The 114,571-nt window shown below is 48.7% G+C and carries 112 protein-coding genes (2 of these 112 cut by a window edge); 36 read left to right on the top strand and 76 right to left on the bottom strand.

The genetic code is table 11. From position 1 onward, the window contains the following. The 3 genes from gatA to ACTJJJ_RS12500 form a co-directional block, all read right to left on the bottom strand. Positions 1–614 carry the 5' portion of an Asp-tRNA(Asn)/Glu-tRNA(Gln) amidotransferase subunit GatA gene (gatA, locus tag ACTJJJ_RS12510; RefSeq protein ID WP_426292827.1) on the bottom strand. The gene continues 811 nt to the left of window position 1, outside the view, so 614 of the gene's 1,425 nt are visible here — the first part of the coding sequence; it begins with the start codon at positions 612–614; its stop codon lies off the left edge, out of view. 92 nt (positions 615–706) lie between these two features. Continuing rightward, positions 707–907: a Sec-independent protein translocase subunit TatA/TatB gene (locus ACTJJJ_RS12505; protein WP_015813903.1), complete on the bottom strand. Its 201-nt coding sequence runs from the start codon at positions 905–907 to the stop codon at positions 707–709. 70 nt (positions 908–977) lie between these two features. Next, entirely contained in the window at positions 978–1,394 is a 417-nt protein-coding gene (locus ACTJJJ_RS12500; protein WP_440702648.1) for a YkvA family protein, read from the bottom strand. Between the two features lie 208 nt (positions 1,395–1,602). On the opposite strand from ACTJJJ_RS12500, the gene mdh reads away from it, so the two are divergent. Both mdh and ACTJJJ_RS12490 read left to right on the top strand, forming a co-directional pair. After that, positions 1,603–2,529: a malate dehydrogenase gene (gene mdh, locus ACTJJJ_RS12495; protein ID WP_188934731.1), complete on the top strand. Its 927-nt coding sequence runs from the start codon at positions 1,603–1,605 to the stop codon at positions 2,527–2,529. A 172-nt stretch (positions 2,530–2,701) separates the two neighbouring features. Next, positions 2,702–5,494, top strand: a complete 2,793-nt coding sequence (locus ACTJJJ_RS12490; protein WP_440701945.1) for a TonB-dependent receptor — start codon at positions 2,702–2,704, stop codon at positions 5,492–5,494. Between the two features lie 40 nt (positions 5,495–5,534). Here the strand turns inward: ACTJJJ_RS12490 and ACTJJJ_RS12485 are convergent, their stop codons facing one another. Beyond that, a complete protein-coding gene (locus ACTJJJ_RS12485) occupies positions 5,535–6,911 on the bottom strand; it encodes a hypothetical protein (protein ID WP_440701944.1) in 1,377 nt (458 codons plus the stop codon). An 84-nt stretch (positions 6,912–6,995) separates the two neighbouring features. Between ACTJJJ_RS12485 and ACTJJJ_RS12480 the strand changes: the two genes are divergently transcribed. The 8 genes from ACTJJJ_RS12480 (at position 6,996) to ACTJJJ_RS12445 (ending at position 21,314) form a co-directional block, all read left to right on the top strand. Further along, positions 6,996–9,896 carry a triple tyrosine motif-containing protein gene (locus ACTJJJ_RS12480; RefSeq protein ID WP_440701943.1) on the top strand — a complete coding sequence of 967 codons (2,901 nt, stop codon included), beginning with the start codon at positions 6,996–6,998 and terminating at the stop codon, positions 9,894–9,896. A gap of 166 nt (positions 9,897–10,062) precedes the next feature. Continuing rightward, positions 10,063–13,095, top strand: a complete 3,033-nt coding sequence (locus ACTJJJ_RS12475) for a SusC/RagA family TonB-linked outer membrane protein (protein ID WP_426292823.1) — start codon at positions 10,063–10,065, stop codon at positions 13,093–13,095. 13 nt (positions 13,096–13,108) lie between these two features. Beyond that, positions 13,109–14,602, top strand: coding sequence for a RagB/SusD family nutrient uptake outer membrane protein (locus ACTJJJ_RS12470; RefSeq protein WP_426292822.1), 1,494 nt, complete (start codon positions 13,109–13,111; stop codon positions 14,600–14,602). 20 nt (positions 14,603–14,622) lie between these two features. After that, a complete protein-coding gene (locus ACTJJJ_RS12465; RefSeq protein WP_188934743.1) occupies positions 14,623–15,465 on the top strand; it encodes a LamG domain-containing protein in 843 nt (280 codons plus the stop codon). Next, positions 15,465–17,135 carry a glucoamylase family protein gene (locus ACTJJJ_RS12460; protein WP_440701942.1) on the top strand — a complete coding sequence of 557 codons (1,671 nt, stop codon included), beginning with the start codon at positions 15,465–15,467 and terminating at the stop codon, positions 17,133–17,135. The genes ACTJJJ_RS12465 and ACTJJJ_RS12460 overlap by 1 nt, the downstream gene beginning before the upstream one ends. A 28-nt stretch (positions 17,136–17,163) precedes the next feature. After that, positions 17,164–18,543, top strand: a complete 1,380-nt coding sequence (locus ACTJJJ_RS12455; protein ID WP_440701941.1) for a glucoamylase family protein — start codon at positions 17,164–17,166, stop codon at positions 18,541–18,543. Between the two features lie 125 nt (positions 18,544–18,668). Continuing rightward, on the top strand, positions 18,669–19,649 hold the full coding sequence (locus tag ACTJJJ_RS12450) for a Kelch repeat-containing protein (RefSeq protein ID WP_188934750.1): 981 nt from the start codon (positions 18,669–18,671) through the stop codon (positions 19,647–19,649). 21 nt (positions 19,650–19,670) lie between these two features. Then, on the top strand, positions 19,671–21,314 hold the full coding sequence (locus ACTJJJ_RS12445; protein WP_440701940.1) for a M1 family metallopeptidase: 1,644 nt from the start codon (positions 19,671–19,673) through the stop codon (positions 21,312–21,314). Here ACTJJJ_RS12445 and ACTJJJ_RS12440 read toward each other — a convergent pair. The 4 genes from ACTJJJ_RS12440 to ACTJJJ_RS12425 all read right to left on the bottom strand — a co-directional run bounded on the left by ACTJJJ_RS12440 (position 21,309) and on the right by ACTJJJ_RS12425 (position 23,725). Then, positions 21,309–21,974, bottom strand: coding sequence for a thiamine diphosphokinase (locus ACTJJJ_RS12440; protein ID WP_426292817.1), 666 nt, complete (start codon positions 21,972–21,974; stop codon positions 21,309–21,311). The genes ACTJJJ_RS12445 and ACTJJJ_RS12440 overlap by 6 nt on opposite strands. A 3-nt stretch (positions 21,975–21,977) precedes the next feature. Next, positions 21,978–22,277, bottom strand: a complete 300-nt coding sequence (locus ACTJJJ_RS12435) for a hypothetical protein (protein WP_440701939.1) — start codon at positions 22,275–22,277, stop codon at positions 21,978–21,980. A 107-nt stretch (positions 22,278–22,384) separates the two neighbouring features. Beyond that, entirely contained in the window at positions 22,385–23,218 is an 834-nt protein-coding gene (gene mazG, locus ACTJJJ_RS12430) for a nucleoside triphosphate pyrophosphohydrolase (RefSeq protein ID WP_440701938.1), read from the bottom strand. Between the two features lie 24 nt (positions 23,219–23,242). After that, positions 23,243–23,725: a PaaI family thioesterase gene (locus ACTJJJ_RS12425; RefSeq protein ID WP_188934760.1), complete on the bottom strand. Its 483-nt coding sequence runs from the start codon at positions 23,723–23,725 to the stop codon at positions 23,243–23,245. A 167-nt stretch (positions 23,726–23,892) separates the two neighbouring features. Here ACTJJJ_RS12425 and ACTJJJ_RS12420 point away from each other — a divergent pair, with 167 nt between their 5' ends. Together ACTJJJ_RS12420 and ACTJJJ_RS12415 are read left to right on the top strand one after the other, a co-directional pair. Next, positions 23,893–24,687, top strand: coding sequence for a phosphosulfolactate synthase (locus ACTJJJ_RS12420; RefSeq protein WP_188934762.1), 795 nt, complete (start codon positions 23,893–23,895; stop codon positions 24,685–24,687). 41 nt (positions 24,688–24,728) lie between these two features. Continuing rightward, positions 24,729–25,385, top strand: a complete 657-nt coding sequence (locus ACTJJJ_RS12415) for a DedA family protein (RefSeq protein ID WP_188934764.1) — start codon at positions 24,729–24,731, stop codon at positions 25,383–25,385. A 160-nt stretch (positions 25,386–25,545) separates the two neighbouring features. On the opposite strand, the gene guaB is transcribed toward ACTJJJ_RS12415, so the two are convergent. The 6 genes from guaB to mutY form a co-directional block, all read right to left on the bottom strand. Continuing rightward, the gene (guaB, locus tag ACTJJJ_RS12410) at positions 25,546–27,018 is read right to left on the bottom strand and encodes an IMP dehydrogenase (RefSeq protein ID WP_188934766.1); all 1,473 of its coding nucleotides are present in this window, start codon (positions 27,016–27,018) and stop codon (positions 25,546–25,548) included. 76 nt (positions 27,019–27,094) lie between these two features. Continuing rightward, positions 27,095–28,408 carry a transporter associated domain-containing protein gene (locus ACTJJJ_RS12405; RefSeq protein ID WP_188934768.1) on the bottom strand — a complete coding sequence of 438 codons (1,314 nt, stop codon included), beginning with the start codon at positions 28,406–28,408 and terminating at the stop codon, positions 27,095–27,097. Positions 28,409–28,533: 125 nt separating this feature from the next. Beyond that, a complete protein-coding gene (locus ACTJJJ_RS12400; protein WP_426292813.1) occupies positions 28,534–29,043 on the bottom strand; it encodes a single-stranded DNA-binding protein in 510 nt (169 codons plus the stop codon). A 66-nt stretch (positions 29,044–29,109) separates the two neighbouring features. Further along, positions 29,110–30,315 (bottom strand): Gfo/Idh/MocA family protein, encoded by a 1,206-nt coding sequence (locus ACTJJJ_RS12395; RefSeq protein WP_426292812.1) that lies wholly within the window; start codon positions 30,313–30,315, stop codon positions 29,110–29,112. Between the two features lie 110 nt (positions 30,316–30,425). Further along, the gene (locus tag ACTJJJ_RS12390; protein WP_188934772.1) at positions 30,426–31,283 is read right to left on the bottom strand and encodes a phytanoyl-CoA dioxygenase family protein; all 858 of its coding nucleotides are present in this window, start codon (positions 31,281–31,283) and stop codon (positions 30,426–30,428) included. Positions 31,284–31,391: 108 nt separating this feature from the next. Next, positions 31,392–32,474, bottom strand: coding sequence for an A/G-specific adenine glycosylase (gene mutY, locus ACTJJJ_RS12385; RefSeq protein WP_188934773.1), 1,083 nt, complete (start codon positions 32,472–32,474; stop codon positions 31,392–31,394). A gap of 159 nt (positions 32,475–32,633) precedes the next feature. Between mutY and ACTJJJ_RS12380 the strand changes: the two genes are divergently transcribed. The 3 genes from ACTJJJ_RS12380 to ACTJJJ_RS12370 all read left to right on the top strand — a co-directional run bounded on the left by ACTJJJ_RS12380 (position 32,634) and on the right by ACTJJJ_RS12370 (position 35,651). After that, positions 32,634–32,939, top strand: coding sequence for an HU family DNA-binding protein (locus ACTJJJ_RS12380; RefSeq protein WP_015813879.1), 306 nt, complete (start codon positions 32,634–32,636; stop codon positions 32,937–32,939). 29 nt (positions 32,940–32,968) lie between these two features. Beyond that, a complete protein-coding gene (locus tag ACTJJJ_RS12375; RefSeq protein ID WP_426292810.1) occupies positions 32,969–33,820 on the top strand; it encodes a tetratricopeptide repeat protein in 852 nt (283 codons plus the stop codon). A gap of 268 nt (positions 33,821–34,088) precedes the next feature. Next, a complete protein-coding gene (locus ACTJJJ_RS12370; RefSeq protein ID WP_188934778.1) occupies positions 34,089–35,651 on the top strand; it encodes an Rne/Rng family ribonuclease in 1,563 nt (520 codons plus the stop codon). A 38-nt stretch (positions 35,652–35,689) separates the two neighbouring features. Here the strand turns inward: ACTJJJ_RS12370 and ACTJJJ_RS12365 are convergent, their stop codons facing one another. The 5 genes from ACTJJJ_RS12365 to aat form a co-directional block, all read right to left on the bottom strand. Beyond that, positions 35,690–36,517, bottom strand: a complete 828-nt coding sequence (locus ACTJJJ_RS12365) for an enoyl-CoA hydratase/isomerase family protein (protein ID WP_188934780.1) — start codon at positions 36,515–36,517, stop codon at positions 35,690–35,692. 39 nt (positions 36,518–36,556) lie between these two features. After that, positions 36,557–37,639, bottom strand: a complete 1,083-nt coding sequence (locus ACTJJJ_RS12360; RefSeq protein WP_188934781.1) for a M20 family metallo-hydrolase — start codon at positions 37,637–37,639, stop codon at positions 36,557–36,559. Continuing rightward, positions 37,633–38,883 (bottom strand): glutamate-5-semialdehyde dehydrogenase, encoded by a 1,251-nt coding sequence (locus ACTJJJ_RS12355; protein WP_440701937.1) that lies wholly within the window; start codon positions 38,881–38,883, stop codon positions 37,633–37,635. The genes ACTJJJ_RS12360 and ACTJJJ_RS12355 overlap by 7 nt, the downstream gene beginning before the upstream one ends. Continuing rightward, positions 38,883–39,914 carry a glutamate 5-kinase gene (gene proB / locus ACTJJJ_RS12350; RefSeq protein ID WP_440701936.1) on the bottom strand — a complete coding sequence of 344 codons (1,032 nt, stop codon included), beginning with the start codon at positions 39,912–39,914 and terminating at the stop codon, positions 38,883–38,885. Before proB ends, ACTJJJ_RS12355 begins: the two co-directional genes overlap by 1 nt. 126 nt (positions 39,915–40,040) lie before the next feature. Beyond that, positions 40,041–40,649, bottom strand: coding sequence for a leucyl/phenylalanyl-tRNA--protein transferase (gene aat / locus ACTJJJ_RS12345; protein WP_188934787.1), 609 nt, complete (start codon positions 40,647–40,649; stop codon positions 40,041–40,043). A 383-nt stretch (positions 40,650–41,032) separates the two neighbouring features. On the opposite strand from aat, the gene ACTJJJ_RS12340 reads away from it, so the two are divergent. The 6 genes from ACTJJJ_RS12340 to hemH all read left to right on the top strand — a co-directional run bounded on the left by ACTJJJ_RS12340 (position 41,033) and on the right by hemH (position 47,439). Then, positions 41,033–41,764, top strand: coding sequence for a GNAT family N-acetyltransferase (locus tag ACTJJJ_RS12340; protein WP_188934789.1), 732 nt, complete (start codon positions 41,033–41,035; stop codon positions 41,762–41,764). A 136-nt stretch (positions 41,765–41,900) separates the two neighbouring features. Continuing rightward, complete coding sequence (locus tag ACTJJJ_RS12335) at positions 41,901–43,103, top strand: argininosuccinate synthase (protein WP_188934791.1); 1,203 nt, start codon at positions 41,901–41,903, stop codon at positions 43,101–43,103. A 5-nt stretch (positions 43,104–43,108) separates the two neighbouring features. Then, a complete protein-coding gene (gene argC / locus ACTJJJ_RS12330; RefSeq protein ID WP_440701935.1) occupies positions 43,109–44,101 on the top strand; it encodes an N-acetyl-gamma-glutamyl-phosphate reductase in 993 nt (330 codons plus the stop codon). A gap of 31 nt (positions 44,102–44,132) precedes the next feature. Then, the gene (locus tag ACTJJJ_RS12325) at positions 44,133–45,269 is read left to right on the top strand and encodes an aspartate aminotransferase family protein (RefSeq protein WP_440701934.1); all 1,137 of its coding nucleotides are present in this window, start codon (positions 44,133–44,135) and stop codon (positions 45,267–45,269) included. Between the two features lie 70 nt (positions 45,270–45,339). Beyond that, positions 45,340–46,287: an N-acetylornithine carbamoyltransferase gene (locus tag ACTJJJ_RS12320; RefSeq protein ID WP_188934797.1), complete on the top strand. Its 948-nt coding sequence runs from the start codon at positions 45,340–45,342 to the stop codon at positions 46,285–46,287. Between the two features lie 78 nt (positions 46,288–46,365). Next, positions 46,366–47,439: a ferrochelatase gene (gene hemH, locus ACTJJJ_RS12315; RefSeq protein ID WP_188934799.1), complete on the top strand. Its 1,074-nt coding sequence runs from the start codon at positions 46,366–46,368 to the stop codon at positions 47,437–47,439. 40 nt (positions 47,440–47,479) lie between these two features. Here the strand turns inward: hemH and ACTJJJ_RS12310 are convergent, their stop codons facing one another. The 4 genes from ACTJJJ_RS12310 to ACTJJJ_RS12295 all read right to left on the bottom strand — a co-directional run bounded on the left by ACTJJJ_RS12310 (position 47,480) and on the right by ACTJJJ_RS12295 (position 52,085). After that, positions 47,480–48,628, bottom strand: a complete 1,149-nt coding sequence (locus tag ACTJJJ_RS12310) for a cysteine desulfurase family protein (protein ID WP_440701933.1) — start codon at positions 48,626–48,628, stop codon at positions 47,480–47,482. 77 nt (positions 48,629–48,705) lie between these two features. Further along, positions 48,706–50,109: a phosphoglucosamine mutase gene (gene glmM, locus ACTJJJ_RS12305; RefSeq protein ID WP_188934802.1), complete on the bottom strand. Its 1,404-nt coding sequence runs from the start codon at positions 50,107–50,109 to the stop codon at positions 48,706–48,708. A 181-nt stretch (positions 50,110–50,290) separates the two neighbouring features. After that, positions 50,291–51,031 carry a peptidase gene (locus ACTJJJ_RS12300; protein WP_188934805.1) on the bottom strand — a complete coding sequence of 247 codons (741 nt, stop codon included), beginning with the start codon at positions 51,029–51,031 and terminating at the stop codon, positions 50,291–50,293. A 49-nt stretch (positions 51,032–51,080) separates the two neighbouring features. Further along, positions 51,081–52,085, bottom strand: a complete 1,005-nt coding sequence (locus ACTJJJ_RS12295; RefSeq protein WP_426292802.1) for an alpha-E domain-containing protein — start codon at positions 52,083–52,085, stop codon at positions 51,081–51,083. 221 nt (positions 52,086–52,306) lie between these two features. Here ACTJJJ_RS12295 and ACTJJJ_RS12290 point away from each other — a divergent pair, with 221 nt between their 5' ends. Then, complete coding sequence (locus ACTJJJ_RS12290; protein WP_440701932.1) at positions 52,307–53,872, top strand: helicase HerA-like domain-containing protein; 1,566 nt, start codon at positions 52,307–52,309, stop codon at positions 53,870–53,872. Between the two features lie 191 nt (positions 53,873–54,063). On the opposite strand, the gene ACTJJJ_RS12285 is transcribed toward ACTJJJ_RS12290, so the two are convergent. The 4 genes from ACTJJJ_RS12285 to ACTJJJ_RS12270 form a co-directional block, all read right to left on the bottom strand. Further along, entirely contained in the window at positions 54,064–54,621 is a 558-nt protein-coding gene (locus tag ACTJJJ_RS12285; protein ID WP_440701931.1) for an acyl-CoA thioesterase, read from the bottom strand. 9 nt (positions 54,622–54,630) lie between these two features. After that, positions 54,631–55,716, bottom strand: a complete 1,086-nt coding sequence (locus ACTJJJ_RS12280; RefSeq protein WP_440701930.1) for a Gfo/Idh/MocA family protein — start codon at positions 55,714–55,716, stop codon at positions 54,631–54,633. A 13-nt stretch (positions 55,717–55,729) separates the two neighbouring features. Then, positions 55,730–57,082, bottom strand: a complete 1,353-nt coding sequence (locus tag ACTJJJ_RS12275) for a neutral/alkaline non-lysosomal ceramidase N-terminal domain-containing protein (protein WP_440701929.1) — start codon at positions 57,080–57,082, stop codon at positions 55,730–55,732. 129 nt (positions 57,083–57,211) lie between these two features. Beyond that, a complete protein-coding gene (locus ACTJJJ_RS12270) occupies positions 57,212–57,745 on the bottom strand; it encodes a YceI family protein (RefSeq protein WP_440701928.1) in 534 nt (177 codons plus the stop codon). A 184-nt stretch (positions 57,746–57,929) separates the two neighbouring features. Here ACTJJJ_RS12270 and ACTJJJ_RS12265 point away from each other — a divergent pair, with 184 nt between their 5' ends. Then, positions 57,930–58,730: a transglutaminase-like domain-containing protein gene (locus ACTJJJ_RS12265; protein WP_426292798.1), complete on the top strand. Its 801-nt coding sequence runs from the start codon at positions 57,930–57,932 to the stop codon at positions 58,728–58,730. Between the two features lie 67 nt (positions 58,731–58,797). Here ACTJJJ_RS12265 and kbl read toward each other — a convergent pair whose 3' ends face one another. Next, complete coding sequence (kbl, locus tag ACTJJJ_RS12260; RefSeq protein WP_440701927.1) at positions 58,798–59,985, bottom strand: glycine C-acetyltransferase; 1,188 nt, start codon at positions 59,983–59,985, stop codon at positions 58,798–58,800. 114 nt (positions 59,986–60,099) lie between these two features. Beyond that, positions 60,100–61,050 (bottom strand): NAD-dependent epimerase/dehydratase family protein, encoded by a 951-nt coding sequence (locus tag ACTJJJ_RS12255; protein ID WP_440701926.1) that lies wholly within the window; start codon positions 61,048–61,050, stop codon positions 60,100–60,102. A gap of 172 nt (positions 61,051–61,222) precedes the next feature. On the opposite strand from ACTJJJ_RS12255, the gene ACTJJJ_RS12250 reads away from it, so the two are divergent. Beyond that, a complete protein-coding gene (locus ACTJJJ_RS12250; RefSeq protein ID WP_019941792.1) occupies positions 61,223–61,684 on the top strand; it encodes an Lrp/AsnC family transcriptional regulator in 462 nt (153 codons plus the stop codon). On the opposite strand, the gene ACTJJJ_RS12245 is transcribed toward ACTJJJ_RS12250, so the two are convergent. Genes ACTJJJ_RS12245 through ACTJJJ_RS12225 form a run of 5 tightly spaced genes read right to left on the bottom strand, consistent with a single transcriptional unit; the run spans position 61,681 to position 69,935 of the window. Further along, positions 61,681–64,083 carry a hypothetical protein gene (locus ACTJJJ_RS12245; RefSeq protein ID WP_440701925.1) on the bottom strand — a complete coding sequence of 801 codons (2,403 nt, stop codon included), beginning with the start codon at positions 64,081–64,083 and terminating at the stop codon, positions 61,681–61,683. The two genes, ACTJJJ_RS12250 and ACTJJJ_RS12245, sit on opposite strands and share 4 nt — an antisense overlap. Positions 64,084–64,108: 25 nt before the next feature. Beyond that, positions 64,109–65,287 carry a DUF4249 domain-containing protein gene (locus ACTJJJ_RS12240; RefSeq protein ID WP_440701924.1) on the bottom strand — a complete coding sequence of 393 codons (1,179 nt, stop codon included), beginning with the start codon at positions 65,285–65,287 and terminating at the stop codon, positions 64,109–64,111. Between the two features lie 14 nt (positions 65,288–65,301). Further along, the gene (locus ACTJJJ_RS12235) at positions 65,302–66,432 is read right to left on the bottom strand and encodes a DUF4249 domain-containing protein (protein WP_188934829.1); all 1,131 of its coding nucleotides are present in this window, start codon (positions 66,430–66,432) and stop codon (positions 65,302–65,304) included. Positions 66,433–66,438: 6 nt separating this feature from the next. Beyond that, positions 66,439–69,210, bottom strand: a complete 2,772-nt coding sequence (locus tag ACTJJJ_RS12230; RefSeq protein WP_440701923.1) for a TonB-dependent receptor domain-containing protein — start codon at positions 69,208–69,210, stop codon at positions 66,439–66,441. Next, positions 69,207–69,935: a hypothetical protein gene (locus tag ACTJJJ_RS12225; protein WP_440701922.1), complete on the bottom strand. Its 729-nt coding sequence runs from the start codon at positions 69,933–69,935 to the stop codon at positions 69,207–69,209. The genes ACTJJJ_RS12230 and ACTJJJ_RS12225 overlap by 4 nt, the downstream gene beginning before the upstream one ends. Before the next feature lie 231 nt (positions 69,936–70,166). Between ACTJJJ_RS12225 and ACTJJJ_RS12220 the strand changes: the two genes are divergently transcribed. Both ACTJJJ_RS12220 and ACTJJJ_RS12215 read left to right on the top strand, forming a co-directional pair. Continuing rightward, positions 70,167–71,228 carry an NAD-dependent epimerase/dehydratase family protein gene (locus tag ACTJJJ_RS12220; protein ID WP_426292791.1) on the top strand — a complete coding sequence of 354 codons (1,062 nt, stop codon included), beginning with the start codon at positions 70,167–70,169 and terminating at the stop codon, positions 71,226–71,228. Positions 71,229–71,422: 194 nt separating this feature from the next. After that, on the top strand, positions 71,423–72,268 hold the full coding sequence (locus tag ACTJJJ_RS12215; protein WP_440701921.1) for a hydroxymethylglutaryl-CoA lyase: 846 nt from the start codon (positions 71,423–71,425) through the stop codon (positions 72,266–72,268). A gap of 59 nt (positions 72,269–72,327) precedes the next feature. On the opposite strand, the gene ACTJJJ_RS12210 is transcribed toward ACTJJJ_RS12215, so the two are convergent. Next, positions 72,328–73,443 carry a hypothetical protein gene (locus ACTJJJ_RS12210; protein WP_440701920.1) on the bottom strand — a complete coding sequence of 372 codons (1,116 nt, stop codon included), beginning with the start codon at positions 73,441–73,443 and terminating at the stop codon, positions 72,328–72,330. A gap of 103 nt (positions 73,444–73,546) precedes the next feature. Here ACTJJJ_RS12210 and ACTJJJ_RS12205 point away from each other — a divergent pair, with 103 nt between their 5' ends. After that, a complete protein-coding gene (locus tag ACTJJJ_RS12205) occupies positions 73,547–74,152 on the top strand; it encodes a thymidine kinase (RefSeq protein ID WP_426292788.1) in 606 nt (201 codons plus the stop codon). Continuing rightward, complete coding sequence (locus ACTJJJ_RS12200) at positions 74,149–74,790, top strand: SGNH/GDSL hydrolase family protein (RefSeq protein WP_440701919.1); 642 nt, start codon at positions 74,149–74,151, stop codon at positions 74,788–74,790. Before ACTJJJ_RS12205 ends, ACTJJJ_RS12200 begins: the two co-directional genes overlap by 4 nt. 70 nt (positions 74,791–74,860) lie before the next feature. On the opposite strand, the gene ACTJJJ_RS12195 is transcribed toward ACTJJJ_RS12200, so the two are convergent. Then, positions 74,861–75,955 carry a chorismate mutase gene (locus tag ACTJJJ_RS12195; RefSeq protein ID WP_188934845.1) on the bottom strand — a complete coding sequence of 365 codons (1,095 nt, stop codon included), beginning with the start codon at positions 75,953–75,955 and terminating at the stop codon, positions 74,861–74,863. A 188-nt stretch (positions 75,956–76,143) separates the two neighbouring features. Here ACTJJJ_RS12195 and ACTJJJ_RS12190 point away from each other — a divergent pair, with 188 nt between their 5' ends. Both ACTJJJ_RS12190 and ACTJJJ_RS12185 read left to right on the top strand, forming a co-directional pair. Then, on the top strand, positions 76,144–77,346 hold the full coding sequence (locus ACTJJJ_RS12190) for a proline dehydrogenase family protein (RefSeq protein ID WP_188934847.1): 1,203 nt from the start codon (positions 76,144–76,146) through the stop codon (positions 77,344–77,346). Between the two features lie 51 nt (positions 77,347–77,397). Further along, the gene (locus tag ACTJJJ_RS12185) at positions 77,398–78,162 is read left to right on the top strand and encodes a lipoprotein signal peptidase (protein ID WP_440701918.1); all 765 of its coding nucleotides are present in this window, start codon (positions 77,398–77,400) and stop codon (positions 78,160–78,162) included. A 29-nt stretch (positions 78,163–78,191) separates the two neighbouring features. Here the strand turns inward: ACTJJJ_RS12185 and ACTJJJ_RS12180 are convergent, their stop codons facing one another. From ACTJJJ_RS12180 to ACTJJJ_RS12135, 10 genes are all read right to left on the bottom strand, one after another. Then, complete coding sequence (locus tag ACTJJJ_RS12180) at positions 78,192–79,793, bottom strand: hypothetical protein (protein ID WP_188934851.1); 1,602 nt, start codon at positions 79,791–79,793, stop codon at positions 78,192–78,194. Positions 79,794–80,071: 278 nt separating this feature from the next. Continuing rightward, a complete protein-coding gene (locus ACTJJJ_RS12175) occupies positions 80,072–80,716 on the bottom strand; it encodes an OmpH family outer membrane protein (RefSeq protein WP_188934853.1) in 645 nt (214 codons plus the stop codon). An 11-nt stretch (positions 80,717–80,727) separates the two neighbouring features. Next, complete coding sequence (locus ACTJJJ_RS12170; RefSeq protein WP_188934855.1) at positions 80,728–81,381, bottom strand: OmpH family outer membrane protein; 654 nt, start codon at positions 81,379–81,381, stop codon at positions 80,728–80,730. A gap of 54 nt (positions 81,382–81,435) precedes the next feature. Further along, positions 81,436–84,033, bottom strand: coding sequence for an outer membrane protein assembly factor BamA (gene bamA / locus ACTJJJ_RS12165; RefSeq protein ID WP_440701917.1), 2,598 nt, complete (start codon positions 84,031–84,033; stop codon positions 81,436–81,438). 6 nt (positions 84,034–84,039) lie between these two features. Further along, entirely contained in the window at positions 84,040–84,792 is a 753-nt protein-coding gene (locus ACTJJJ_RS12160; RefSeq protein WP_188934859.1) for an isoprenyl transferase, read from the bottom strand. A 317-nt stretch (positions 84,793–85,109) separates the two neighbouring features. Continuing rightward, complete coding sequence (locus tag ACTJJJ_RS12155) at positions 85,110–85,892, bottom strand: LytR/AlgR family response regulator transcription factor (protein ID WP_188934861.1); 783 nt, start codon at positions 85,890–85,892, stop codon at positions 85,110–85,112. Beyond that, positions 85,876–87,324, bottom strand: coding sequence for a histidine kinase (locus ACTJJJ_RS12150; RefSeq protein ID WP_188934862.1), 1,449 nt, complete (start codon positions 87,322–87,324; stop codon positions 85,876–85,878). Before ACTJJJ_RS12150 ends, ACTJJJ_RS12155 begins: the two co-directional genes overlap by 17 nt. 24 nt (positions 87,325–87,348) lie before the next feature. Further along, entirely contained in the window at positions 87,349–88,005 is a 657-nt protein-coding gene (locus tag ACTJJJ_RS12145; protein ID WP_188934864.1) for a hypothetical protein, read from the bottom strand. A gap of 35 nt (positions 88,006–88,040) precedes the next feature. After that, a complete protein-coding gene (locus tag ACTJJJ_RS12140) occupies positions 88,041–90,200 on the bottom strand; it encodes a TonB-dependent receptor (RefSeq protein WP_440701916.1) in 2,160 nt (719 codons plus the stop codon). A 130-nt stretch (positions 90,201–90,330) separates the two neighbouring features. Continuing rightward, a complete protein-coding gene (locus ACTJJJ_RS12135; protein WP_188934868.1) occupies positions 90,331–90,966 on the bottom strand; it encodes a 3-keto-disaccharide hydrolase in 636 nt (211 codons plus the stop codon). Between the two features lie 95 nt (positions 90,967–91,061). Here ACTJJJ_RS12135 and ACTJJJ_RS12130 point away from each other — a divergent pair, with 95 nt between their 5' ends. Continuing rightward, positions 91,062–91,580, top strand: coding sequence for a fasciclin domain-containing protein (locus ACTJJJ_RS12130; RefSeq protein ID WP_440701915.1), 519 nt, complete (start codon positions 91,062–91,064; stop codon positions 91,578–91,580). A 77-nt stretch (positions 91,581–91,657) separates the two neighbouring features. Here ACTJJJ_RS12130 and ACTJJJ_RS12125 read toward each other — a convergent pair whose 3' ends face one another. Next, complete coding sequence (locus tag ACTJJJ_RS12125; RefSeq protein WP_188934872.1) at positions 91,658–92,077, bottom strand: nucleoside-diphosphate kinase; 420 nt, start codon at positions 92,075–92,077, stop codon at positions 91,658–91,660. 205 nt (positions 92,078–92,282) lie between these two features. On the opposite strand from ACTJJJ_RS12125, the gene ACTJJJ_RS12120 reads away from it, so the two are divergent. The 4 genes from ACTJJJ_RS12120 to ACTJJJ_RS12105 all read left to right on the top strand — a co-directional run bounded on the left by ACTJJJ_RS12120 (position 92,283) and on the right by ACTJJJ_RS12105 (position 95,905). Then, complete coding sequence (locus ACTJJJ_RS12120; RefSeq protein WP_426292780.1) at positions 92,283–93,317, top strand: DHH family phosphoesterase; 1,035 nt, start codon at positions 92,283–92,285, stop codon at positions 93,315–93,317. Between the two features lie 47 nt (positions 93,318–93,364). Further along, positions 93,365–94,276, top strand: a complete 912-nt coding sequence (locus ACTJJJ_RS12115; protein WP_188934876.1) for an FKBP-type peptidyl-prolyl cis-trans isomerase — start codon at positions 93,365–93,367, stop codon at positions 94,274–94,276. A gap of 129 nt (positions 94,277–94,405) precedes the next feature. Beyond that, a complete protein-coding gene (rdgB, locus tag ACTJJJ_RS12110) occupies positions 94,406–94,981 on the top strand; it encodes an RdgB/HAM1 family non-canonical purine NTP pyrophosphatase (RefSeq protein WP_440701914.1) in 576 nt (191 codons plus the stop codon). Between the two features lie 30 nt (positions 94,982–95,011). Next, positions 95,012–95,905, top strand: coding sequence for a polyphosphate kinase 2 family protein (locus tag ACTJJJ_RS12105; protein ID WP_440701913.1), 894 nt, complete (start codon positions 95,012–95,014; stop codon positions 95,903–95,905). A 66-nt stretch (positions 95,906–95,971) separates the two neighbouring features. Here ACTJJJ_RS12105 and ACTJJJ_RS12100 read toward each other — a convergent pair whose 3' ends face one another. From ACTJJJ_RS12100 to eno, 5 genes are all read right to left on the bottom strand, one after another. Next, positions 95,972–96,925, bottom strand: a complete 954-nt coding sequence (locus tag ACTJJJ_RS12100) for a hypothetical protein (RefSeq protein WP_188934881.1) — start codon at positions 96,923–96,925, stop codon at positions 95,972–95,974. Positions 96,926–97,255: 330 nt separating this feature from the next. Further along, on the bottom strand, positions 97,256–97,831 hold the full coding sequence (locus ACTJJJ_RS12095; RefSeq protein WP_440701912.1) for a hypothetical protein: 576 nt from the start codon (positions 97,829–97,831) through the stop codon (positions 97,256–97,258). A 76-nt stretch (positions 97,832–97,907) separates the two neighbouring features. Next, on the bottom strand, positions 97,908–99,440 hold the full coding sequence (gene gpmI / locus ACTJJJ_RS12090; RefSeq protein WP_188934885.1) for a 2,3-bisphosphoglycerate-independent phosphoglycerate mutase: 1,533 nt from the start codon (positions 99,438–99,440) through the stop codon (positions 97,908–97,910). A 40-nt stretch (positions 99,441–99,480) separates the two neighbouring features. Beyond that, on the bottom strand, positions 99,481–99,813 hold the full coding sequence (locus tag ACTJJJ_RS12085) for an FtsB family cell division protein (RefSeq protein WP_188934887.1): 333 nt from the start codon (positions 99,811–99,813) through the stop codon (positions 99,481–99,483). A gap of 59 nt (positions 99,814–99,872) precedes the next feature. Then, complete coding sequence (gene eno, locus ACTJJJ_RS12080; RefSeq protein WP_188934889.1) at positions 99,873–101,144, bottom strand: phosphopyruvate hydratase; 1,272 nt, start codon at positions 101,142–101,144, stop codon at positions 99,873–99,875. Positions 101,145–101,272: 128 nt separating this feature from the next. On the opposite strand from eno, the gene ACTJJJ_RS12075 reads away from it, so the two are divergent. Further along, complete coding sequence (locus ACTJJJ_RS12075) at positions 101,273–101,974, top strand: rhodanese-like domain-containing protein (protein WP_440701911.1); 702 nt, start codon at positions 101,273–101,275, stop codon at positions 101,972–101,974. Between the two features lie 58 nt (positions 101,975–102,032). Here the strand turns inward: ACTJJJ_RS12075 and carA are convergent, their stop codons facing one another. From carA to rpsC, 24 genes are all read right to left on the bottom strand, one after another. After that, positions 102,033–103,142: a glutamine-hydrolyzing carbamoyl-phosphate synthase small subunit gene (carA, locus tag ACTJJJ_RS12070; protein ID WP_188934892.1), complete on the bottom strand. Its 1,110-nt coding sequence runs from the start codon at positions 103,140–103,142 to the stop codon at positions 102,033–102,035. A gap of 150 nt (positions 103,143–103,292) precedes the next feature. Beyond that, positions 103,293–103,844 carry a 50S ribosomal protein L17 gene (rplQ, locus tag ACTJJJ_RS12065; protein WP_440701910.1) on the bottom strand — a complete coding sequence of 184 codons (552 nt, stop codon included), beginning with the start codon at positions 103,842–103,844 and terminating at the stop codon, positions 103,293–103,295. 72 nt (positions 103,845–103,916) lie between these two features. Continuing rightward, positions 103,917–104,906: a DNA-directed RNA polymerase subunit alpha gene (locus ACTJJJ_RS12060; RefSeq protein ID WP_041735400.1), complete on the bottom strand. Its 990-nt coding sequence runs from the start codon at positions 104,904–104,906 to the stop codon at positions 103,917–103,919. 135 nt (positions 104,907–105,041) lie between these two features. Continuing rightward, complete coding sequence (rpsD, locus tag ACTJJJ_RS12055; protein ID WP_188934896.1) at positions 105,042–105,647, bottom strand: 30S ribosomal protein S4; 606 nt, start codon at positions 105,645–105,647, stop codon at positions 105,042–105,044. Positions 105,648–105,735: 88 nt separating this feature from the next. Beyond that, positions 105,736–106,131 carry a 30S ribosomal protein S11 gene (gene rpsK / locus ACTJJJ_RS12050; RefSeq protein ID WP_015813813.1) on the bottom strand — a complete coding sequence of 132 codons (396 nt, stop codon included), beginning with the start codon at positions 106,129–106,131 and terminating at the stop codon, positions 105,736–105,738. Between the two features lie 42 nt (positions 106,132–106,173). Beyond that, positions 106,174–106,551, bottom strand: coding sequence for a 30S ribosomal protein S13 (gene rpsM / locus ACTJJJ_RS12045; RefSeq protein ID WP_188934898.1), 378 nt, complete (start codon positions 106,549–106,551; stop codon positions 106,174–106,176). Between the two features lie 5 nt (positions 106,552–106,556). After that, on the bottom strand, positions 106,557–106,673 hold the full coding sequence (gene ykgO, locus ACTJJJ_RS12040; RefSeq protein ID WP_015813811.1) for a type B 50S ribosomal protein L36: 117 nt from the start codon (positions 106,671–106,673) through the stop codon (positions 106,557–106,559). A 39-nt stretch (positions 106,674–106,712) separates the two neighbouring features. Beyond that, a complete protein-coding gene (gene infA, locus ACTJJJ_RS12035) occupies positions 106,713–106,931 on the bottom strand; it encodes a translation initiation factor IF-1 (RefSeq protein ID WP_015813810.1) in 219 nt (72 codons plus the stop codon). Between the two features lie 12 nt (positions 106,932–106,943). Beyond that, complete coding sequence (gene map, locus ACTJJJ_RS12030) at positions 106,944–107,741, bottom strand: type I methionyl aminopeptidase (RefSeq protein WP_188934900.1); 798 nt, start codon at positions 107,739–107,741, stop codon at positions 106,944–106,946. Between the two features lies 1 nt (position 107,742). Beyond that, on the bottom strand, positions 107,743–109,056 hold the full coding sequence (gene secY / locus ACTJJJ_RS12025) for a preprotein translocase subunit SecY (protein WP_188934902.1): 1,314 nt from the start codon (positions 109,054–109,056) through the stop codon (positions 107,743–107,745). A gap of 60 nt (positions 109,057–109,116) precedes the next feature. Next, positions 109,117–109,563 (bottom strand): 50S ribosomal protein L15, encoded by a 447-nt coding sequence (gene rplO, locus ACTJJJ_RS12020; protein ID WP_188934904.1) that lies wholly within the window; start codon positions 109,561–109,563, stop codon positions 109,117–109,119. A gap of 12 nt (positions 109,564–109,575) precedes the next feature. Then, positions 109,576–109,755, bottom strand: coding sequence for a 50S ribosomal protein L30 (gene rpmD / locus ACTJJJ_RS12015; RefSeq protein WP_031528736.1), 180 nt, complete (start codon positions 109,753–109,755; stop codon positions 109,576–109,578). 33 nt (positions 109,756–109,788) lie between these two features. Beyond that, positions 109,789–110,304, bottom strand: a complete 516-nt coding sequence (gene rpsE, locus ACTJJJ_RS12010) for a 30S ribosomal protein S5 (RefSeq protein WP_188934906.1) — start codon at positions 110,302–110,304, stop codon at positions 109,789–109,791. Between the two features lie 14 nt (positions 110,305–110,318). Next, entirely contained in the window at positions 110,319–110,672 is a 354-nt protein-coding gene (rplR, locus tag ACTJJJ_RS12005) for a 50S ribosomal protein L18 (protein ID WP_188934908.1), read from the bottom strand. Positions 110,673–110,719: 47 nt separating this feature from the next. Beyond that, the gene (rplF, locus tag ACTJJJ_RS12000) at positions 110,720–111,277 is read right to left on the bottom strand and encodes a 50S ribosomal protein L6 (protein ID WP_188934910.1); all 558 of its coding nucleotides are present in this window, start codon (positions 111,275–111,277) and stop codon (positions 110,720–110,722) included. A 21-nt stretch (positions 111,278–111,298) separates the two neighbouring features. Continuing rightward, positions 111,299–111,697, bottom strand: coding sequence for a 30S ribosomal protein S8 (rpsH, locus tag ACTJJJ_RS11995; RefSeq protein ID WP_026350532.1), 399 nt, complete (start codon positions 111,695–111,697; stop codon positions 111,299–111,301). Between the two features lie 77 nt (positions 111,698–111,774). Beyond that, entirely contained in the window at positions 111,775–112,044 is a 270-nt protein-coding gene (gene rpsN, locus ACTJJJ_RS11990) for a 30S ribosomal protein S14 (protein ID WP_031528741.1), read from the bottom strand. A 29-nt stretch (positions 112,045–112,073) separates the two neighbouring features. Continuing rightward, a complete protein-coding gene (gene rplE / locus ACTJJJ_RS11985; RefSeq protein ID WP_090380023.1) occupies positions 112,074–112,628 on the bottom strand; it encodes a 50S ribosomal protein L5 in 555 nt (184 codons plus the stop codon). Positions 112,629–112,702: 74 nt separating this feature from the next. Continuing rightward, on the bottom strand, positions 112,703–113,044 hold the full coding sequence (rplX, locus tag ACTJJJ_RS11980; RefSeq protein ID WP_019941742.1) for a 50S ribosomal protein L24: 342 nt from the start codon (positions 113,042–113,044) through the stop codon (positions 112,703–112,705). 47 nt (positions 113,045–113,091) lie between these two features. Further along, positions 113,092–113,460 carry a 50S ribosomal protein L14 gene (gene rplN, locus ACTJJJ_RS11975; protein ID WP_015813798.1) on the bottom strand — a complete coding sequence of 123 codons (369 nt, stop codon included), beginning with the start codon at positions 113,458–113,460 and terminating at the stop codon, positions 113,092–113,094. Positions 113,461–113,462: 2 nt separating this feature from the next. Next, a complete protein-coding gene (gene rpsQ / locus ACTJJJ_RS11970; RefSeq protein WP_188934912.1) occupies positions 113,463–113,726 on the bottom strand; it encodes a 30S ribosomal protein S17 in 264 nt (87 codons plus the stop codon). A gap of 14 nt (positions 113,727–113,740) precedes the next feature. Beyond that, positions 113,741–113,935 (bottom strand): 50S ribosomal protein L29, encoded by a 195-nt coding sequence (gene rpmC, locus ACTJJJ_RS11965; RefSeq protein WP_015813796.1) that lies wholly within the window; start codon positions 113,933–113,935, stop codon positions 113,741–113,743. A gap of 39 nt (positions 113,936–113,974) precedes the next feature. After that, positions 113,975–114,403: a 50S ribosomal protein L16 gene (gene rplP, locus ACTJJJ_RS11960; RefSeq protein WP_019941740.1), complete on the bottom strand. Its 429-nt coding sequence runs from the start codon at positions 114,401–114,403 to the stop codon at positions 113,975–113,977. A 44-nt stretch (positions 114,404–114,447) separates the two neighbouring features. Further along, a protein-coding gene (rpsC, locus tag ACTJJJ_RS11955; protein WP_188934914.1) for a 30S ribosomal protein S3 crosses the window boundary here: on the bottom strand, positions 114,448–114,571 show its final stretch. Its footprint extends 707 nt past the window's final position; 124 of the gene's 831 nt are visible here — the last part of the coding sequence; the start codon falls outside the window, past its right edge — the gene reads right to left on this strand; it ends in the stop codon at positions 114,448–114,450.

Here is a 114,571-nt window from a genome sequence, read left to right as displayed (position 1 = left end):
GAAGCATAGGCGATAAGTCCATAACGCGATACGCGTCCGTACGAAGGTTTCACACCAATCACCCCGCAGAATGCAGCAGGTTGACGTACCGACCCGCCGGTATCGCTTCCCAAGGAAGCATGGCAAAGCCCGGCCTGAACGGCTACTGCCGATCCGCCGGACGATCCGCCCGGGACTTTGGCATTATTAATAGCATTCAGCACCGGTCCGAACGAGGAATTCTCATTCGAAGACCCCATTGCAAATTCGTCGCAGTTTTGCCGACCGATGATGATCGCGTCTTCATCGATGAGCCGCTGCACGGCGGTTGCAGTGTAGGGTGCTGTATAATTTTGAAGGATCTGGCTTCCAGCCTGCAGGCCGTGGCCAGTGAGTGAAAGCACATCTTTGAGACCGATCACCATGCCCGCCAGCTTTCCGGCGGTACCATTGGCGATTTTCGCATCTACGGCCAAGGCGGCCTTTTTTGCTTCCTCTGTATAAACTTCAACGAAAGCATTGAGATGCTTGTTAGCCTCAATCTTTTCCAAATAGTGATCAACCAACTTGACGCACGTCAAACCTTCTTCACGTAGATCTCTCTGAATTTCGGCCAGCGTCAGATACTCTTTCAAGGCAATTTTTTTGTGGGGTTGTAAATAAAGAATCAGAGCCGTTAAGTGGTAGCTTAATGGCTCTGTATCAAACCTTCAATAAGATGGAAGCGTTATTTGGGGTCTTCCATACTTTTTTCAATATTTTCCTTAACGTCTTTAGTAGCGTTCTTGAACTCATTGATACCCTGCCCCAAACCGCGCATAAGTTCTGGGATTTTCTTTGCTCCGAAGAAAAGCAACACGAACAGAGCAACCAGGAAGATCTCCTGTCCGCCCAACCCCATAATTCCTAAAACGGTTATTGATTCCATATCTGTTTCTTTTATTAATGTTTACAAAAATAACTATTCTTTTTTATAACAACCAGACCTGCGTCCACTTTTATCCGATATTAATTGTCTTCGCGGCCTTCTCCCAATCGGCAAATTTCCGGATATCGTCGCCCAGCGTCTTGATGAGCCACAGCACCAGCGCCACGTCGTCGGTAATGCCTATAACCGGCAGGAAGTCAGGAATAAGGTCTATAGGAGATACGAAATAAATGAGCACAGCGACTATCGACACCAAACTTTTCCAGGGAAGCTGCTTATATTCGCCAGAGGCGTAAGCTCTCACCATACGGAGCAGCAGCTGGACGCTCGACTGGAATTCGGCGAGATTTCCTTTAAAGCCCACCGTCTGGAGTTTCCCCAGCACCTCTTTGCCAAGTTCAAACAAGCGGGTGGAGTTTTTGGCGTAGCGTCCTGCTTTTCCTGTGGCCTTCTTAAAAAATACCGAATGTAAAATCCGCGAAATCATTGACTGGTCATTCATTGTACAAAGCAGGAAAAAGTGGTTTATAACGCCATTATAACTATCAACTTACGGAAAAAATTGCGTTCCGGATGGCAGCCGGATGATTTGCGGCAAAAAATCAATTTCCGCTTGGTTTAAACAAATTATGTATCATACTTTTAGGAAAAAATATAAAAAGCATCAATTTCTATACAATTAACCATATTTCCCTATGAAGATTACTGTGGTAGGTGCGGGTGCGGTAGGCGCAACCACTGCCGATAATATCATTCGTCGTGAGCTTGCAGAAGAAGTGGTGTTGCTGGATATCAAAGAGGGTGTCAGCGAAGGTAAGTCACTGGATATGTACCAGACAGCCGCCTTGCTGGGATTCAATACCAAGCCCATCGGCTCGACCAATGATTACGAGAAAACCAAAGGCTCGGATGTGGTTGTGATCACTTCGGGGCTGCCTCGTAAGCCGGGAATGACCCGCGAAGAACTGATCGGCATCAATGCAGGAATCGTAAAGGGAGTTACAGAAAATCTTCTGAAATATTCGCCGAAAGCGATCGTGATCGTGGTTTCCAACCCGATGGACACCATGACTTACCTGGCTTTGAAAGAATCGGGCATTCCTAAAAAACGTCTGATCGGTATGGGCGGGGCATTGGATAGTGCGCGTTTCAAGACTTACCTCGCGCTCGCAATGGATGTATCGCCGCTCGACATCCACGGGATGGTAATCGGAGGCCATGGTGATACTACGATGATTCCATTAACCCGATTGGCAACCTACAACGGTATCCCCGTAAGCCGCTTCCTTTCGGCCGACCAGCTCGAAAAAGTAGCTGCCGACACGATGGTTGGCGGAGCTACACTCACTAAGCTGATCGGTACTTCGGCGTGGTACGCACCGGGCGCAGCGACGATGATGCTCGTGGAAAGCATTGTCCGCAACCAGAAACGCATTGTGCCTTGCAGCGTGTACCTCAATGGCGAATATGGCCAGAAAGACATTTGTATGGGTGTGCCGGTAGTCCTGGGCCGCAGCGGCTGGGAAAAGATCGTCAACCTGCGCCTCAGCGATGCCGAAAAAGCGGCGTTTGAAAAGTCAGCGGAGGCCGTTCGTTCAATGAATGCGGCTTTGAACTTGTAAACAAAGCGTAAATAGCTAAAATACAGGCCGGTCCGGGTTTCCGGGCCGGCTTTTTCTTTGCCCTCGTATTTGGTTTTGATAACTACTTGTTTTAACTTATACTTAAATAGTATAGTAATTTGTCAATTTAATACTATTTATCAACAAACATTTTAATTAAAACACACGAACTATGAGAACAACGCTATTATTCCTCATCTTTATTTCTGCCTCGTTCGGCGCATTCGCGCAGTCTCTCAAAGGGAAGGTCACAGACGAAAAAAATGGATCGGCACTGCCCGGCGTGTCCATTCTGGTACAGGGTACGAACACGGGAACCGTGACAGACCCCGACGGAAACTTCGCATTGAGCCTCGCCGATGGCAACTACAACATCGTTATCTCGTTCATCGGCTACACACCCCAGATTATCCCGGTGACCGTCAGCGCAGGACAAGCCGCGCCCTTGAACATTGCGCTGGCAGAATCCTCAGAAGTACTGGGAGAGATTGTTGTGACCGGCTCACGCAGCGGTGGCCGCTCGCGCATCGACTCTCCGGTCCCGGTTGATATTATCCCCGTTTCGCAGATCACCAACAGCGTCGGCCAGGTTGACATTAACCAGATCCTCACCTACGTCGCTCCTTCCTTCCAATCGTCGCGACAGACGATCTCCGACGGTTCCGACCACATCGACCCCGCTCAGTTACGCGGACTGGGACCCGACCAGGTACTCGTGCTCGTGAACGGCAAACGGCGACACCAATCGTCGCTCGTGAATGTAAACGGCACGGTCAACCGGGGCACGGTTGGGACTGATTTGAATGCGATACCGGCTACATCGGTCGAGAAAATCGAGATTCTCCGAGACGGTGCCGCGGCGCAATATGGCTCGGATGCGATTGCAGGCGTGATTAACATTATATTGAAAAGCCGCACCGGGCTGAGCGGAAATGTGTCGTATGGTCAGAATGTGACCAGCTACGACAAGAACTACATTATCAACAACAATAAAGATGCTTCCGTCAACATTTCGGACGGTGGTACGACGCAGATCGGGCTTAATTACGGGCTAAAAATTGGCCAGAAGGGCTTCGTAAACATTACCGGCGAATATGTACACAGGAATGCTACCAACCGCACTGGAACCTACACCGGCCAGATTTTCCCGGCAGTCGACGGCACCGTGGTAGATGATGACTTGCTAAAACAAAAAAACCTTACGCGAAATGATTTCGATATGCGCATCGGCAACTCGGAGGTGAAGGGCGGTGGTATCGTGATCAACGCGAGCATCCCGCTTTCGGAGCAGATGGAACTGTACGCGTTTGGCCAATATAACAATAAGAAGGGCAATGCGGCCGGTTTCTACCGCTATCCCAATGGCGTGCCTGCGGTGGTCAGGCCCAATGTATTTGCTGTGTATCCCAATGGATTTCTGCCGGAGATCAACAGCGATGTGACCGACATTTCCGCCGCGGCAGGCATCCGTGGCAAGTTTGGGGAATGGCGGTACGACCTTAGTAACACGTTTGGAAAGAATGATTTTGACTATTTCATCAGCAATTCGGTCAACTACACGCAGGCGATTTCAAATGCCAATTTCCAGCGCGAATTCAATGCGGGTGGTAATGCGTTTCTTCAAAATACGATCAACCTTGATCTCGGACGAAAGTTCGAAGTCCTGCAAGGGCTCAATGTAGCGCTCGGGGCGGAGCAGCGCACCGATAAATATACGATCACGGCAGGTGAAGAGGCTTCCTACAAAAATTATGATATCGCAGCGGGTGTCGCCGCCGGCGCGCAGGTGTTCTCCGGGTTCTTCCCGCAAAATGCAGGATCGCATTCGCGGCACAGTGTAGCCGGTTACCTCGACCTCGAGCAGGACCTTACCAATGCCTGGGTAGTGAGTGCAGCGCTTCGTTTTGAAAACTATTCAGATTTCGGAAACACGCTTAACTACAAATTTTCAACCCGCTACAAAATCACCGACGGCATTGCGGTGCGGACTTCGGCGAGCAGTGGCTTCCGGGCGCCGTCGATGCAACAGCGGTATTATGCCAGGACGAACACACTCTTCGTGACCCAAAACGGCCAGCAGGTAGCCCAGGAAAGCGGCACGTTCACCAACGACAGCAAACCCGCGGAAATTCTGGGAATACCAAAGCTCAAACAGGAAACCTCGCAGAGTTATACGATCGGTACCACCATTCAGATCAGCAATGCATTTGAACTGACTGTGGATGCTTACCAGATCTATATTCACGACCGGATCGTATTGACCAACAATTTCAATGACGGTGGAAATGCCGATCTGAAAGCACAGCTCGCAGCAGCTAATGCGACAACGGCGAATTTCTTCGCCAATGCCGTCGATACGCGATCGAGGGGAATAGAAGGGGTATTATCCTACAATACCAAATTTGGCAAAAGCCAGTCGCTTAGGGCCGTGCTGGCAGGGACATTTATTCAAAACAGGGTAAAGAAAGGGGCGGACGGCAAGCCGGAAATCCACGCTTCCGATATACTGATCCAGACCAAACAGGTAAATTCCTATTTCAATCGTGAAGATTTAAGCCGATTTGAAATAGCCAGCCCGCGTAACAAGCAAAGCCTGACCATTAATTACAAGGCAGGGAAATTCGGGGTAATGCTACGCGGCGTTAGGTTCGGCGAAGTTACTTATTGGGACCCGACAATCGACCCCAGCAAACCAGACTCGTGGCCGGTGAATACACTTACCGGTAACAAGGAAACACTCGACCAGACCTTCGGGGCCAAAATCGTGACGGACCTCGCATTGAGCTATGATTTGGTGAAAGGCGTCGGCGTGACGATCGGGTCAAACAATGTGCTGGATGTTTACCAGGACAAGCACACGCATTCGGGCAATGTCAGCTCGGGCCGCTTCGTGTATTCACGGCGCGTTCAGCAAATGGGCTTTAATGGCCGCTACTTGTTTGCCAGACTGAGTTTCACATTTTAGGACAATTCCAGGCCAGCCGGGCCCGGAATGCCCGGCTGGTTTAAATTGAAATCTGATATTGCAAAGTCCAGCTACCACGCCGGCCGTCTTTGGCAAGCTCATTGGCGACCGAAGCCGTTTTGTAAACGGGGCGGTTCTCATAATTAAGTGATAGTTTGCCGTTATGTCCTTTCATCAGCCAGTTGATGCCCAGGTTATACACATTCGCCGCATCCTGCAAACGGTCATAATCGCCCCGTTGCAAAGATGCATAAGGCATTAACGTACCCTGATCGCCCAGCAGGCCTTCTTTCAACTTATAACCGGCCTGTGCGTAAATCACATTCCCTGTCCCAAACATAGGGTACGCATTCCCGTGCGTGCCGCCCACGCCCGCGATGGGCTGAGTGGTGCCCGTGGCAGGGTTCATAATGCCGTTGTAGCGTAGATAACCTTTTCCGTAATCCGTTCCGAAATAACCAAGATAGGCCGACAATGCAGTTCCTTTTTCAACATTCAAGGGCATATCCAGGTAAGCCGCTACCGACCAGAGCGTCATATTGCTGTAAAGCGTATCGACCGACTCTTTTCTCCACGTCGCATTCTTTTGGGAAGTAATGCCCGCTTCTATGTTCAGGACTTTACGTTTACCCAGATAAGTACCGGTCATATAACCGGGTGTCGTGTTGTCTTCGGTATCGAAAATATTGTAAATCAATAAGCCCTGGAATTGTTTACTGTTTTTGCGTTGCGAGAAAACCGCATTCTGGTTAAGCGTCGCCGGTGTGGAACCGCTCGTTTCCACAGGAAATGGATCGGATACCCCGACGCGGTAGTTGAGCTTACCGATCTGCCCTCGGCTGTAAATGGTTAGTTTTCGGGAAAACTGGTCGGTCTGGTCAACCGTGGCCTGGGCAAAAACAGGCACATCCATCGTCATGATCGTACCAATGCTGGGCTGCGAAAAGCGCGAGAAGCCGTTCACGATCGTGAGGCCGCCACCGAAGCGGATAAAGCTGTTGCCTTTCCGCTGCACTTCATATTCCCCGACGGCATCATGAAAAAACGCGGCGATCTTACGTTGGCTGGGCGTACCGGCGGTATTGTAGGCCGGAAATGCACTCACCTTGTTAAAATTGTTCATTCCAAACTGTGTGTAGAAAAAGATCTGGTCGGTGAGCTGACCAAACAACTGCATGCGTGTGCGGCGAAGGCCGATATCGAAAGTGTTTGTTTGTCCATCACTCAAAACGGTGGTTCCTGGATTGTTGTCGTTCAACCGCAGCCATACCTGATTCGTGAATGTGAATTTCACATAATGTGAACCGGAATCGTTAAGATTGTAGCGGATATCATTTCTCTTGTTGTCGTTTTGCGACATGACGGGCTCTGTGACGGCAGACGTGCCGAGGAGCATGAGGGAAAGGATTTTTTTCATTTAGAGTACTATTGAGTTACATGTGCTAATATCGCAATAAACCCTCCTTAAAGAGCTAAAAACGAGATTAATAGTTAATTGAAAATGATATTGAATACGGCAGAAAAACGACTCGTAAAAAGTCATTTACCCAGCCGGGCCTTCAAATATAAGGCGGGCTGCTGTACTGCCATACTATTGCTGGTTACAATCTTTCGTCCCTCTCTTGCCCAGGAAACCCCTCCGCTGATCAACTATCCGGCCTCTCTTTACAAAGCCCACAATCAGAATTGGGACATGAGCCAAAGCGCCGACGACATTATCTATTCTGCCAATTCGGATGGCTTGCTGGAACACGACGGAGCGTCCTGGAAGCTCTATCCCCTGCCCGACGGCCAGATCGTCCGTGCAGCACTTTACGACGAACATACATCAGAACAGCCCGGTGGAAAAGTCCTGAACCGGAGCGCTCAGGCTGAGCAACGCATTTATGTGGGTGGTTTTTCGGAGTTCGGATATTGGAAAAAAGAAGCGGATGGCCAGCTGAAATATTATTCTCTAAGCAAAAAAGCAGGTTTCGTGAGTCTGAAAACGGAAGAAATCTGGCATATCCTTAAAACGCCCCGATACATTTACTTCCAATCCTTCTCGGTGATTTACCGGTACGACGGTAAAAATCTGAAAGAAATCAAAAGTCCGGGCAACATCATGTTCATGCGGTTTGTCCGTAACCGGGTGTTGGTCCAGTCAATCGGCCGAGGTATTTATGAGTTAAAAGGAGAGCAATTTGAACCTTTGAACGGCACGGAAAGCCTCTCTCCTACCATTATATCCTCCATATTACCCTTTTCCAACGGCGGAATCCTGATTTCTACGACGAAACACGGGCTATTCATCTGGCAGAACGGCACGCTCATCCCCTGGAACATCGCCATTTCAGAAGATCTGAAAAGAAACATCGTCAATCGTGCGATCGTCATGAGCCGCGATAGCAGCATCGTGTTCGGGACGATCCAGAATGGGGTTTATGTGGTTTCCAAGAATGGCGTATTGAGGTATCAGTTCAACAAGGAAACCGGGCTGCAAAACAACACGGTGCTGGCCCTGAAAGAGGATGCGCGGCAACAGCTCTGGATCGGGCTGGATCAGGGAATCGATATGGTCAAAATGTCGTCTCCCATCATCGCTTACCAGACCAGCGACAATCCGCTCGGCTCCACTTATGCAGCGGCCATCTGGCGCGGAAATCTTTATGTAGGCTCGAATAAGGGTGTATTTGTGAAAAAATGGCTTTCTCCCGAGCCATTCCGGCCCGTCCGGGGGCTCGAAGGCCAGACCTGGGCGCTTAAAGTACTCGATGACCAGCTCCTGTGCGGTCATAATGATGCTACCTACCGAATTGAAGAAAATGGCATTACCAAAATTTCGAATATCAATGGCGGCTGGATCTTCCTGCCCGTCAAATACGGTCGGGATACGCTTCTTTTGCAGGGCGCTTATGTGGGATTACATGTGTATAAAAAGGACGCAAAAGGCGTGTGGACTTACGCTTACCCCGTCAAAAATTCGGTACCAATCCCGATCCGCCAGATCGTGCGCGACCATGCCGGTACATTCTGGCTCGGGCATGCGTACAGGGGTTTATTTCAGACTAAACTCACACCCGCACTCGACTCGGCGCTGCTATGGAAAGAATTTAAAGCGCCGCAGGACTTGCCCAGTGAATTTTCGGTGGAAGTAGTGCAATGGCTCAACGGGCAGGTACGCGTGCGCTCCGGCAATGCGTTTTTCCAGCCCGATCCTTCCGGTAAGCTCATTACAAGCAGCGACTTTTCAAAAGAAGAAGATAATTACAAAGTGCGCACGGGACTGCATGGCGACTGGTTCAAAGTTTTCATCAACCGCGTGGCATTCTATCAGCCGGGCAAAGAAACGAGAATCCTCCCGCTCTCGCTCGTGCGCAACAGCGAGACCGTCGTCCCGCTTTCGGAGGATTACTATTTCTTTTGCCTCGACAACGGCTATGCGCTATACAACCGAAAGACGCGTGACGAGCAGAACGAAGCGGCCGGTCCGCCGGCAATCCGCAAAGTTGCTAACCTGCGCAACCTCAATGAAACATTCGCCGTTTCAGGAGTTCCTTCGCTGCCCGCGGAGGTGCGCTCGCTGCGCATTGCATTCGCATTACCCGTTTATGGCCAGAATGTACAATATAAATACCGGCTCAAAGGACTGACCGATCAATGGTCGGAATGGACGGACCAGAGTTTCGTCGAATTCACAAACCTGGAATCGACCGACTACATTTTTGAGATAAGGAGTAATCTCAACGACACCATCGGCACTTATCATTTCGGGGTGAAGCCTTACTGGCGCGAGACATTGTTTGCCAAGATCCTTTTCGCCGTGATCATTGCCGTGGCACTGGCAGCACTTATTGTTTACCAGGAGAAACGGCTTGCGCGCCACCGCCGGAAGCTGATCGAAGAGCAGGAGGAAAAACTACGCCAGCAACGCCTTTCCAGCGAACGGCGGATCATGCAAATACAGAATGAAAAACTTCAAAGCGACATTCAGAGCAAGAGTCAGCAGCTTTCGAATGTGGCGATCAACGTGGTGAAGAAAAATGAAATTCTGGAAGAGATCCGCGACGAACTGAAACAGGTGAAAGCCGAAATGGGGCAGCAGCTTCCCAACATCCATTATCAAAAGCTCCTGCACAGTATCGAACGCAACGTGGCCGGCAAGGACGACTGGGTTTTGTTCGAACAGAACTTCGATGAAGTACACGAACAGTTCTTTAAACGGCTCCGGCAGATATACCCGACCATCTCCCCCTCGGAGCTGCGGCTTGCGGCATGCCTTCGCATGAATCTTTCCACAAAAGAAATGGCTCCCGTTCTGGGGATTTCTGTACGCGGTGTGGAAATCAAGCGCTATCGTCTTCGTAAAAAGCTCGGTTTGGACAACGATGCCAATCTGGCCCAATTTATGATGGACATTTGACCCGATTGCATTAATCCGCTATCAAACTCCTTTTGTTCAGGCAAACCTTGCATTATTCCCATTGATGTAGTGGTGATGTAGTGCTTTTTTTGATTCCTCCCCCGCTTGGAACTTAATTTTGAAGTCAATAAATTCTTATAATAATTCAATCACCAATTTGAAACTGATGAAAACTATTGTACGATTACTGTACATGCTCGTTTTCCTGGCACTGGGGAGTTTCTCTTACGCTCAGGAAATAAATGTGACCGGGAAGGTCACTTCGAGTGCCGACAATTCGGCGCTGCCGGGCGCCAGCGTGCTCATCAAAGGCACTACTACCGGTGTACCTACCGATGCCGATGGTACCTTCACCATAAAAGTTCCGTCACCACAATCCGTCCTCGTCTTTTCGATGATCGGAATGGTTACCCAGGAAATCACTGTAGGCAACCAGACTACGCTGAACGTCGCATTACTGGAAGATGCCAAAGCATTGACCGAAGTGCTGATCGTAGGTTATGGTTCACAGAAAAAACTCGACGTTACAGGAGCTATCACGCAAATCAAAGGAGCCGAAATTTCGAAGCAGCCATCTATGAACGCCGTCAGCGGTTTGCAGGGCAAGGTTGCCGGCGTACAGATAAACAACTCTGGTAAGCCTGGTGAGGCGCCGCAGATCCGCATCCGCGGTGTGGGAACGGCCTATGGCAGCGCTAATCCATTGTACGTGGTCGACGGTGTCTGGTTCGACGATATCAGCTTTCTGAACTCAGGCGATATCGAAAGCATGAACATCCTGAAAGATGCGTCCAGCCAATCCATTTATGGTGTAAGGGCGGCAAACGGGGTGGTTTTAATCACTACTAAAAAAGGAAAATCCGGACAGCCGGTCATCGATTACAACGGCTTTGTAGGTTACCAGAAAGTGACCAATCAGATCAAAATGGCGAATGCGAATGAATATGCCACGATGATCAACGAATTGAGCCGTATCAATGGGAAATCGGATATCCTGGACCCTACGCAGTTTGGCGAAGGCACCGACTGGTACCATCAGATCCTGCGCAATGCATTCGTGACCAACCACCAGCTTTCGATCAGTGGGGGCGGTGAAAAATCGACCTATAACTTCTCTCTCGGTTACCTGGATCAGGATGGTATTGTTGAAAAGAATAATTTCAAGCGCTATACAGCCCGTCTGCAAAATGATTTTCAGGTTTTGAAAAATTTGAAAGTGGGTTACTCCGCAACCGGTTCTTTCAGCAAATCGAAAGATGAAGCGGGCGGTATTTTCCGCCAATTATATGCAGCTGGTCCCGTTGTGCCGGTTTATTATGCCGACGGCACCTATGGCGATCCTACCGACTACAACCTGGGTGACGGTAACAACTACAACCCGCAGGTAACGGTTGATTTCTATAACCAGAATACCAAAAAAACGCTTCTGACCGGTAATGCTTATGCAGAACTCTCGATCCTGAAAGGCCTTACATTCCGTACCAGCCTCGGCGGGCGTTATGGACAGGATGAAACCCGTACCTACGTCCCGCAGTATGTTGCCACTTTCAAACAGCGCAACACAACCAGCTTCCTCGAATTCGTACGGCCGCAAACGCGCTACTGGATCTTTGAAAATACTTTGACCTACACCAAAGAATTCGGCCAGCACAGCATTACGGCGCTTTTGGGCCAGTCCGCTCAGCGTGACCAGTCGTACAAACTAACCGCCAATGCATTGAATGTGCCTTTTTCAAACGAGGGCGACCTTTATCTCGCATTGGGCAGTGCGGACGGACGTAATGTGAAAGACGAAGGCGATCTCGGAACGTATGCCTCCTACTTTGGTCGTATAAACTACTCTTTCGGAGAACGTTATATGTTGAATGCCTCTCTCCGTGCGGATGGTTCGTCTAAATTCTTCGAGGGCGGTAATGCCTGGGGTTACTTCCCTTCTGTGGGTGCGGGCTGGGTGATCAGTAATGAGAACTTCATGAAAGGCCAGACGATTTTCGATAACCTGAAAGTCCGCGGTAGCTGGGGTAAAATCGGCAATGCATCTGTTCCTTCCAACTTATCGACGCTCACAGTGGCTACCGGCGGCGGTCTGGCGGCTATCTTCGGCGGCCAGCTGAATACGGGTGCCAGCATCAACTCCATCATCCCTCCCACTACTTACTGGGAACGTGGTGTGGGTACCGATGTAGGTATCGAGGCTTCCTTTCTGAAATCGAGATTGACCGTTGAACTGGATTATTATATCAAGAAAACGGAGCGTGCGATCTTCGACATTCCGGTGTTGACTTCCATTGGTACGAGCTCGGGCCGGATCGTGGGCAACCAGGCCGATTTCCAGAACAAAGGCTTCGAATTTGCATTGAACTGGCGTGACGATATTACCGATGGTCTTTCTTACAGCGTCGGAATCAACGGAGCGGTCAATAATAACAAAGTTCTTTCCGTGTCGTCGGGTGCTAACCCTATTTATGATGGCGGTGTTGGCCTCACAAGCGGTGCACTTGCAACCCGTACCCGCGTAGGCGACCCCATTGGCTCTTTCTACGGCTACATCGTGGACGGCATTTTCCAGAATGATGAAGAAATTAAAAATTCGGCCCAGCCGGGTGCGAAACCAGGTGACTTTAAATACCGCGATATCAGCGGAACCAACGGTGTGCCAGACGGAAACATTTCCGGTCTCGACCGCCAGGTAATCGGGAATCCCAACCCGAAATTCACCTACGGTATCAACACCAGCTGGACTTATAAGAGCGTCGACCTCATGCTCGATTTCCAGGGTGTTGCCAAAGTAGATATTTACAATGCCAATATGGGCTGGCGCTATGGTAATGAAAACTTCACTAAGGATTTTTACGATAACAGATGGCACGGAGAAGGTACTTCGAACACCTATCCTTCCGCCAACATCGGCGGAGGCCAGAACTACCTGCCAAACTCATTCTTTGTACAAAGCGGCAGCTATTTCCGGGTCAGAAATGCGCAGATCGGCTACACATTCCCGCAGGCGTTCAACGAAAGGCTGAAAATCCGCAAGTTGCGTCTGTATGCAAATGCACAGAATCCTCTGAACTTCTTTAAATACAAAGGACTGTCACCCGAGGTAAGAGCCAACGAAAACAAACCGACTCAAGCCGGTATCGACGCCAATGTGTACCCGCTTTCAGCGACATACAACTTTGGTATTAATGTCACCTTCTAAGATCACAAGCGATATGAAAAATATAAATTTTAAAACCAATTTGAGGCAGAAAGGGCTATATCTCGGGCTTGCAGCGCTCCTGATCGTCCCTTCCTCATGCAGCGACAGCTTCCTGGATGTTGATCCGCAAGGCAAGCAGGCCGGTGCCGTTTTCTGGGAAAGCGAAGCCGACGCGACCAAAGCCGTGAATGCGATGTATGCCAATTTACGAAGCTGGAACAACACAGCTTTCGGGGCCATCGCGCTGGAAAGTATCGGCTCGGACGATGCTGAAAAAGGGAGCACGCCGTCGGATGCGACTTTCTTCAACCTGTATGACACTTTCACAGTAGGCTCCACGGATGGGCAGCTTGGCGGATTTTGGGAAGGACAATACCAAAACATTAACTATGCCAACCAGGTGATCAGCAATATCCCGGCGATCAGCATGGATGAGAGCTTGAAAGCGAGGTATCTTGCCGAAGCGAAATTTGTACGCGCGTACTCATATTTCAGGCTCGTGAGGGCATTCGGAGACGTGCCATTGCGCCTTAGCCTGCCCAAAGACGCGACTGAATACAACCTGACACGCACACCCAAAGCGGACGTGTATGCAGCAATCGAAAAAGACCTGACCGAAGCTGCGGCTGCATTGCCACAAAACTACGGCGCCGCCGATCTCGGTCGCGTTACTAAGGGTGCCGCGCAGTCGCTTCATGCCAAAGTTTCGATGTACCAGGGCAAATGGCAGCAGGTTTTCGACCTAACCACCCAGGTTATCAACTCAGGCCAGTATTCCCTGTTTTCCGACTACGAGGCATTGTTCCGTGTGGCCAACGAAAATTCAAAGGAGTCTATCTTCGAAATTCAGAACGAACTGATACCTTCCAACAAGGACGCATCTAACTCTCAGTACTCTCAGGTGCAAGGCGTTCGTGGTGTAACTGGCGGCGGCTGGGGCTTTAATGTCCCTACCGAAGCACTTTCGAAGTCATTTGAAGCGGGTGACCCCCGCAGAGATGCAACCATCATTTTCCGCGGCGAAACTACGCCCGCCGGAGATGCTATTCCTGCAACCGGCGATAACCCGATGTACAACCAGAAATCGTATGTACCGTTCAAGCTGTACGTAACCGGGTTCAACGAAGGGTCCCAACAGAATGTGCGCGTGATCCGGTATGCGGAGGTCCTGCTGATGAATGCGGAAGCTGCCAACGAAGTCGGCAACACCACCCAGGCACTCGCTTCGCTTGAACTGGTCCGTGCCCGTGCGAGAGGTGCCAGCAAAACCATCCTTCCAAAAGTTACCACTACCGACAAAGCTGCATTGCGCACGGCGATCTGGAATGAACGCCACGCCGAACTGGCCATGGAATTCGACCGCTATTTCGACGTCATCCGCCAGGGACGCGCTGCCGAAATCTTCGGCCCCAAAGGCTGGAAAGCCGGCAAAAACGAAGTTTGGCCGATCCCTCAGAACGAAATCGACCTTAGTGCAGGCGTGCTCACCCAAAACCCAGGTTATTAATCCCAAACCACGATCTATCGATGAAAACTTTTAAGAATAAACTGACCGTGGCATTGTGTGCAACAACCATGCTCGGGGTAACATCCTGTTACGAGAAGTTCGATCCCGAAAGCTACGCGCCCAGCGTGTCGATCGGGGGTTTTACCAGTTCCGACGAAATTGCGAAGGCCAACCTGGTGGCACATTTCCCTTTCGATGGCACATACAGCGATGTTATTTCCAACACCGCGGGTACCAACACCGGTACCACTTTCGCAAACGGACTCAAAGGCCAGGCGATGAAAGGTGCAAAAGACGGCTACGTGCTTTTTAACCCAACTGCGGCCATTCTCGGATTGAAGAGCTTTACCATGACCTATTGGGTGAACAGCCCATCGACCAAAGTGCAGGGTGGTATCATCGGGCTCGTCGGCTTATCCCAGACAAATGGTTTCTGGGGCAACATAGAGACGTTTTTCGAAAACGGCGGCACGGAAACCGACGGTGTTTTCAAAGCACACATTCAGAACGACAAGGTGGATGCCTGGGTAGCCAAGGAAGGCATTGTGAACCTTTACAATTCCTGGACGCACCTTGCGTTGTCGTACGACGCCACGTCGTCAACTTTCAGTATTTATGTGAATGGCTCCAAAACAGCTACCACTACGGTCGCCAATTTTGGAGAGTTGAAATGGAAAAGTCCGGGTAAAATGGTGTTCGGTACCGTTCAATTCCAGACCAAACCCAGCCTGACTTCCGAATCGGGGGCGCAGGATTGGGCAAGCTACCTGACGGGCCTGCTCGACGAAGTGCGGATTTACAACGTTGCTTTGAAAGATGCCGAAGTAGATGCGCTGGTTAAATTGGAATCAAGAGGGAAATAATGCCTTTCAGACACTTCCTTTTTCTGTGTTCCATCATCTGGCTCGGGGTTTCCTGCAAATCGGAAAAGGAAACCCCCGGGCCATCCAATCCCGGAATACCGGCCTCATTCGGTTTCAATAGCCTGAAAGTGAATGGCGCCTATTCCGGGCTCAAATACAAGGATGTAAACCTGAAACCTAAAATCAGGTTTACATTTTCCTCCCCACTCGACAATGCTACCGTCGCCAACGGGGTTACTTTCCAATCCGCCTCCGGGGAGATCGTTGCATTTACCGCTGTCCTGGAAGGCGGCGACAGTTCGGTAGTGATCACTCCCTCAGCCGATTTAAAATACCTCACAAGCTATTCGGTTGTTGCCACCAAGGGATTAAAGTCCAAAGCCGGCGGCATGCTGCTCAGTGAGGTAAAAGTAGAATTGATCACGGCGCTCGACTCTGCCGACAAGTTCCCTGCGATCAGCGACGAAGCATTGCTAACCCTGGTTCAGCGGCAAACCTTCAAATACTTCTGGGATTTTGGGCATCCCGTGAGCGGGCTCGCGCGGGAACGCAACACTTCCGGCGACGTGGTAACCTCAGGCGGCAGCGGTTTTGGAATTATGACCATTCCGATCGCCATTGAACGGAAGTTCGTCACCCGTGCACAGGGCCTGGAAAGAATGCAGAAGATCGTCGGCTTTCTCAAAAAGGCGCAGACATTTCACGGCGCTTACCCGCATTGGCTCAATGGCGCTACGGGTGTGGCGGTACCCTTCAGTGAGAAGGACAATGGGGCTGATCTGGTAGAAACTTCCTTCCTCGTTCAAGGCCTGCTTACGGCCCGTCAGTATTTCAATGAGGGTAATGCGGCTGAAACTGCTTTGCGGGCTGATATCAATGCGATCTGGGAAGCAGTGGAATGGGACTGGTTCCGGAAAAACAATGAAAACGTACTTTACTGGCATTGGAGCCCTAATTACGGCTGGGATATGAACCACCAGATCCGAGGCTGGAACGAATGCCTCATTACCTATGCATTGGCCGCCTCTTCGCCTACCCATGGCATCGATAAAGCGGTTTATGACAATGGCTGGGCAGGCAACAGCACATTTACGAACGGGAAAGCGTATTACGGCATTACATTACCGCTCGGCGAGCCGTTTGGCGGGCCGCTGTTCTTCTCGCATTATTCGTTTTTAGGTTTAAACCCCACCGGTCTGACCGACCGTTTTACTAATTATTTTACCCAAAACAAGGCCCATACCCTCATCAACTATAACTATTGTAAAGCCAACCCGCAGCAATATTACGGGTACAGCGACCAATGCTGGGGCCTTACCGCTAGCGACATCCCGAACGGGTATAATGCCAACTCTCCAGGTAATGACAAAGGGGTGGTCACGCCCACAGCCGCACTATCCGCATTCCCGTACGCGCCCGCGGAGTCGATGAAAGCATTGAAATTCTTTTATTACAAATTAGGCGACAAGCTATGGGGAGAATATGGCTTTCACGATGCATTCTCGCTGGATCAGTTGTGGTTCGCCGATTCCTACCTGGCCATCGACCAGGGGCCGATCGTCGTGATGATCGAAAACCATCGAACGGAATTGCCATGGAAGCTTTTCATGAGCAGCCCAGAGGTTAAAACCGGCCTCAAGAAGCTCGGGTTCAACAGCCCGGCGCTTTAATATACTACCATTAAAATATCACTCGACTATGAAGCTATACTTCCAATTACTATTATGCCTCACGCTATTCGCCGGTTCCCACGTGGATAGCGTAGCACAAAAGAAAAAATCGGCAGCTGCAAAACCTGCTGCCTTCAACCCGGCCGACCGGCCAAAAAACCTTTCGGATACCGCATTGCTGGAACTTGTTCAAAAGCAGACGTTCCGTTATTTCTGGGAATTCGGCCATCCTGTGAGCGGCCTGGCCCGCGAGCGCAGCAATATTGCCTTCGACTACGGCGACGAGGTTTGTACCATCGGCGGGACTGGTTTCGGCGTAATGGCGATGGTAGTAGCAGCGGAGCGGCAATGGCAACCCCGCGACTCAGTGGCTGCGCGATTGTTGAAAATGGTGAAATTCCTTTCGAAAGCGGACCATTACCACGGCATTTTCCCACACTGGCTCAATGGCGCGACGGGCAAGATCATCCCATTCGGCCGGAAAGACGACGGTGGTGATTTGGTGGAATCATCATTCCTTTTCCAGGGACTACTCGCCGTAAGGCAATACTTCGACCGCGATACCGACCTCGAAAGAGAGCTCCGCAGCCGCATTACCTGGATATGGAACGAGGCTGAATGGGACTGGTATACCCGCGGCAACCCCAACCAGCTTTACTGGCATTGGAGCCCTAACAACGGCTGGGCGATGAACTTCGAATTGCGCGGTTACAATGAGACTTTGATCACCTACATCATGGGGGCAGCTTCCCCACGCTACCCGATTACCCGCCAGGTGTATGACAAATGCTGGGCGCAAAGCGACCATTTCCGCAATGGGAAGGAATATTATGGCGTAAAGCTGCCGCTCGGTTTCGAATATGGCGGGCCATTGTTTTTTGCGCATTATTCATTCCTGGGGCTCGACCCGCGTCATTTAAAAGATCAGTATGCCGATTACTGGGAGCAAAATGTGAACCATTCGCTGATTAACTACAAACATTGCGTCGCCAACCCGGGCAAATTCAAGGGTTATGGAGAAAACAACTGGGGCTTGACGGCCAGCGATACTTACAATGGTTACAACGCGCATTCACCGACCAACGACTTCGGTACGATTACGCCTACCGCCGCATTATCATCCTTCCCGTACACGCCGGAGCAGTCGATGAAGGCCTTGCGTCATTTTTATGATGATATGGGAGATAAAATCTGGTCGGAATACGGCTTTACCGACGCATTCAACGAATCGCAGAACTGGTATGCCAAATCGCATTTGGCCATCGACCAGGGGCCAATTATTGTGATGATCGAGAACTACCGGACGGGTTTGCTCTGGAAGTTGTTCATGAAGGACCCCGAAGTACGGGAAGGCCTGAAAAAGCTGGGATTTGAAAGTCCGGCGTTGGGCGTATCCAGCAGAAATTAACCGCTTTTTAGCTAATATTCGCAGGAAGACCGGCCGCAAGCTGGTCTTTCTGTTTTATGGAATATAATTGTACCTTGATATCGTTTTTGAAAAGCAAATAATACGCCATTCCAAACGTAATCGATATGAAACCACTCTATCATAAAGCTGCATTACTGATTGCGCTGCATGCATTCGCATTGCAGGGATCGGCGCAGATATGGACGGTCTCCGAACCGGAGAATTTGCCCGAAAAACGGCATGAAAACGCCATGGCCACCGCGAATGGTAAATTGTATTTGTTGGGAGGGCGCGGTGTTAAGCCGGTTGATGAATACGACTTCAAAAAAGATTCCTGGAAAAATCTTGCGCCATCGCCACTCGAAATGAGCCATTTTCAGGCGGTTAGCTATAAAAATGAAATTTATGTACTGGGCGCATTCACGGGCGGCTATCCGCACGAGGTGCCTATTCCGGACATTTATATTTTCAACCCCATCAAAAACGAATGGCGCAAAGGGGCTGCCATTCCCGAAAACCGCAGACGCGGCGCGGCTGGTGCATTTACATTAAATGATAAAATCTACCTGGTATGCGGCATTCAGGACGGCCACTGGGACGGCCAGGTTACCTGGTTCGATGAATTCGACCCGGCGACCGGCACCTGGAAAACGCTCGCCGACGCTCCACGCCCGCGCGACCACGTACAGGTAGCGGTGCTGGACAACAAGCTTTACGTTGCTGGCGGACGCCTGTCTACGGCGCGTATCAACCAGGTTTTGAACACCGTTATCAAGGAAGTAGATGTTTATGATTTTAAAACCGGCAAATGGACCACGCTGGATGCTTCCAACAACCTTCCTACCCTCCGCGCCGGCAACACTGCCGTTGTTTTCAACAACAAAATACTCATAATAGGCGGCGAAAGCGATGCGCACCAGGAGGCACACAACGAAGTGGAAGCATTTGATCCACAAACCCAGAAGTGGGAAAAGTTGCCTTCGCTTCACCAGGGGCGGCATGGCACGCAGGCTGTTTCGCTTAACAGGAAAGTATATATTGCAGCTGGCTCAGCCAACCGCGGCGGTGGCCCGGAGCTGAACGATATGGAAATACTCGATAAATAATACACTTCATTGTTAACTCAAATGCTCAAAAAACTCGCCGGTATCTGTTTACTTTTTGTTTCACTCGCTTCTTTTGCACAAAAGAAAGTATTCACCCACGCCGACACGCTGCGTGGCTCTATCACACCCGAACGGGAATGGTGGGACCTCGGCTATTACCATCTCAGCGTCAGGCCCAACGACAAAGACAGCACGCTTACGGGCAGCACTGTGATCAGCTACAAGGTTTTGAAACCATCCCAGACCATGCAAGTGGATTTGCAGGAACCATTGAAGATAACCAAAGTAATTCAGGACGGTGAGACGCTGACCTACCGCCGCGACGGCAATGCATTTTTTATCACATTGAAGAAAAAGCAGGAAACCGGCAAAACTGAATCCGTTGAGGTTTTCTACGCAGGCAAGCCACGGCTCGCGAAACGCCCGCCATGGGACGGCGGTGTGCAATGGGTACCCGACGGAAAAGGTAATACGATCATTTCTACCTCATGCCAGGGACTCGGTGCAAGCGTATGGTGGCCCTGCAAAGACCATATGTACGACGAGCCCGACAGCATGCTCATCAGCATAACCGTCCCCAAGAACATGACGGACGTTTCGAATGGAAACCTACGCTCGCTGATTGAGAACAGCGACAATTCCCACACATTCAACTGGTTCGTCAAAAATCCGATCAATAACTATGGTGTGAATATGAATGTGGCCAATTATGTGAGCTGGAAAGAGACATTCAAAGGCGAGAAGGGCGATTTGCAACTCAGCTATTATGTATTGCCTCAAAATCTGGAAAAAGCGAAAGAACAGTTCAAGCAAGCGCCCAAGATGCTCAAAGCGTTCGAACATTGGTTTGGTCCTTATCCTTTTTACGAAGACGGCTACAAACTTGTGGAAGTCCCCTACCTTGGAATGGAACACCAGAGCTCCGTAACGTACGGCAATGACTACAAAATGGGTTACCGCGGCAAAGATCTTTCAAATACCGGCTGGGGCCTGAAATGGGACTTTATCATCATCCACGAGAGCGGGCACGAATGGTTTGCGAATAACATTACCTATAAGGACGTCGCAGATATGTGGGTACACGAAAGCTTTACCAACTATTCGGAAAATCTTTATACGGAATACTATTACGGCAAAAAAGCGGGTGAGGATTATGTCATCGGCACCCGAGAGCTCATCGCGAATGACATTCCTATTGTAGGTATTTACGGGGTTAATCAGGAAGGGTCGAAGGACATGTATTACAAAGGCGGAAACATGCTCCATACCATCCGTCAGGTGGTCAATGACGATGAAAAATGGCGTCAGATCCTCCGCGGACTAAACAAAACTTTCTACCATCAGACTGTCGATGGTTCTCAGATCGAAAATTACATCAGCGAACACGCCGGAAGAAATCTCTCCAAAGTTTTCGATCAGTACCTGCGGGATGTAAGAATTCCCGTTCTGGAATATGCTTTCACGGGCAAAGGATTGCAGTACCGGTGGATCAACACGATTGAGCACTTCGATATGCCGGTAAAAGTGAAGCTCGCAAGCGGAAAAGAGGAATTCCTCTACCCCACAAACGATTGGAAAACGTTGAAAGTAAAAGGCGAGAAATCGCTGACTGTCGACCGGAATTTCTACGTGGAATCCAAGGAAACCAAACAGGCTTCTTTATAAATCCCAGCATTCCATAATCAGAAGGTCGCCCTTCTGTGCGGAAACCCTGACCATGCCATCAGCCTCAGCTTCATTACTGCTGCCGGTTCTGTGGCCCATTGTCAGGGTTTCATTATTTAAATTGTATTTCAAGCCAGATGTTTCAATGCCATCAACGGCGCCTACCGGTATCAGCGAAATGGGTGTGCCGGCAGTGTACCACTTTTCGAATGTGCCTGTAAGCGGGAATATCTTGGAATAGTCATCCAGCAGCACCAGTTTGATTTTATCCTTATAACGGACCAAATCCGTGATATTGGTAATAGCGTGATCCGCCCGGCGTCCGGTAGCCCAAACGATATTCGCGGCGGGAAAGCCTCTATCAATCAAAAACTCGATTGCTTTATTGAGATCGGTCTTTTCCTGGTCGGGGGTATTAATAATTTCAAGCGGGTGTTGGCGTTCGCGTATCATTTCTACATCGTGCGGCGTATCGAAATCGCCCATCCAGGCATCTATTTTAATCCCCAGATCCAAAACCCGGTAAATGGCATGGTCGAGCACGACAATGAACGGGCTCCATTCCAGCAACTGACCTAACAGTTCCGGAGAGCAGGCTTCCCCATTAGCAATAATCAAAGCAGGCTCCTGCTTCTCCCGAACGATGTGGTGTGATGACATTAATTACAGTTTATTCTTAACGAGGGTTACCAGCTCCGTAAGGACGCCATGAACTTGCAGAAACTGCTGGTCGATACGATCGAATCGTGCGTCATGTTCAGCAAGCTTGGTTTCAATGCGCTCGAATCGTGCGTCATGTTCTGCAAACTTGTCGTCAATGCGCGCGAACTGCCTTCGTATTTCTTCGAACCCATTGTTGACTGTGCCCGTCAATGTAGCTAATCCTACTGCTATCATCTCAATCTGTTTTCCGTGTTCAACTGTAACATTTTCAAGTTGCTCAATGCGTTGTTCCAGGTACATGTCTTTATGAAGTTATAGTGTATAAATGAATTTCAAACCGGCCTCAGCCTGGCTTTTTATTTATACGCCATATTCGACATTTGGTAACATCATTCGGAACAAAATTTTTAAACGCCCATTGCCTTGGCCTCGTTCCAATATACATCCATCTCTTCCAGGGTCATATCCGATAGCGACTTGCCGTTTGCGCGGGCGGCTTCTTCCAGATATTGAAACCGGCTGATAAACTTCTTATTGGTCCTCTCGAGAGCAGTTTCGGGATTGATATCTACAAATCTTGAGTAATTTACCAAAGAAAACAGCAGGTCTCCAAATTCACCTTCGGCCTCCTTCTGGTTGATCACATCGGTGGTTTCAATATCAAAGTTTTGCTTGAATTCCTGCAACTCCTCCTCCACCTTGGCCCATACCTGCTGCTTTTCATCCCAGTCAAACCCGACGCCTCTTGCCTTTTCCTGAATGCGCATCGCTTTCACGAGGGCGGGCAGGGATGCAGGGACTCCCGAAAGCACGGATTTATTGCCTTCTTTTAATTTCAGCTTTTCCCAATTCTGTTTTACAGCTTCTTCGGTATCGGCCACGAAATCGCCGTAAATATGCGGATGGCGGGCAACCAGTTTATCGCAAATGCCATGCAAAACATCCTTTATATCAAAATGATAGGACTTATCTTCACTTTGCTCCGACCCTATTTTGGCATAAAAAACAATATGCAGCAAAACGTCCCCCAGTTCCTTACGGATTTCAGGCAAATCGTTGTTCAAAATCGCATCGGAAAGTTCGTACGTTTCTTCGATGGTTAAATGCCGCAGACTTTCCATCGTCTGCTTTCTGTCCCAGGGGCATTGCTCACGGAGCTCGTCCATAATCGTCAACAAACGGTCGAAGGCCATAAGCTGTTGCTGGCGGCTTTCTGGCAGGTCACTGAATTGTTTTTCCATACCACAAAGATACTGCGAAACCCGTTACTGCCCCGGCACCGCCGGCAATTTAAAGGCCGTTTGAATAAGGTTGCTCGTACACTTGGCAATGATCCGGCCATGGGCGTTAACCAGCTTCCCTTCCACGTGGATAATATTTTTCCCGGCCCGGATCACTGCCGATTTAGCCACAAGCACATCACCAACGATCGCGGGATTCAAAAAATCACAGTTAAGGTTGACAGACGTGAAGCCAAACTCCCGGCCCATCGCATATACCATCGTTCCCACAATATCGTCGAGAATGGTAGCTGCGATGCCGCCATGCAATGTGCCCATCGGGTTGCACATATCTTCCCGAACATGGTATTCTACTTCCATTGCGCCTTCCTCGATCGAAAGGAGGACGCCGTTGAGCCATTTGGCCACGGGTGAAAAATGCTGGTCCATAGGCCTGCCCACAAATTGACGAAGAAAAGGCAGCCGCTCGTTTTCAGTTTGCGGGTCAGTCTGCGTGTGTGTGTTCATAGATGCCGGGATAAGTTGAATAGTTGTGAATGCAATTTTTAAAAATAGTAATTATCGTAGAAAAATTGATGGCTACGAGTCAATGCTATGGATTTTATTGTTACGTATCGAAGGTTATTACTACCTTTGCCGGAGTTTTTTTGCCAGAGATAAATGCTTACTCATATATGAATTTTACGTTATCGCAGGTTCCCGAGCGTTCCCAGAAACCCAGAACAAAAGGACTTACCATGGTGATGGACAAAGGGCTGAGTGTCAGGGAAACCGAAGATATGCTATCCATCGCATCCACTTACATTGATATCGTAAAACTGGGCTGGGCCACTTCTTTCGTAAGCCCTAATCTGGACGAGAAGCTGGCGATTTATAAAAGTGCCAACATTCCGGTGTATTTCGGAGGGACATTGTTTGAGGCTTTCGTAGTCCGCAACCAGTTCGACGACTACCGTAAATTGCTGGACAAGTACGAGCTGACTCACGCAGAGGTATCTGACGGCTCCATTGAAATGCCGCAAGACGTTAAATGCGAATACATTCATACGCTTTCCAAACAGGTTACCGTTCTTTCCGAAGTGGGCTCCAAGGATGAAAACAAGATCATCCCTCCCTACAAATGGATCCAACTCATTAAATCGGAGTTGCAGGCAGGCGCCTGGAAGGTGATAGGCGAGGCCCGTGAGTCCGGAAACGTAGGTTTGTTCCGTGCAAGCGGCGAGGTACGCCAGGGGCTTGTGGAGGAGATCCTGACGGAGATTGCATTCGAAGATATGATATGGGAAGCTCCCCAGAAATCTCAGCAAGTATGGTTCGTGAAGCTTCTTGGCGCCAATGTCAATCTTGGAAACATTGCTCCCAGCGAACTGATCCCGCTCGAAACGATCCGTCTCGGCCTTCGCGGCGATACATTCAACCACTTCTTGAATACCAAAACCAAACAGAAGTGGAAAATCGATTCCAAATAGTACAGGACCAATAAAACAGATTGTCAACTTAATGTTTAGCTATGGAATTTTTAACCCAGTTCATTGATTTCTTCCTTCACCTGGACAAGCATTTGTTCAATATTGTGGAGCAATACGGTACACTCACTTATGTCATTCTGTTTTTGATTGTCTTCACCGAAACCGGCCTGGTGATCATGCCACTGCTTCCCGGTGACTCGCTTCTTTTTGCCGCCGGCGCCATTGCCGCTAACGAAACCACCGGCCTGAACGTCTGGCTGATCATCATTATCCTTATTATCGCTGCATTACTTGGTGATAATGTCAACTATTTTATGGGAAAAACCTTCGGCGGACAGATCAAGAAACGCGAGAAGATATTATTCCTGAAAAGAGAGTATTTGGAAAAAACCGAAGCATTCTACGAAAAGCACGGCGGCAGCACGGTAATCATGGCGCGCTTCATCCCGATCGTTCGTACGGTAGCGCCGTTCGTGGCCGGTGCTGGTAGCATGAATTATTCGAGATACATCGTTTTCTGTATCGTAGGCGCATTGCTTTGGGTCCCTACCCTCACATTGCTGGGCTATTTCTTCGGAAACATGGAAATTGTTAAAAAGAACTTCGAACTGGTGATTTTCGGTATCATCGGAATCTCCATTCTCCCAATGATTTTCTCATACCTGAAAAGCAGGTTTGCAAAGCCTAGTGCAGCATAGTGGTTGTTGTGACGACCGACCGCTGACCACCGATTAATAAGGTATTTGAATACATTCATATAACAGAAAAGCGTCGTAGGGTTCCTACGACGCTTTTCTGTTATATGAATCAACCATCGGTGGTCGGCGATTATAACGATTACCGACCATTAAGCCGAACCTACGATCTCGAATAATTCGGAGCTTCTTTCTGGATCATAATATCGTGCGGATGGCTTTCTTTCACACCAGCTGAGGTAATTTTTACGAATTGTGCTTTCTGCAACGACTCGATATCACCTGCGCCGCAGTAACCCATACCTGCCTTCAAACCTCCTACCATCTGATAAATAATCTCGGAAACTTTGCCTTTGAATGGTACGCGGCCTACGATACCTTCCGGAACGAGCTTTTTCACATCGTCCTCGGCATCCTGGAAATAACGGTCTTTCGAACCATCTTCCATTGCCTCAACCGATCCCATTCCACGGTAAGCCTTGAATTTCCGTCCTTCGTAGATCACAACCTCGCCCGGAGCTTCATCGCTACCCGCGAGCATCGAACCGATCATAATCGTGCTTGCGCCACCAGCCAATGCTTTGGTCATGTCACCCGAGAAACGAATACCGCCATCGGCAATAACCGGAACGCCGGTGCCTTTCAGTCCTTCCGCTGCCCACATTACGGCAGTCAGCTGAGGAACTCCGATACCCGCGATGATACGCGTTGTACAAATACTACCCGGACCAACCCCCACTTTCACGGCATCGGCACCAGCCTCGGCCAACGCTTTTGCAGCTTCGCCTGTTGCTACGTTACCGGCGATCACATCCAGTTTCGGGAATGCTGCTTTGATAGACTTCAAAGCATCGATTACACCCTGGGAATGTCCGTGGGCGGTATCGAGGCTCACTACGTCCACACCCGCTTTCACCAACGCTTCAACACGTTTCAGCACGTCGGGCGTAACGCCTATGGCTGCTCCTACGCGTAGGCGGCCATATTCGTCTTTACAGGCGTTCGGGTGTGATTTGCGTTTCAGAATGTCTTTGTAAGTGATCAGACCTGTCAGGCGATATTCTGCGTCTACGATCGGCAGCTTTTCAATTTTGTACTCTTGCAGGATTTTCTCGGCATCGTCGAGTGACAAGCCTTCCGAAGCTGTAATGAGCTTGTCTTTCGTCATGATTTCGGTCACCGGCTTGCTCATTTCGCGTTCGAAACGAAGGTCGCGGTTGGTAAGGATACCGACCAGTTTGTGCTCTTTGTCGATGACGGGAATACCTCCGATCTTGAACTCACGCATGATCTGATGCGCATCGCCGAGGGTCGAATTGTCGAGCAACGTGATCGGATCGAGGATCATGCCGCTTTCAGAACGTTTTACTTTTCTCACCTGCTCAGCTTGCGCTTCCAGGGACATATTTTTATGGATTATTCCAATACCACCTTCCTGAGCCATAGCGATGGCCAGCTCAAATTCCGTCACCGTGTCCATAGCAGCTGAAACAATAGGAATGTTCAACTCGATGTTGCGCGTAAGCTTGGTTTTTGTTGTGGTGTTACGAGGCAGGACTTCTGAATAACCGGGGATTAACAGAACGTCGTCGTAGGTGAGTGCCTCGAAGAGGACTTTGGATGGGTCTGTGTTCATAGCAAATAAACTATTGTTATTTGCCGGGCAAAATTAAGAATAAGTTCTGAGTAAATAAAATCGAATTGTATTTTTTTTATGATACCAGTACCCGCACTTTTTTAATGCGCTTCTTGTCGGCCGACTGTACCTTGAAGGTAACCTCCCGGTGTGTAGCGATTTCACCGGTCCGCGGAAGCCGGGAAAACAGTTCCAGCAGCAACCCAGCCAGCGACTCGCTGTTGCCCCTAACCTCGTCAAAATAATCGGTTTCCAGGTTCAGCAGACGGCAAAGGTCGTTGATTAGCACCTTGCCTTCGAAGACATAGGTATGCTCGTCCACCTGCGTGTAATTGACCTCCTCATCCTCGTCATATTCATCATTAATATCCCCGAAAATTTCTTCAATAATATCTTCCAGGGTGATCAACCCGCTTGTGCCGCCGTACTCGTCCACAACGATCGCCATATGCACGCGGCGGTTCTGAAAGTCCTTCATCAGGTCGTCGAGTCGCTTGCTTTCCGGTATAAAATAAACAGGTCTTAGCAGCTTTTGCCAGTGAAAATGCTCGTCCAGATGAATATGAGGGAGCAAATCCTTTACGTTCAAAATACCTTCAACATGGTCAAGATCATCCCGGTAAACCGGCACACGCGAGTAACCCGACTTGTTAATCCGATCCATGAGTTCATGAAAATCGAGTTCAATATCAAAGGACGTGATCTGCACCCTCGCCTGCATGGCTTTCCGGGCATTGGTCTGCCGGAAATTAGCCAGTCCCCGCAGCAAATCGGTTTCCTCCTCGCTTTCCGCTTTGGCTTCCAGCATTTCGGTGGTGATCTCGGCGCCCTGGGGCGTAAGCACGCCGAACGAGTATCCGAGCTTCATGATCGGTTGGGTGAGCGGCTTGCATATTTTGATCAGAAATTGGGTAAGACCGGAAATTCTGGGAATAAACTCCTGTGCTTTACGCGCGCTGTTGTAACGCACGATCGCATCGAGCCAGATCCAAACCACAAGGAATGCCAATACCGCCCAACGCACCGCTTCATTGCCCGACTGCATTTGCAACCACGCCAAACGTGCCGCAAGCAATAATGCGAACAGTGTAATGCCGCGCTGCACCAGCGATAGCGCCAGTTGCTGAATACGTGTAGGTAATTGACTTTCGCCTTCGGCTTTCCGCTCCCAGGGGTTTTCCATTGCGCCGGATGCCGCATACGCTGCGCGGATGCCCGAGAGGAAAAGGGATATTAAAAGAAGGATTATGACAACGATAAAGTCGTAAGGGGCCAGGAAATCAAAGGGTATGATAGCCCCTGCCAGCGTGAGGTGCGTACTTTTCTGGGGAAAATCAATCCCCGTACGCGTTCGGGCAAGCGGGTCGTCACTGTCTTCTGTTTCTTTCACGAAAGTTCAGAGATTGTTCAAAATAGGTATTCAATCAGATAAATGTAGCGAATCCCGCTTAATAAGTGTATCTGTGTTGGCATAAATACATTTAAACGGGATTCCTCACTATCTCATCGAATGCGTCAGAACGGCAGATCGTCGTCGTCGCCATTGCCCGAGGCCATCGATGGCGGTATCGGGTCTGAAGGCCGCGGGCCATTGTTGGCGCGTGGTGCATTGCCGGATGGCTGGTAGCCACCCTGCTGGCCTCCCTGGTTGTAATCTCCGCCGGAATTACCGGCCGACGAACCGCCGCCCGCCGGACCGCCCAGCAATGTCATGCTGTTCGCACGGATCGTTACGCCCGTCCGTTGCTGCCCTTCCTTGTCGGTCCAGGTATCGGTGCGAATGCGTCCTTCGATATACACCTGGTTACCCTTTTTAAGGTATTTTTCGGCCACTTTTGCTAATCCTTCCCAAAGTTCGATGCGGTGCCATTCGGTATTGTCTACCCGCTCACCGTTTTTATTGGTGTAAGTCTCGGTAGTGGCGATATTGAACTTCGCTACCGCCGATCCGCTTTCGAGGTATCGAACCTCCGGGTCGCTACCCAGATTACCGATCAGAATTACTTTATTAACACTTCCTGCCATGATTTCTTAACGTGGTTAATGTTTGTTGCAACCTTAAATATAGGCATATTCCATGAAAAATGCCCGCTAAATATCCTGCTCGGTGATCTTGCCGGTAATCTTGTCCTTCAAAATCAGTTTGTTGCGGCCGTCGTGTGTTACCTCCTGCTTAATGAGGTAATGCGTTTCGTTATAAGAGGTATAATTTGATGGCTTTTCTACCCCCTCACGCCCACGCCAAACCGGCAGTTCTACCTTTTCCCAAAGCTTTGTTTTGGCCGATTTATAAGCCGCATCGATCACTGCATTCACAATATAGCCGTCATAAAAGCTTTCCGCCGGTTCATTACCCCTTTCCACAGAGTTGAACATATCCGTGAACATGTGGTTGTAGCCAAGGTCGTTCACCTCATCGCCTACCGGGAACAGCCAGCCGGTATTGCTTTCGGCCTTTTCAGCCACATATTCCTCGCCCGCACCGTCCGGGTTCTGCCCGGTGGTGAACATTTCAAAACCTGTTCTCAAAAAGTTATTGATCCAGATCGTACCCTCGGTCCCCATCACCTCGTCGCGCAAGTCCATCCCGCCGCGGAACGTCCAGCTCACCTCAAACTGCCCGATAGCACCGTTTTCATATTTAACCAATGCAATGGCGTGATCTTCGGCGTCGATCGGCTTTACTTGCGTGTCCGCCCAGCACATGACTTCCACGGGTTTGATATCCTTACCGATGAAATTCCGTGATATCTCAATGCAATGGCAGCCCAAATCCAGAATGCAGCCGCCGCCTGCTTGCTCAATATCCCAAAACCATTCGCTATGCGGGCCAGGATGTGCCTCGCGCGATTTGGCCCAGATAATGCGACCCAACGAGCCGTTTTTCACACTTTCGAGGGATTTTAGAAATTTCGGGGTGTAACAAAGGTCTTCCAGGTACCCCGCAAAAATTCCGGCTTCTTCGACGGCTTTCAGCATGCGCAATGCTTCCGCACCATTTCGTCCCAGCGGCTTGGTCGACACGACGGCCTTTTTGTGCTTCGCACACAGCAATACCGCTTCTTCGTGAATATTATTCGGCAAAGCGATACAGACCATATTCACATCGGGATGCGCAATCACCTCCTCCATATTCGACGACCAGTAGTCGCAGCCATAATCGTCGGCGAACTTTTTAGCGCTTTCTTCCCGCCGTGCGTAAATGGCTACAACGCGGTCGCGGCCGCGCTGCCCGTGAATGGATTCTGCATAAAAACGTCCGATAAAGCCGGAGCCTAGCATTGCAATTTTCTGCATATCAGCAATCAATTTTATATTTTAGGAATAGGTCAGTATTGTGCTAGATAGTCATGCATTGTCATTTGTTGACCAACAACTTCTGACTATCTATGACGACAAATTAAAGATTAAGATGTTTTCACTTCATTCTCCCAGCCGGTGGATTTCAGCGCCGGGTCGTTTTCTTTTTTGAGAAAGTCTGCATCCTCGAATGATCCTGCATTCCATTCCAGCAATGCGTGATCGGGAACGATGGAAACGGGGACCCGCCAGGAAGTTGAGGTTTCGGCGTAGGCCAGGTTGGATTGAGAGTTGTAGCAGGAGATCAGTGACCACCGAGGGTGCTCGGAAAGGTTCGCCTCCGAGCGGTGCATGAGGTTGCTATGGAAAAACAATGCGTCCCCTGGCTCCAATTCACAATAAACCAGCTCCATCGTTTTCAATGCGTGGTTTACCATTTCCATATCGGCACCTACCTGCTCGCCCGCGAAGCCGTGATTGACCCGCCCCATTTTGTGCGAGCCTTTGATCACCTGCAGGCAGCCGTTCTCCTTGTTAGCGGGCGTCAGTGCGATCATTACGCTCATCAGCTGGTCAGGATAAATAAATTGGTTTTTATACCAATACCCATAATCCTGATGCCATTCCCAGGCACCTCCTACTTTCGGCTCCTTCTGCATGAGTTTGGTATGAAAATGGCATACCTGACTTTCCTCCTGCAAAAGCTGCCAGACTGAATTGACCATTCTTTCACTGCGGATCAGGTATCCGAATACATCATCGCCCGGCGTAAACCAAAGCGAGAGCTTTGTTTTTTTTCCGGTTTGATCGTTCAGATCCATCGCATTCTTCTGCATCACCGAATTTTCTATCGCCGTATGATAGAGCTTCCCTACCTCCTCAACAGAAAACAGACTTTTTACTACGATATAGCCATCGCGATTATAATCGGCGATCTGGCTGGCATTCAAACTGAAACTTCCCATGACTGATGCTGATTAAGAGTTTAGTACAAAAATATATTACTTAAAGCACAATTTTACTTTACGCATTTATTGCTGCATGCAGATGCCGGGGCAGAAATGATCAGGCCGTCAGAGGTAGCTTTCTTCCCTCAAAACAGTGTCGATCAGGATCGGCTTCGGCAGCACTTCGATCTCTTCATGATTGTAAAAAGCCATTCCTTGGGGCAAATCTATCCTTTCGTTTTCAGGAATTTCGAGCCACCAGAATCGCACTTGTAAGCGCTGGTGTGTGAGGATATGAGAATAAACTTTGGGAATTTCGGTCAGGCGGCCCTTTTTCAGGAGGTTTTGGAAAGCGGGGTCGGATATAGTCAGGGAGTCAGGAGTTGCGGCGGCGGTTTTAGATTCGATGAGGTGAAAATCGTAGAGGCCTTTCCAGATGTCGCGCCCGCGGCGCTCGTACATGCCCAGCCTGTCGCCTTGCTTAATGATGAAATAGTTCAGAAAACGGTGTTTGACAGTCAATTTTTTGATTTTAACAGGTAATTGCCCCTGCATTTGATGCGCATAAGCGAAACAGCGATCGCTGAAAATACAAACTGCACAATTCGGCGACGCCGGTACGCATTGCAACGCCCCAAACTCGATCATGGCCTGGTTATATGTTGCCGGATCTTCCCTCGAAACCAGCCGTCTCGCCCGTGCGGCAAACTCTTTTTTACCCTCATTACTCAGCATATCCGACTGAATGCCGAAAATCCGCGCCATCACCCGGTATACATTACCATCGATGGCCGATACTACCTCATCGAACGCAAAGGAGGCGATCGCCGCCGCGGTGTATTGTCCGAGCCCTTTTAGTTTCAAAAGCTTTTCCGATGTTTCGGGAAATTTCCCCTCGTACTCTCCGACGACCTGGCGAGCGGTGAAATGCATGTTCCTGGCCCGTGAGTAATAGCCCAATCCCTGCCACAGTCTCAGCACATCGCGCTCGTCGGCAGCCGCCAGATCGAATACGGTCGGATATTGTTCTACAAATCGCTCATAATAAGGCATTCCCTGTGCTACACGGGTTTGCTGAAGGATCACTTCCGACAACCAAATTTTATATGGATCTTTGGTTTCGCGCCAGGGTAAAGAGCGGTGGTTCTTGAGATACCAGGATTTGAGCCTTCTGTTAAAGTCAAGCACCTCCAAATCGTCCGGGATCATATTATTTTCATTTATGTGCACTGTTTTTTAATGAATTATATAAAAAAGGGGAAGATCATCCTTTTAAGTTTTATTAAAATTACCGTACCTTTGTGTTCCCAAAATTTACAGGAGTAAGTAAATTAATGAAATAATATCCACTTAAAGTAAACAATCAAAGTGACTAAGGCAGACGTAATCGCACAGATTTCCGAGAAAACAGGCGTAGACAAGGGCGACGTTCAGCAAACGCTAGAATCGTTTTTTACCGTGGTAAAGGACTCACTTTCTGATGGTGAGAACCTTTATGTAAGAGGTTTCGGTAGTTTCATCAACAAAAAACGTGCGCGCAAAGTGGCCCGCAATATTTCAAAGGGAACTTCCATGATTATTGACGAGCACTTTGTACCAAGCTTCAAGCCAGCAAAAGTTTTTGTCGAGCAGGTAAAAGAAAGTGACAAACTGAAAGCAGTCGCTGAAAAGTAATTTACCTGAAAAGGTTGAGTTATAAGAGTATGAAAAAGTCCATTTTACTTTCTTGCGTGCTTGCGGTAGCGCTGGTAGGAACGCTTTTCAGCCTTCCCAAGGTAGTCGTAAACAACAAGGGCAAGGATGTGGACAAGGAGAAGGGCCAGTCGGCAGCCGCTGCGACCACAACGGCACCAGCGGCTGCTGAATCTTCTTCAAATTCGCACGATGGAGCCGCGTTATCCCCTGATCAGCAGAAAATTGTAGATCAGCTAAGGAATGGCTTCAATCAGGCGGGGGACAAAGACAAGGTTGCCGCGGGCATCAAGCTTTCGGATGAGTTTGCGAAGCTTCAAAAATTTGACAGCGCCGCATTCTACGCCGAAAAAGTAGCCCTGCTCTCCCCTGCCATTCAAAACCTCATGCGTGCGGGCGACCGTTATTACGAGGCGTACGGGTTCGCAGTTGACGAGCAAAAAGCGAAAAACCTGGGTATCAAAACCCGTGAATTTTACCAAAAAGCAATTGACCAGAATCCTGGCCTGTTGACTGCAAAAGCCAACATGGCGATGACTTACGTGAACACGGAGAACCCTATGCAGGGAATTTTGATGTTGCGCGAGGTGATCGACACGGATCCTACCAACGAATTGGCATTGTTCAATTTAGGGATCCTGTCCATGAGATCTAACCAATATTCGAAAGCTGCTGACAGGTTCAGACAGATTTTAACCAACAATCCTGCCAATACGAAAGCCAAGTTTTATCTTGGTCTCTCGCTGGTGGAATTGGGTGACAAGGAACAAGCAAGCAAAGTTCTGTCGGAGGTTAAAAAAGAGGAGAAAGATCCGGTAATCCAGCAAGCCATCGGCGAGTTGGAAGGCCGTCTGAAAAACTGATCATCAGATCATTAAGGAAATACATTACTTATTTTATAAAACGACATAATCATGCCTTGCGGAAAAAAGAGAAAAAGACATAAGATCTCCACTCACAAGAGAAAGAAAAGACTTAGAAAAAACAGACATAAGAAGAAATAATTGGTATGACCGGGTTTTAAAATATTAAGATCCGGTCATCCTTATTCACCACGTTTGTATCCCGTTAACAGTCTGATTTTCGGGAAGTTAAGTATCAACATTATCGAGCCATTCAGTTGGTTGAACATTGAGTAACGAATTACTAATCAATTCTACTCAAAAGGGAGAGCGTATAGCCCTTTTGCAGGATAAACGTCTTTTAGAATATCACGTAGAAACACCGGACCAAAGCTTTACCGTAGGCGATATCTACCTTGGTACAGTGCGGAAGCTGGTGGCTGGGCTCAATGCTGCCTTTGTAGACGTTGGTTTTGAAAAAGATGCGTTCCTGCATTACCTCGATTTGGGGCCCAATATCAACTCGCTGAACAAGCTCACCAAGGATGTTATTTCCAAGCGTACGCACTCCGGCAACTTGAAGAATTTCAAGATGGAACCGGAAATCGAGAAGCTTGGGAAAATCGACAAAGTCCTTTCTAAAAACCAGCCAATCCTGGTTCAGATTGTCAAGGAGCCTATTTCTACAAAAGGTCCAAGACTTTCCTGCGACATTTCGATAGCCGGACGGTACATTGTACTTGTCCCATTTTCCAATTCGGTCAACCTATCTAAAAAAATCACCGACAAGCAGGAACGTAACCGCTTGCAGCGATTGATGTCGTCCATTAAGCCTCAGAATTTCGGGGTGATCATCCGCACGGTGGCTACCGGCAAAGATGTGGACGAGCTCAACAAGGATTTGCAGGATTGTCTGGATAAGTGGGAAAACGGGATCAAGGCCCTGCGCGACGCCAAGCCACGCGACCGCGTGATCGGTGAAATGAACCGCGCTTCTTCTATCATCCGTGACATGCTGAACGAGTCATTCGACAGCATTACCGTGGATTCGAAGGAGGTTTACGATGATATCAAAGCCTACATTCACAACATCGCGCCGGAAAAGGAGAATATCCTGAAACTGCATAATGGCAAGAATAAGCTGTTCGAGCAATTCGGTCTTGAAAAACAGATCAAATCGTTGTTCGGGCGTTCGGTGAGTTTGCCAAACGGCGGTTACCTGATCATCGAGCATACGGAAGCATTGCACGTCATCGACGTCAATAGCGGTAACAAATCCAACTCGGAAGAGGACCAGGAAGCAACTGCTTTGAGCGTCAACCTCGAAGCGGCGAAAGAAATTGCCCGCCAGTTGCGTTTGCGCGATATGGGCGGCATCATCGTCGTGGACTTTATCGACATGAAAAAGGCGGAGAACAAGCGCACGCTGTTCGACGTCATGCGCGATGAAATGAAGGGCGACCGTTCAAAATATACCGTTCTACCACTTTCAAAATTCGGTCTGCTGCAAATTACACGTCAGCGCGTAAGGCCGGAAATGAACATCGTTACCCGGGAAACCTGCCCTACCTGCGGCGGTACCGGCACGATCCAGGCGAGCATTCTCGTGTCCGACGTGATCGCCAACAACCTCGATTACATTCTCACCAAACAGAACGAGCGCGGCATTACAATTTCGCTTCACCCGTTCCTGCATTCTTATTTCACAAAAGGATTGATTTCCGAGCAGGTGAAATGGTTCTTCCATTACAAAACCTGGGTAAAACTGATTAAAGATTCGTCACTAGGCGTGGTGGATTTCAAGTTCCATAACCGTTATGGGGAGGAGATTGAGATTGTGCCGACGAACTAGGGCCTAATGACGGCCCGACCGCCGATTGGTGATTGTAGTTATTTTCCTTTCCAGATCGGTTCTCGCTTTTCTTTGAAGGCTAATGCACCTTCTTGGGCATCTTCTGTTTGAAGCAGTTTGTACAATTCGCTTTTCAGAAATGCATGCTGCTCGCTTTGAGGTAGGTTCTGTATTTTTTGCAAACCTTGTATTCCTGATTGTATTGCCAACGGCGCGCTGTTGCAAATCTGCATCGCTAATGCATTCACTTCTGTTGCAATCTTTTCTCTATCCGCCAAATGCGTAACCAAACCCATTTCCAGCGTTTCTTGCCCTGAATAGGCTCTTCCCGTGACGGACATTTCGAGAATCTTTCTTTGAGGTATAATCGGCAATAGCGACGCCATCACCTGCATCGGCCAGATGCCGCGTTTGATCTCCGGCAAACTGAATGTCGCTTCCGGAACGCTGAAAACAAATGTGCAGCCGCATATCATAAGAAATCCTCCCGCAAGTACCGGCCCTTCGACCTGGGCTATGCAGGGTTTCAGCAATTCACTGAATGCGTCTCCAAGTCTTGCTTCCTCCCGGATTGTTGGCAAATTTGGATTTAAAGTATTAGCTGACGTGTCGTGAAATGCACTCAAATCGGCGCCGGCGCAGAAAACCGGGCCTTCCGCTTTTAAAACTACACAGCGAATATCAGCCTCGTAATGCGCATAGGCAAGCGCGAAGATGATTTCCTCAGCCATCGTCGGAGTGAATGCGTTCCGCTTCCCGGGCCGGGCTAAGGTGATGGTAAAAAGATGCCCGGCCTTTGCAGTTTTGATGTGCAAAAACCGGACATTATCAAAAGCACTGATGTCTTCCTGGGTGTAGAATCGCATGCCAAAACACGTTTAGTTCGCGATGGCAAGTATAGCAAATTATCGGGTTACGACACCCTCGACCATTTTAATATACTGTGCAATGCCCTCTTCAATTTCATGCAGATAGATAAATTCATCCGCGCTATGTGAGCGGGCAGAATGCCCCGGGCCCATTTTCAACGACGGGCAATCGAGCAGCGCCTGATCTGACGTTGTAGGCGAACCATAGGCATTACGTCCCAGTTTCAACCCTTCCTGTACGATTGGATGGTCCATTGGGATACTCGAAGGCCTCAAACGGATGGAGCGAGGCGCTACTTCGGACTGAATATTAGCCTTGATCTCGGAAATAACCTCCTCCAAAGTATACTGATCTGTCACACGCACATCGATCGTGAATGTACACGCATCAGGCACCACATTATGCTGTGTGCCTGCATTGATAATCGTCACCGACATCTTGATCGGCCCGAGCGTTGGCGATACTTTGGGAAACTTGTACTCAGTAATCCACTGAATATCTTTCAGCGCCTTGTAAATCGCATTCTCTCCTTCCTCTCGCGCTGCGTGACCGGAAATGCCTTTTGCAGTACAATCCAATACCAGGAGGCCTTTTTCTGCAACCGCCAAATGCATTTCCGTAGGCTCTCCCACAATCGCAAATGCAATTTCAGGAAGCTCGGGCGCCACGATTTCGAGGCCCTCTTTTCCGGATATCTCCTCTTCGGCGGTTGTAGCAATCGCGACATTATAAGTAAGATCTTCCCTTTCGTAGAAGTAACAGAACGTAGCAATCAGCGACACCAGGCATCCGCCGGCGTCGTTACTACCCAATCCGTACAACTTCCCATCCTGCTCAATGGCTTTGAATGGATCAAGTGTCCACGATTTGTTAGGCTTAACCGTATCGTGGTGCGAATTGAGCAGCATTGTGGGCTTGGCCGCATCGAAATGCTTGTTGAAAGCCCAGAGATTGTTCTTTTTGGTATGAAAAGGAATGTTCTTTTTGGTAAAGAAATCTGCCAGAATTTTCGCTGTATGCTCCTCTTCCTTGCTGAAAGATGGCGTCTCAATGAGGTTTTTTAAAAGCTCAATGGCCTCCTTGGAGAGCGTTTGTAGGTTTTCCAAAGTGTTTACCATCTTACCTGTCCGTCACCTTTAACAATCCATTTCTCGGTTACCAGTTTTTCTAACGCAAATGGGCCCCTGGCATGCAATTTCTGGGTCGAAATACCGATTTCCGCCCCTAATGCAAACACGCCGCCGTCTGTAAAGCGGGTGGACGCATTGGCATATACCGAAGCGGCATCTACCTCTTTCAAAAAGGTTTCGATAGCTTCTTCATTAGTTGAAATAATAGCTTCTGAATGTCTCGAAGAGTAGTTTTCGATTTGTTTCAAAGCATCTTCCAGTCCGTCGACGATTTTCACCGAGCATTTGAAATCCAGGAATTCCTTTCCGAAATCATCTTCGCTGGCATGTTGTAAATAGGGATACTCCACTTTTTGGAGAATATCAAAAGACTCTTCATCTGCGAAAACCTCCACATTCCATTTAATAAAGTCTTCTTTCAGTTTTGGCAAAAATGTGCCTGCCACTTCCCTGTCAACCAACACGGTATCCAACGCATTGCAGGCAGCGGGTTTTGAAACCTTCGCATTCACCACGATCTGCGCGCCCTTATCGAGGTCGCCGGTTTTTTCAATATAAGTATGACAAACGCCCGCGCCGGTTTCAATGGTAGGTACCAACGAATTCTGGCGAACGAATTTGATCAGTCCTTCCGAGCCACGTGGGATGATGATATCCACATATTGAATGGCCGTCAGCAACTCCGCCACAAACTCGCGGCCGGTGGGCAGCAAGGTGACAGCAGCCGATGGCACACCAAACTCCGCCAGTGACTCATGGATAAGCCCTACCAGGTAAGTATTGGAATGCTGCGCTTCCTTACCGCCTTTGAGCACGCACGCATTCGCGGAGCGCAGGCATAATGAAGCGACATCGATGGTCACATTAGGACGCGATTCATAGATAACGCCTACCACACCCAGCGGCACGGCAATTTTCTTTAATGATAGCCCTTGCTGAATGGTTTTTTCTACAAAAACTTCACCCGTCGGGTCCGGGAGCCCAGCTACCTCAATCAGGCTTTGCGCCAGTTCGTTGATCCGCTTCTGATTCAGGAGCAGGCGGTCCTTTTTCGGGTCGGCATCATCCATCAAATCCAGGTCTTTCTGGTTTTCGGCGATGATGTTTTCGGCATTGGCCAGCACTTTCGCAGCGAGATTGATCAGCAGATCAGCCCTTTGCCTGTCTGTCAGCCGGCGAACGGCAGCTGATGCCTCCCGCGCTTCCTTTAATTGAGGTACTATCGATTCCATTATAACAAAACTATATCATTGGCATGTGCCACTTCAAAATTCACTGTTTTCAGGTTTGCGCGGATCGCGGACGACGTCACGCGTGCGCGTGCGACCGCGATCATTTCATCTTCCGAAGAATATATTTCGATGATCTCTCCCGCTTCAAAATCACCCGTCACCTCGGTAACACCTACCGCGAGCAAACTCTTACGTTTCAATAATGCTTTGGACGCGCCTTCGTCCACACGCAGCGTACCAGATACAAGACCACCGCTTCCCAACCAGCGGTTACGCGCCGATAATGTGCTTTTGCCCGGCGTGATCAATGTTCCTGCTTCGCCTTTTAATGCATTCAGCAGTTCATTTTGTTGGTTCATTCCAAAAATCACTACGCGGATTGCCATTCTGGACGCCAGTTTAGCGAAAGTCAGCTTCGAAGCCATTCCGCCGAGCCCAAGGAAAGATTTATCAGTCCTGACAAACTTAAAAACCTCGTTCACATTGGATACGTTCCGCAGGATTTTGCCTTCCTCATCCAGCAACCCGCCGACCGATGTACAGAACATCAATGATTCAGCGCCAAAACCGACAGCCAGCAAAGTAGCGAGCTCATCATTATCCGAAAATTTCAGCTCCCGATCGCTTACCACGTCGTTTTCATTCACGATCGGGATAATGTTATTGGCCCACAGCTCCTCGAATGTTTCTTTGAGTTGCAGGAATTTATTGCGGTTCGCGAAATGCTGCCGCTCGCAAAGGCTCTGGGCAATGTAAATCTTATTCGGGGCGAAATAGGTGGCGTAGAGGCCAACGAGCAGCGGGTTACCGACGGAAGCGGCAGCCTTTCGCTGGGTCATTGTTCCCTTATAGTCATTGATATATGCCTTGCCAGCCCCCACCGCTCCGGAAGAAACGATGATAATGCGGTACTGGGAATGAATTTCCGAAACCTGCCTGGCTATCTCGGAAATGATCCTGACATCAGGTTCACCCGAAGGAAGCGTGATAGAGGCCGTCCCGAACTTTATGACGAGAATAGGTTTTGACACTTTGGTATTCAAATAAGCGGCACCATCACGGTTATTTCCGATGCCCGGTAATCAATCTGGCGGCAAAAATACTTCTTTTCAGGCGAAAACGGATGCTACTAACATACCCGCAGTGCATTTGGCACATTATAATTCGCTTAAAAAGGTACCGTTAAAGGTTCTCCTGAGCTTCAATCCTTTTTGCAGCTCGTCGAGATACTGATCGCGTGGGATCTCTATTGCGCCGTAGCGGAGTACATTATCATTGATAAATTGCGTATCCAACAAGGCAAAGCGATTCACTTTGAGGATCTGTATCAAGTAGTGGAACGCGACTTTCGACGCATTACTTTCGATCGAAAACATCGATTCACCAAAAAACACCCCATTAATCGAAACGCCATACAGCCCTCCAACCAGCCGGTCTTCACGCCAGGCCTCGACGCTATGCGCGTAACCGATCTCGTGCAAGGCAGTGTAAGAAGCAATGATTTCCTCCGAAATCCACGTCCCTGGCTCCGTTGTACGAGGGAGCGCACACCCGCGCATAACACCCTCGAAAGCGGTATCTATCCGGATATCGAAATGCCTTTTATTGAGCACCGGCCGGAGCGATTTGGAGGGCTTGTAGGTATCTATCGGAATTACAGCCCTCGGATTGGGCGAGTACCAGTAAATCGTACCATCCGCCTCGGCCATTGGAAATATGCCATTAATATAGCCGTTGAGAAGGTCGTCGGTACTGATTGCAGACATGAAAGCCACTGAATTAAGGAATAATATTGTTGATCGAAGTGTGAATAGTACAAAAACGGGTGAACATGCAAGTTCGACGTTTAAAACTTTACCGTCCAAAACGAACCATAAAAATATATCTTCTGTTTCTTTGCTGTAAGATTTTTTTTTTGAAAATTTGCAGCCTCTTAGACGCACAAGCAAGTCAATGAATCACAACGGCATACATACAGTTCTGCATACTACGCCTTTCCGATTCAGGTCCCCAAGGACCGCATAATCTCTTTTTACCTACGTGGTAAATATCTAATCCCCACAATTTTCTTACAATTTCTAGACGTCCCATCGTTTGTCTCTGGGTATAGTTAATTATTGTCTTGAACATTTTGTCAGCATAGTCATCAATGAAAAATACCGAAGTAGTGGGCAGTAAGTTTATCATACAGACTGCCAATGAAAATCATCTCCATTACGCCGAGCGGATCTGCGCGGAAATGGAGGAGAGCGCCAAAAAGCGTGGTACCGGTATAGCCAAACGTTCCCCTGTGTATATCATGGAGAAAATGGTGGAAGGAAAAGCTATCATAGCCACTACCGACACCGGCGAATGGGTAGGGTTTTGTTACATCGAAACCTGGGAGCACGGAAAATTCGTAGCGAATTCAGGGCTGATCGTACATCCTGATTTCCGCAACAGCGGCATGGCGAAGGCTATTAAAATGAAAGCTTTCGAATTGTCGCGCCAAAAATATCCTGATGCCAAAATTATCGGTATCACTACGAGCCTGCCGGTGATGAAAATCAACTCGGACCTGGGCTACGAGCCTGTTACATTCAGTGAATTGCCCGCCGACGACGCATTCTGGAAAGGCTGCGCGAGTTGCGTGAATTACGACGTACTTACCCGGACCGGCAGAAAACACTGCCTTTGCACGGGTATGATGTATGATCCTGAAGATAAAAAACCTGCCGCGACGCCTACCAGCGGAAGCGAAACGGCCACCGAAAGCCATACCTGGGATTTCTTGAAGGAATCGAGCCTCTACGAGCGCTGGATGCGCATTAAGCAACGCATTTTGCTGCGAAGGGAAGAACGTGCCAAAAAGAAAAACGCCGGGGCCGTGCTGGTACATTAATGTGCCGCACACTTTGATAGATATCGTATCTTATTTTAATACCCCGCCCGGCAACCGAAATGGCCCGAAGCGGGGTATTTTTTGTTACTTTTGCACCGCAAATCAAGCATTTAGTCAGAATTAGAATTTATATATAATGTCACAGCCCAAAGTAGTATTAGCGTTTAGCGGGGGACTTGATACCTCCTTTTGTGTAAAATATTTAGCCGAAGACAGAGGTTACGAAGTGTACTCGGTTTTGGTTGACACCGGTGGTTTCTCGGACGAAGAGCTGAAAACCATCGAAGCGAATGCCTATGCTTTGGGCGTGAAGCAACATGCTACGGTTTCCAAAACCAGGGAATATTACAATGATTGTATCAAATACCTGATCTTCGGTAATATCCTGAAAAACAATACTTATCCCCTTTCGGTAAGCGCAGAGCGTATTTTCCAGGCGGTTGCAGTGGCGGAATATGCCAAAGAAATCGGTGCGAGCGCGATCGCGCATGGAAGCACTGGTGCCGGTAACGACCAGGTTCGTTTCGATATGGCGTTCCGCATCATTGTTCCGGAAGCCGAAATCATCACCCCGATCCGCGACCTGAAACTGTCCCGCGAGGCCGAAATCGAATACCTGACCGCGAAAGGCGTTTCCCGTGACTGGACCAAAGCTGCATACAGCATTAATAAAGGCCTTTGGGGAACATCGGTAGGTGGGAAAGAAACATTGACTTCCGACCAATACCTGCCGGAATCGGCATGGCCTACACAAATCACCAAAACAGAGCCTGAGCGCATCACTTTAGAATTTGTAAATGGTGAATTGAAGGGCGTTGCCGGCGAAAGTTTTGAAAACTCGGTAACCGCTATTCAAAAGCTGGCAGAGATTGCTCAGCCGTTCGGAATCGGTCGGGATATTCACGTGGGCGACACCATTATCGGTATCAAAGGCCGCGTAGGTTTTGAAGCTGCTGCTCCGTTGATCATTATCAAAGCGCATCATACCCTTGAGAAGCATGTTTTGACAGAACAACAATTGTACTGGAAAGAGCAGCTTTCGAACTGGTACGGCAGCCTGCTCCACAAAGGGCAGTTTGTAGAGCCGGTCATGCGCAACATCGAAACATTCCTGGGCGACACGCAGTCGCACGTGACAGGTAAAGTGCATGTATACCTGGCACCGCATCGCTTCCATGTAGAAGGTATTGAGTCGCCATTTGATCTGATGTCATCGAAATTCGGCAGCTACGGCGAAATGAACAATGCATGGACCGGCGACGACGTACGCGGCTTCTCAAAAGTAGCTTCGAACCAGGTAATGATTTATGGGAAGGTAAGTGACTCGGTAAATCAGTAATTAAAATGAGTTTATCGACGAATATAAATATTGGCATCATCGGCGCCGCTGGATATACCGGCGGCGAGTTGATCAGAATCCTGGTAAATCACCCCAACGTAACTATCGCATTCGCGCATAGCAAGAGCCAGGCTGGTAAGCCGGTTTACGCGACGCATACGGATCTGCTCGGAGACACGGAATTGGTATTTTCCGGCGACGACATTCAGCCATTACTGGATCAGCCAGGTTTGAATGCGATTTTCCTGTGCTCCGGCCATGGCGAGTCGAAGAAGTTTCTGGATGAATATCAATTGCCGGAAACTGTAAAAGTGATCGACCTCAGCACGGATTTCCGGGATGAGTCGAATGGATTTGTATATGGCTTGCCGGAGTTGCAGCGTGAGCAGATTAAAAGTGCGACTAAAATCGCCAACCCTGGTTGCTTTGCAACAAGCATCGAATTAGCGGTATTGCCACTCGCCAAGGCAGGTCTGATTAAAGACGACGTCCATGTGAGCGCGGTTACGGGCAGTACGGGTGCGGGACAAGCGCTGAGTGCGACCACGCATTTCACCTGGCGCAACAATAATATGTCGATCTACAAGGCATTCTCGCACCAGCATTTGACCGAGATCAAAATGACTTTCGGCAAGTTGCAGGCAGGTTTTGATAAGGCTGTGAATTTTGTACCGTATCGTGGCGACTACACGCGGGGTATTATCGCCAATGTGTATACCCGTTTTGCGGGGACTTTGGAAGAAGCAAAAGAACTTTACAAAAGCTACTATGCCTCGCACCCATTCACGCACGTGAGCGACACGCCGATTGATTTGAAGCAGATTGTGAATACCAACAAATGCTTCGTTCACCTGGAAGTGCACGACGGCCAACTACTGATGACGAGCATTATCGATAACCTGACCAAAGGTGCATCGGGACAAGCCGTTCAGAATATGAACCTGCTGTTCGGCTTGCCTGAGCATGCAGGGCTGCGGTTGAAGGCGCCGGCGTTTTAATTCACTTTTAGAATCTAAATAAGATCAGACAATGTCACACCTATTTGACGTCTACCCCATTTACGATATAGAACCGGTGAAAGCCGAAGGCAGCTACCTCTGGGACCAGCATGGTACCAAGTACCTCGACCTTTACGGCGGCCACGCGGTGATTTCCGTCGGCCATTGCCATCCGTATTATGTGGATAAGCTGACGAAGCAATTGAATGCGATCAGCTTTTACTCCAATTCTGTAAAGATTTCCATACAGGAAGAATTGGCAGAGAAACTGGGTGAGCTTTCGGGCTATCCTGACTACAAGCTGTTCCTCTGCAACTCCGGCGCGGAAGCGAATGAGAACGCATTGAAACTGGCTTCTTTCCACAATGGCAGAACGAAGGTGATTTCTTTCACCAAATCATTCCACGGCCGGACGGCCGGTGCGGTTGCTGCAACGGATAACCCATCCATTGTAGCTCCCATCAATTACAAAGAACACGTTACTTTCCTGCCATTCAATGATGCGGCTGCTGCCGAGGAAAGCATTACCGACGAAGTTTGCGCGGTGATTGTGGAAGGTATTCAGGGCGTGGGAGGCATCAATGTTTGTACCGACGAGTTTTTACAAACATTAAGGCGCAAATGCGATGAAACAGGCGCGATTCTCATCCTCGACAGTGTGCAATGCGGCTACGGGCGGACGGGCAAGTTCTTCTCGCACCAGTTCAGCGGCATTACGCCCGACATTATGTCGATGGCTAAGGGTATGGGCAATGGCTTCCCGATCGGCGGGATACTGATCTCTCCGAAATTCAAAGCGAGCTATGGTTTGCTGGGAACAACCTTCGGCGGTAACCATCTGGCTTGCGCCGCGGGCGTGGCGGTGCTGGATATTATGAAAGAAGAAAACCTGATCGCGAATGCGTCGGAGATCGGCGAATACCTGCTGGAAGGCATTAAGGCGATTGGAGGCTATAAGGAATTGAGAGGCCGCGGACTGATGATCGGGATCGAGTATGATTTCCCTGTGAAAGATTTGCGCAACAAGCTTTTGTTTGAACACAAAATGTTCACAGGTGTGGCTGGCGCGAACACGATCCGCCTCCTACCATCGCTGGCATTGGGGAAAACCGAGGCCGATTTGTTCCTCGAAGCATTGAAAAAAGAAGTATCTGTTGCGGCTGTTTGATTTTTTTGAACTAATACCATCCTTGTCCTAGTTGAGAATAGGAACACCTATCTCCGAAATTTTAACCTGAATGAAACACTTTCTGTCCATTAAAGACGTCGCCGATCTCCCACAGCTCATTACCAGTGGCATTGCTGCTAAAAAGGATCCGTTTGCGGACCAGGCGCTGGGGAAAAACAAAACCATAGGTCTCTTGTTTTTCAATTCGAGTTTAAGGACGAGGATCAGCACCCAAAAGGCTGCTCAGAACCTTGGCCTGAACGTGATCACGATGAATGTGGGCCAGGATGGTTGGGGACTGGAAATGGAAGAGGGTGTAATCATGAACGGCGACAAGGCCGAGCACGTGAAAGAAGCGGCGGCGGTCATCGGTAGCTATTGCGATATCATCGGGATCCGGTCGTTCGCAGGCTTGCAGGATCGTGACAAGGATTATGCGGAAATCGTTTTTCAGCAATTTAAAAAATATGCACAGGTACCGATCATAAACCTCGAATCGGCGACGCGGCACCCGCTGCAATCGCTGGCCGACTGTATTACGATCGAAGAATTCAAGCTGAAACAACGCCCGAAAGTAGTGCTTACCTGGTTGCCGCATTTCAAAGCATTGCCGCAGGCGGTAGCTAATTCATTTTGCGAATGGATGAACCCAATGGACGTCGAGCTCGTGATCACGCATCCCGAAGGATATGATTTGTCTCCCGAATTTGTAGGTAAAGGCCAGGTAATCTACGACCAGGACAAGGCATTGGAAGGCGCCGATTTTGTATATGGTAAAAACTGGTCGTCGTACAATGAATATGGCAAGGTATTGAATACCGACCCGTCGTGGATGATTACCGAGGCCAAAATGGCTTTGACCGACAATGGTAAATTCATGCACTGCCTGCCCGTACGCCGCAATATGAAGGTGGCCGACGAAGTGCTCGACGGCCCGCGTTCGCTGGTGATAGAGCAGGCCGCCAACCGCGAATGGTCGGCGCAGGCGGCATTGAAAGAGGTCTTGTTAGGATTGTAATCGCTATTTTTGCTAGACTGAATACGAAAAGGGGCAGTCGCACCGCAGCGGGCCTCTCATTATGAAACTGTTAATGAAATGAGTACAACCACATTGGCTCAACCCTTCGATACTACAACGCTGAATGAAGTCCGTAAAACCGGCGTACTGATCGTGAACCTCGGCACGCCCGACAGCCCTTCTGTACCCGACGTGCGCAAGTACCTACGTCAGTTCCTGATGGACGAGCGCGTGATCGATATCCCTTATCTCAACCGTTGGTTTCTGATCAACCTGGTCATCGCACCTTTTCGCGCGCCGAAATCTGCAAAAGTGTACAAACAGCTTTGGCGACCTGACGGCTCTCCGCTGAAAACGTATGGTTACTCTGTAAAAGATAAATTGCAGAAAGTGCTCGGCGAGAATTATGTAGTCGAACTGGCGATGCGTTACCAGAACCCGAGCATTGAAAAGGCGCTCACTGCATTGCGCAAGGAATGCCTGACGGAAATCATCGTCGTGCCATTCTTCCCGCAATATGCGTCCGCGTCTACCGGTTCGGTGTATAAGGAAGTAATGCGTGTCGTGAAAGACTGGGAAGTGCTGCCTGAAATCCGTTTTGTGAACCGCTTCCTTGAACATCCCAAGTTCATCAAGGGTTTTGTGGATTTAGGTAAAAAATACATGGCTCAGCACGATTACGACCATTTCGTGTTCAGCTACCACGGCTTGCCCGAGCGGCAGATCACGAAAGGCGATGTTACCGGCCATTTTTGCCAGTTCGGTAGCTGCTGCGACAAGCTCGATCACCGTAACCAGCATTGCTACCGTGCCCAATGCTTTGAAACGACGCGTTTGCTCGTGAAAGGTATGGGCATTCCCGAGGGCAAGTATACCACTTGTTTCCAATCCAGATTAGGCAAAAATCCGTGGATTAAACCTTATACCGATGAGGTAATCCCTGAATTGACTAAAAAAGGTGTGAAAAGCGCCTTAGCATTTTCTCCCGCATTCGTAGCCGATTGTCTGGAAACGACGATTGAAGTCGGTGAAGAATATAAAGAGCTATTCGAGAAAGAAGGCGGCCAGCACTGGCAGCTCGTCGAAAGCCTCAACGACAGCGATATCTGGGTAGAATGCCTTGAAGATATCATCAAAAACCCGGCCGCCTGATTCAGGGGCCGGGTTTTGGCTTTTTAGTGGAATACCTCTTTTATAAAATAATGCTTTCTTTCTTGTAAAGGCCAATCAGCGTCTCGGCAGCATAATCGATCTCTGCTTCGGTGTTGTACTTCCCAAACGAGAAACGCACGTTAGCACGGTTTTCATCGATTCTGAGCTCATTCAGCACATGCGAGCCAATGTCGGTACCACTCGAACACGCGCTGCCGCCAGAAACGGCAATTCCGGCGATGTCGAGGTTGAACAGCAGCATATCGCTGATATCCGACGGCGGCAGGCTTACGCTCAAAACAGTGTAAAGGCTTTTGCCTAACTCGCCTGAATTTCCGTTGAACGTCACACCTTCGATGCCGTCTTTCAGCTTACCGATCATACGCCCTTTCAGGCCTTCGATGTGTTGCTGATGCGCATCCATATCACGGTAAGCGATTTCCAATGCCTTCGCTAATCCTACGATGCCATAAATATTCTCAGTCCCTCCGCGCATGTTACGCTCCTGCGCGCCCCCGTGTACGAAAGGATTTATTTTAATACCGGGACGAACGTACAAAAACCCGATGCCTTTCGGCCCATTGAACTTGTGCGCCGCACCGACGATGAAATTCGTTTTCAGTTTTTGCAGGTCATGGCGATAATGACCCATCGTCTGCACGGTGTCGCTATGAAAAATGGCGTCGTACTTTTCGCAAATATCACCGGCCGTTTCGAGGTCGAGCAGGTTGCCTATCTCGTTGTTGCCATGCATCAGGGAAACCAGCGAACGCGGTTTCGAAGCAAGTAATGCGTCCAGATGTTCCAGATCAACCTCACCTTTTGCATTCAAATTCACAAAACTCAGCTCGATCACGCCCAGCTTTTTGAGGTGCTCCAGCGTATGCAATACCGCGTGGTGCTCAATGCGCGAGGTAATGGCATGTTTCAGGCCAAATGTCTCGATGCTCGAACGGATAGCAGTATTATCGGCCTCGGTACCGCCCGAGGTGAAAAATATCTCGGCCGGCGCTGCATTCAGGATTCCCGCGATACTCTTCCTGGCCCGCTCGATGGATGAACGCACGGCGCGACCGTAAGAATGAATGGAAGAAGGGTTACCGAATTGCTCGGTCATCAGCGGCAGCATGGCTTCCAGAACCTCGGGGTCCAGCTGCGTCGTAGCCGCATTGTCCAGATAGACTTTCATTGGGATATAAAATTAGAAAGATCACTCATTGTCTTTTTCGACAATAAGTGACCTGAATTAGCTTAGCAACAGCTTTATTATTTCTTCGGTTCCGAAATAATTTCCTTGATATCGGAAATGATCTTATTGGCAAGGCTCGTAGCAGTAGTCTGTGTCTCCGATTCCGAGTAAATACGGATGATCGGCTCGGTATTCGACCGGCGCAAATGCACCCATTCGCGGTCAAATTCGATCCGGACGCCGTCCACAGTATTCACCGGCTGTTTGGAATAGCGTGTCTGAATACGGTCCAGGATGTTATCGACGTTGATTTCCGGCGTAAGCTCGATCTTGTTTTTAGAAATATAATAATTCGGATAAGACCTTCTCAAAACCGACGCTTTCTTGCCCGATTTAGCCAGATGCGTCAGGAACAATGCAATACCCACCAATGCATCACGGCCGTAGTGGCTTTCAGGGTAAATAACCCCTCCATTACCTTCTCCGCCGATTACCGCTTTATTGGCTTTCATGGCATTCACCACATTCACCTCTCCTACCGCCGAAGCCAGATACTCACCACCGGCTTTGATCGTCACGTCGCGTAATGCGGCGGTCGACGAGAGATTGGAAACGGTATTGCCCGGCGTGTGTTTCAAAACGTAATCCGCAACGGCTACAAGCGTGTATTCTTCTCCAAATGGTGTACCGTCCTCGCACATGAGCGCAAGTCTGTCCACATCGGGATCCACGACGATACCCAGGTTATAGGAACCATTGTTCAATTCTTTGCTGATATCGTGCAAATGCTCCGGAAGCGGCTCGGGATTATGTGCGAAGTTACCGGTTGGCTCGCAATTCAGCTTTTTAATGCTTTTCGCATCGACCCCCAACGCTTCGAGCAGCATCGGTACCGCTATGCCGCCGGTCGAGTTGACCGCGTCTACAACGACCCTGAAATTCGCATTTTTGATTGCCTCCACGTCAACCAATGCCAATGAAAGCACGTGGTCGATATGTTTTTGCAGGTAAGTACTGTCGGTTGAATAGCTGCCGAGCTTCTTCACATCAGGAAAAAGAAAATCTTCCTGATCCGCAATGCGCAACACTTCGGCGCCTTCCGCTTCTGAAATAAATTCTCCTTCGTTGTTGAGCAGTTTGAGGGCATTCCACTGGATCGGGTTGTGGCTTGCTGTCAGGATGATCCCGCCCGCCGCTCCTTCCGCTTGCACGGCTATCTCGACAGTCGGGGTGGTAGAAAGGCCAAGATCGAGCACATTAAGCCCTACACCCTGCAAAGTACCGGCTACCAGACGACTTACCATTTCACCGGAAAGCCTGGCATCCCTGCCGATCACGACCTTCAAATTCTGTGGATTTGTACGCCTCACCCATGTCCCGTATGCAGCAGCAAACTTAACAACATCAATCGGAGTCAGCGCCTCACCCGACTTTCCACCCACTATTCCCCTGATTCCTGAGATAGATTTAATTAACGTCACGATCTAGAATTCCTCTTTATGTTTAGTTGCAAAAATACTAAATTCCCTCTCCGCAATTAGATTTTTCTACAAACAAAAAACAATAATTGAGTTTCTGGACACCTAATTTACGCCTGGTCACAGCTTTACTGATTTGCCGGAGAACCGGTGATAATATACGTTTTCGGGTACGATTTGGCAGTTATACATTCGAAATCTGACCCATTTTACCGAACACCGGGTCCATCCATTCCAACGACAATTTTTGTACCGAATTACTCAGCAGGGCACTCCATTGCTTACCCACATAATCCAGGTCGTCCTTCTCGAAACGATGCTCCACAAGCCGGAATGAGTCCTTTTCGTACATAACGACATCTATCGGGTAGTCAACGTCGTTGGAGCTCACACGGGTCGAATCGAAGGACAAAAAGCCAATTTTCAGCGCGTCTTGCATCGACGACTCGAATTTGAGGCTCCGGTACAAAAGCGGCTTGCCGTAACCCGAATTACCAATGATGATAAACGGCGAGCCGTCGCCCACCTCCACCCAGTTGCCCTCGGGATATAAAAGAAATAGCTTATGCTCCGAATCGTGTTCGAGCTGCCCGCCTACAATCGCAAACAGGTTGAACACCAACCCCGCATTGTTAAGCGCGTACCGGTCCTCATCGGCTACCCGGCGCACCTGCTGCCCCAATGCATTCACGGCCTTGTAAAGCTTGTCGAATGAAGTGTCCCGCTCTTCCAGGACTTCTTTGAAATAGGTTATTGCCTTGTCGCGCACCGACCGCAAACCCGAGGTCATTATAAAAATCGAATGCTTATCAGACTGGTAAACAGATACTTTCTTATTGGTAGAAACCTCGGTTCCGGAGGTAAGGCGTGTATCGGCAATGGCCACCAGGCCGGATGCGACTTTGATACCCAGGCAATATGTCATGTCTTAGCAGCTCAGTGATGATAGAGTCGCTAAGATATAAAAGTTTTGATCAGTTCATCCACTGGCTTTTGAAATGCCCCAGGCTCTGGCTTTGCGACTGCGCGGTCTCCAATCCGAAGTACATATCGAAGATTTTGTTATCGACCTCGTTGTTCTTGATCTGGAATTTGTCAAGGTATTCGTGCAGTCCCATTTTAAACACATCCTCCACATCGGTGAATTCCAGCTCGCTCCGGATCTTGCTCAATGCGCGCTCCGCAGGGTTGGTATAGCCACGTTCGGGGATGGAGCCGGCTATCGCATAGAGCGACAATTCCGCCTGGCGCACGCAATAAGCGATCGAGCGTGGGAAAAGCTTGTCCAGGATCAGGAACGCCACGATGTTCATCGGCGTCAGTGCGCGGTGCGTTTGCCGGTACATATTATAGGCGCTCACCGATTTCAGCACGGCGGTCCAAAGCATCAGGTCAAGTGTGGAACCCGAGGTGCCCGAATCCTGCAACAATGTAAAATACTTCACATCCAGGAAGCGCGAGCATTTGTCGGCCCGCTCGATATGCCTTCCAAGCCTTCCGAAATGCCAGGCCTCATTACGTGTGATCGACGAGTCGACTACCCCGTGGAAAAGCTGGCAGTTTTTACGGATATCCGTGAAATACGACTGCATATGATCCATATTGCGGAAATCGTCGGGCGAAGTTCCCTTAATGGTGAGGTAAAACGTGTTGATACTCTCCCACATTTCCTTCGAGATCGTCTCGCGGATCGTCCGTGCATTCTCCCGGGCCTCGTACAGGCAGCTGATGATCGAGTTCGGATTGCGTTTATCGAATGTCATGAAATGGATGACATCCTCCTTCGTAGGCTTATCGTAGTACTTATAAAAGAGGAAGTGGTCGGCTGTTGCGATCAAAAGCGGCTCCCATTGCTCGTCCACATCGGGTGGAAGATCGAGGGCAAGGTTAAAATTAACTCCCACGAAACGCGCGTAATTCTCAACCCGTTCCATGTAACGATTCATCCAATAAATAGAATTCGCAACTCGGCTCAACATAAGTGGAAAGTAATATCTCTAAAAATGTAAATCAGAATAATTATAATGCGATCAAACCAAAATACCTAATAATATTTTGCAAATACAAGCATATGCAAAAAGTTATATTATTTCCTTACAAATTATTATTCTACAATAATTTCCCCGCCTATCTTGGAATCTTCCCGAAACCTTTAAAATTTGTAACTTAACCTTTCATCAAACCATAACCCGTATTTCCTGTGTCAAAGAAAGAACAATTTATTGCAGCAATTCAGAAATCCTATCAAACTGACAAACCTGTAATTCATTTGGGGTCGGCCATACTCGACGGCGAGATTATCGGCGAGGCCCGCGTAAACCTTCCCTTGCGCATGATGAACCGCCACGGACTGGTAGCCGGAGCTACGGGATCGGGGAAAACGCGTACGCTGCAGGTATTCGCCGAACAGCTTTCAGCAGCAGGTGTGCCCGTTTTCATGTCCGACATTAAGGGCGACCTTTCGGGTATTGCACAGCCAGGCAAAACGAATGCAGCCCTGGAAGAACGCGCACAAATACTGGGAACCGTTTTCGAGCCGAAAGGATTTCCTGTCGAGCTATATTCGCTGAGCGGCAACAAAGGCGCACAAATGCGTGCTACGGTGCTGGAATTCGGGCCGATATTGCTTTCCAAAATCTTCGAACTGAACGAAACCCAGGCCGGCGTGCTCGCTATCCTGTTCAAATATGCCGACGACAAGGATTTGCCGATGGTGGATTTGAACGATCTGAAAAAAGTCCTCAACTACCTCGCCGAAGGCCCGGGCGCCGATGAAATCAAAGCCGATTACGGTACCATTTCCGCGTCCACAGCCGGCACGATCCTGCGTAAAATCGTCGCATTGGAACAACAAGGCGTGGGTACCATTTTCGGAGAACGGTCATTCGACATTTCCGACCTGATCAACAAAGTCGACGGCCAGGGCGTGATCAGCCTCCTCAACGTCTCCGATGTGCAGGACAGGCCCGCATTGTTCTCGACATTCATGCTGAGCCTTCTGGCTGAATTATACCATAAACTGCCCGAAGCGGGGGATCTGGACAAACCTAAACTGGTTTTCTTCCTCGACGAAGCGCATTTGCTCTTCAAAGACGCCCCAAAAGCCTTCCTCGAACAGATCGAGCAAGTTGTAAGGCTCATCCGTTCCAAAGGCGTGGGTATTTTCTTCTGCACGCAAATGGCGCAGGACGTGCCGGTATCGGTGCTCGGCCAGTTGGGTAACCGCGTACAGCACGTGCTCCGCGCATTTACGCCGCAGGATGCCGAGGGATTGAAACAGACGGTCAAAACTTACCCTAAATCGGATTTCTATACGATCGATCAGCTCCTGACCACGCTCGGTATCGGCCAGGCATTGATTACAGTTTTGAATGAAAAAGGGATCCCTACCGAAGTCGCCGCCACGCATTTAATGCCGCCCGCTTCTATTATGGGGCCAATGGTGCAGGCCGACTACGATCAGCACGTGCAGCAGTCGGATGTTTATACCAAATACAAAGACCCTATCGACCCTGAAAGCGCCTATGAAATCCTTACCAAAAGAATGGAGGAACACGCACGCGTAGAAACAGAGGCGAAGGAAGCGGAGGTACAAGCGAAAGTGGAGGCCAAAAAGGAGAAAGAACAAACGAGCATGATCTCCGACGCGCTCAACTCGCCATTAGCAAAACAAATCGGCCGTGAAGTAGTACGAGGTGTTTTTGGAATGCTGTTTGGCAAGAAAACGACCACGCGGAAAAGTGGCGGAGGGTTGTTTGGATTTTAACAGCCTGTCACGCTGAGGGAAGTATTGAAAATGTTAGCCTGAGCCTAAATGTCACGCTGAGCGCAGTCGAAGCGCATGTACGATGTTCCCGTACAGACTGCCTTCGACCGCCGGGCGGCCCCGTCCGCTCAGGCTGACAATTGCACTGAGCCTGACCGTGAAGTTTGATATGGGTTTATCTAAAACCCATGTCAAACATCCGTATCATATGCGATCACGCAACGCTGGTCGACTAACTTACCCAGGTTTTCAGGCACATCGAGACGTGTTCTCGCATTATCGAATGCATCGCGGTACTTCTCTTTCAACTCCCGACGTTTGATCGCTTCCAGGAAACGTCGCGCATCCTCCTCATTTTCCAGCACCAATTCAGGAACGACGGTCGGCTTGTTGTTCTCGTCTTTGGCTACCATTGTCACGTACGAAGTATTGGTGTGCCTTACCGAACGGTTTCTGACATTCTCTGCCACCACGCGGATGCCCACGACCAGCGAAGTCCTTCCCACATAATTCACCGACGCGTGCAGCGAAACGAGGTCGCCTACCTCCACCGGTTCGAGAAAATCCACCGCATCCACGGAAACCGTCACGCAGTACGTCCCCGCATGCCGCGAGGCGCACGCATACGCGACCTTATCGATCAATGAGAGCAATATACCCCCGTGTATTTTCCCCCCAAAGTTGGCATAAGAAGGGATCATGAGTTCTGTGAGGGTAGTCTGGGAAAAACTGACGGGCCTGGGCTCCATACGCGTTATTTACTTTTTCAACAAAATGGTTTTACCTGTTTTGGCCGACTCTCTGGCCGTGTCCAGTATTTCTACGACGGTAACATTGACCGGCAGCCCGTACAAATCGTTCTGATCGAGTTTCAAACGGCCTTGCACCACATCGGCCAGCACCGAAAACGGATCGGTGTAAGGGGCGGGGCGGGGATCGAGTTTGAGGGTTTCCTCCGGTGCTTTCTCCTGCAAGCGCTGGCGTACGGTGGTCGCGTTTACGGCAACGGCGTAGCCTTTGTTACCATAAACCTCCATGTCTTTTCTACCAAAAGACCAGTTCCACGAGCCCTGGATAATGCACTGCGCTTTCGGGTATTGGAGGATAATGGAAGCCTCATCGTCAACATTTTTATAAATATCCGGCTTATTCTGATGTGTAACGGCCGTTACTGAAATGGGACGTTCACCTTTCATAAGCCAGGTCATTAGGTTGGCACCGTAGCAACCGAAATCGATCAATGCGCCGGCGCCGTTTTTAACAGGATCGGTCAGGATAGCGAAAAACTCCTTGCTAACACCGATTTCCTTCGGCCCCTGGTGGCCATCGTTGACCATTACCTTGCGGATTTCGCCCAGCTTTCCATCCTGAATAAGCTGGTTCACGTGCTGGTTGCTCGCATACCAGGAAGTTTCATAGTTGGTCAAAACCTGGATATTGTTCTGCGTCGCGAGTTTCTGAATTTCCTTTGCATCAGCAAATGTCGTCGCCAATGGCTTTTCTACCATTACATTGATCTTCCGCGGCGCACACGCTCGAACGACTACCACGTGCTCATTGATCGCCCCGAATGCCGAAACTGCCTCTGGTTTTGCATCGTCGAGCATTTTGTTCAGGTCTGAATAAAACAGTTTCGGGTCTAGCTTGTATCGCTCGGTAAACTGCTTGACGAGGTCGGGGTTCGTTTCCCAGATGCCTACCAGCTGGATATCGGTTTTGTCTTTCCGGTTAAAAATCCAGCCTACGTGACCATGACTAAGCCCCGCGACAGCCACGCGAACAGGCTTCTGTGCCATCGAAGAAAGGCTGATCAATGCAAAAAAGAGGTATACAAGTGTTTTCATCGTAGTTTACGGTTTAGGACAATTTATCAATAATATCTTTGATCACTTCCTGCAAATAGGCACCATTGTACGGGCCGTACCAGCTCATGGTTTTGGTTTCGTACAAATCGCGGTTGAAGTACTTGTCGTGGGTAATGTAGCCGATATAGCCTCCGTTGAAACTCGTTACCATCAGGTTCAGGCCTTTTGTTTTCGCATATGCGTCCAGCGGGCCGGTCAGTTCGCCTGAAAAATCGCACGGCATGCCTACCATCAGGATATTGCCGATCCGCAATGCTTTCACATATACAGGATATTCACCAAATGCTTTTTTGAATGCCCACGGGCGCAGTACTATGCTCATCGTCAACCTGGGCGACGGCTCCCGCAACGGCAATGGCAAGGTAAGCGTTTCTACCAATGCATTCTTCGACTCCTCTTTTAATGAGTTGTTGGACAGCAACGCATTCTGAACGCCAAATGCCTGGTTTTTCACTTCATCAAAATCATCCGTTCCTTTTTCGATCGGCCCCATGCTGCCTACCGCGCCGGCCATGTACATCGCAAAATCGTAGCGGCCTTTTTCGAGCGAATCCACGAGCGCACCCGGGTAGTCGCGCGATAGCACGATGTTTTTGGAATTCAAAACCGTGGAATGCGCTGCGAAAGAGCTCAATATCGCCTTCCGCCCGCTTTTGGTAACGAATGCCGCCGAACGGATCTCGGGATCGATTCCCCCCTCCTCGCCTACGAGGCGGTTACGAATGTCGAGCGAATCGAGCGATTCCAGGTAAGTCAGCTGCACAGGCTCTACCTTTTTCTGTGCGTCGGTAATGGCTTTATGAAATGCATTTGCAAGGTTTTCAACAATGGCCGGATCGTATTTACCCGAAAAGAACAGCGAGGAGATGCCCGTTCCCCACCCGCCGACGCTGTTATGGCTGTGCGTAGCGCCGAAATAGATCTGATCGAACGGAATATCGCCCGGTTTCAGCTTTTCCTTTAATGATTTGATCACCGTCGGCGGGATGATCAGCAGGTCAGCGGCAATGATGGCGGCTTTGGTATGCCCATTGTCGACTACTATCGCACGCACATATACGGAGTCGTGCACGGCGGTGTATGGCCTGCCGCGGCGGTTGCCATAACCCGCAGTGGGCGTCGGCGCTGCCGGCGTAATATTGACCTTCGCCCAACCTGCCTGCAATGCGCCGGAAGTACCCACGGTATCCCCTTTTGCACCTCCGATGAGCGTTTTCCATTCCTTATAATAGGCCATTTCCTGATAAGGCGTATCGTCCATGGTCGTGATCATGGTGGCAATGGCAAGTACGAGCAACAGGAGGAATATCCCGATGATTTTCAAAAAAATGCGCAGCACTTTCATGGATGGGGAGTTTAGGTTTGATGAAAAGACGGGTGTCGTCGTTTTCTATTGCTATCAAAAATACCCGGCAAACCAGTTTTCGGGTTCATGCCGGGTATTAAAAGTTTATGAAAATAGTTAAATACCTGATCAGGATTGTTTTACGAGCTGAATATTGGCAATCAGCTTCACGTTCTCACCAATTACCAAGCCTCCTGAATCCGTCAGTTGCATGTAGTTCAGGCCGAATTCCTGACGGCTCAGACGCCCTTCTACCTCAAACCCGATCCGCGTATTACCATTCGTGTCTTTTTCGGCGCCGCCGTACTCGGCATCCAGCTCGATGGGCTTGGTAATGCCTTTGAGCGTAAGAAGCCCCGAAAGCTTGTAGTTATCGCCTTTTACTTTATGAAAATAGTTGGATTGAAAGGTAATATGCGGAAATTGCTCGGCATCGAAGAAATCCGCCGACCGCAAATGGGCGTCACGCATTTCGACATTGGTATCGATACTGTTCACATCGAGAGAGAAATGGATTTCTGCATTATCAAAGTTATTAAGGTCCGAAGTGGCCCCGCCTTCAAAATTATTGAAGGATCCTGTGATCGTCGAAATGACCAGGTGTTTGATCTTGAACTGCACTTCGGAATGCGCCGGGTCTACGATCCATTTTGTTACTGCCATAGGTGTATTATTTAAATTTCAACGAAATACTGTTCGCTCTAAAATTAACATTCCTGATGTACAAACGTCGATTAAAACGATTTAATTCTGACTAACACGGGTGTTCACGATAAAATAAATGGCACGTAATTTTTAAGTAACTAAGCATCATTACATTTAGCATAAATACAAATTCGACTTATAGATGAAAATGAAGGGAAGAAGCATATTCACGTATGACGTGCATGCCCCCACCACCATAACGACCATGTTACGCCCTCGCCGTCAGGAAGGCCAATCGATCATTCAGGAAGGTTTTAACATAGAGCCGCCGGTACCGTTTTCGGAGTATACCGACCTTTACGGTAACCCTTGCCAGCGTACGATTTTGCCCGTAGGCAGGGTGACGATCAGTACTGAAGTGCAGGCGCAGGTGAGCCCCACGAAACCAATTCCCGACCCTGCGCCTGCGTATATGCTTGTAGGGGATTTGCCTGATGAAGTCATGCATTATATTCTCCCGAGTCGGTATTGCCAGTCGGATTTGCACGAAATCAATGTGTTAGCCATGGAAATAGTCGGCAACCTGGCGCCGGGCTATGAGCAGGTGGAGGCGATCCGGACATGGATTCATAACAATGTGCGCTACCAGTACGGTTTTTCAGATGCCGCCACAACCGCATTCGACACGGCCCGCAGCCGCGTTGGCGTGTGCCGCGATTTCACGCACCTCGCTATTGCATTATGCCGTAACCTCTGCATTCCGACGCGCATGACGGTGGGCTACCTCGATAAATTGAAAGACATGGATTTGCACGCCTGGTTCGAGGTGTTCATCGGTGGTGAATGGTACACGTTCGATGCGGTGCAGGAAAAAACCGAAGGTTACCGCATCGAAATCGCCCACGGACGCGACGCCGCAGATGTGGCGATGGTTACCCAATACGGCAATGCAACGCTGCAATCGCTGCAAGTCGAAGTCGAACTGCTTGAAGCCGAACAGTAAACAAAAAGCCGGTACCGGATCCCGGTATCGGCTTCGCTCTATTTGGTCTTAGTTATTAAAATGGGGCCTAAATAACGCCCAGTTCCTTTCCTACTTTTGTAAACGCCGCCACGGCCTTTTCCAAATGCTCCTGCTCGTGGCCTGCGGAGATCTGCACGCGGATACGCGCCTTGCCCTGCGGAACAACGGGATAGAAAAAGCCGATCACGTAAATGCCTTCATCGAGCAACTTCGCAGCGAACTCCTGCGCCAATTTTGCTTCGTAAAGCATGATCGGGACGATCGGGTGCTCACCAGGCAGAATATCGAAGCCCGCTTCGGTCATAGCCTTGCGGAAGTACTGCGTATTCCTTTCCAGTTTATCGCGCAATGCGGTGGATGAGGTCAGTAAATCGAGTACTTTGATAGAAGCTCCTACAATGGAAGGTGCTAATGTATTTGAAAACAAATAAGGTCTCGAACGCTGGCGCAGGATTTCCACGATCTCCTTTTTCGCTGCGGTGAAGCCGCCGGATGCCCCACCCAATGCCTTGCCGTAAGTACCCGTGATAATGTCTATGCGCCCCATTACATTGCGGTATTCGTGCGTGCCGCGGCCTGTTTTACCCATAAATCCGGTAGCGTGGCATTCGTCGATCATCACCATCGCCTGATATTGCTCAGCCAGATCGCAGATCTTTTCGAGCTGGGCTATGGTGCCGTCCATCGAAAACACGCCGTCGGTTACAACCAGAATGCGGCGGCTTCCCTTGGCGTCTTCGAGCTGCTTTTGCAAGTCGGCCATGTCGTTATGCTTGTAACGGAAACGCTTGGCTTTACAAAGGCGGATCCCATCGATGAGCGAAGCGTGGTTCAACTCGTCGGAAATAATAGCGTCCTGCTCATTCAGCAACGGCTCAAAAACCCCGCCATTAGCATCGAATGCCGCGGCGTAGAGAATGCAATCCTCCGTGCCCAGGAATTCGGCCGTTTTCCGTTCAAGCTCTTTGTGAATATCCTGCGTGCCGCAAATAAACCGCACCGACGACATCCCGAAACCATGGGAATGAATTGCATCGATACCCGCCTTGATCACGTCGGGATGCGACGAGAGGCCCAGGTAATTATTAGCACAAAAATTAAGCACATCAGCCCCGTCGGTAGTTGTAATATGCGCAGACTGCGGCGTGGTGATCACGCGCTCTTTTTTATATAACCCCGCGGAGCGGATCGCTTCCAGTTCACCGACGAGTTGTTCTTGGATGTTACCGTACATAATTGAATGAGTGAATGAGTGAATTTTGAATGAGTGAATGACAGACTTTCGAATGAGCGGATGATTGAATGTCTTGACTCTATTCACTCATTCACTCATTGTCTCATTCACTCATTAACTAACCAAATGATACTTCTTCCGCAACTCCGTTATCATCTCCTCCGTCATCTTATCAAGCGAGTATGACGGCCGCCAGCCCCAGTCTTTCCGCGCCTGGGCATCGTCGATTTCCTGGGGCCAGGAGTCGGCGATGGACTGGCGGAAGTCTGGCTTGTAAGTTATGTTGAAGTTTGGAATTATCTTTTGAATGCTTTGCGCAATTTCCTGGGGAGAGAAGCTCATTCCGGCGAGGTTGTAGGATGTTCTTACCGAAATCTTTTCGGCTGGTGCTTCCATCAGCCGGACAGTGGCGTCCATGGCGTCGCTGATGTAGATCATCGGCAATGTCGTTTCCGCTTTCAAAAAGCATTCAAATGCTTCGCCCTTCACTGCCTTGTGATAAATATCGACCGCATAATCGGTAGTACCACCACCCGGCATCGACTGGTAGCCGACAATGCCCGGGTAACGCAGCGAGCGGATATCGACACCGTAGCGTTTGAAATAGTAGTTCGACCAGTTCTCACCGGCAGCCTTGCTGATACCGTAAACCGTCGATGGGTCGAGGTACGACCATTGTTCAGCCAATGTGTCCACACGATCACCGAAAACGGCAATGGAGCTTGGGTAAAAGACTTTGCTAACCCCGTTTCCACGAGCTACTTCGAGTACGTTGAACCAGGTTTGCATATTAATATGCCAAGTTCGCAACGGCTCCTCCTCCCCTTTTGCCGAAAGGATGGCGGCGAGATGGTAAATCTGCGTGACACCGTATTTCCTGACGATTGTCGCCATTTCAACGGCATTGGTCGCGTCGAGTTGCTCGAAGATCCCGGTCGAAAATTCGGGCATACGGATGTCCGTCGCCACCACTTTTCCCAGTCCGTAAATCTCCCTCAGATATTCTACCAGAACAGATCCGATCTGTCCGTTTGCTCCTATTACTAAAACGCAGTCCGTTTTCATAAAAAACAACTTTTGGGTAAAGCATAAATCACTTGCAATTTCCCATTTGTGAAAATTATTTTCAACAAATGGCACATTTTGCAGGAAACATTACCACACTATTTGATTTTTATAGCAAAATTTACTTTTTGAGGTTCAATTCGAAACACGTACCAGTAAATATTATTGCCCCATGGAACAGTTGGACAAAATCGATACCAAAATCCTGCGCATCCTGCAAAAAGATGCAAAAAAAACGACGAAGGAAATCGCAACGATGCTCAACCTGACGGTGTCGCCGGTTTATGAGCGGATCAGAAGATTGGAGAGTCTGGGCTACATCAAACAATATGTGGCCATTTTAGATAAAAAACTTATTAACAGACACGTTACAACGATCTGCCAGGTGTCGATGCGCTACCATAATGAGGCATTTATAGAGAAGTTCGAGCAAGAAATACAAAACCTCCACGAGGTACAGGAATGCTACCACATGGCGGGGCAGGTTGATTTCCTGCTAAAAATCAATGTCGCCAGCCTCGACGAGTACCACGATTTCGTGAAATATAAGTTGTCCAAGATCGACAACATAGGCGTGCTCAACAGCACCTTCGTGTTGAAGGAGATTAAGCACACCTCGGAATTCTACATTTAAAGGCTTCGCTTCTTCACATCGAAGGAAACTGTTTTGCTGCCTGCCGTACCATCCGGCGTAATGCCCTGGATCACGACCTGGTAGCGACCGGTTTGGTCGGACGTGTAAAACTCAACGGTCGCTTTGCCGTCTTTGCCGGTCGTAACGTTCGGTGCCCAGTGCAGAAGGTTACGGAAATCGGCTATGCGGCTATTGGCATTGTTGCTGTCATATTTCGGCGCATAGAATTCCCTTTGTGCCTGCACGCCCTCGTAGGGCATTACCAGCACTTTGGGATCGAGCTCGAAACCACCGAGGTCGCCGCGGTAGGTCGAGAAGCTTACAATACCGGTGAAGGTCATTGGCCCCAGGAAATAGCGCGAGCTGATCAATTCTATTTTCTTCACTTTCAGCGGATCCATTTCGATGATCTTGTCGGCGTCGAAAACCGGAATACCGTCCAGTAGCATCAGTGGATCGGTGGTGTAGTAGGTGTTAGGAAGCAGTTTGTCGATCATTCGCAAATGGAATTCCTTTTGGCGCTTACGTACCAGAATTCCTTTAACATATTCCCTTAAAACCTCTTCCATGGTGGGAAAACGGGTAAAATCGTCCAGAAAATACTTTTCATCGGGCATCCCGAAGAACGGCAGCGAGTCGGTAAGTACTGCTTTCTTTTCGGCATAAAGCCTCGGCAGAAACGCATTGCCGGTCTGCATATTGATGGACCGCGTCAGCAGCTGGGCTTCCAGTTTTTTATCAAAGTAAAACGAAGTAATGGGCGTCGTCGAGAACTGTCTGGAGAACGGTGTCGCCACCTCGAAGCGGTAGGTCGAGTCGGTTGCCAGGTTGGTTTGCAACGTGATTTCCTTCGGGCCGGTAAACTGGCGTACTTCAAATTTCACCCGGCCTTCTTTATCGCTCATGTCTACGTACAAGCGCGCAGGCACGTCCAGCGACGCCAGGTACGCTTCTTTGTTCACCGCCGGCGTTCCATCGGCCCGGTTGAGCACACGGGCGTTGATGAAATGCCCGTCGTATTCAGGCAAATTTTCAAAACTGACCAATTGACCACCAAAAACCTTGTCCCATTTCAGGCGGCGCCAGCCGTGGGTAAGCATCAGGTTGTCGAGCTGCCTGTCGGTGTCCTGATTTACATTTTGAAAATAATAGGCCGGGTTTTCAATATCTCCCTTCAAATCGGCAGTGAGCCACAAATAGCTGTGAATATCGTGCTGCGGCTGGTATTGGATCGAATCGTCGAGATAGACAGCCACCGACAGATTGCTCCAAGCGGGCAGCGCCTGGCCTGCGGCGGCCGAAATGTTCATGGCTACTTTCTCCCGCCCGATAAAGCTTTTGCCTACTTGCGCATCGATCGTCAGCTGCTTTTCGGGACGTTTGAAATACAATCTTTCACAAACCGGTTTCAACTTTTCATTAAAGATCGTAATCTGCGTAATGCCTTCGCCGAGTTTCGCTTTTTCGAGCAAAAAGACCACCTGGCCTTTTCCTAACCCTTTTTTCCCAAACACGGCATTGGCCTGGCGCGTGTGCGCGAGCAGGAATACATTCACAGGCTCTTCGCTTTCGAGCCTTGCGGTTACCGTCACTTTGACCAGCGCGGCCGTCGAGTCTTTTACCTGCATTACATACCCCTGCGGCTCGACTTTTGGCAATTCATACTCGAAGCGTTGGCCCTTGCTGTCCGTTATAGCTGCTTTGTAGGTTACATTATCCTCCGGTTTCAACGTAAAATAGCCGATACCGTTGAGTTCGGGTTCAAACTCCCGGACGGTTTCATTCTGCTGGTTAATGATAGTTCCTTTAAATTTAATACCCTTACCATCGGCGCCCACGCCGCGGAATGCTATTTTGCCTTCGATACCGCTTACCAGATGGCCACCTTCCGGGAAAAACTGCACGTCATAGTGCGTTTCCTCTTTCGAGGCCCGGTCGGGATCGAAGCGTACAAAGGGGTTAAGGATAGAAATGGAGGTTTCGAAATAGCTTTCTGCCGAGAAATTCTTCATCCAGTTGGTATAGCACCGCAGCTTGTATTTCCCGCTCACGAGCGTGGACGGAACGAGCGCTGAGCCATTTCCACGGCCATCGACCATCGCAAATTTGGTCTGCAATACGGCATTATTCTCGGCGTCGAGCACTTCCAGGTAAGCCACTTTGCTTAGGTCGAGGAACCGGTGTGTAGCGCCATTGAGATTATAGGCTTTGAACCACATCGTTTCGCCGACGAGGTAAAACGGCCTGTCGATATGCACGTACAACTTCTCCTGCACGGCCCGCTCGGTATAAAGGCCGAACCGCTCCCGCATGGAGGCGAGCATGGCGTCGTCCTGCGCATACGAGGAGCTGTAAGATGCCAGCGCCAGCAAACCACAAATAAATGTCCTAAGTCTCATTATATATTTTCAAACAATAGAATAATCATTGATCCCAAAATGCAGGTTTGGTGGTTGTACCGCCCTGCGACCGGCAGTCAGCACACGATTCCGACGTCCCCAGGTAGCCACTCTTCGGCTGACCCATATAAAAGTAAAGCAGTACCGCAGAGCCTTCGAACGCCTCTTTAAAATCGAGTGTATCCGGGGGCATACAGCGCGGATAAGAGCCCAGTGTTTCTCTGATGAAAATCCGCTTCTTTTGTTCCTGTGCCGCGCTGAAATAACCGAATACGAGTTCTTTGGCGTCGGCTTTCGCGTGGATATTACCCGTCACCTGCGAAGGCTGCGGATCGAACAGGCTTCCCGTCCCCTGGGTTGTTTTCGCGAGGTCCGTCCAGTATTCAAATGCTTCGCGCGTCAGGCCATATTGTTTTACAAGGATCGAATACCCGAAATACAGCTTGTTAGTGCCTATATCAACAATATTGACCGGCAAATCGCGGATTACATCCTGGCTAAGCTTGATCGTCGACCCGAGCTTGATATCCCTCGACGGCAATGTCCGCCAGCATACATTGACATTATCGGTCCTTGAAACGATCTCCTTTTTCTCATAATCGCGCGTCAGGCTGGAATAATATGCCATCCGGTACTCGTAGGTCTCTTCGTAATTCCAGCGGTAAAAACGCGTCTGATTACTCGGGTCATGGGTATTGACATAAATCATCATCGCATTTCTGCCCTCGTCCACGCGGTATGTAATGCTGTCGATCGGCGGAGTTTTGCTCACCACCACGTAATCCGATTCATATTCCCTTCCGTCGAGACGCTTAATCCTCAACCGGTACCTGGCGTCGCGGTTAAAGGTCGTCGGCGGCAGTATGTACGAGCCGTCACCCACATCCTGGAACGCATAGCTTTCACCGTTTTCGGCATCGGCGAGGATGGTAGCGCCCCATTCCCTTACGAATTGCCCGCCATCGTTCACGCCCTGGGTGTGACTCAACACAATCTTACTGGTATCGCCATTTATGTTGAGAAAACCATCCACAACGAGGTAAGTCCCGGGATTGGTTACTTCCGGCGGCGAGAACGGCTCGATACAGCTTTTGATCACCAGTCCTGTCGCCACCAGTATTCCGCATGAAGTCCATCGTCTCCATTTTCCCGGCCCGTAGCCACTTTTCAGCTTTTTGATGAAGTTTATTCCTCTCACAATCATTCCTTATAAATTCATTACCAATACGAAGGTCTTTCGGTGGTACCGCCCTGCAGGCGGCAATCGGCACAGGAATGCGCCGCTACCAGAACGGAGTCGGAACGCGGGCCCCAGTATGTCAGGAGCAGTTTCGCGGTATTCAGTGCACATTCGTCGGCATCCCGTGGCGAACAGCGGATCGGGATCGTGTCGGGTTCGGTACAACGCGGGAATGTGCCGAGCCGCGGTGATACCGTGTACCTCCGGGTCTCTTCGGTAGCCGCACTGAAATAGCCGAAGGCCAGCAAGCGCGGATTGGCCACATTCCGGATGTTGCCCGTCACTTGCGAGGGCAATACATCAAAAAGGCTTCCGGTTCCCTGCGTCGTTTTGGCCAGATCAGTCCAATATTCAAAAGCCTGGCGCGACAAGCCATATTGCCTTACCAGAATGCTGTATTTGATAAAAAGCTTGTTGGTAGAAATCGGCACCCGGTTCAACGGCAGGTCCTTGATCACGTCGCTGCTGAGCTTGACCGTACTGCCCAGCAGAATGCTGCCCGACTTCAATTTCCCCCAGCATTTATTGATGTTCTCAGGCCTTATCACCACCGAATCATTCCTGACCATCAATGCGGAATAATAGGCGGCTTCGTATTCCCAAGTTTCCTCGAATTTCCAGCGGTAAAACTGTGTCTTATTCTGCGCATCGTGCGTGTTCACATAAAACACAGCCGCATTCAGCACCGGGTCGACTTTGTAGGTGACACTATCGATAACAGGCGTAATACTTACACCGACAAATTCAGACAGGTATTCCTGACCGTCCTTCGTCTTGATCCGCAGCCTGTACTTGCCCGAGCGATTGTATTGGCGTGGCGGCAATGTATAAACGGCTGCACCGGTTTCTGTCAGCGGCATCGTTTCTCCGTTCTCTTCCTCCACTGCCAGCTGTGCGCCCCTTTCGATAGCCGGCATTGCATTTGCATTTACATTCTGTGTTCGCCGCAACTCGATGCGCGTCGAATCGGTGCCGCTCACATTCAGGAAACCGTCGATTACCAGATAATTCTCATCCGAATTGACCTCAGGTGGCGAAAACGGTTCTATACAACTGTCGACGATCAGCAGCAATACAAAAAAACCTACTTTTAAAAACCAATATCTCATAGCTGTCTAGAATCTGAAATTGTAGGTTATCGTCGGGATCGGCTGTCCGAAAATGGAAAGCTGGTAACCATTCACCCTTCCTCCGACGGTCTGGAAATAAACCGAGGTCGGGTTTTTCCTTCCCAAAAGGTTATATACCGCGAGCGTCCACGAGCTGTGCGCCAGCTTTTTGATCCGGTGGTTGCCTTCGATATTCATGGCTAGGTCCATCCGGTAATAGTCGGGAATGCGGAATTGGTTACGGTCGGCATAGTAGACCCGCTGCGAACCATCAATAATGTACTTGCCGATCGGCGGCGTGTAGGGTCGGCCTGTGCTGTACGTAAAGTTGAACGACAAGCTGAACCGGTGCGAGAACCGGTAGTTGGAGATCAATGTAAAATCATGCGGCTTGTCGTAGTTGCTCGGGTAGAAATTACCGCCGTTCGGAGCGTCGGGCGACTCGCGGTCGACCGCGCGCAGGAGCGTCCGCGCGTAGGTGTAACCGAGCCAGCCATTCAGCTTTCCGGTCATTTTCTTGATCATGAATTCAACACCATATGCCTTTGCTTTGGTATTGATCACCGCTGCTTCGATATTGTGGTTCATGAAAAGCGAATCGCCGCCTTTGTAATCGAGGAAATTGCGAATGTTTTTGTAATAGCCTTCGAGCGAAACCTCGATCTTGTTACCCCTGAAATTCCGGTACAAACCAACAGAAATCTGGTCACCGATCTGCGGTTTGATATACGGATCGCTCAGCTTCCAGATGTCGGTCGGCGAAACCGTCATGGTATTCGTCAGCAGGTGAATATACTGGCGCAATGTGTTGTAGCTGGCTTTCAGCGAAAGGTTATCCAGAATGCTGTACCGCACCGACGCCCGGTATTCAGGCCCGCCATACGACTTAATTTTCTTACCCGATTTGTATTCCTGCACGCCTTCCTGGTAAATGTAGTCGATCGGGAAGCCGGGAAGATAGGTATTGACTGATTTTGGCCCCAGATATTGGAAGAAAGACCACCGCAGACCTCCCGAGATCGACAGACGCGGGCTGACCTCCCATTTGTCTTCGAGATACAATGCGCTTTCCGTCGCTTGCTCGGCCTGCAACTCGTCCGCTACGATAAGCGACTCGCTGCCGCGCGGTTTGAATGAGCCCGGGTGTAATTTGTAATAAATGGTGCTCAATCCAAATTCGAGCGTGTGTTTCGGATGCAGCACATAACTAAAATCAGCCTTAAAATTGGATTGGTTAATATCAAATTTCAGATCAAAAGAATTGAGCGGAAGGCCTTCCGCCTCCATCGAATAATTGTATTTGCTATGCGCTGCTGTGAGCACGCCGTATAGACGTGAATTGAAGGTATGTTTCCATTTGATAGACCCGAGCTGGTTCTGATAGGAGTATAATGTATCGCCATAGAGCTTGAACTTGTCCCTGCTCGTATAGCCGGTCAGCGAGAGGCTGTTCTTCTCATTGATTTCATAGTTCAAATGCAGGTTCAAGTCGTAAAACGACGCCGAGCTTTTGTTATAATTTTCGTTATCCAACGCCCTTATCACCCAGTTGGAATAGGTCGAGCGCCCACCCAGCAAAAACGACGCCTTGTCTTTTACCAACGGGCCTTCCACCGTAGCGCGCCCCGTAACAAGCCCGATCCCGCCCGAAGCCACGAATTTCTTCTTATTCCCGTCACGGCTGTTAATATCCAGCACCGACGCCAGTCTGCCGCCGAATTTGGACGGAATTGTACTTTTATAAAGCTCCACATCCTTCAACACATCCGGATTAAATGCCGAGAAGAAACCGAAAAGGTGCGATGGATTGTAGATCACCGCGTCGTCATACTGAATAAGGTTCTGGTCCACCGAGCCACCGCGCACGTTGAGACCGGTACTGTTTTCCCCGACCGATTTGATACCCGGCAATGTGAGGATGGTCCGTAAAAGGTCTGTCTCGCCAAATACCGTCGGTACCTGTTTCAGGTTTTTGATAGTCAGTTTCACGGTACCCATTTGTGTACCTACCACGTTTTTGTCCATTCCGGCCTTTACCGACACTTCCTTCAATGCGATCACACTCTCCCGCATTTCAATGTCGAGTTTGCCATCGGAATAAAGTACTATTTGGCGCTGCGTTTCGCGCATACCCGTGCTTTTAATACGGACAACCTGTTTCCCGCGCGGGATCGTGAGCGCGTACCGCCCAAGCGCGTCGGTGGTAATACCGATGGATGGCGAGTTGATAAACACCGCCGCGCCGATCACCGGCTCACCGGTCACCGCATTCCTGACATATCCTGTGATCGTAGAATTGCCGGGTGTAATCCTGTGCTTTCGTATCCCGATTTCGTGGACCTTACTCTCGGCAGTCGATAAAAGTTTTTCCTTGATATCACTTTCCGGACCGGCATAGGCAATGGAATCGGTTTCACCGGCACGATCCGGGTTGAACAAACCGGGTGTGAGCTGGGTGATGATCTTCTGTCCGTGCGTAATGAAGATCCGCTTTTCTCCGTCGATGGCATATTCAAACTCGGAACCTTTGAAAACCTGGTCGAGCACTTCCCGGAGCGAGAGGTTATTCACATTCAGGTCGAGCGTAAGGCTGTCGAACCGCGTGGCGTCGTAGTAGAAGTAATAGCCTGTCTGCCCTTCCACCTGCTTCACAAACTGGTCGAACCGCGCCGAATCCAGCTTCATCGTGATTTTCTTCTCGGGCACGTTCTGACCGTAGGAAAAGTGGGTGGTAAAAATGCAGCAGATGATAAGGGTTAAGGGTAAAAATATTTTCATTTGGCTAGGTTGTCGTAGGTTTCTACCATCTTCACAATGGCCAGTTCACGGTTTTTACGGAATTTGATCTTGTTCTCCCGCAGCACTCTGCGTAATTCCCGTTTGTTCTCCGGAAACAATTCGAGCGTCGACTTCTTCGTGTGTACCGAATGGTACCGGCCGTCTTTAAACACATAGAAAAAGTTCTTTTCGGGATAGTAAGCAATCACTCTTTTGTCGACGATCTTTTCCTGGCGCGACTTCGTCCTCCGTACGAGCGTTCGCGACTTACCGCCGTAAACGACGTCGTAAAAACCGGTCCGCATTTGCGGGTTAATATCCTTCCCCGATTCGAGTCGCGCGAAATGGTGGTTATCCACAATAAATGAATCCACTTTCACTGTTTGCAGCAGTACATGGTCGCCGTTAAAATGCCGGATCACTAACTCATCGTGAAAAATGTCGTATAGCATCGGGATGCTGTCGAACTGCTGACCGTCATAGAGCACCATACCGTTGAGCCAGCGGCGCTGCTGGTAAAACTGGTGTTCCTCCATCCGGGCGTCATACACGTAATACTGACGGCCGTTGTAAAGATTCTGGGAGATGGATGTAGCGTTTTTGTAGAGGGATACCGGGTAAGCCGCAACCTCCCGGGCCGAAGAAGATTCGGCCAGCATCCCCTGGGCATAGGTTTTCCCCGAAAACAGGGCACAAAGGAATAATGCAGTGGTAAAAATACGCATCTACGCAGTTGATTTTAAAGCAATACGTTCAAAGGCTATCAAAATGTTGCAGTACCGGGGCTAGTACTTCACGAAGTGAACATAAGTTACATACTTCAAATGTAAATTAAATATTTTATTCGATTTATTAAACTTAATCATAAAAGAATCAAATGCTATTTATCTAATGCATATCCCCTTAATCCCCTAACTTTGGCCTTTTATCGGTACCACACATCTTACTTACCTTCTATGAAAATTCTGATCACCGGTGGAGCCGGTTTTGTGGGCTCTTCGCTGGCCATAGCCTTGAAAACCAATTACCCTGATTACCAGGTTTACGCATTGGACAACCTTAAAAGGAGAGGCTCCGAACTGAACATTTCCCGCCTCAAAAAAGCAGGCGTGGAATTCGTCCACGGCGACATCCGTAATAAAGAAGATTTCGACTCCATTCCAGCCGTCGACACGGTGATCGAAGCCTCCGCAGAGCCATCGGTATTGGCCGGGTTGGATGGCACGCCCGATTACCTGATCAATACTAACCTGGTAGGCACTGTCAACTGCCTCAATTATGCATTGAAGCATAAGGCTGGTTTCATTTTCCTTTCCACCAGCCGGGTTTACCCGATCAAGACGATCGAGACACTAAATTTCGTGGAAGAAGAAACCCGTTTCGCATTGTCGGATGAGCAACCGGTACCGGGCGTTTCTTCCAAAGGCATCGGTGAGGACTTCCCGCTGAACGGCGCAAGGTCCCTTTACGGTACCACGAAGCTCGCTTCCGAGTTGATCATTCAGGAATATAATGAGTTTTATAACCTGAAAACGGTCATTAACCGCTGTGGCGTGATTACCGGTCCCTGGCAAATGGGCAAGGTTGATCAGGGCGTAATGGTGCTCTGGATCGCGAAGCATTATTTCGAACAACAGCTCGGCTATTTCGGATACGGCGGTACCGGGAAACAAATCCGCGACATGCTGCACGTGGCCGATCTTTACAATCTGATCGACTGGCAGCTGCATAACCTCGATAAAGTGAATGGCGAAATCCTGAATGCCGGCGGCGGCTTGCAAAGCAGCGCTTCATTGCAGGAGCTTACGAAAATCTGCCAGGAGGTAACCGGCAAAACCATTCCGATCAAAGTCGTTCCCGAGAACCGGACTGCCGATATCCGCCTTTACGTTACCGACAACACCAAAGTAACCGCATTGACGGGCTGGGAACCGAAAATTGGCATCCGCCAGATCGTCGAAGAAATCACCGCCTGGTTGGCCGAAAACGAAGCCGATCTCGCCCCGATTTTGAAATAGAGAAAGCGCGAAACTCTTGCTTGGTGCACGCCATTCGCAAACAAAGACTGCAATCAGGTAGCTTTCAAGAACTACCTGATTGCAGTCTTTGTTTTTTAAGTCCGTTCCGGGCACATTTGTTAAGTAGCACGCTAGTCAGAAAGTCAAGAGTAGTCAGGGAGGTCAAACCTATACAGTCATTCAATCATCGAAATATGAAGTTCATCGAATGCCCCCGCGATGCCTGGCAAGGCTTTCACCCCTTCATCCCGTCGGAGATCAAGCTCGAATATCTTAACCAGCTCCTCCGGGTCGGTTTTGATACGATTGACTTTGGAAGTTTTGTGTCGCCCAAGGCGATCCCTCAAATGCGGGACACCGCCTGGATTACCGAACGGCTGGATCTTTCAGGCAGCAATACCAGCCTGCTTGCTATCGTCGCCAACGAGCGTGGTGCGGCGGATGCCTGTGCATTCGGGCAGATCGGTAGCCTTGGCTATCCCTTTTCCATTTCGGAGACATTTCAAATGCGGAACACGCAGGCGACCATTGCTGAGTCGTTCGAGCGGGTGAAGCGCATTGCCGAACTGTGTGCGAAGTATAAAAAGGAGCTCGTAATTTACATCTCGATGGGTTTTGGTAATCCTTATGGTGATGCGTGGGCACCGGAGATCGTGATGGAATGGGTGGAAAAATTGTCACGATTAGGCGTGAACACATTTTCGCTCGCAGATACTGTCGGCGTCGCGCAGGTGAATGATATCGGCTGGCTATTTACCGCATTAATACCACATTATCCCGAATTGGAATTCGGTGCACATTTCCACAGCCGTCCGAACGACTGGCGTGAGAAGGTACAGGCTGCTTATGATGCCGGCTGTCGTCGCTTCGACGGTGCATTGCTGGGATATGGCGGCTGCCCCATGGCGCAGGACGATCTCGTGGGCAATATGCCCACCGAACGGCTGGTGGATTTTGCCAAAGAACAAAAGGAACTACTCACCATTGACGCCAACGAGTTGCAAAAAGCACGCGCGATGTTCCAGCAGATCGTAGGATAAATAAAATGCGCCGGGAGGTTTGAGCTCCCGGCGCATTAATTCAGTATTTAAAGTCCTTTTTATGAAGCAAACTTGCGCTTGACGATCGCAAGCAACGCAGTAACTGCCTCTCCATTCACATCCCACGCATATTTGGAAGCATAGCGATGCCAGATCAGGTTTTCGGCTTCCTCGAAGCTTTTCACGCGATCCAACTCGTAAATCGCTTTGTCGAAATGCTCACTGTTACGGTCGAAAAGCTGGTTTACAAACATAAAACGCTGACCTAGCGGAATGCTGCCTGCGATGTTTTCAACCTTTACCGGCACGCTTCCGTACGATTGGTCGTCGGAAGGCTTCGGCAGATCTACTTTGAAACGACTGTTCAACGAATCCCTTTCCGGGCCTGACCCTACATTGGCTTTGGCGACAATCTCGCTGATCACCGCGGATGCGGGTTCGGCACGCGGAGCAACGGAGCGGACAGTACCCGGCTCCAACTGGCTGAATGCCGAGTCGAAGAACGATTCGTGCTTCTGGTGCTGCGGAGTAGCTTTTCCCACTTCCTGAATGTGCAATTCGCCGATATTGATCGGGAATACTTCTGCGAATTGTACCAGATGCTGTTCCCTATCGTCGATCAGATCCGCATTGTCTTTAAATTCGTACAACCAGCTCACGGCCTGTGTCTGGTACACCGAATCGGACCCACTGTCTGTCAGGCGGCCCAATAATGCTTCGGCGACACCCCGGTGGATGTGCGTATATTTCACGAGTTGTTCGGCTTTTTCATGCGTAAACTCGGCGTCAGGAACAGCCCTGATCTTGTCTTCGAAATAAACGGCGGGCGCCAGGAGCAATTTCAACGATTCTTTCACCGAATAGGCCAGTAGTGGTTCGAGGTCCGCCCGTTTGACAGCGATGTGCTGCGAGGCCGTATTCATGAATTCTTCCAACGCACTTTTTACATCATCATTGGAAAAATCAAAATAAGGGCTGCGGAAGGCTTCGGCGTTGTTTTTCCATTCTTCGAACAGGCGGTTGAGAATACCCAGGTTGACCTGTCGTACGGGTGTCAGTTTTAATAATCCGGCACCGGTAACGACGTCCTGCGACCTGTACACTTCGTTCAGAACTGTCGTTGTGAACCGTGCGGAGTACTGGTTGAGTGCGATTGAATTCAGATTATCCGGCATAACGAATAAGCAATTTTGGTAACGTAGTGTTGGGAAAAATATGTTTGATTTGTAAATATAAAATAAAAATCGACCTTTCAATCGGTCGGTTCGGCACCAAAGTATGTTTGTAGAACCATCTCACAGAAGAGAATTTCAAAATCCCCGTACCGGCTGGATCGAAGTTATTTGCGGATCCATGTTCTCCGGAAAAACCGAAGAACTTATCCGCAGACTCAACCGTGCCAAAATTGCCCGACAAAAGATTCAGATCTTCAAACCTGCGCTTGATAAACGATACCACGAAGAGAACATTGTTTCACACAATGACAATTCGATTCCTTCGATACCCGTACAATCGTCGCAGCAAATATCAGGCCTGGCGCAAAATTGCGAGGTTGTAGGTTTCGACGAAGCACAGTTTTTTGACGAAGGGATCGTCGAAATATGCGACCAGCTGGCGAACGGTGGCAAGCGGGTGATCATTGCCGGCCTGGATATGGATTACATGGGTAAACCCTTCGGCTGCATGCCCCAACTGATGGCCATTGCGGAATATGTCACCAAAGTTCATGCAGTTTGCATGGTTTGCGGGGAAGTTGCGTCGCACTCCTACCGCCTTTCGCCATCGAATGAGCGTGTACTCCTGGGCGAGACGGATTTGTACGAGGCACGCTGCCGCCGATGCTTCAACCTGGGCGAAAAAGCGTACGATTTATATTCCAAATGAAGAACCAACGGCTGCTGACCCTCTCACTTACGCTGAATGCGGCCCTGATCTTGACTTTTTTGGTTCTCGGCTACGTCTATCGCGATAAGATCGCGCAGCGTTTTGTGAGGATAAGAGGTAACCCGGCGATTGTCATGTACGGCAATTCCATTACCGCACAAGGCAAATGGGTCGAACTGCTGGGCAGAACCGATGTAATGAACAATGCATTACCCGGGCAGGCTACCTATCATTTCCTTCAACTGATCCAATCGCACGTCATCGACCTGCATCCGAAAGTTTGCTTCATTAAAGGGGGAATCAATGACATTACATTGGGTGTGAGGCAAGAAAATATTCAGGCAAACTTTAAAACGATGCTTGAAATGCTCATGCAAAACGGCATTACGCCGGTGGTGACGTTGACAGTTTACGAGCAAAATGAATATTCAAGTAAAAAGGAAGTCGATGCATTAAATGAATTCCTTATTTCATTTTGCACCCAAAACAAGATCACTTACATTGATCTGAACCGCTACATTTCAGATTCGACCGGCCTGCGTGCAAAATATGCGGTCGACAAAAAGCACTTGAATACCAAAGCGTATCAAATCTGGGCTAAGGAAATCACCAGGGTTTTGAAGGAAAAGAATATTTGAAAGAACCAGCTACAAAAAGAAAAAGCCGCCCATTTCGGAGCGGCTTTTTCTTTTATGATCAATCCTGATCTTAGGCATTCACCTGGTTCATCACCTCGGTTTGCTTGCGGATCGACTCCATGTGAACGAGTTTGAACAATTCGTCCACCAGGTTTGGATACAGATTCATGCTTCTGCCCCAGCCAGCGCGTGTTTCCAATACTTCACGGAAACGGTCAACCTGGTAAGCGGCTACGTTGTTATCGCGTTTGTATTCGGCCAGTTTTTCAACCAGGGCCATGCGGTTTGCCAGTGTTTCGAGCAATTCGCGGTCGAGGTTGTCGATTTTGCCGCGGATAATTTCCAGTTGCGAGGCGTAATCGCTGCCGTAAGATTCTTTACGAACGTGCAGGTCGTGCAGCATTTGTCCCAATGCAGCAGGCGTAAGCTGTTGTGCAGCGTCAGACCATGCTTTGTCCGGATCGCGGTGCGATTCGATGATCAGACCATCGTAATGAAGGTCAAGCGCGCGCTGAGCGATTTCGTACAGGTAAGCACGCTTTCCAGCCATGTGGCTAGGGTCACCGATAACTGGCAACTGAGGGAAAATCGTTTTCAATTCGATCGCGATATTCCACATCGGGGAGTTACGGAACTTGTGCTCCTGTGCGTTCGAGAAACCGCGGTGGATTGCACCGAGCTTTTTCACGCCAGCCTGGTTCAGACGTTCCAGGGCCCCTACCCACAGTTGCAGGTCGGGGTTTACAGGGTTTTTAACCAATACAGGTACATCAATTCCTTTCAGGGCATCAGCAAGTTCCTGTACGTTGAATGGGTTCACGGTTGTACGTGCACCAACCCAAAGGATATCAACGCCGTATTTCAATGCCAGTTCGATATGCTGAGGCGTAGCAACTTCCACAGCCACAGGCAAACCTGTTTGCTGTTTCACCGCTTGCAACCATGGCAAAGCTGCCTCTCCCATGCCTTCAAAGCTGCCTGGACGAGTTCTCGGTTTCCACACCCCTGCACGGATTACGTGCGCAAATCCTTCCTCTTTGATCTGGGTTGCGGTTTCTAACATTTGTTCCTCGGTCTCTGCGCTGCAAGGCCCGGCGATTACCAAAGGCTTACCTTCGGTATTGATCCAACTGCTAAGCGGTAGGATATCTAAAGAAGCATTCATACTCAAAAACTTGTCCTTAATAAAAAATTGATAATTGTAATATTTTGATCCGGTATTATGCGTATTTCTTCGAATGCCCGTACATTTGACCCCACAAAAGTCAATCAACTTCTTAACTTGTATTACTTTCTTCCTGTGGTCAGATAATGAATTGTTAAACAGTTACTCAGGAAAAACGTACATCAAAAATGGCATATCCGTCCCCAAACGACCAAATACCTGTATTTTTTGAAGATACTTCCGTTGCCTTTGCATCCAAATCAGACGCTAAACTAAGGAAGACATACTGGTTATTCAGCCTTATGAATCAGGCTCGAGTCGTAAATTTAGGCACTTTTTTTATAAAGCTCGCGCTAAAACTCAACTTACCTATAAAAAATCTCATCCGGGTCACGATTTTTGAACAATTCTGTGGCGGTGAGACGATTAACGACTGTGACGCAACCATCACTTCCCTGCACCAGTCGGGTATCGGAACGATACTGGATTATTCCGTTGAAGGAGAAGATAAAGAAGCCAGTTTCGACGCAACTGCGGCCGAAATCCTCAAAACGATCGACAAAGCGACAGGCTCGGATACCATTCCTTTTTCAGTATTTAAAATTACCGGCGTGGCGTCATCCGACCTGCTCGAAAAGGTTCAGCGGAAAGACGAACTGTCGGATGAAGAAAAAGCGGCCTTCGAACGTGCACGTGAGCGGGTACAACGCCTATGTACACACGCGTACGAACATCAGGTGCGGATATTCATCGATGCCGAAGAAAGCTGGATACAGGGCGTGATCGACGACCTGGCTTATGAAATGATGCAGCAGTTCAACCGCGAGCGGCCCATTGTTTACAACACCTACCAGCTCTACCGCCACGAAACGCTTGAAGCCTTGAAAACCGCTTTCCTCGATGCACGCCAGAAAGGCTATTACATCGGAGGCAAGTTGGTGCGTGGCGCTTACATGGAAAAGGAAAGGCTCCGCGCTCGCGAGCAAGAGTATTTCAACCCTATTCACACATCCAAGGAGGCCACCGACGACGATTATAATCACGCGATCGACTTCTGCCTCGATCGCCTCGAACACATTTCGATCTGCCTTGGAACGCACAATGAGTACAGCTCTCAATATTGTGCCCTCAAAATGAAGAAGCTCGGCATTGAACGCAACGACGACCGCATCTGGTTCGCGCAGTTGCTCGGCATGAGCGACAATATCTCCTTCAACCTGGCAAAGGCCGGCTACAATGTGGCCAAATACGTCCCTTACGGCCCTATCGATGCCGTGTTGCCATATCTGATCCGCCGTGCCGAGGAGAACACCTCCATTGCGGGCCAGAGCAGCCGTGAGTTTTTGTTAGTTAAAAGTGAATTGAAGAGAAGAGGAATCGGTTCTTTATAAGTAAGTTATTACTTTCGCATTCCAAAATTTGTCCATTGTATTAAAAACCGAATGAACCAATCCAGAAACCCAACTCCCTACCTACTTCTTAGCGTACTCCTTATCGGAATTGATCAGGCTTCCAAATTACTGGTTCACGAATATATGCAACCCGGTTTTTCAGGACAGATCGCGCTGATCGGGGATTGGTTGAAATTGCATTATGTACTAAATCCCGGCATGGCTTTCGGCATGCAACTAGGGCACGAATACGGTAAACTATTCCTGACGTTGTTCCGCCTCGTCGCTATGGTAGCCATCGGCGGTTATATGATCCACCTGGCGCGTGCAGGAGCTTCCAAAGGCTTGCTTTGGGCATTGGCAATGATCCTCGCCGGAGCGGTCGGTAATGTGATCGACAGCACATTTTACGGTGTGCTGCTGGGCAATGCGCCCTACGGCTCACCAACGCCCTGGTTCCACGGGCAAGTAATCGATATGATCTTCGTGGACTTCTGGGAAGGTTTCATTCCCGACTGGGTACCCGTTTGGGGCGGGCAGTATTACTCCACACCGATCTTTAACATTGCCGATTCCTGTATTTTTCTAGGTGTCTGCAGCATTCTGATATTCCAGGGAAGTTTTCATGCCCACGGGCCTGACGAAGATAGCGTGAAGGAGGAAAGGGAGGAAGGAGAAAAGGAGGAAGGGGCCGGTGATTTTCAGGGGTCTGCTTCAACGGAAATTACCGCAGCTGAAAGTGATCCACGAAATGATATTCCGACACCTACCTCCACGGAGGAGGAAGAGGATGAAAATAAAAAAGAGAGCATTTAGCTCTCTTTTTTATTGGTAGTATCCTGGAATTAGTTCTCGTCTTTAGTGTACGGAACAAAGTCTTTAAAGGTCTTCTTAATTGCTACATCTGTCGCTTCTTTCTTATTCTCCCAGTTGGCATCCAGTTCCAATGCTACGAGGCCGCTGAGGTTCATCAACGCCTTGAATTCGTCGAGCTTTCTGATAAAGTCAGGCTGACGGCGGGCGGATTTCTGGCCCCATTCACGTGCGAACACGTCACCTTTATTTTGCAGCTCGTTCTTCTTCTGCATTACGTAGTTGAAACGGTCGAGCAAACCATTCACCGACTTCCCAATCACCTCTGTTGCCTCCAGCGTTCCGACCGTTGCGACGGTGGTACCACCAATGGTGGTAATGTAGCCTCGGGTCTGCTGGTCTTTTGTAGCAATTACCGGCGCCAAGCCCGTGGTGGCTCCCAGCGAGGCGTTTAACAGTGATCTGCTGCGCTTGCCTTTTTTAGCACGGGTATAAGCCCTTTTTAACTGGCCTTCCTTTTCGGTCATTTGCTCGATCAACCCCCACGCATTCACCAGCGAGCCCCGGTACAGGTTATACACGTAGGTGTCGCGCAAGCTTTCATCCACGGTATTCTTAATTACAAACTTGATCGTACGCTCCTTCTTGTTCTGAGCCTTATCAAGCACGTAAAAAATAATATTGAATGAGAGTGTGTCAAACGGATCTTTTACAAATTCATAGCCCGGCTCCCAAATGAACTCGTAGCTTGTTGGCGTATTTTTCACCAATGCACTCTGCGGGACATTTTTGTTTTCCGAGATAAAATTGAATGTTGTAATATCTTCCTCCCCGTTTGGGTCCGACAATGTGAATCGCAGGTTAATGCGGTTATTCTCCGCACTGCGGACAACTGTATTCTGGGGAATAATCGTAAAATCAGGCGCGAGGTCCATTTGGGTCACATCCAACTTCAGACGGCCTTTCGTACGTGCTTTCGAAGGTTGGTCTTCCACATAAAACTCCATGTACCGCGGCCCCTTTTTGAGGATAGCAAACTGCTGGCTCGACGGCTCCCAGGTAATCTCCCCTGCAGCGGACAATTTCATCCCTTCCGGCATTTCTTCCAGAATGGGAACGAACACGATCGGATCGCCGTCCTGATCCCGCACCGCACCCATATCGATCTTGTAAACATTCTGTGTTTTGTATTGAACATAGAACGGTTGCAACTCGTCGACCTGTGGTGGCCGGTTTACGTGGTTTACTTTAAAGACAATCTCGCGCGATGCAGTTTCACCGGCACTATTTTGTCCTTCAAAGACAACCGGAAATGATTTGGTAGTGTTGATCCGGTCGGCGATATCGAAACCGGGCGTCCACACGAAATGACCCGTAGAATCGAATTTCATATCCTTCACCAGGCCGCTAGCTACCGAATACCTTAGCGAATCGCTCTTCCCTCCTTTGGCCTGAAGGTGAAAATTAACCTCCTTTCCTTCATAAAGCACATTCCACTCCGCCTCCGCTGGGAACACAAGTTGTAACGGGCCCGTTGAGGTATTGTTTTTCATATTATCCTGCCCCTGCGCCCTCAGTACTACAAAAACGGGTATCAGAAGTATCAGTATTTTATGAATTCCTTTTGTTAGCATGACATCAAAAATATAATTAATTCCATGAGTGAAAGAACACTCTGATCTTAACGCAAAACTACTAAATCCTGTATAGAATGCTCTGTGATTAGTTGTAAAATTGAAATCCGCAAAAGCGCCTGCCCGCGGATTAAATCAGTTTGTACTTTTCAAATACAGCATTCTGGACGGGTTTATTAATAAAGCAAGCCGACCACCTTTCGATACTCAAAGCAAAAACCGGAGTGCAATCCTTTTTAAGACTGCGCTCCGGTTTTTAAAGTTCAATATTTACTTTATTATTTTTTCTTTGGGGCGGTTGCCGGAGTGGTAGCAGGAGCTGACGCAGGTTTCGCCGCTGGCGTTGTTGCTGCCGGTGCCGCTGCTTCTACTTTGTCGGGATCAACACCCAGTTTACGAAGAATCAGGTTTGTAGCATTGTTGTCTTCCGATGCTGCGAACAGGATGATAGGCGTTGTTCCCTGTCCTGCATCCATATTCAGGATAAAAAGGAAGCCGCTTTCTTTTCCTACTTCCTGGATTGCATTGTTAACTTTTGTCAGGATCGGTTCGAGCAATTGCTGCTGTTTCGTTTGCAGGGAAGTCTGTGCATTGTTACGCATTTCTTCGATGCGGGTCGAAAGGTTTTGAAGCTCTTTCTCTTTATCAGCGCGAATAACGTCGGTCATGCTCGGACCGTTCTTTTGGTATGCCTCGTACTTCTCCTGAGCCTCTTTGTAAGTTTCCCCGATAGCCTTGTCCAGCTGCGCTTTGGTAACTTCCAGCTGATTTTGCATCACTTTTGCTTCCGGCAATTTGCCGATTATGTAGTCGACATTCGTGTAACCTATTTTAGTAGGCCCGCCTGCCGGGGTAGTCTGGGCTAAGAGAGGGGTGGTGATTATGGTCATCACGACCAGAATTGCCATCAATTTTTGTTTCATTGCTCTGTTACTTATTTAAGTTTACTGGTTGTACTTTTTTGTTTCGGTGAGTTTTGCGCAGGTGCCCCTGGCTGCTGCTGGGCCGGCTGTTCTGTTTTACCGGCTTTGTCAGTGCCTCCTGTTTTGTCATTGCCTCCTGCTTTATTGGCTTTCGGGTCGATCCCTAGTTCCTCCATCACGTAGTCCGAATAATCGTGTTTCGGATTGGTGTAGAGCATGCCTATGTCGCTGGATTTATCGAACATAAAATCGAGCCTGCGCTGGCTGCAAACCTTAGTCACTGCTCGCTGTACTTTTTCAAGTACGGGCTTCATCAGTTCCTTTTTCTTCTGGAACATCACGCCCTCAACGCCGAATATCTTACTGTTGTATTCGCCTGCTTCAAGCTCCTTCTCCCTGATTTCACCCTGCCTCTTCCTTTTCAGCTCGTCGGTCAGCAAGATTTCCTCTGCCATGTAGGCACGCTGCATGCGGTCGACCTCGGCAAATTTGTCCCGGATTTCCTGCGACCACTTGTCAGTGAATTTCTTCATCTCTGCCTGAGCGGCCTGGTATTCGGGCATTTTACTGGTAATGAACTCCATGTCCGTATACCCGATCTTCTGGGCATATAGTGCTGAGCTGCATAGAATTGACAAAACTAGTAAAATAAAAATCTTCTTCATGCCAAGCTGCTAATATAATTTGCAAACCTCTTAACGAATGCCTCCCTCAGATTATTATCTGATTTGCTGGCCGATTGTAAAGTGGAACTGTGGTCCGCTCCGGGTGTTCTGCCCCTGGATTTTGTCGAATCCGTACCCCCAGTCGATACCAAGCAAACCGAACGCGGGCATGAAAATCCGCGCACCTACGCCCGCAGAACGTTTCAGATCAAACGGGTTGAATTCGCTGTAAGTGCCCCAGTTATTACCACCTTCGGCAAAACCGAGTATAAAGATCGTCGCCTGCGGGTTGAGCGAGACGGGGTACCGAAGTTCCATCACATATTTATTGTAAACAATACCTCCACCCGATGCAGGATAACCATTAGCAGCCAATGGCCCTACTTTCTGATCCTGGTAACCACGGAGACCTATGATGTCCTGGTCCGCGAGCGAGAAAGTACCCTGGCCTGCCAGACCCGAACCGCCAAGAATAAAGCGACCGAACGGGCTGTAACCTACCTTGTTTCCGTATGCACCCAGGAAACCCATATGGGCCCGCGTGCTCAACACCAGTTTTCCGACGATAGTCGCATAGTAGCTCGCATCGAACATCCATTTGTGGTATTCCACCCAGCGGTAAGTATCGGTTTTATCGGAGAAGGCTTTCTTTCTGAACACCGAGTAAGGTGGCGTGAAAGTCGCGCTCAATGAGATATTGCTACCACTTCTCGGGAATTGGAAATCACTCAATGTGTTCCGCGAGATCGTTGTGTTAAACGAAATGTTGTTCGAGACCCCTTTGCTGTAACCGATCCGGAAAATGTCAAGGCTGTCGAGACGGTAACGCTGGTATGATAGCGAGTGCGTCATTACGAGGTTACGATCCGGCTCTTTCAGACGGCGACCGAGTGAAAGCGTGATACCATTGTTGTAATATCCTCCGCGGTAGCTTACTCTTCCGCCACCTCCGCTCGTGTTATAACCATAATACGAGCTCAAATCCGTCATGCGGTAAACCGTGCGCTGAAACGAAACCCCGAAGTTGATCGGCTTTTTACCGCCCAACCAAGGCTCACTGAACGACAGCGAGTAGGTCTGGTACTGCTTACCGTTCGCCTGGAAGCGCAATGAAAGCTTTTGTCCGTCGCCGGAAGGCAATGGGCGCCATGTTTCTCGGTTCGGGATGTTTTTAATGGAGAAGTTATTAAAAACTAATCCAAGCGTTCCCACAAAACCGATATAACCGCCCCATCCACCTGAAAGTTCGATCTGGTCGGATGGTTTTTCTTCTACTGTATATTCGATATCCACCGTACCGTCGGCCTGGTTAGGGATCGGGTTGATCTGGATTTTTTCAGGGTCAAAATAACCCATTTGCGACAATTGGCGCTGGGTGTTGATGATCTCCGTCTTGCTGAATTTCTGGCCTGGCAGCGTAAATAGCTCGCGCAATACCACACGGTCGCTGGTTTTGGTGTTACCGTTCAGGAGAATGCGGTTGATCGTTGCCTGCTTGCCCTCGAACATGCGTAGCTCTACGTCGATAGAGTCGCCTTCAACAGCTCTCTCGGTCGGGTCGATGTGGAAATACAGGTAACCGTCATCCATATAAATTGAACTAACGTCCGATCCCGGAATACCGTTGATTTTCTTTTCAAGTTCCTCAGGATTGTACACATCGCCCTTCTTCACACCCAGGCGGTCGCTCAAGTACTGCGAGGGATACAGGTAGTTACCCGACCAGGTGATATTCCGGTAATAATATTTCTGACCTTCGTCGATCTTCATATCGATGCTGATCGTCTGGTCGCCGTTTATGATGGTATCGAACTGGATAGTCGCATCACGGTAACCGTTTTTACGGTAGTAGGCGATCAGCTTCTCCTTATCCTCGTCGTATTTCTTAGGAATGTATTTAGATGGGTTGAAAAGACGTCCGATGCGTCGCTGCTTGGTGCCTTTCATCTTACGTTTCAGCAACTGGTCGCTGATAGCCGTATTGCCTTCGATGTTGATTTTCTGGATCTTGACTTTTTTACCCTTCGTAATCGTGAAGTTCAAAGTAGCCTGACCACGCGTTGAATCGGGGATTTGGAGGACTTTTACTTTGGTATAGTAAAAGCCTTTATCCATATAATACTTCTTGATGACCAGCTGGGTGTTCTTAATGATCGTCGGCGTGATCACACGGCCTTTGATCAGCTTCACCTTGTCATTCAGCGTCTCGCGCTCGCCCTTACGGATACCCGAGAACGACACTTTGTAAAGTCTTGGACGTTCTTTAATGTGGATATTCAGCCAAACCTTCTCGCCTTCGATCTTGGTAGCCATGATTTCCACATCGTCGAGCGTTCCGAAGTCCATCATTTTCTTGATAGACGACGTTACCGCCGGCCCTGGAATACGGATTTTGTCACCCGGTTTCAGGCCGGAAATGGAGATCATCGAGTTAGGGTCGAGGAACTGGGTACCCGAAACGGTCACTTCTGCAATCGTGTATTCTTTGGGGTTGGCCGGATCGATGCCCAGATTGGTCGGGGCAGCGGTTGGTTTTGCGCCTCCCAGGCCTACACGCTGTGCCTGTACTGAAACACAGCAGCATAGCAGGATTAATGCAGAAAGGCCTTTGAGATGTGCTAATGATTTATTCAAATTTTTCACTGGGTTCATATAATTCTACTTAGCACCATTCGCTTTAATTTGTTCACCCGTTTTGCCGAAGCGTCTTTCGCGATTCTGATACGAAAGTATCGCCTCGTACAAATGCTCCCGGCGGAAGTCGGGCCAGAAAAGATCCTCATAAAAATACAGTTCAGAATAGGCCAGTTGCCAAAGCAGGAAGTTGCTGATCCTGTGGTCACCGCCCGTGCGCAGCATCAGGTCCACCTCGGGGCGGCTGCCCGTCGACAAGTTACCTGCTACTACTTCCTCATTAATTTCTTCGGGTAGCAAAATGCCGTTACGAACATCCTCGGCTATTTTGCGTGCTGCCTGGGTAATGTCCCACTTGCCACTGTAACCCAATGCCAAGATGAGATTCAGGCCCGTATTGTTGCGTGTCGCTTCGATTGCTTTTCCGAGCTGGTTCTGGCAGCTGCGTGGTAGGCTGCCCGTATCCCCGATCGTGTCGAGCTTCACATTGTTTTTCATCATGGTAGGCAGCTCGTTGCCTATCGATTGCACGAGCAGTTCCATCAGTGCCCTTACTTCAAATTCCGGGCGTGCCCAGTTTTCGGTTGAAAAAGCATACAACGTCAAGCAAGAAACCCCGAGCTCCGCACATCCTTCCGTCACTTCCCTCACTGCCTTGATCGCATTGCGGTGACCAAACACACGCGCTGCACCCTGGTTCTGGGCCCATCTTCCGTTACCGTCCATGATAACGGCGATGTGTTTTGGCAGATTGCCCGTATCAATGAGCTCCTTCATTACTCCCGACTCCTTTTAACCTTTTTTAACAAAACAAAAACAACATGATCGAAGCGCCTGCCATCGGGAATGATTTTCGGCCGCTCCGGGTTATTTCAGGAATCAGTTTGCCAGTAATCAAATACGCAGCAACCTGTCAATGTGTGCCGAAAACCTGCACAATTCATTCCTGCCTTCGCCCCTGGCCAATCAGAAAGCCCTGATCGACAACGCATTAACCTCCAAAATAACAATGGAAATTTAAACGAGGGCGCAATTTAGGAATAAGAATCAGGTCTACAAAATGAATATTCCGGTACAATCAGGGTGTAATTCGATTAATTATCAAGAAGATGGCGGATAGCGTCGCCATACGTACTGCCGCTGGTGACCTGAGAAGCCTTGCGATCGCGCATCACGATCACATACTTCCCGTTGAAGTGTTTCTGGATTTCCTTGATATGGTGGGAGTTGACAATTCCTGCCCGGCTCACGCGCAGGTAATGCGCGGGAAGCTTCTCTTCGAGCGAGGTGAGCGTGTAGTTGAGCAGGTATTTCTGCCCGTCGAGCGTATTCAGGAAAACGTATTTTTCCTCCGCTTCGAAATGCGTGATCTCCGTCAGCGGTATCAGCAGTATACGGTCGCCGGATTTGACCGACAACGAAAATATCTCCCTCTTAGGCTTCATTTCTTCCAGCAGCCTCAGCAGGTTTTCCGAATAGGGGTTGAAACCGCCCGAATGCCCATTACCCGCCTGGGTAATGTTCCTGATCTTTTCAATGGTTTTCAGCAGCCGATCGTTCTCCACCGGTTTCAGCAGGTAGTCCACCGAATTTTCTTCAAAAGCACGGATCGCGTACTGGTCATAGGCTGTCGAAAACACCACTAACGGCATTTTAGTAAGCTTGGAAAGCATTTCGAAGCCATTCAGCAGAGGCATTTCAATGTCGAGAAAAATAACGTCGGGCTGGTGTTTGTCGATTTCAACCAGTCCTTCGGCGCCGTTTTTGGCTTCTGACACGATGTCGAAAGTGTCGGTATACTTTTCGAGCAACCTCCTGAGGCGGCTCAACGCAAGCTGTTCGTCGTCGATCAGGATGGTTTTAAGCGGAAAATGCATGGTTGGATTGTTGATGTTGTTCAATAGCGGATTTCTGGATGGCAATATTAACCGATTTATGCGGTTGGTTGTGCAGTTCCAAACGGGCATGGTCGCCGTAGAGCAATTTCAGCTTGTCCTGAATACTGCGCATGCCGTAACCGGCACCGAGCGTATCTGAGAATGCCGGCCCATTGTCGTGCACGCACAAATGCAGCCATTGGTCCTTTTCATAAATCTTCACCACGATATTCCCCTGATCGGCCATCCGCGAAATGCCGTGCTTGATGGCATTCTCGACGATCGGTTGCAAAATAAATTTAGGCACGTAAAGACTTTTCAAAGATTCTTCCTCGACCTCCACCGTAAACCGCAACCGATCGCCAAACCGCACTTTCTCGACTTGCAGATAGGTTTCTACCATTTCCAGCTCATTTTCAATGGTATCAAAATAATCACTGGTTTTCCGCCCTGTGGTGTAGCGGAAGAGTTTGGAAAGCAGCAGCGTCATTTCCTCTGCTTTGTCGGGATTCTCGTGTACGAGGCTGGCAATGCTGTTCAGTGAGTTATATAAAAAATGTGGGTTAATGCGTGCCTGCAATGCATCCAGCTCGGCTCTCGTTTTCAGTTTTTCAAGATTTAATAATTGATATTCCTGATCTGAAATCTTGCGGGAAATTTGCCGGCCTTCGCGGCTCAGGAAGTAAAACACGTTCGCGATCGCGATGGGTGCCCATGAATACCAATACCAGGGGGCATTTTGCGAAGGCTCGGCCGGGTAATGCGCAATGTAATCGCTCACAATGTTGGTCGCAAAAAGCTGGTGCATCCCTACCGCCAACAGACTATCAAATAAAAAGACGACGACAGATAGGATGATATGCTTGGCCAGCAGGCTTTTGACAATCATATCCAGCCAGGTCGTAAGCCCCTGCGTGATCAGGATCGTGCATACGCCGGTCGCGATGTTGAGTATTACGAGGTACTTGTAGAAAGCCAGCCGGACCGGCTCTTCGGTAAACGACAGCTCCGCGGTGAAATACGCGATGGCATTAAAGCCATACAATATCACTGCGCCAAGAAATGCTGCCACCAGCGTGCCGATCCAACCCTGGTTCTGAATGATGGCGATCAGGCTGAAATCCTGCCATTTGAATGATTTTTCCTGTGACGTAAAACTGAAATTAGCCCCCTCTACCCTTGCCCCGCTAAGGTCCACGTCCGAAAGACTACTGAAACTCAGATCCGCATTCCGCAGATCGGAGTTACGGAAAGTCGTCCGGTCGAGGGCCGAGAAACGAAGTTTTGCATTGCGCAGATTGGCCCCGTCGAAGTTAATATCCTTCAAGCTCGAAAAGCTGAAATCTGCATTTTCCAGATCCATGTTACTGAAATCCCTTCCGTCCAGCGATGAGGCTGTCATGCGCAACGGCTTCGTCTTGTTATCGTCCATGCTAAAAAACCCTAAACGTTAATATCAGTTTGTCTGAGAAAGCATCCATTCGGTTTCCATTTTGCCCCAATCCGGGTGAATAGCGGTTTCCGGCTTGAAGGCGCCAAATTTTTGCTGTGCTTTTTCGAGCATCGGCTTCGCTACCTTTTTCCCGCCGCCATATTCCTCCGGTGTAAAGAACAGGCTCGAACCTTCGAGGTAATAAATTCGCGGGTTCTCGGCATTGATCGATTTCGCCGATTGCAAATAGCCCGAGAACTTCTCGCCATCCGCCTGCCAGCGGTTCATCGGATCGGCCGCAAGGTGTATTTGGGATTGATAAGCTTTCAAAACTTCCAGCTCGTCGTTCGGCTTGCCCGCAATGCCTTCCGCGTCTTTCAATAAGGCATTTGCTTTATCCAGATACTGGTCTTTTTCCGTCAGGGTTGGTGCTACGAACCCGAGAAGCACATTCGCGTAGGCCGCATAGTATTTCGGCAGCCATTCCTTGGGTTCTGCGGCGGCGATGCGCTCGAACCGATTGGCAATATCCACGAGGCTTTTCGGGTCGGGTTTCGAGCGGTCGATACCGTTCAATGCTTTAATGCCGTCGCCCATGGCCTGGGTATACTTTTCGTTCTGCGACCATGCGATGCTCGTGGCAAGCACAAACAGTAATCCGAATGTGAATAGCTTTTTCATTGTTTTGTCAGTTTTAAAATGCTGGTTGTTTAATTTTAAAATTCGTCTTTCTCCACTTTGGCCTTCCTGGAAAGCATGATCTGCATCCCTACGAAAAAGCTTCGGTAACTCTGCGGGCCCACGGCGTAGCGCGTCTGCCCGTCGGGCGTGTAGCGGTACGTGAATACATTGCGGGTATTAAGGATGTTGTCGACCGTGGCGTAGAATATCACCAGGTTCCCTTTGATGCTTTGCAGCTTGCTGGCCTGAATGCTCACATTATGTACCGACGGCGTGCGGTCTTTCAGGAATTCTTCATTATTGGGATTGTAGTAAGGCCGCCCGCTGGTGAATGCGTAAGTCGCGCTCAGGTTGGTTTTGGCCTTTTCGAACCATTTTTTGGTAATGAGACTGATATTATGGTTCGAAATAAAGGTAGGCGTGGCGGATTGGGCATATTGCTGAAAGAGCCTTTTTGAATCCACAAAACTGTAAGTAACCCAGTAATCGAGGTTCTTGATGGATTTCTGGTCGCGCCAGAAGAAGTCGAAGCCGCGCGCATAACCGTCGCCGCCATTGTTGGTCGCGCCCCAGGGGAAGCGGTATGGATCGGCGTCGTATTTTTGGCCGGTAAATTCGCGGACGAGCTGCGCGTAATTTTTATAAAATGTCTCTACCCGGAACGTGCGCTGGTTTTTGATAATCTGGTAATTGAGGATCAAATGGTCGGCGCGCTCGTATTGGAGGGATTTATTTAAATACAAATAGCGGTAATCGGGGTTTTGATAGAACTGCCCTGCGGCTAGGGAAATCTGGCTGTACCGGCCGGTTTTGTAGGCGAATGACAGCCTGGGAGCAATATTGGCCCGGCCGATGATCGAAGAATATTCGCTCCGTACGCCGATCCTTCCAGCCAATACACGGGTAATATAAATCTCCGACTCCACGAATGCGGCGGTATAGCGGTCTTTCAATCGGTAAAGCTGGCCTCCTGCGCCATTACCGAGATTAATGGCATGCGCCTCGGCTCCAAAGAGTATGGTATTGTTTCCCGTAAGCAGGCGTGTGAGCACAACGCGTGCCTGCGTACGCTCGTCGAAACGGTCGAAATTGGCGCCGTCATAGGTCATATTGTCCTTGTTGCGGCTATATGAAATGCCGGAATTCAACGTCCAGCGGCCGTCGGCCCAGGAGTCGGTGTAGGTGCTCGTGGTGAATGCATTGTTGTTTTTTAAAACCAGGCGCATTTTGCCGGTATCCGAGGACGGGTCGTTGCTATTCATGCTCAGATGACTGTCGGAATACATGCCGTAGACTTTGAGCACACCATTTTTGGTCGGCTTCCAGCGGTAGGTCAGTGAAGAGCCTTTGAATTCCGGCACGTGGATCCATTCCACATTTTGTTTTACCAGCTTAAACAACGGCCGCAAATTGCCATAATACACCACCGCGGACACCGATTGATTTTTATTGGCATAATCATAATTCAAACCCGCATTCGCCAGGTTCAAACTAATACCCAACCCATTATTGCTAACCTTGTCGGTCGTATTCAGTAACAAAACCGACGACAATGCCTGCCCGTACTGGGCCGAATAGCCGCCGGTACTGAACGAAGTACCTTTAAACATAAACGGATTGAACCGCCCCCGCGACTGCACGTCGGGTAACGAGCTAAAAAACGGGTTCTGGACGATCATCCCGTCGATCACGATCTTCGTCTCCTGACCGGAGCCGCCGCGGACGAATAGCCCCTCCTGCTCCCCTACCCGCTGTGCACCCGGCAAAAATTGCATGGCGCCGGTAATATCCGCCGCTGCGCCCGCCGTAGTTACAATATCCAGCGGTTTCAGCATAGCCATTCTCTTCTCGTCCGACGCCTCAAATGCGCCCGCGGTAATCACCACGGTATTCAGTTCGTTGGCCAGCTCTTCAAGTTTAATGGACATTGCGGGAATACTTTCTTTCAGATTAATCTTCTTCTCAAAAACCTCGAACCCGACATAGCTCGCAGCGATCGTTGCCGTGTCGGACTCCGACGTCTGGAATGCAAAAACGCCGTTCGCATCGGTCGTTCCGCCGTCGTAGGTGCCTTTAAGGAACACATTCGCACCGGGCAATGCATTTCCCCTCTGGTCGGTCACCTTGCCCTGGATGCTCTTTTGGGCAAAAACCGTCGGGGTAACGAATAGTAACAGACAATAAAAAAGCTTCATGGCTAATAGATTATGTGTAACTGCTGACACAAATCTATTGGCCATGAAGCCGTTTGGTAAGTGATTTCCGACGAAGTGCCGGTTTCAGCGGGATGAATATGCCCGCTGACGGAATGAAAAACCGCCGGTTTTAGAGCTCTTCGAGCAGGATATCCTTCCAGCGCACCTTGATACCGCCGCCGTCGTGGATCTGCAATGCGATAGAGCCTTCGCCCGCACCGATTTTAGCGTCGGTAAGGTCTACCATTTCGTGGCCGTTGAGCCAGGTTTGGGTGCGGTCGCCTTCCGCGCGGATGCGCAGCGTGTTCCATTCACCCATTTTCAGGAAACCTTCTTTTTCGTCGGGGATCTGTACGAGCCAGTTGCGGCCGTACGACTCATAAATACCGCCCGTGTCGTGGTTTGGCGGCGCCACTTCTACCTGCCAGCCCGAAACTTTGGTACCGGTTACCGTCGAGCGGAAGAATACGCCGCTGTTACCATTCGCCTCTTGCCTGAATTTGAGGGACAGGTCGAAGTTCTTGTAAAACTTGTCGGTAGTGAGGTAGCCGTACTTCTTGTCGGGGCCGCTTTCACAGATGAGTTCGCCGCCATCGACATACCATTTCTCGGTACCGTGGACGGTCCAGCCTTTGAGGTCTTTCCCGTTGAATAATTTTACAGGCTTCTTCAATGGATCGGCAGATGGGCCTTTCAGCGCGAAAAACGCCGAGTTAAGCATCAGAACGGCTGCTCCGGCGACGATCAATCGTCTCAATTTTAGCATGGTTATTATGGGATTAGGATTAAAAATTTATGGTTACAAATTCTATCAAACTACATTTTACATTAGTTTTACAAAAATTAACCACTTGGAAAGCTATGAAAAAAAACCGTTTTGGGGGGCGTTGGGCAGCATTTTTTTTGGCAGCAGGGCTATTTTCAACGATTTTGATTTCTTGTAAGGAAGACGAAGCCGATAAGGTAAAACAAAGGGCAATGACGGATATCATTCTTGAAACTCCCGAGTTCAGTATGTTAAAAGATGTGATGTTGTATGCGGAAATGAGTGACGCGTTCAGAACACAAAACGTGACCTTCTTTGCTCCCGATAACGACGCTTTCCGAAAGGCCAATATTTTGAGCTCGTCAGCGATTACCAGCATGGAGAAGGATTCTGTGAAAACGTTTCTGAAAAATCATATGATTGCCGGACCTATCACTTACTCAGGATTTACGAAGTCTGAGACAAAAGAAGCCATAACCAAACGAAAGATCAGCATTGAGGTAGAGAGTAACGTTGTAACGGTCAATAAATCCGACATTGTGAAAAAGGATGTTTTTGCGTCCAATGGGATGATCCAGGTGATCGATAGTGTGATCGTGAATGTGAAAAAATAGCAACATTTGTTTTAGTCTATAAAATAAGAACCCCGAAGCTCAGGCTCCGGGGTTCTTATTTTTATAAGCTAATCTTCTCAGAACTGCTCAATATGCGAGAAGAAGAAGTTTCCTTCGATTTCAGCATTTTCGTCTGAATCCGACCCGTGGATCGCATTCGCTTCGATTGATTTTGCATACAACTTGCGGATCGTGCCTTCCTCTGCATTGGCAGGGTTGGTAGCACCGATCAGAGTCCGGAAATCAGCCACCGCGTTCTCTTTTTCGAGGATCATCGGGACGATCGCTCCGGATGACATATACTTGCAAAGATCATTATAGAAAGGACGCTCTTTGTGCACTGCGTAGAATTCTCCCGCACGCTCGGGAGTAAGTAAGGTTTTTTTCAGGGCCACAATCCGGAATCCTGCTGCTTCGATCATTTTGATGATTGAACCTGAATGACCATCCTGCACAGCATCAGGCTTGATCATGGTAAATGTCTTATTTGTTGGCATACGTACTTGGCTAAGTTGATTTTGGGTGCAAAGCTACTATTTTTCAGCCTATATCCCCGAACCTTTCGTCCGTAAACGCCCGTCTTATATTAAATCACCGCCTGATTGCCAGCCTTTACCGGGCATAATGAAGCAAATCCCAACAGTTTTGTTAATTTTGTGGGCTCTAAGCAAACAGGAAATACCTCTTTTGAACTAAGTAACTGTGAATCAAATCATTGGAGAGCTTCGCTCTTTTTTATCCCAACCCCAAAAAATTGTTATCACAACGCACCGTGACCCGGATGCCGATGCATTGGGTTCGTCCCTGGGTTGGGCCAGTTATTTGCTCAAAAAAGGACATGAAGTGACAGTTATCAGCCCTACCGACTATGCTGCGAACCTTCGCTGGCTTTCGGGCATGGAAAATGTGCTGGTATATGAGAAGGCTTCCGAGCAAGGAAAGTGCAAAAAAAAGATCGAGCAGGCGACATTGATCTGCTGTCTTGATTTTTCTGCATTATCACGTTTGAAGGACCTCGGAAAAGTGGTTCAGGATGCGGCCGCACCAAAAATGATGATCGACCACCACCTCGAACCCGAACAGTTTGCGAAATGGATGGTTTGGGATACCAAAGCTGCGGCTACGGCACAGCTGGTGTACGAGCTTGTGAAAGAAATGGAAGGCGGCTTGCCTGCCGAACAGCTCTTCGATATTCCGATGGCCGAATGCCTCTACGCCGGCATTATGACCGACACCGGCTCGTTCAGGCACGGTAATGTAACACCCGCGGTGCATCTAGCGGTAGCCGACTTAATGCGCACAGGCTTCGATTCGAGCCGCGTCCACCGGCTGATCTACGACAATGCGCCGCTTTCGCGCCTGCAGTTCCTGGGTTATGTGCTTTCTCAGAAACTCGTTGTATTACCCGAGTTCCGCACGGCATATATGGTGCTTACCGAGGCAGAACTGCAAAAATTCAACTCGTCATCCGGCGAAACGGAAGGCATCGTGAATTATGGCTTGCAGGTCGAAAATGTAGTGATGTCGGCCATGTTCATCGAACGAAAAGGAGAGGTTAAAATCTCATTCCGGTCGGTGGGCACATTCTCGGTGAGAGACCTGGCCAGTACCCATTTCAGCGGTGGCGGACATAAGAATGCATCGGGAGGCCGGTCCGAACAATCAGTAAATGAAACGGTTGCAAGATTTCTAAGCATACTTCCCTCATACCAGGAAGAACTCTTGAGCGTTGACTAAACTTAAATTCTAACTTCACTAAAATATCTTCTAATTAACACGTCCCAATGAATTTAAAAACAATCGGTTATGCGATGGGCATAACTATTCTCGCAGCCGCTTGCAATCAACATCGTCAGCAGGTTACCGAAAGCGGTCTTAAATACACGCTTTTCGATCACGAAGACGATGCGAGGAAAGCCAAACTAGGGGATATCATGACATTCCACCTGGTGTTGAAGAATGGAACCGACTCTACGCTCCGCGATACATATAAAGAGAAAAATCCGGTTAAAATGGTATTGCAGGCGCCTCCTTACAAAGGCAGTTTCGAAGAAGGCCTTACCCTGCTCGCAACTGGCGACAGCGCCAAGTTCCAGGTGAATGCCGATACTTTGTTCGCGAAAATCGGTCAGCCGATGCCGCCGATGATCAAAAAAGGTTCCGAACTGACATTCACCGTGAAGGTGATCAGCGTATTGACTTCGGAGGAATTCCAGAAGCAACAGGCTGAGGCTGGTAAGAAGCAAAAGGACATCGACGCCAAGGTGATTGAAGAATACCTGGTTAAGAACAACCTGAAAGCAAAAGCCAGAAAAACGGCTTCCGGCCTTGTTTACGTACCGCAAACGGAAGGTACAGGCGAAAGCCCTGCGGCCGGCGATAATGTGAAAGTACATTACACAGGCAAGTTCCTCGACGGTAAAGAATTCGACAGCTCTAAAAACCAGGGCAAACCACTCGACCTGCAGGTGGGCGCCGGAATGGTGATCGCAGGCTGGGACGAAGGGATTACCCTGATGAAAAAAGGCGAAAAAGGTTTGCTGCTGATCCCTTCGGGACTTGCTTACGGGCCCGAAACGTACGGACCAATCCCTGGCAACTCCGTATTGCAGTTTGAAATGGAACTACTCGACTTTACAAAAGGCACTAAGCCAGCGGCTGGCCCTGCGCTTCCTACTCCTGCTCCTGCGAAATAGTTGAACTAAATATTAAATGCCACGAAGGCACGAATTATCACGAAACATATTCGTGCATAATTCGTGCCTTCGTGGCATTTAACCCTACCCATTTTTTGCGTAAAATGCATTTCAATCATGTGACTATCTATGAAACTTTGCTTTGCAACAAACAACCAGAACAAACTCAAAGAAATACAAGCCTTACTTGGCAACAGGTTCGAGCTAGTGACATTGTCGGACATCGGCTGTTTTGAAGAAATACCCGAGCCGTATGAGACCATTCAGGAGAATGCTAAGGCCAAATCCAGCTATGTCCGCGAAAAATATGGCATCGACTGTTTTGCAGACGACAGCGGCCTCGTCGTTCCTTCACTGAATGGCGAACCGGGGGTGCATTCGGCCTATTATGCCGGCCCGCAACGCAGCCATGACGATAATATCAATCTGCTGTTGAATAAGCTATCCGGCGAAAAGGATCGCAGTGCCTACTTCCTCACAGTGATTTCACTAAGCCTTGGAAATGAATACTATGCATTTGAGGGCCGCGCTCAGGGAACGATTATCCATGAGAAACGCGGTACCGGCGGCTTTGGGTATGATCCGGTGTTTATTCCGGACGGGCAAAACCGCACTTTTGCGGAAATGACCCTGGCGGAAAAATCCCAGATAAGCCATCGTTCCATTGCTTTTGCCGCGCTGGTTGATTTCCTCGATCAGCATTGACCTTTTTAATTCACATTAAATCGTACGGACATGTCGGACTTTAACTCGGATGATTATCGCTACGACGGTAGCAAGAAATTTGACATTAGTAAGGCTAAAACGAAGTTCAAAGATATTTACGCCGACAAGGCCGAGTACGAGGCCATGCAGGAAGAATCGGCCAAAGAGCTCGACGAGTTGCAGAGCATGATGTACGCGCACAACCGGTACGGCCTCCTGGTGATTTTCCAGGCAATGGACGCTGCCGGCAAAGACGGGACCATCAAGCACGTACTTTCGGGAGTTAATCCTGTAGGTGTGAAAATCCATTCATTTAAGAGGCCGACAGAAACCGAACTGGGCCACGATTTTCTCTGGCGGACAAATCAGGTGTTGCCTCAGCGCGGTACTATCACGATTTTCAACCGCAGTTATTATGAAGAAGTACTGGTAGTAAAAGTGCAGCCCGAAATCCTGACGCAATCGCAACGCTTACCTGTGGAGTTGACGGAGGATCTGGATAAGCTTTGGAAACACCGCTATTCCGATATCCGCAACCTGGAAAAATACCTTTTCCGTAATGGTATCCGTGTAATCAAATTCTTCCTCAATGTTTCAAAAGAGGAACAGGCAGAGCGGCTCATCGAGCGTATTCAAGACCCATCCAAAAACTGGAAATTTGAGGAGCAGGATGTGAAAGTTCGCGACCAATGGGCTGAATATATGCAGGCTTACGAGGATGCGATCAATGAGACGGCTACCAATAAAGCGCCTTGGTATGTAATCCCTGCCGATGATAAAAAGAATCTCCGCCTGACCGTCGCGAAAATCGTCGCCGAGGAGTTGAAAAAGATGAAAATGACCTACCCCGAATCCGGTCCGCAACGGACCGAGGAGCTACGCCATTTCATCGACATTATCAATGCGCAAACGAATAAGCCGTAATCAAAAAGAAAGGCCGCTGATCGTTGATCAGCGGCCTTATAGCTATGCATGGTGTGAAGTTATATCTTACTTTTTGATGGTGAAATTACCGCCACCAATTTTATATCCTTCCGCATACAGCTCCACATTGTATTTTCCTGGGCGGAACTTGTTAGCATTATCGTACAACATCTCCACTTTCTGGTTGTTGTTCTGATAAGCAATCGACTCGCGGGTTGTAAATTTAGATGGTGCGCCATCGATTTCAAACTCACCTGAGCCAGTAGCATCGTCGGCTACAACCGCTCCGTCGGGATCAAGTACCCGCACATAAATATCTTTGGGCTCCTGGGCAGTCAACTCGTTTTCGGGAAGATTGAAAACCAGTTTCAGCTTGTCAACGCGGCTCGCTTTGTATTCCTCGCGTTCTTTGGTTTTACCCCTTGAATTAACAGTCAGCACTTTCAAATTCTGTGCTTTCAGGGACGCTGCTTTGCTCACTTTCGCGCTCAACTCTTTGTTAGCCGCAGTAAAAGTGGTTACAGAGTCGGTCAGTTCAGCCTGGCGTTGTACCAATCGCTCACGTTCGCTGGTAAGCGTTCCTACATGTGTGTGCAGGGAATCGTTGCTTGCTACCAGGTGCTCATTCTCAGCTTTCAACTGTGCGATCATCTCGTCCTTTTCTGTCAGGAATTTCTCGTATTCCTTGATCTTTCCGAGATATTTGTTGGTTTCCACTCTTCTGCTGCGACTGAATGCTACCTTGTCAGCTTCGAGTTTCTCTTTCATCTTGGTCAGCTCAGTAACATCACCGCCCAATTTTTCAACTTCCGCAATTTTGGCGTCCAATACGGTCGAAATAGAGTCCAGTTTAGTTTTGGTCACAGCCAACTCTCTTGCTTTTTCGACTACCATCGACTCCTGCTGGGTCAACTCTTGTTTCTGAGTTGTGAACAAGTAGCCGAACATGGCTGTTGCTAGCCCCAAGACAACTACCATTGCCCAGGCTATGCTTTGCTTATTTTTCTGTTCTTGTTGCATTGATATTAAGTTTTACTTGTGTGATTTAGTTTTCCATGAGACAGGTTAAAAATCATATCCGGGTCTACATGCAGTTCTGATATCACATCAAACAATTCTGTGCCGCTCAATGCCTACGGCTCAAAATGGCCAAGTTAACAAAATCGTTAAATGCACCTGAAATGCAAAAAAGAGCCTCATTATCATAAATTTGGCCCTTTTTAATTAACATTTTTTGAATCTGAAAATTCCTACAAACCGTTGGCTATCTAAAACTTGCAATTGGAAAATTGGGTAATGTTGCCACAAAATATGGTGTAGAGGTACATAGAAAATAATGCAATAAGCCCGTCAAAGTCCTATTTCCCCCCGAATGCCGAATTCCTTTTTCTCGACGAAGATGAGCTTCTGGTAGCCGGTTACCTCATAAGCGCTTACTTGCAGAAGGTTATTAAGTTTGCGTGCATCCAGGACCACCCTCTTTTCTGAATTATAAATTTTATTCTTCGTATGGATCAATGCCTCGACGTGCAAAGGTTGCTTCAACACCGAGTCAGTATCGACTTTCAGATAAGCGACCGGCAGATCAATGCCGGTTTTAAGGCGGTATTCATAATGCAATGGCCCGTTCCGGACGACCTCGTAACTCTGGCGATAGGAAGGTTTGTTAATATCCGCCTGCACGAAGAGTTCGAGTTCCTTCTTCCAATCCACCTCACGTGTCTTCGAAACTTCACGCTTGGTTCCTAAAACCGCCGTTTTGCCGACTTCCGGTTTCTTCTCATTCAAATACACGATTTGATTCTCGATAAAACCTTTCAGATCGTAATAAAGCTTAGGGGCATCGTCGCGGGCTTCCTCCTGGCGACAGGAAACCAATGAAAAAAGGAGAATGGCTGTAACAATGGTAACGGAGCGGTAATTCATGGATTTCGGATATGGCTAAAAAAACAGAGAGCCCGCCGGACTCTCTGTTGGTTAACATCAATAGATGCCTGAAAGTTTAGAGAATACTTGTACCTGTCATTTCCGCAGGTTGAGCGATTCCCATCAATGCAAGAACGGTCGGCGCGATGTCGGCCAGCTTACCATTGTTGATTGGTTTCCGATATTCGTTATCGACCAGAATACACGGCACGAGGTTCAATGAATGCGCGGTATTGGGCGATCCGTCGTCGTTCGACATATAATCCGAATTACCATGGTCGGCAATGATGATTGAAGAGTAGCCGTGGTCCAGACCGGTCGTTACTACGGCCTGCACGCATTGGTCAACCGTTTCACAAGCTTTCACAGCTGCTTCAAAAACGCCTGTATGACCTACCATATCCGGGTTAGCGAAGTTGAGACACACGAAATCCACTTCCTCTTTCACCAGTTCGGGCACGATCGCGTCGCGGATGTCGAATGCCGACATTTCGGGTTGCAAGTCGTAGGTAGCCACTTTCGGAGACGGGCAAAGCAAGCGGCTCTCGCCTTCGAAAGGTTTTTCACGGCCTCCCGAGAAGAAGAATGTAACGTGCGGATATTTTTCGGTTTCGGCTATCCGGATCTGCTTCTTACCCGCTCCTTCAAGCACTTCGCCTAACGTGTTATTTAGATTATCCTTATCAAAAATCACATCCACTCCTTTGAAAGTATCATCATAGTTGGTCATGGTGATGTATTTCAAATTGAGCTTGTGCATATTCTGCTCGTGGAAATCCTGCTGGGTAAGTACCTCGGTGATTTCACGGCCGCGGTCGGTGCGGAAGTTGAAGCAAAGTACCACGTCGCCATCCTGGATCAATGCGAGCGGAGAACCGTCGGCATTCGTTGCGATGATCGGCGTGATGAATTCGTCGGTAACGCCTTCTTCGTAGGAAGCCTGTACGGCTTTCAAAACGTCTGCCGCAGGTACGTGCTTACCCTCGCCGTGTACCATGGCGTCGTAGGCCAATTTCACACGTTCCCAGCGCTTATCGCGGTCCATTGCGTAATACCGGCCAGTAATGCTGGCAATACGGCCGGTACTCTGCGCCATCGATTCGTTCAATTCGGTCAGGAAGCCTAATCCGCTCTTTGGGTCGGTATCTCGACCATCTGTGAATGCATGAACGAATACGTCGCTCAAACCACGGTTCGCAGCGATTTGGCAAAGGCCTTTCAAATGGTCGATATGTGAGTGCACGCCGCCGTCGGAAACCAGGCCAATGAAATGTATTTTCTTACCCTCAGTTTTCGCGTAGTCGAGCGCCTGCGTGAGCGCGGGCTCCTGTCCGAGCGTGCCCTCGGTTACCGCGAGGTTTATTTTTACCAGATCCTGATAAACCACACGACCGGCACCGAGGTTGGTATGGCCTACTTCGGAATTACCCATTTGTCCGTCGGGAAGGCCGACAGCCAGACCACTCGCTTCGAGCTTGCTATGCGGATATTTTTGAAGAATGGAATCATAGAAAGGGGTATTCGCCGCTAAAACGGCGGAACGGTTCTCCTCGCCGGATTTGGCGATTCCCCAGCCGTCCATGATAATGAGGATGACTTTCTTGCTCAATGTATTCTGAAATTAAGATGATATTTAAGAGAGTAACAGCTTACTCTTCCTTTTTGCTTTCGATTGGCTGATTGTTTTCGTCCACAATCACATAGACTTCTTCGTTGGGCCGGCGCATCATAAACTTCTCGCGCGCCCATTTTTCAAGCATTCTGGGATTTCCGAAAACCTCATTCCGCTCTTTTTTGACGTCCCTGATCTTGTCCTGGAGAATCGCTTTCTCCTTTTCCAGGTCCTTCATCTTCATCCGGTTCGACATCACGACCCGGATATTGTTGTTGTCGAGGAACAATATCCATATCAGCCACACGACGAACGTGGCGATATAGAAGTTCTTTAATGTGTGCAGAGACCAGAATGAGTGGTTTTTCATATTTGAAATACCCTTAAACAAGAACCGGAGCGCTGGGCTCCGGCTCTTCAATGGTTTGATTAGAATTTCAATCCAGGGAAGTAAGCGCTTTCGCCCAGTTCTTCTTCTATGCGGAGAAGCTGGTTGTATTTCGCCATACGGTCAGAACGTGAAGCCGAACCGGTTTTGATCTGGCCTGTGTTCAATGCAACCGCAAGGTCAGCGATCGTCGAATCTTCTGTTTCACCTGAACGGTGCGACATAATGCTCTTATAGCTGTTGCGTTTTGCAAGGTTTACAGTATCGATGGTTTCAGTCAAAGAACCGATCTGGTTTACTTTCACCAACACCGCGTTAGCGATTTGTGATTCGATACCTTGTTGCAAACGGGTTACGTTGGTTACGAACAAGTCGTCACCTACCAGCTGGGTTTTGTGGCCCACGGCGTCTGTCAAAGTTTTCCAACCTGCCCAGTCGTCTTCGTCCATACCGTCTTCGATGGAGATGATCGGGTATTTAGCAACCCACTGAGCCCAGTAGTCAGCCATTTCGTCAGAGCTCAACTTGCGGCCATCCGATTTTTTGAAGTGGTAGAGGCCGTTTTCGTAGAATTCAGAAACAGCTGCGTCCATAGCGATGAAGATGTCTTCGCCTGGCTTATAACCCGCTTTTTCAATTGCCTGAAGAACAACCTCGATCGCCTCTTCGTTGGATTTGATATTTGGAGCGAAACCACCTTCGTCACCAACGTTGGTAGAGTAGCCTTTGCTTTTCAAAACAGTTTTCAACGTATGGAAAACCTCAACACCCATGCGCAATGATTGCGAGAATGTATCCGCTTTTACAGGCATGATCATGAACTCCTGGAAATCGATGGAGTTATCCGCGTGGCTACCTCCGTTCAGGATGTTCATCATCGGTACCGGCAATGTATTTGCGTTGGTACCGCCTACGTAGCGGTACAATGGAAGGTTTGCTTCCTGTGCAGCAGCTTTCGCAACGGCCAAAGAAACACCCAGGATAGCATTAGCGCCAAGCTTCGCTTTGTTAGGCGTGCCATCCAGTTCCAGCATGATTTTATCAACAAGGTTCTGCTCGAATACGGAGCAACCGATCAGTTCAGGGAAAATGATGTCGTTTACATTTTCAACCGCTTTCAAAACTCCTTTTCCAACGTAAACGCTTTTGTCGTCGTCGCGAAGCTCTACGGCCTCGTGCTTACCGGTAGAAGCTCCGGAAGGAACCGCAGCGCGTCCCAGGTAACCATTCTCGGTACGAATATCAACTTCTATTGTAGGGTTTCCTCTTGAATCCAGAATTTGTCTTGCATGTACTGACTGAATCGTACTCATTTGCAGCTTGTGGTTTAATTAAATTGGAATATGGTTAACGCTACAAAATAACGCAAAAAAAATGGTCATCCATAAACTCCGATTCATTTTAGGCTAAATTTACGGTCAAGTCAACCACACCATTTACTATGAAATTAACCCATATTCTGACCATCGCATTATTAAGCTCACCTCTTGCATTACAAGCTCAGAAACAGCTCACTACGGAAGAATTCGAAAAACAGCTGGCCAAATCCGGCGACGCCCAGCTCCTGGATGTACGTACACCCGACGAGTATGGCGAGGGCCATTTGGCAAATGCCGCGAATGTCGATTATAAAAGTCCATCATTTAAGGAAAAAATTGCCAAACTCGATAAGAGCAAGCCCGTGTACGTGTATTGCCTCTCGGGTGGAAGAAGCGCAGCCGCGGCGACTGCATTGCATGAAAGCGGTTTCGGGGAAGTTTACGATATGAAAGGCGGCTACCTGAAATGGAATACCTCCGGCAAGGCCGTTGAGGGTGCCAACAAAGCAGGTGTGAAAGGCATGAGCTCCGCGGAATTTAACAAAATCATAAACTCCGAAAAGGTCGTCCTCATCGACATTCACGCCAAGTGGTGCCCGCCCTGCGTGAAAATGCTCCCTACCGTTAACAAGCTGCAAAAGGAATATTCAGGAAAGGCTAAAATTGAAACGATCGCTTTTGACCCCAATAAAGCATTAGTAAAAGAGCTGGGCGTTGATGAAATTCCCGCATTTCTCCTTTATAAAAACGGCAAGCTCGTTACGCGCAAGAATGGTTTTATGGAAGAAAAGGAATTCCGCTCGTTACTGGATTCGCAGCTATAAATCGATATTAACACAAACAAAAAGTCCCTCCGCATTACGTGGAGGGACTTTTTCGCTTTTATGATTTGCTTGCTTCCAGCAACTTAATAAACTCGTCGAACAAGTAACGTGAATCGTGCGGACCTGGCGATGCTTCCGGGTGGTACTGCACCGAGAATGCCGGGTAATCCTTTCTGCGGATACCTTCGATCGTCTTATCGTTCAGGTTAATGTGCGTAACCTCGATGTCAGGGTGGCTCTCGATCTCGTCAGGTTTCACGGCGAAACCATGGTTTTGCGAAGTGATCTCGCAAAGACCTGTGATCAGGTTTTTCACCGGATGGTTCAACCCGCGGTGGCCGTGGTGCATTTTGTAAGTATTGATTCCGCTCGAAAGCGCCAGCAACTGGTGGCCCAGACAGATACCAAAAAGCGGCTTAGCCGTTTCTACCATTTGGGTTACGTTTTCAACCGCATATGCCATTGCAGAAGGATCACCGGGGCCGTTCGAGATGAAGAAACCATCGGGATTCCATTGCAATACCTCTTCGTAGGATGTTTTTGCAGGGAAAACCTTGCAATAGCAGCCTCTTTGAGTCAGGTTAAGCAGAATGCTTTTCTTGATACCATAATCCATTACAGCAACGCGGAATTTCGCAGTGGCTTCGTCGCCCATGAAGTATGGCTCCTCGGTTGTCACTTCCGAAGAAAGTTCCAGTCCGTCCATCGAAGGGACTTTCTTCAATTCTTTCATCAGTTCCACTTCATCGAGGATTTCGGAAGAGATAATGGCGTTCATTACCCCCTTCTCACGTACGTGGCGTACGAGGTGGCGCGTGTCCACATTGCTGATGCCGACGATGTTTGCCCTTTCGAAATACTCTTGCAGAGAGAAATCAGCGGTGTCGCGTGAATAGATCTGTGAGAATGTGTTACAAACCATCCCGCGGATCTTTACCGAGCCAGATTCCTCCTCGTCTTCCAACTGAACACCGTAGTTACCGATGTGCGAGTTGGTGTTTACGATAATCTGACCGTAATAGGAAGGGTCTGTGTAGATCTCCTGATAGCCGGTCATGCCCGTGTTAAAGCAAATCTCGCCACCGGTGGTTCCACTTTTACCCAAAGCGAGTCCTTTGTATGCTGTTCCGTCTTCTAGCAACAACAGAGCTTCCTTTTTCTGATTCATATTATGGTTTAATCTGTTTTCCGGGCTGTTTTACGCCATTTCGAGGCGGCCGGTTCAATTTTGGTGCAAAAATACGAATTTTCACTCATAAAAAAGGGTTAAACGAAACCGTTCAACCCTTTTCCTATATTTCAATTTCCGATCTCCAAACTATTCCTTTTCAGTTTTGCCTGGTGTTTCCTCTGTTTTCGGAGCTTCTTCCTCAGCCGGAGCCTCAGTTTCCGCTACGATCGGATGATCTTCTTTTTTAACAGGAGCAGCTTCAACAGCCCCTTCTTTCTTACCACCTCTTCTGCTGCGACGAGTCTTAGCAGGTTTGTCGGCATTGGCAAGCAACAGTGCATCGTTGAAATCAACCAGCTCGATCAGCGCAGTTTCAGCCGCGTCACCCAAACGGTTACCCAATTTGATGATACGAGTGTAACCACCCGGACGAGATGCGATTTTGTCTGAAACGATTCCGAAAAGCTCTTTTGTCGATTCTTTGTCGTTCAGGTAAGAGAATGCTATCCTTCTGTTGTGGGTAGTATCTTCTTTCGCACGAGTCAGCAGAGGCTCAACGAACTTACGAAGTTCTTTTGCCTTAGCCAGGGTTGTTTCAATTCTTTTGTGAAGGATCAAAGAGGAAGCCATGTTTGAAAGCATCGCCTTGCGGTGTGATGCGGTTCTTCCTAAGTGATTGTCCTTTTTACCGTGTCTCATTGTTTTGTTGTTTAGTTGCTTCGAGCGGCGCGGTTAGCGCGCTACAGAATACATACTTATGATGGAATTTAATTAATCCTCGTCCAGACGGTACTTCGACACGTCCATTCCAAATGTGAGCTGTTTGTCGGCTACTAATTGCTCCAACTCGGTGAGTGATTTCTTACCGAAGTTCCGGAATTTCATCATATCAGAAATTTCCAGTCTTACCAGGTCACCCAAAGTTTTCACGTCCGCAGATTTCAGACAGTTGTAAGCGCGTACGGACAGATCCAGTTCAGACAATGAAGTCTTCAACAGTTTTCTCATACGTAGCATTTCCTCATCCACCTGATTGTCCTCCTCAGCTTTCTGCTTCTCAAACGTCATCGTTTGGTCAGAGAACAGCATGAAGTGTTGGATCAGAATATTGGCAGCACCTTTCAATGCATCTTCCGGGTGGATTGAACCATCGGTTTGGATGTCGATCAAAAGACGTTCGTAGTCGGTACGCTGTTCAACACGCGTGTTTTCAACGCTGTATTTCACATTTTTGATAGGCGTATAAATCGAGTCTACCGCGATGTAGCCGAACGGAAGCTCATTCGCCCGTGGTTCGTCTGCCGGCACGTAGCCTCTACCTTTATCCAGGAGAAGCTCCATTTCGAACTCCTTCTGATCATCTATATGGCAAATGACCTGGTCCGGATTCAGAACTTCAAATGCGCTTGTAAACTTGCCAATGTCGCCGGCAGTGATGACGGAAACATTTTTGAGGTTTACTACGATCCTACTCTCACTCAGGTCAGAAACTTTTTTAAAACGAACCATTTTAAGGTTCAGGATGATTTCCGTAACATCCTCAACTATACCTTCGATAGAAGAAAATTCGTGAAGCACGCCTGGGAACTTCACACTCGTGATGGCATAGCCTTCCAAAGATGAAAGGAGAATTCTACGCAACGCATTACCAATGGTTACGCCGTATCCTTTCTCTAAAGGCTTAAACTCAAACAACCCGTGAAAGTCGTCTGCTTTCTCCATGACGACCTTATCAGGCATTTGGAAAGCTAATATTGACATAGTCCTTGCTCCTTTTATAGTAGTAAATGATAGTTGATCACGCTACCTTACCTTTGCGATCGCAAAAATTGCGCTGTTGCCAGCAAAAAAAGCACTACCCCGAATATTCGGGGAGTGCATGTAATATGAAGATTATTATTTAGAATACAACTCAACGATCAGCTGTTCGTTGATGTTTTCTGGGATTGACTCGCGGTCGGGGAATGTAACAAACTTGCCAGACAATTGCTGACCGTCCCACTCCAACCAGTTGAAACCTTTCGCGCTATGTCCTGCAAGGCTATCTGTAACGGCTTCGAGAGATTTAGACTTCTCACGAACAGTTACAACCTGTCCTGGGCGCAATGAGTAAGAAGGGATGTTTACGATCTCTCCGTCAACAAGGATATGCTTGTGCGAAACGAGCTGACGAGCAGCGCGGCGAGTTGGAGCAATACCCAAACGGTAAACTGTATTATCCAGACGAGCTTCACAATATCTCAAAAGGTTTTCACCTGTAAGACCTGCTTTAACAGAAGCTTTCTCGAACAAGCTACGGAATTGTCTTTCAAGAATACCGTAGATGAATTTTACCTTTTGTTTCTCAGCCAATTGCAGAGCGTACTCTGACTTCTTCGACCGACGACCCTTTCCGTGCATTCCGGCAGGGTAATTTTTCTTTGCAAGCGCTTTGCTTGGACCCATGATGGGTTCTCCGTAACGTCTTGCGATTTTGGTTTTGGGACCTGTGTAACGTGCCATTAAAACTTTTTGTTAACTAAAATTGAAAAAAACCATTCTGTAACCCCAGTGTCCAAATTACGAATGGGTACCTATTCGGTACTTACTACTATACTCTACGACGTTTTGGAGGACGGCATCCGTTGTGCGGAAGCGGAGTGATATCACGGATAGTGGTCACTTCGATACCTGCATTCTGGATGGTACGGATCGCAGACTCACGGCCTGATCCTGGTCCTTTCACGAAAACCTCAGCTTTACGCATTCCGAGGTCGAATGCCACTTGCGCAGCGCTCTGTGCAGCAGTTTGTGCTGCGTATGGAGTGTTCTTCTTAGAACCACGGAATCCCATTTTACCCGCAGAACCCCAAGAGATAACTTGTCCGTTGCTGTTTGTAATTGAGATGATGATATTATTGAAAGAAGCTTTGATGTGTACCTGACCAACAGGTTCCACAACAACCACTCTCTTCTTAGCTTTATCTTTTCTTTTATTCTGTGCCATTGCTGTTGGAATAAGTTGTGGATCGCTCCACCGCTCACTTTATTATTTAGTAGCCTTTTTCTTGTTAGCGATTGTTTTGCGTTTACCCTTACGAGTACGTGAGTTGTTTTTCGTTCTCTGACCACGCAAAGGCAATCCCTTACGGTGACGGAGGCCACGATAACAAGCAATATCCATAAGACGCTTAATGCTCAACTGTACTTCAGACTTAAGAGCGCCTTCTACTTTAAATTCCCCGGCAATAACTCCACGGATCGCGCCAGACTCTTCGTCTGACCAATCGATCACTTTTTTGTTCAAATCAACACCTGCCTTTTCGAGGATTTTCTTAGCCGAGCTACGGCCGATCCCGAAAATATAAGTCAATGAGATTTCGCCTCTTTTGCGATCTGGAATGTCTACTCCTGCAATACGTGCCATAATTATTATCCTTGTCTTTGTTTATACCGTGGGTTTTTCTTGTTAATCACATACACTTTACCCTTCCGGCGGATAACCTTGCAGTCTTCGCTGCGTTTCTTTACTGATGCTTTGACTTTCATCTGATTAAACTTAGTGTTAATTTAAGGTAATCGATCCCCTTACTTGTACCGATATGTAATCCGGGCTTTCGATAGGTCGTAAGGAGACATTTCTAGTTTTACTCTGTCACCCGGCAATATTTTGATATAGTGCATTCTCATTTTACCGGAGATATGCGCTATAACTTCATGCTTATTCTCTAATACAACACGAAACATTGCGTTTGACAATGCTTCGAGAATTACTCCGTCTTGTTCGATTGATGCTTGTTTTGCCATTCGTAGCGTTTGTTACTGTACTTCAACCATAAGGCTGGTGTTGGCCGTCACTTTTTCAATGTAATCGAATGTTGTCAGAATCTCTGCCTTTCCTTTCCGCACTACTACGGTGTGTTCGAAATGCGCGGAATACTTTCTGTCATTAGTCCGGATCGTCCAGCCGTCGCGCTCCTGCACCACTGCTTTCGCTCCCAGGTTGATCATCGGCTCGATCGCTAAAACCATGCCTTCTCTCAACCGTATTCCTTTGCCTCGTTTCCCGTAGTTTGGTACTTCCGGAGCTTCGTGCAGATCTCTGCCCACTCCATGCCCTACCAACTCCCTCACCACTGTATAGCCACGGTCTTCAACATAACTTTGCACTGCGTGGCCAATATCACCGATCCGAAGGCCATCTACCGCTTGCTCGATTCCCCTGTACAGGGACTTCTTAGTTGCAGTAAGAAGATTCATCACTTCTTTGGAAACCTCTCCCACCGGGTAAGTGTACGCGCTGTCGCTATGATAGCCATTCAGCTTGACCCCGCAGTCGATGGAAACGATGTCCCCCTCTTTTAGCACGTAGCCCCCGGGGATCCCGTGGACTACTACTTCATTAACCGATATACAAAGAGAGGCTGGAAATTTGTTGAATCCCTTGAATGAAGGGATCCCACCGTTATCTCTGATGTACTCCTCAGCAACCGCATCCAACTTTCCGGTTGTAACACCAGGTTTTACCCAGGTAGCTACTTCCGCGTGTGCCTTGCCGAGCACTTGAGCACTAACCTTTATCAGGTTGATTTCCTCTTCTGTTTTAAGATAAATCATTTCAGATTGCTACGCTCTCGGTCCGTCCTTTTACACGACCCGACTTCATCAATCCTTCATAGCGACGCATGAGTAGATAGCTTTCCACCTGTTGCAAGGTATCCAGAACCACACCTACCATGATCAGCAACGAAGTTCCTCCGAAGAAGTGAGCAAAGTCCGTCGAGATTCCCAAAAGACTTGCAAATGCAGGCAAGGTTGCAACAACCGCCAGCATCAACGCGCCAGGGAAGGTGATACGATCGAGCACAGAGCTGATATATTCAGATGTTTGCTGACCTGGTTTAACACCGGGGATAAATCCACCTCCTCGTTTCATGTCATCAGCAATTTGCTGAGGGTTCACCGAAATTGCGGTATAGAAGAACGTAAAAACAATAATCAATACTGCGAACAGGAGGTTGTATTGCCAGGTCGTGTAGTTAGCGAAAATCGTTGCTACGTTGCTGGCGAAATCACTTTTCTCAGCAAAATAAGATGCGCCCAATGAAGGGATAAACATCAAAGCCTGTGCGAAAATGATAGGCATTACACCTGCTGCATTCAATTTCAATGGAAGATATTGACGCTGACCTCCCATTACGCGGTTACCTACCACCTGCTTAGCATACTGGATAGGGATACGACGAACAGCCTGGGTCAACATCACGGCACCCATAATTACAAAGTACAGGGCGACAATTTCCAATACAAAAATCAGAATTCCTCCGCTACCTCTTGATACGAACTCTTTGTAGATCGCACCAGGAAAACGCGAAACGATACCGATCATGATCAGCATCGAAATACCGTTACCAATACCCTTGTCTGTGATTCTTTCACCGAGCCACATACAGAACATGGTACCCGCTGTCAATACGAATACCGACGAAATGGTGAACATGCTTCTGGAAACCAGAAGAGCCTCGTCAGGTACAGTAGTATTCAAATAAGCAGTACCTTGAACAAGTGTAACAACGATAGTCAGAACCCGGGTAATTTGGTTCAGTTTCTTACGTCCTGATTCCCCCTCCTTCTGCATTTTCTGGAAATATGGCAGCGCCATAGTCAACAGCTGGATGGCAATGGAAGCAGAAATGTAAGGCATGATACCCAACGCAAAAATGGACGCTTTGCTAAAAGCGCCACCTAAGAAAGTATCCAGCAACCCCAACAATCCCTGAGTGGATACATTCATTTGATCAGGCTCAACACCTGGCAACGCAACGTAAGACCCCAACCGGAAGATCGTTATAAACAAAAGAGTGTTGAGAATACGTGTTCTCAACTCCTCAATTGCAAATATGTGTTTTATTGTCTCTAAAAATCGTTTCATCTTCTGGGCTTACAACGCTCTGTTCAAAGTAAACAAATTCTGTCGGGTATCGCAGCTAAATTACAATTTAACTGCTTTGCCACCTGCCTTCTCGATCGACTCGATAGCCGATGCGGAAAACCCATGAGCCTGAACTTCAACAGCAGAAGAGATTTGGCCACGGTTAAGGATTTTAACCAGGTCATTCTTTGCGCTGAGACCATTTTCACGAATCAGATCCAACGTTACTACCGCAACTCCGGTTTTTTCAACCAATGCCTGGATTGCGTCCAGGTTCAACGCCTTGTATTCAACGCGATTGATGTTGTTGAAACCGAATTTCGGCAAACGTCTCTGAAGAGGCATCTGACCACCTTCGAAGCCCAGCTTGCGGCTGTAACCTGAACGCGACTGCGCTCCTTTGTGTCCACGTGCAGCAGTGCCCCCTTTTCCTGAGCCCTGACCACGTCCAACCCGCTTTCCTACCTTAACGGAACCAGCAGCCGGTTTTAATGAACTTAAATTCATACTATTGGAATATTAGATTTCTTCGACTTTAACCAAGTGGCTTACCTTGCGGATCATTCCTGCAATGGCATCGCTGTTTTCTTTCTCAACAGACCGGTTCAGTTTACCAAGACCCAACGCTTTAATCGTCAGTTTTTGTCTTTCAGGACGGTCAATTGTGCTCTTAACTTGTGTAATACGTACTTTTGACATGATTACTCTCAGATTGAGGATAATCCCGAAGGATTATCCGTTGAATACTTTTTCCAATTTAACGCTGCGTTGGAAAGCAACCTGATGCGGAGCTCTCATTTTCAAAAGAGCGTCAATTGTAGCCTTGATTACGTTGTGCGGGTTCGATGAACCTTTGGATTTCGCAAGTACGTCTTTGATACCTGCGCTTTCCAGCACTGCGCGCATCGGGCCACCTGCCAGTACCCCTGTACCAGGAGCTGCCGGCTTGATCAGAACGAAACCGCCGCTGAACTTACCTTCCATTTCGTGAGGAACGGTATGTTTTAGCATAGGAACTTGGATCAGGTTTTTCTTAGCATCGTCAATTCCTTTGGCGATCGCGTCGGTTACCTCATTGGCCTTACCCAATCCGTAACCTACTACTCCGTTTCCGTCTCCTACAACCACAATGGCAGAGAAGCTGAAACGACGACCACCTTTTACTACTTTTGCTACCCGGTTGATCGCTACAACGCGCTCTTTCAGGTCTGATTCGTTAACCTTTGAAGGTCTTGTATTTGTAGACATAGTCTTTGTTATACTTAGAATTTCAGGCCACCCTCACGAGCTCCGTCGGCCAATGCTTTTACCTTACCATGGTACAAATATCCATTACGGTCAAAAACTACTGCCTGGATACCTGCTTCCTGCGCCTTCTCTGCGATCTTCTTACCTACCTGGGCAGCAACTTCAACATTTGTGTTTTCTTTTCTGCCTCCCAAATCTACCGATGATGCACTTGCAAGGGTGATCCCTTTGATGTCATCGATAATCTGCGCATATATACTTGTGTTTGAACGGAAGACTGAGAGTCTAGGGCGTTCTGCACTTCCCTTCACCCGTTTACGGATGTGAAGTTTAAGGCGTGTTCTTCTATCTGCTTTTGCGTTAGCCATCTTAAATCTTATCTTACTTGTTTATAACATTGATCGGTGGCTACGCACTATTTCTTAGAAGCAGACTTACCTGCCTTACGACGGACCACTTCACCAACAAAACGGATACCTTTTCCTTTGTAAGGCTCAACTTTGCGAAGGGATTTGATTTTCGCTGCCACGGAACCAATCAGCTCTTTGTCGATACCCTCAAGAATTACTTTAGGGTTCTGACCTTTTTCCGAGGTAGTAGCAACTTTGATCTCTTCCGGGATCGCCATGAAAATATTGTGAGAGTAACCCAATTGAAGTTCGAGAACATTGTTCGCCGCACTCGCCTTGTAACCTACCCCAATAATTTCAAGCTCGCGCTTGTAGCCTTCGCCTACACCGATCACCATGTTGTTCAACAGGGAACGATAAAGGCCGTGCAATGCTTTGTGACGTTTTTGCTCTGTAGGGCGCGTTACTTTCACCTCGCTACCTTCAACTTCAACAGTAATATCGGTGTCGATAGCCTGGGTAAGTGTGCCTTTCGGGCCTTTTACAGATACTACGTTATCGTCTGCAACCGATACGGATACGCCCGCCGGCAACGTGATAACTTTATTTCCTATTCGTGACATTTCCTGAATAACTTTTAAATATTAATACACGAAACATAACACTTCACCACCCACATTCAGTGTCTTAGCTTCTTTATCTGTCATTACACCTTTCGATGTAGAGATAATCACTGTTCCTAAGCCGCCCAATACACGTGGCAGTGTTGATGAACCTGAATATTTACGAAGTCCAGGCTTACTAACCCTCTCCAATTTTACAATTGCAGATTGCTTTGTCACAGGATTATATTTCAAAGCTATCTTGATAACTCCCTGAGGACCAACCTCGTCGAATTTATAACTTTGAATGTACCCTTTGTCAAAAAGTACCTTTGTAATCTCTTTTTTTATGTTGGATGCAGGTATCTCAACAACCCGGTGCTTCGCTTTGATAGCGTTTCTGAGTCTCGTCAGATAGTCTGCTATGGGATCCGTTAACATGTTTATGCCAAGTTTAAACACCCCCTTTTGAACGGGAGTGCAAAGTTAAGTAATTGAAATCAGAATTGAAAGTATTCTTACCAACTTGATTTTGTAACTCCTGGAATTTTTCCATCTGACGCCATATCGCGGAACAGAACCCGGGAAATTCCGAATTTACGCATATAACCGCGAGGTCTTCCAGTGATTTTGCACCGGTTGTGCAGGCGTACAGGAGAAGAGTTACGTGGTAACTTGTCAAGACCAACCCAGTCACCGGCAGCTTTTAACTTGGTACGCTTTTCAGCATAACGTTCTACTAGCGCTTGTCTTTTTCTCTCCCGTGCTTTTACTGATTCTTTTGCCATTGTCGGTAAATAATCTTAGTAGTATTTTCTTATTTATTCGCGTTGGTGAAAGGCATTCCCAATGCTTTCAGCAATTCGTAGCTCTCTTCGTCAGAGTTGGTAGAGGTCACGAAAGTGATATCCATACCAGTGATCTTCGCCACTTTTTCGATGCTGATTTCAGGGAAAATAATCTGCTCCTTCACACCGAACGTATAATTTCCACGTCCATCGAATCCTTTGTCGCTGATTCCTTTGAAGTCACGTACACGTGGCATTGCAATGGAAGTCAAACGGTCGAGGAATTCGTACATCTTGTCACCACGAAGCGTTACTTTCGCTCCGATAGGCATGTTTTCACGCAACTTAAAGTTAGAAACAGCCTTTTTGGAGATAGTAGCTATTGCTTTCTGTCCTGTGATCAGGCTCAACTCTTCCACACCGGTGTCAACAAGTTTCTTGTCTGCAACAGCAGCTCCGATACCTTTGTTGATAACAATCTTTGTCAAGCGGGGAACCTGCATGCTTGATTTATACTGAAATTTCCCCTTCAATTGCGAAACGATTTCGCTAACGTATTTCTCTTTTAATCTAGGCGTCGCCATGTTTGAAAGTGATTATGTGGATTGCCGACCCACGCGCTTGGTTATAAAAATCAACTGCTTTCGGCAAATCCGGACTACAATAAGTTTCCGGATTTTTTTGAAAAGCGTTGCAGTTTTCCTTTGTCATTCGCTTTACGGCCGGTTCTTGAAGCTTCACCTGTTTTAGGATCTACTACCATCAGGTTACTGATGTGAATGGCGCCTTCGCGTTTTTCGATGCTGCCTTGTGGATTTTGCGCGTTTGGCTTAACGTGCTTCGTGATCATGTTCACGCCTTCCACAGTAGCTCTTTGTTTTTCTACAAGCACCTTGGTGATCACGCCGGTTTCGCCTTTTGCATTACCTGAAATCACTTTCACGGTATCACCCTTGCGAACGTGCAATTTTGCCGGTGCTTTTTTATTTGTACTTTCCATTGAGGTATTCTCTTAACAGTTTAAAGAAATACTGATGTTTTGATTTCTTACAACACTTCTGGTGCCAGTGATACGATTTTCATGAACTGCTTTTCGCGCAATTCCCGGGCAACCGGTCCGAAAATACGTGAACCACGTGGCTCATCGTTGTTGTTCAATAAAACTGCCGCATTATCTTCAAACCGGATGTAGGTACCATCCTTACGACGTACTTCTTTCTTCGTACGTACAACAACGGCTTTGGAAACCGTTCCTTTTTTCATATTGCTCGAAGACAGAGCGGATTTCACTGTCACGACGATCTTATCGCCCACCGAAGCATAACGCTTTCCAGTTCCGCCCAATACCCGGATTACGAGTACTTCTTTCGCGCCACTGTTATCGGCTACTGACAGTCTTGATTCTTGTTGTACCATGATTACTTCGCTCTTTCAAGGATTTCTACTAATCTCCAACGCTTGTTTTTGCTAAGCGGACGAGTTTCCATTACACGGATCGTGTCACCGATTCCAACCTGGTTTGTTTCGTCGTGAACCATCAGCTTGGTAGTTTTAGTCATAAACTTACCATACTTAGCGTGTTTCACTTTACGCACGACAGTGATCACACAGGATTTCTCCATTTTGTTGCTCACTACCTTGCCAACTCTCTCTTTACGTAAATTTCTTTCTGTTGCCTCCATAATTTCTAAACTGTTTACTGTTGGTTAGATTTAGCCGACAGCTCTGTTAAGAGTCTTGCAATTTCCTTACGTGAGGCGCGAATACGCAGAGGATTCTCAATTGGAGAAATAGCGTGAGCAAATTTCAACCGGAGTAAGCGCTCTCTCTCTTGGGCGATCTGCTCTTTCAGCTGATCCTGCGACAGATTCTTTATTTCTTTACTAGTCATTGCTTTTGATAATTAGCGGTTCTTAATACGTTCGGACTACTATGATTCCTGATAATCCCGGCGTACGACGAACCTTGTCTTAATTGGCAACTTTTGTGCAGCCAAACGCAATGCTTCGTTTGCAGTATCCAGCGCTACACCAGTCGCTTCGAAAATGATAGTTCCAGGCTTAACAGGAGCTACCCAATACTCAGGAGCACCTTTACCTTTACCCATACGAACCTCGGCAGGTTTTTTGGTAATCGGTTTGTCAGGGAATACACGGATCCAAACCTGACCTTCGCGTTTCATCGCACGTGTCACCGAGATACGGGCTGCTTCGATCTGGCGAGCAGTCAACCAACCTGGTTCCAGTGCCTTTATTGCAAACGATCCAAAAGCGATCTCATGTCCGCGGGTCGCGAGACCGTTGTGCGAACCTTTGTTCTTTTGTTGTTTGCGAAATTTTGTCCTTTTCGGCTGTAACATGATTCTAATCTATTTGAACCGGTTTGATACCGGAAAGTATCTGATTACTTTTTCTTGTTCTTGTTGCGTTTGCGACGATCTGCATCACCACCACCGCCTTCACCACGTGGAGCTCCTCCATCGTTTCTGTCACGGCCACCTCTTCTGTCGCCACGTCCGCCACGGTCG

The organism is Dyadobacter sp. 22481 (assembly GCF_052044875.1).
GTDB lineage: Bacteria > Bacteroidota > Bacteroidia > Cytophagales > Spirosomataceae > Dyadobacter > Dyadobacter endophyticus.
This window is presented reverse-complemented; position numbering and strand designations above follow the sequence as displayed.

What these genes read in the sequence shown, in the direction of transcription:
- ACTJJJ_RS12505 (WP_015813903.1), bottom strand. Translation starts at nt 907, where the DNA reads ATGGAATCAATAACCGTTTTAGGAATTATGGGGTTGGGCGGACAGGAG.
- ACTJJJ_RS12500 (WP_440702648.1), bottom strand. Translation starts at nt 1,394, where the DNA reads ATGATTTCGCGGATTTTACATTCGGTATTTTTTAAGAAGGCCACAGGA.
- mdh (WP_188934731.1), top strand. Translation starts at nt 1,603, where the DNA reads ATGAAGATTACTGTGGTAGGTGCGGGTGCGGTAGGCGCAACCACTGCC.
- ACTJJJ_RS12490 (WP_440701945.1), top strand. Translation starts at nt 2,702, where the DNA reads ATGAGAACAACGCTATTATTCCTCATCTTTATTTCTGCCTCGTTCGGC.
- ACTJJJ_RS12485 (WP_440701944.1), bottom strand. Translation starts at nt 6,911, where the DNA reads ATGAAAAAAATCCTTTCCCTCATGCTCCTCGGCACGTCTGCCGTCACA.
- ACTJJJ_RS12480 (WP_440701943.1), top strand. Translation starts at nt 6,996, where the DNA reads ATGATATTGAATACGGCAGAAAAACGACTCGTAAAAAGTCATTTACCC.
- ACTJJJ_RS12475 (WP_426292823.1), top strand. Translation starts at nt 10,063, where the DNA reads ATGAAAACTATTGTACGATTACTGTACATGCTCGTTTTCCTGGCACTG.
- ACTJJJ_RS12470 (WP_426292822.1), top strand. Translation starts at nt 13,109, where the DNA reads ATGAAAAATATAAATTTTAAAACCAATTTGAGGCAGAAAGGGCTATAT.
- ACTJJJ_RS12465 (WP_188934743.1), top strand. Translation starts at nt 14,623, where the DNA reads ATGAAAACTTTTAAGAATAAACTGACCGTGGCATTGTGTGCAACAACC.
- ACTJJJ_RS12460 (WP_440701942.1), top strand. Translation starts at nt 15,465, where the DNA reads ATGCCTTTCAGACACTTCCTTTTTCTGTGTTCCATCATCTGGCTCGGG.
- ACTJJJ_RS12455 (WP_440701941.1), top strand. Translation starts at nt 17,164, where the DNA reads ATGAAGCTATACTTCCAATTACTATTATGCCTCACGCTATTCGCCGGT.
- ACTJJJ_RS12450 (WP_188934750.1), top strand. Translation starts at nt 18,669, where the DNA reads ATGAAACCACTCTATCATAAAGCTGCATTACTGATTGCGCTGCATGCA.
- ACTJJJ_RS12445 (WP_440701940.1), top strand. Translation starts at nt 19,671, where the DNA reads ATGCTCAAAAAACTCGCCGGTATCTGTTTACTTTTTGTTTCACTCGCT.
- ACTJJJ_RS12440 (WP_426292817.1), bottom strand. Translation starts at nt 21,974, where the DNA reads ATGTCATCACACCACATCGTTCGGGAGAAGCAGGAGCCTGCTTTGATT.
- ACTJJJ_RS12435 (WP_440701939.1), bottom strand. Translation starts at nt 22,277, where the DNA reads ATGTACCTGGAACAACGCATTGAGCAACTTGAAAATGTTACAGTTGAA.
- mazG (WP_440701938.1), bottom strand. Translation starts at nt 23,218, where the DNA reads ATGGAAAAACAATTCAGTGACCTGCCAGAAAGCCGCCAGCAACAGCTT.
- ACTJJJ_RS12425 (WP_188934760.1), bottom strand. Translation starts at nt 23,725, where the DNA reads ATGAACACACACACGCAGACTGACCCGCAAACTGAAAACGAGCGGCTG.
- ACTJJJ_RS12420 (WP_188934762.1), top strand. Translation starts at nt 23,893, where the DNA reads ATGAATTTTACGTTATCGCAGGTTCCCGAGCGTTCCCAGAAACCCAGA.
- ACTJJJ_RS12415 (WP_188934764.1), top strand. Translation starts at nt 24,729, where the DNA reads ATGGAATTTTTAACCCAGTTCATTGATTTCTTCCTTCACCTGGACAAG.
- guaB (WP_188934766.1), bottom strand. Translation starts at nt 27,018, where the DNA reads ATGAACACAGACCCATCCAAAGTCCTCTTCGAGGCACTCACCTACGAC.
- ACTJJJ_RS12400 (WP_426292813.1), bottom strand. Translation starts at nt 29,043, where the DNA reads ATGGCAGGAAGTGTTAATAAAGTAATTCTGATCGGTAATCTGGGTAGC.
- ACTJJJ_RS12395 (WP_426292812.1), bottom strand. Translation starts at nt 30,315, where the DNA reads ATGCAGAAAATTGCAATGCTAGGCTCCGGCTTTATCGGACGTTTTTAT.
- ACTJJJ_RS12390 (WP_188934772.1), bottom strand. Translation starts at nt 31,283, where the DNA reads ATGGGAAGTTTCAGTTTGAATGCCAGCCAGATCGCCGATTATAATCGC.
- mutY (WP_188934773.1), bottom strand. Translation starts at nt 32,474, where the DNA reads ATGATCCCGGACGATTTGGAGGTGCTTGACTTTAACAGAAGGCTCAAA.
- ACTJJJ_RS12375 (WP_426292810.1), top strand. Translation starts at nt 32,969, where the DNA reads ATGAAAAAGTCCATTTTACTTTCTTGCGTGCTTGCGGTAGCGCTGGTA.
- ACTJJJ_RS12365 (WP_188934780.1), bottom strand. Translation starts at nt 36,517, where the DNA reads ATGCGATTCTACACCCAGGAAGACATCAGTGCTTTTGATAATGTCCGG.
- ACTJJJ_RS12360 (WP_188934781.1), bottom strand. Translation starts at nt 37,639, where the DNA reads ATGGTAAACACTTTGGAAAACCTACAAACGCTCTCCAAGGAGGCCATT.
- ACTJJJ_RS12355 (WP_440701937.1), bottom strand. Translation starts at nt 38,883, where the DNA reads ATGGAATCGATAGTACCTCAATTAAAGGAAGCGCGGGAGGCATCAGCT.
- aat (WP_188934787.1), bottom strand. Translation starts at nt 40,649, where the DNA reads ATGTCTGCAATCAGTACCGACGACCTTCTCAACGGCTATATTAATGGC.
- ACTJJJ_RS12340 (WP_188934789.1), top strand. Translation starts at nt 41,033, where the DNA reads ATGAAAAATACCGAAGTAGTGGGCAGTAAGTTTATCATACAGACTGCC.
- ACTJJJ_RS12335 (WP_188934791.1), top strand. Translation starts at nt 41,901, where the DNA reads ATGTCACAGCCCAAAGTAGTATTAGCGTTTAGCGGGGGACTTGATACC.
- argC (WP_440701935.1), top strand. Translation starts at nt 43,109, where the DNA reads ATGAGTTTATCGACGAATATAAATATTGGCATCATCGGCGCCGCTGGA.
- ACTJJJ_RS12325 (WP_440701934.1), top strand. Translation starts at nt 44,133, where the DNA reads ATGTCACACCTATTTGACGTCTACCCCATTTACGATATAGAACCGGTG.
- ACTJJJ_RS12320 (WP_188934797.1), top strand. Translation starts at nt 45,340, where the DNA reads ATGAAACACTTTCTGTCCATTAAAGACGTCGCCGATCTCCCACAGCTC.
- hemH (WP_188934799.1), top strand. Translation starts at nt 46,366, where the DNA reads ATGAGTACAACCACATTGGCTCAACCCTTCGATACTACAACGCTGAAT.
- ACTJJJ_RS12310 (WP_440701933.1), bottom strand. Translation starts at nt 48,628, where the DNA reads ATGAAAGTCTATCTGGACAATGCGGCTACGACGCAGCTGGACCCCGAG.
- ACTJJJ_RS12300 (WP_188934805.1), bottom strand. Translation starts at nt 51,031, where the DNA reads ATGACATATTGCCTGGGTATCAAAGTCGCATCCGGCCTGGTGGCCATT.
- ACTJJJ_RS12295 (WP_426292802.1), bottom strand. Translation starts at nt 52,085, where the DNA reads ATGTTGAGCCGAGTTGCGAATTCTATTTATTGGATGAATCGTTACATG.
- ACTJJJ_RS12285 (WP_440701931.1), bottom strand. Translation starts at nt 54,621, where the DNA reads ATGGAGCCCAGGCCCGTCAGTTTTTCCCAGACTACCCTCACAGAACTC.
- ACTJJJ_RS12280 (WP_440701930.1), bottom strand. Translation starts at nt 55,716, where the DNA reads ATGAAAACACTTGTATACCTCTTTTTTGCATTGATCAGCCTTTCTTCG.
- ACTJJJ_RS12275 (WP_440701929.1), bottom strand. Translation starts at nt 57,082, where the DNA reads ATGAAAGTGCTGCGCATTTTTTTGAAAATCATCGGGATATTCCTCCTG.
- ACTJJJ_RS12270 (WP_440701928.1), bottom strand. Translation starts at nt 57,745, where the DNA reads ATGGCAGTAACAAAATGGATCGTAGACCCGGCGCATTCCGAAGTGCAG.
- ACTJJJ_RS12265 (WP_426292798.1), top strand. Translation starts at nt 57,930, where the DNA reads ATGAAAATGAAGGGAAGAAGCATATTCACGTATGACGTGCATGCCCCC.
- kbl (WP_440701927.1), bottom strand. Translation starts at nt 59,985, where the DNA reads ATGTACGGTAACATCCAAGAACAACTCGTCGGTGAACTGGAAGCGATC.
- ACTJJJ_RS12255 (WP_440701926.1), bottom strand. Translation starts at nt 61,050, where the DNA reads ATGAAAACGGACTGCGTTTTAGTAATAGGAGCAAACGGACAGATCGGA.
- ACTJJJ_RS12250 (WP_019941792.1), top strand. Translation starts at nt 61,223, where the DNA reads ATGGAACAGTTGGACAAAATCGATACCAAAATCCTGCGCATCCTGCAA.
- ACTJJJ_RS12245 (WP_440701925.1), bottom strand. Translation starts at nt 64,083, where the DNA reads ATGAGACTTAGGACATTTATTTGTGGTTTGCTGGCGCTGGCATCTTAC.
- ACTJJJ_RS12240 (WP_440701924.1), bottom strand. Translation starts at nt 65,287, where the DNA reads ATGATTGTGAGAGGAATAAACTTCATCAAAAAGCTGAAAAGTGGCTAC.
- ACTJJJ_RS12235 (WP_188934829.1), bottom strand. Translation starts at nt 66,432, where the DNA reads ATGAGATATTGGTTTTTAAAAGTAGGTTTTTTTGTATTGCTGCTGATC.
- ACTJJJ_RS12230 (WP_440701923.1), bottom strand. Translation starts at nt 69,210, where the DNA reads ATGAAAATATTTTTACCCTTAACCCTTATCATCTGCTGCATTTTTACC.
- ACTJJJ_RS12225 (WP_440701922.1), bottom strand. Translation starts at nt 69,935, where the DNA reads ATGCGTATTTTTACCACTGCATTATTCCTTTGTGCCCTGTTTTCGGGG.
- ACTJJJ_RS12220 (WP_426292791.1), top strand. Translation starts at nt 70,167, where the DNA reads ATGAAAATTCTGATCACCGGTGGAGCCGGTTTTGTGGGCTCTTCGCTG.
- ACTJJJ_RS12215 (WP_440701921.1), top strand. Translation starts at nt 71,423, where the DNA reads ATGAAGTTCATCGAATGCCCCCGCGATGCCTGGCAAGGCTTTCACCCC.
- ACTJJJ_RS12210 (WP_440701920.1), bottom strand. Translation starts at nt 73,443, where the DNA reads ATGCCGGATAATCTGAATTCAATCGCACTCAACCAGTACTCCGCACGG.
- ACTJJJ_RS12205 (WP_426292788.1), top strand. Translation starts at nt 73,547, where the DNA reads ATGTTTGTAGAACCATCTCACAGAAGAGAATTTCAAAATCCCCGTACC.
- ACTJJJ_RS12200 (WP_440701919.1), top strand. Translation starts at nt 74,149, where the DNA reads ATGAAGAACCAACGGCTGCTGACCCTCTCACTTACGCTGAATGCGGCC.
- ACTJJJ_RS12195 (WP_188934845.1), bottom strand. Translation starts at nt 75,955, where the DNA reads ATGAATGCTTCTTTAGATATCCTACCGCTTAGCAGTTGGATCAATACC.
- ACTJJJ_RS12190 (WP_188934847.1), top strand. Translation starts at nt 76,144, where the DNA reads ATGGCATATCCGTCCCCAAACGACCAAATACCTGTATTTTTTGAAGAT.
- ACTJJJ_RS12185 (WP_440701918.1), top strand. Translation starts at nt 77,398, where the DNA reads ATGAACCAATCCAGAAACCCAACTCCCTACCTACTTCTTAGCGTACTC.
- ACTJJJ_RS12180 (WP_188934851.1), bottom strand. Translation starts at nt 79,793, where the DNA reads ATGCTAACAAAAGGAATTCATAAAATACTGATACTTCTGATACCCGTT.
- ACTJJJ_RS12175 (WP_188934853.1), bottom strand. Translation starts at nt 80,716, where the DNA reads ATGAAACAAAAATTGATGGCAATTCTGGTCGTGATGACCATAATCACC.
- ACTJJJ_RS12170 (WP_188934855.1), bottom strand. Translation starts at nt 81,381, where the DNA reads ATGAAGAAGATTTTTATTTTACTAGTTTTGTCAATTCTATGCAGCTCA.
- bamA (WP_440701917.1), bottom strand. Translation starts at nt 84,033, where the DNA reads ATGAACCCAGTGAAAAATTTGAATAAATCATTAGCACATCTCAAAGGC.
- ACTJJJ_RS12160 (WP_188934859.1), bottom strand. Translation starts at nt 84,792, where the DNA reads ATGAAGGAGCTCATTGATACGGGCAATCTGCCAAAACACATCGCCGTT.
- ACTJJJ_RS12155 (WP_188934861.1), bottom strand. Translation starts at nt 85,892, where the DNA reads ATGCATTTTCCGCTTAAAACCATCCTGATCGACGACGAACAGCTTGCG.
- ACTJJJ_RS12150 (WP_188934862.1), bottom strand. Translation starts at nt 87,324, where the DNA reads ATGGACGATAACAAGACGAAGCCGTTGCGCATGACAGCCTCATCGCTG.
- ACTJJJ_RS12145 (WP_188934864.1), bottom strand. Translation starts at nt 88,005, where the DNA reads ATGAAAAAGCTATTCACATTCGGATTACTGTTTGTGCTTGCCACGAGC.
- ACTJJJ_RS12140 (WP_440701916.1), bottom strand. Translation starts at nt 90,200, where the DNA reads ATGAAGCTTTTTTATTGTCTGTTACTATTCGTTACCCCGACGGTTTTT.
- ACTJJJ_RS12135 (WP_188934868.1), bottom strand. Translation starts at nt 90,966, where the DNA reads ATGCTAAAATTGAGACGATTGATCGTCGCCGGAGCAGCCGTTCTGATG.
- ACTJJJ_RS12130 (WP_440701915.1), top strand. Translation starts at nt 91,062, where the DNA reads ATGAAAAAAAACCGTTTTGGGGGGCGTTGGGCAGCATTTTTTTTGGCA.
- ACTJJJ_RS12125 (WP_188934872.1), bottom strand. Translation starts at nt 92,077, where the DNA reads ATGCCAACAAATAAGACATTTACCATGATCAAGCCTGATGCTGTGCAG.
- ACTJJJ_RS12115 (WP_188934876.1), top strand. Translation starts at nt 93,365, where the DNA reads ATGAATTTAAAAACAATCGGTTATGCGATGGGCATAACTATTCTCGCA.
- rdgB (WP_440701914.1), top strand. Translation starts at nt 94,406, where the DNA reads ATGAAACTTTGCTTTGCAACAAACAACCAGAACAAACTCAAAGAAATA.
- ACTJJJ_RS12105 (WP_440701913.1), top strand. Translation starts at nt 95,012, where the DNA reads ATGTCGGACTTTAACTCGGATGATTATCGCTACGACGGTAGCAAGAAA.
- ACTJJJ_RS12100 (WP_188934881.1), bottom strand. Translation starts at nt 96,925, where the DNA reads ATGCAACAAGAACAGAAAAATAAGCAAAGCATAGCCTGGGCAATGGTA.
- ACTJJJ_RS12095 (WP_440701912.1), bottom strand. Translation starts at nt 97,831, where the DNA reads ATGAATTACCGCTCCGTTACCATTGTTACAGCCATTCTCCTTTTTTCA.
- ACTJJJ_RS12085 (WP_188934887.1), bottom strand. Translation starts at nt 99,813, where the DNA reads ATGAAAAACCACTCATTCTGGTCTCTGCACACATTAAAGAACTTCTAT.
- eno (WP_188934889.1), bottom strand. Translation starts at nt 101,144, where the DNA reads ATGAGTACGATTCAGTCAGTACATGCAAGACAAATTCTGGATTCAAGA.
- ACTJJJ_RS12075 (WP_440701911.1), top strand. Translation starts at nt 101,273, where the DNA reads ATGAAATTAACCCATATTCTGACCATCGCATTATTAAGCTCACCTCTT.
- carA (WP_188934892.1), bottom strand. Translation starts at nt 103,142, where the DNA reads ATGAATCAGAAAAAGGAAGCTCTGTTGTTGCTAGAAGACGGAACAGCA.
- rplQ (WP_440701910.1), bottom strand. Translation starts at nt 103,844, where the DNA reads ATGAGACACGGTAAAAAGGACAATCACTTAGGAAGAACCGCATCACAC.
- ACTJJJ_RS12060 (WP_041735400.1), bottom strand. Translation starts at nt 104,906, where the DNA reads ATGTCAATATTAGCTTTCCAAATGCCTGATAAGGTCGTCATGGAGAAA.
- rpsD (WP_188934896.1), bottom strand. Translation starts at nt 105,647, where the DNA reads ATGGCACGTTACACAGGTCCCAAAACCAAAATCGCAAGACGTTACGGA.
- rpsK (WP_015813813.1), bottom strand. Translation starts at nt 106,131, where the DNA reads ATGGCACAGAATAAAAGAAAAGATAAAGCTAAGAAGAGAGTGGTTGTT.
- rpsM (WP_188934898.1), bottom strand. Translation starts at nt 106,551, where the DNA reads ATGGCACGTATTGCAGGAGTAGACATTCCAGATCGCAAAAGAGGCGAA.
- ykgO (WP_015813811.1), bottom strand. Translation starts at nt 106,673, where the DNA reads ATGAAAGTCAAAGCATCAGTAAAGAAACGCAGCGAAGACTGCAAGGTT.
- infA (WP_015813810.1), bottom strand. Translation starts at nt 106,931, where the DNA reads ATGGCAAAACAAGCATCAATCGAACAAGACGGAGTAATTCTCGAAGCA.
- map (WP_188934900.1), bottom strand. Translation starts at nt 107,741, where the DNA reads ATGATTTATCTTAAAACAGAAGAGGAAATCAACCTGATAAAGGTTAGT.
- secY (WP_188934902.1), bottom strand. Translation starts at nt 109,056, where the DNA reads ATGAAACGATTTTTAGAGACAATAAAACACATATTTGCAATTGAGGAG.
- rplO (WP_188934904.1), bottom strand. Translation starts at nt 109,563, where the DNA reads ATGAATTTAAGTTCATTAAAACCGGCTGCTGGTTCCGTTAAGGTAGGA.
- rpmD (WP_031528736.1), bottom strand. Translation starts at nt 109,755, where the DNA reads ATGTCAAAAGTACGTATTACACAAGTTAAGAGCACAATTGACCGTCCT.
- rpsE (WP_188934906.1), bottom strand. Translation starts at nt 110,304, where the DNA reads ATGTCTACAAATACAAGACCTTCAAAGGTTAACGAATCAGACCTGAAA.
- rplR (WP_188934908.1), bottom strand. Translation starts at nt 110,672, where the DNA reads ATGGCTAACGCAAAAGCAGATAGAAGAACACGCCTTAAACTTCACATC.
- rplF (WP_188934910.1), bottom strand. Translation starts at nt 111,277, where the DNA reads ATGTCACGAATAGGAAATAAAGTTATCACGTTGCCGGCGGGCGTATCC.
- rpsH (WP_026350532.1), bottom strand. Translation starts at nt 111,697, where the DNA reads ATGTTAACGGATCCCATAGCAGACTATCTGACGAGACTCAGAAACGCT.
- rpsN (WP_031528741.1), bottom strand. Translation starts at nt 112,044, where the DNA reads ATGGCAAAAGAATCAGTAAAAGCACGGGAGAGAAAAAGACAAGCGCTA.
- rplE (WP_090380023.1), bottom strand. Translation starts at nt 112,628, where the DNA reads ATGGCGACGCCTAGATTAAAAGAGAAATACGTTAGCGAAATCGTTTCG.
- rplX (WP_019941742.1), bottom strand. Translation starts at nt 113,044, where the DNA reads ATGGAAAGTACAAATAAAAAAGCACCGGCAAAATTGCACGTTCGCAAG.
- rplN (WP_015813798.1), bottom strand. Translation starts at nt 113,460, where the DNA reads ATGGTACAACAAGAATCAAGACTGTCAGTAGCCGATAACAGTGGCGCG.
- rpsQ (WP_188934912.1), bottom strand. Translation starts at nt 113,726, where the DNA reads ATGGAGGCAACAGAAAGAAATTTACGTAAAGAGAGAGTTGGCAAGGTA.
- rpmC (WP_015813796.1), bottom strand. Translation starts at nt 113,935, where the DNA reads ATGACTAGTAAAGAAATAAAGAATCTGTCGCAGGATCAGCTGAAAGAG.
- rplP (WP_019941740.1), bottom strand. Translation starts at nt 114,403, where the DNA reads ATGTTACAGCCGAAAAGGACAAAATTTCGCAAACAACAAAAGAACAAA.